Here is a 115,343-nt window from a genome sequence, read left to right on the forward strand (position 1 = left end):
AAATTACTTATAAACACTTTAACAAAATTGGATGATGCAAAAACTTATATTCCTTTGCTTCCATTTTCATTTGTAAGACGAGCTTCAGATTATTCTACAAGTGTTGCCGCTGTTTTTTCACTTTCTCCAAATGAAGGAATTTACGGATGCGGTGAATCATTTACAGAATTTAATAAACGCGGACAAAAAGTTGTTTTGTGGACAGACGATGCAAATGGCGTTCAAAATGAAACTATGTATAAACCAATTCCGTTTTTTATGAGCAGCAGAGGGTATGGAATATTTATGCACACTTCCTCGCCAATTACTTGTGATTTCGGAAAGTATTATAAGGAAGCGACTACCTTAATGATTGGTGATGATGTTGCAGATCTTTTTATTTTTCTCGGAAAGCCAAAGGACATTTTAAATGAATACACAAATTTAACCGGAAAACCGGCAATGCCGCCTTTGTGGTCATTTGGTTTTTGGATGAGCAGAATTACATATTTTTCTGAAGTAGACGGAAGAACTGTTGTAAATAAATTACGTGAAAATAAAATTCCCACAGATGTTCTTCACTTCGATACCGGCTGGTTCGAAACTGATTGGAGATGTGATTATCAATTTTCAAAATCAAGGTTTAAAGATGCAAAAAAAATGATTTTAGATTTTAAAGAAGATGGAATTCAAACTTGCTTATGGCAGCTTCCTTATTTTGTTCCAAAGAATTCTTTATTTCCGGAAATAATTGCAAAGGGTTTATTTGTAAAAGATCAAAAAGGAAATCTTCCTTACGAAGATGCTGTTTTAGATTTTTCGAATCCGGAAACTGTAAAGTGGTATCAAGAAAAAATTGGCGGATTGTTGGATCAAGGAGTTGGAGTAATTAAAGTTGATTTTGGCGAAGCTGCGCCAGCTAACGGTATTTATCATTCTGGCAAATCCGGATTTTATGAACATAATTTATATCCCCTAAGATATAATAAAACGGTTGCAGAGGTTACAAAACAAAAAACCGGTGAAACGATAATTTGGGCAAGAAGTACTTGGGCTGGAAGTCAGCGTTACCCGTTACATTGGGGCGGTGATGCGGAAAATACAAACTCTGCAATGGCTGCAACTTTAAGAGGTGGATTATCTCTTGGTCTTTCCGGATTTAGTTTTTGGTCACATGATATTGGTGGATTTGTAAATAAAAAACCGGAAGATCTTTACAGAAGATGGATACCTTTTGGAATGTTAACATCACACACACGAAGTCATGGAAACCCTCCTACAGAACCTTGGGAATACGGTAATGATTTTATGAATGCCTTCCGTAATGCTGATAATATGAGATACAAATTAATGCCGTATATTTATGCTCAAGCAAAAGAATGCACAGAGAAAGGTTTGCCAATGCTTCGAGCGTTATTTGTAGAATTCCCCGATGATCCCGGAACATGGTTAGTTGACGATCAATATTTGTTTGGTTCAGATTTGCTTGTTGCTCCTTTGTTTGAAAATGTAAAAAGTAGAAATGTTTATCTTCCTCAAGGAAATTGGATTGATTATCAAACTGAGAAAGTTTATACTTCCGGTTGGTACAATATTGAAGCCGGTGAAATTCCAATTGTAGTTCTTGTAAAAGACGGGACAATTATTCCTCATATTGAATTAGTTCAATCAACAGCGCAAATGGATTGGTCAAAAATAGAATTAAAAGTTTTTTCTGAGAAATCTGACAATGCAGAAGGAATAATTTATTTACCAAACGATCCATCAATAAAAAAAATTGCAGCCAAAAAAGTTAATGGAAAATTTGTTTTGGATAGTGATCCTTATATCGGAAAAGTAAAGTTTGAGATAAATTAAAATCGTCTGTTAAAAATCTTTATTTGAACATTTGAAGATGAAAAAATGAAAAAAATAATTCTCATAATACTTTTTAGCTTTATTTCAGTGCAAATATTTTCTTCAGAATATAAGAATTTTAATTTTGATTGGAAATTTTCAAAAGGAAATTTTCCCAAGGCAGAAAATATTTATTTTGATGATTCAGATTGGCAAAGTGTAAATGTGCCTCACGATTGGGCAATTTATGGACCTTTAGATAAAATGGGCGATCCAGAAACTGCAAAGCTTCCATGGAAAGGTGAAGGCTGGTACAGAAAAATATTTAAAATGGAAAAAGCTTTAGAGGGCAAAAAAATATTCTTCATTTTTGATGGAGTGATGGCCTTTCCAAAAATTTATATAAATGGTAAACTTGCTTATCAATGGGATTACGGATACAACTCATTTCATTTTGATGCAACAAATTTTATAAAATTCGGTGAAGAAAATTTAATTGCGGTTTATGTTGATACAAGAAATCATGAAAGTCGCTGGTATCCCGGAGCCGGAATTTATAGAAAAGTTCAAATGATAATTTCCGATCCAATTCACATTAATATTTGGGGTACAAATATCTCAACACCCAAAGCCAGTATGGAAAATACTGATGTGAGAACTTTTACAAAAATTACAAATAGCAATAAATCCGAAGAAAAAATTATTCTAAAATCTTTAGTTATTGATCCAAACGGAAATGAAATTTTTCAGGAAATTGATACTTCACAATTTAAAGGTGAATATGAATTTGAGCAATGGTTTAGATTTCCAAATCCAAAATTGTGGGATGTTGAAAATCCAAATTTATATTCTCTTAAATCAATTGTTATTGTAAATAATAGAATTGTTGATACATTAACTTCAAGATTTGGAATTCGTTCAATCAAATTTACTGCAGATGATGGTTTTCATCTGAATGTAAAAAGAGTAAGGTTGCAAGGAGTCTGTCTTCATCAAGATCATGGACCGTTAGGTTCTGCATTTAATAAAAGAGCGATGGAAAGACAGCTTGAAATATTGAAAGATATGGGATGCAACGCTATTAGAACAAGTCACAATATACCCGCTCCGGAATTATTGGATCTTTGTGATGAAATGGGATTCCTTGTTATTGATGAAGCATTTGATAAGTGGGATAAAAAAGGTGATTTGCTTGATGATAAAGATTTTAATGAATGGGCTGAAAGAAATATTACAAATTTTATTTTAAGAGATAGAAATCATCCGTCCATAATTCTTTGGAGTATTGGAAATGAAATGTGGGAAATTGGTGCAAACACTCACGGAAGTTATAATAAATTAGTTGAGATGATAAGCCATTATAGAAAGCTTGATCCAACTCGACCAATAACAATGGTCGATGCCGATGTGGAAAGTGTAAAGTGGCATTTTAATCAACTTGTAGATGTTCATTCATGGAATTACAGCAGACGTTATGAAAGCGCAAGAAAAGCTGATCCGAGTAAATGTGTAATTATTACTGAATCAGCATCAACAGTTAGTACACGTGGATATTACACTTTTCCGCTTCCAGAGAAAAAAGATGATTTTTATTTGAATGATTTACAAATTAGTTCTTATGATATGAATTCTCCTTGGTGGGCAGAACCGGCAGAGCAAGATTTTGCTTGGCAAGAAGAGGATAAATTTGTTGCTGGTGAATTTGTCTGGACCGGATTTGATTATTTAGGTGAGCCAACTCCTTATAATTATTTTTTAACTGAACAAGGAATAATTAGCAAAAAAAAAACCGCAGTGAGTTCATATTTTGGTATAATTGATTTGTGTGGAATTCCTAAGGATCGATATTACATTTACAGAAGTCATTGGCTGCCTAATGAAAAAACAATTCACATTTTACCGCATTGGAATTGGAAAGGAAAGGAAGGTGAAATTATTCCGGTTCACGTACATACAAATGCTGATTATGGCGAATTATTTTTAAATGGAAAATCATTAGGAAAGAAATTTAAAATTCCTCAATCAGAAAATATTTTTGAAAAATATAGATTAATGTGGAACGATGTGAAATATGAATCCGGTGAATTAAAAGTTGTAGTATATAAAGATGAAAAATATTATGGAGAAAAAATATTAAAAACCGCTGATGAGTCTTATTCTATTCGGTTAACTCCGGATAGAACAAATCTTAATTCTGGCGGAGAAGATTTATCATATATTTTAATTGAAGCATTGGATAAAAATGGAAATTTAACTCCGCTTGCAGAAAATGAAATTAATTTTGAAATATCCGATAACGCAGAAATAGCGGGAGTTGGAAACGGAAATCCTCAAAGTTATAATCAATTCAAATCAAATAAAGTTAAGTTATTTTATGGAAAAGCTATGTTGATTCTTACATCCATAAAAGATAAAAAAGGGAAAATTAAAATTTTAGCAAAGTCAAAAGGATTGAAAGATTTTGGTATAAAATTATTTGTAGAATAAATTTGAAGAATAATTAATAATTACAATTTTTTACTTTCTAAATTATTTAAGTAATATTTTTAGCAACAGAATATTTAAACACTCCTAAAAATTACGGTAAATTATTGAAAACAAAATTAGTTCTCATATACTTCGGGATATTATTCAATTCGCTTTTTCCATTTTCATCAAAAGATTCTACCAATTCAGATTCTGTAAAATTTAATTCAACAAATAACAAAAGAACCTATGTTACTGAAAGATTAAATACAGATAAACCCAATATTGATGGTAAGTTTGATGATGAATGCTGGCAAGGAGGAAATTGGGCTGGTAATTTTGTCCAGTGGATTCCTAATGAAGGTGCAAAACCTTCACAAGAAACCCAAATTAAAATTCTTTACGATGATAAAAGTATTTATGTTGCAATTAGAGCATTTGATAATGAACCAAATAAAATCAGCAGAAGATCAGACCGAAGAGATGAATTTCATGGAGATATTGTAGGAATTAGTTTTGATAGTTATCATGATCATAGAACAGCTTTTGAATTTGATTTAACTGCCGGCGGGCAAAAAATTGATTTGTTGTTATACAATCCATCAAATTGGGATGTTAACTGGAATGCCGTATGGAAAGGTGAAGTTGGTTTTGAAGATTCTGCATGGACTGCAGAATTTGAAATTCCATTTAGTCAATTAAGATTTAGTGATGAGCCTGAGCAAATTTGGGGAATGCATTGCTGGAGATGGATTGACCGATTTCAGGAAGAAAGTGATTGGGAACCGCAATCATCAAAAGGTGCCGGAATTATTTATCAGTTTGGTGAGCTTCATGGTTTATATAATTTAACAAATAAACCTCCAATTGAATTGATGCCTTATGTATTGGGAGAAATTAATACATTTAAAAAAGATTTAAATAATCCGTTCAAAAAAAATGGAAGAGAATTTTTAGGCAACGCCGGATTTGATGCAAAGATTGGTTTATCAAATAATTACACTTTGGATTTAACAATCAATCCGGATTTTGGACAAGTTGAAGCTGATCCATCAGTAATTAATTTAACTGCTTTCGAAACTTTCTATGATGAAAAAAGACCATTTTTTCTGGAAGGTAAAAATATTTTCGATTTTAATTTTGATGGGAGCACACTTTTTTATAGCAGAAGAATTGGACACAAACCATCTTATTTCCCAAATTTACAAAATGATGAATATATTGAATATCCAAAAAATACTTCAATATTAAGTTCATTGAAATTAAGCGGAAAATCTGCAGATGGCTTAGCAATTGGAGTTCTTCAAAGTTTAACGGCGAAAGAAGAAGCAGAAATATCTCAAAATTTAAATGAAAGAAAAGTTGATGTAGAACCGCTAACCAATTATCTACTACTTCGTTTGCAGAAAGATTATAGCGCTGGAAATACAGTTTTGGGCGGAATTGCGACTTCCACAAATAGATTTATTAAAAGTGATAATTTGAAAATTTTGCATACAAATTCTTACACAGGCGGAATTGATTTTTTGAAGTATTGGAATAACAAGGAATATTTTGTTGATCTAAAATTTATTGGGAGTTATTTGGATGGAAGTGAAGCATCTATTAATAACTTGCAAAAATCTTCGGCTCGGTATTTTCAAAGGCCAGATGCATCACATTTAAATTTTGATGAGAATTCGGAATATTTATCTGGACATGGCGGGTATTTTAAAATTGGAAAAGGAAGCGGTGATCTTTGGCGTTATTCCGCTGATGTGTCTTGGCGTTCGCCTGGGCTTGAACTAAACGACATGGGTTATATAAATCTTGTTGATTTAATTAAAGAGAAAAATTCTATTTCATACTTTTCAGTACAGCCAAATGCTATTTCCAGAAATTATAAAATAAATTTTAATCAATTTAATAATTGGGATTTTGGTTTTAATCATCTTTCATCTGGCGCTGATTTGAGTTTATATTTTGAGTTCTTGAATAAATGGACAACTTTAACTTCCTTAAGTTTTACTTCGCAAAAATTAGATACGCGAATTTTACGCGGCGGTAATGCAATGATTTTACCGAGTGAATGGAGTGGAAGTATTTATTTCAGAACAGATCCATCAATAAAATTTCTTGCTGATTTAAATTTTCAATATTCAAAAGCAAATGAAAATAGATTTGAAAATTATTATTTACAGCCAGGTATTACTTTGCAGCCAATGAATACTTTGAAAATATCTTTCAGTTTGAATTTTTATAAAAATAGAGATGAATTGCAATTTATTGAAAACAAAAAAATTAATGAAGATGTTAAATATATTTTAGGCGAAATAAATCAGAAAAATTTTGGTGCAACTTTTAGATTTGATTATAACATTACTTCAGAATTATCAATTCAGTATTATGGAAGTCCTTTTGTATCTATTGGAAAATATTCTGACTTTAAAGTTGTGACAAATTCAAAAGCATCAAATTATAAAGATAGAATTTCTAATTTAATTACAAATTCTAATGAAAATCATTATGATGTAATAAATAGTTCCTCAAATCAAGTTGAATACAGTTTTGAAAATCCGGATTTCAACTTTATTGAATTCAGATCAAATTTGGTACTTCGATGGGAATATCGGGCTGGTTCACAAATTTATTTTGTTTGGTCGCAAGAAAGAAATAATTATTTACTTTCCGGAAATCAATCGGTGAATAATGCTTTTGAGAATTTGGGTAAGTTATACCCAAATAATATTTATTTACTAAAATTTAATTATTGGTTAGATATTTAAAATTTAACAATAAAATTATTTTGCTATTATTCTATTAATTAAAAACAATATGTAAACGTAAAATTTATTTTTGGATCGCATTGAAACTTTATCTTATTCTTTTAACAGTATTGATTTTTTCTTCATGCACTTATCAAAATGAAAGTAAATTAGTTCAGGAAAAATTAGGCGCAAAACTGATTGATTCCAATGCAACTTTTGGAACTATTGCATTATTTTATAATCTTCAGAAAAATCCGGAATCAAAAATTATTTTTGGGCATCATCATTCAACTGCTTACGGAATTGGATGGCGGGGAGGTTTTGGAAGATCGGATATAAAAGACGTAACCGGAAGCCATCCGGGTATTGTAGGATGGGATTTTGCCGATCTTAACTTTAATCCTGTTGAACAACCGAATTGGCTGGAAAAATATGTAATTGATGCTTATGATAATGGACTAATCAATATTTTCGCATGGCATCTTGATAATTTAGTCACCGGTGGAAGTTTTTATGATACAACAATTGTAGTAAAACATATTCTGCCCGGCGGAAGTCATCATGAAAATTATAAAAGTGAATTGGATAGAATTTCCTACTTCTTAAAACATTTGATTGGAAAAGATGGAAAATTAATTCCAATTATATTTAGACCGTTTCACGAATTTGACGGAAGCTGGTTTTGGTGGGGAGATCATTTTTGTACTCCCGAAGAATTTATTGAGTTATGGCAGTTTACGGTAAAATATTTAAGAGATATTCAAAAAGTAAAAAATATACTTTATGCATTTTCTCCAGATTGCAAATACACAAACGAAATTGATTTTTTAGAAAAATATCCCGGCGATGATTATGTTGATTTAATTGGAATGGATAATTATTGGGATTTTACTCCCTTGGGCGAAGGTTTAAATGCAGTAACGGAAAAATTAAAATTAGTATCTAAAATTGCAAAAGATAAAAATAAAATTGCGGCTTTTACAGAAACCGGTTTAGAAAAAATTCCAGATGATAAATGGTGGACAGAAAAATTATTAAAAGTTATAAAAAGTGATAGTATAAATATTTCGTTTGTTATGGTTTGGAGAAATGCACATATAAATCATTTTTATGCACCGCATAAGAATCATCCAAGTGCAGAAAATTTTATTGAATTTAAAAATGATCCCAAAATAATTTTTGCAGATGAGCTTCCGGATTTATTCAATATTGATATGATTTTATCAAAATGATAAGTTGATTATTTTTCAAAAGTTACAAAATTATTCTTAACTCAAGTTTTATTAAATTAATTAGTGGCATCATTTTTGAATTTTCTCTTCAAAACCTCAAATGGAATTTACGATGCAGCTTAGTTTTATTGACCTTTCGATTATTATTGCGTACCTAATTTCAACAATTTTCTTAGGTATGTATTTATCCAAAAAAGCATCAAAAAATATTAATAATTATTTTCTGGGGGGAAACACAATCAAATGGTGGTTCCTTGGAGTTTCCGATGCTTCCGGAATGTTTGATATTGCCGGAACAATGCTTTTGGTTTATTGGCTTTCCGTGTATGGTTTAAAAAGTATTTGGATTCCTTGGTTGTGGCCGGTTTTTAATCAAATATTTTTGATGGTTTATTTATCGCCTTGGTTAAGAAAATCAAATGTTATGACCGGAGCCGAATGGATAAATACAAGATTTGGAAATGGAAAAGGTGCAACTCTTTCTCACATTATTGTTGTGATTTTTGCATTAATAAGCGTAATAGGATTTTTATCGTACGGATTTAAAGGAGTTGGGAAATTTGCTGCGGCATTTTTACCTCCGCTTGTTAGCGATCCAAGTTTGCTTCAACAATATCCGCAAATAAATACCAATTTATATGCACTTATTTTGATGGCAATAACTACATTATATGTTGTAAAAGGTGGAATGTTCAGCGTAGTTTTTACTGAAGTTATTCAATATGGAATTTTAACAATTTCATCGCTCGCTATTGGAATTATTGCAATGTACAATGTTTCTCCGGAAATGATAAGAAGTGTAGTTCCGGATGGATGGACGAATATATTTTTTGGTGCAGATTTAAATCTTGATTGGTCAACAGTTACATCTTCGGTTGCGACAAAAGTTTCGACTTTCAATCAATGGATAATTACAGATGGATACTCAATGTTTGGATTATTTTTTGGAATGATGTTGTTCAAAGGAATATTTGTAGCTGCCGCCGGTCCCGCACCAAATTATGATATGCAAAGAATTCTTTCTACAAGAAATCCCGTTGAAGCTGCAAAAATGAATTCACTTGTAAGCGTTGTTTTAAATCCGGTTAGATATTTTTTAGTCACCGGTTTAACAGTTCTTGCACTAACAAATTTTGATGCACTTTACAAAAGTTCAATTTCAACTCCGGATTTTGAAGCAATTCTTCCAGAAGTCTTAGCTAAATATGTGCCGGTTGGTTTACTTGGTTTACTTATGACCGGCTTCATTGCTGCTTTTATGAGCAACTTTGCCGCAACCGTTAATGCAGCTCCGGCTTATATTGTTAATGATATTTACAAACGTTATATAAATCCGAATGCAGAACCAAAAAAGTATGTAACAATGAGTTATATATCTTCTGCGGCAGTTGTAATTGTTGGAATTACAATTGGATTTTTTGTAGAATCATTAAACCAAATAGTTTTATGGATTGTTGCTTCGCTTTGGGGAAGTTATACAGCAGCAAATATTTTAAAATGGTATTGGTGGCGATTTAATGGATTTGGGTATTTCTGGGGAATGTTTTCAGGAATTATTACTTCGCTAATTTTAACTTTGCTTGAAAATTTAAATTTAATTCCTTGGCTGGATAATTTTCCTCTACAAAATAATCCAAGTATGAATTCATTTCCGATAATTTTCATAGTTTCAATTTTTGCATGTATAATTGCAACGCTTAAAACTAAACCGGAAAGCGACGAAGTACTTATTAAGTTTTACAAACAAGTAAAACCTTGGGGATTTTGGAATCCCGTATTGAAAAAAGTTAATGCAATTGAACCAAATTTTAAACCAAATAAAAATTTTAAAAGAGATATGTCGAATGTAATTGTTGGAATAATTTGGCAAATAACATTAATGGCAGTTCCAATATTTCTTGTAATAAGAGAATATTCTTCACTAATTATTGCAGTTGTATTTTTAATTATAACTTCAACAATTTTGAAATTTAATTGGTGGAATAAATTAGAAAGTTCTTACGGTGAAAACACATAATATTTATCAAAAAATATTTTACGAAAATTGGTAAAGGTAATAATGAACAAATTGAAGTTTGATAAAAAAGTTGACTTACTTTTCAAAGATTATAAAAGTTTAATAAATCAAAAAAATACAAAAATTAAAAAAGGTAACGGAATTTTTGATCGTTACAAAAATCCTATTTTAACAGCTCAACACATTCCTCCATTTTGGAAATATGATTTAGATTTTAAAACAAATCCATTTCTAATGGAACGAATTGGAGTTAATGCAACATTTAATTCCGGAGCAATATTATTCAATAAAAAAATTCTTTTATCCGTGAGAGTTGAAGGAAATGATAGAAAATCTTTTTTTGCAATTGCCGAATCAAAAAATGGAATTGATAATTTTAAATTTTGGGATTACCCAATAGAATTACCGGAAACAAAAGATCCCGATATAAATGTTTATGATATGCGTTTGGTTAAACATGAAGACGGATGGATTTATGGTTTATTCTGTACCGAAAGAAAAGATAAAAATGTATCATCTTCAGATACTTCAAGCGCTTATGCACTTTGTGGAATTGCACGAACCAAGGATTTTAAAAAATGGGAAAGACTTCCGGATCTTAAAACAAAATCACCGCAGCAAAGAAATGTTGTTTTGCATCCGGAATTTGTAGAGAATAAATATGCATTTTACACACGACCACAAGATGGATTTATTGAAGCAGGAAGCGGCGGCGGAATTGGCTGGGGATTATGTGAAAATATTGAAAACCCAATTCTTAAAAATGAAATTATTGTTGATGACAGACAATATCACACAATTAAAGAAGTGAAAAATGGATTGGGTCCGGCACCGATTAAAACAAAAAAAGGCTGGCTTCAATTAGCGCATGGAGTTAGAAATACGGCTGCTGGATTGCGGTATGTCTTATATTTGTTTTTAAGCGATCTTAAAAATCCCGAAAAAATTATTGCATCACCTGGAGGATATTTTTTAGCTCCGGAAAATGAAGAAAGAATTGGCGATGTTTCAAATGTAGTTTTTAGTAATGGCTGGGTTGCAAAAGAAAACGGAGAAGTGTTTATTTATTATGCTTCTTCCGATACAAGAATGCACGTTGCAACTTCAACAATTGATAAATTATTAGATTACGTTTTGAATACTCCGAAAGATGAATTAAGAAGTTTTGCTTCAGTTCAGCAAAGAAAAAAACTTATCAATAAAAATTTGAAATTATTAATGAGTAGAAAGAAGAAAGATTAATTTTTATTCGTGGAAATCATAAATAATCTGTTAAATCTACGTTCTCAATAACTGTAGTTACGCAAAATGTCATTCTGAACGAAGTGAAGAATCTCAATATTGCGAATTTACTCTATTTTGAGATATTTCGCTTCGCTCAATATGACAAAAACCTCAAATTGCGTAACTTCAGTCAATAAAAAAAAATTCATAAATTCTCCGCAACTTTTTTCCAATGATTTAAAAATTTATCGGATACAATTTTCTTCTTTCTAAAACCTTCACTGTGTTTAAATAATTTAAAATTTTCATCTGCCAAAATTGAAACACAATTCATTAAAGCTCTTCCATTGTGATATGTTCCTTTCCAAATTCTTCCTTTGGGTTCAAATTTTTGAAAAGGTTCAATATCAATTCCACCCCAATACCAGTCACCATTTTCGTGATCGATTATAAAATTTTTTACATAATCCCATTCTTTAAAAAATGTTTCTAAGTACTTTTGTTCATTTGGAAAAATTTGCGACATAATTAAAAAAATATTTAGAGCTTCAGCTTGCGCCCACCAAGTTTTTGTATTCTTAATAATTTCACATTTATCTGAATTTTCAAAATAATATCCTCCATCAAAAAATCCGCCATTAATATTATCCCATCCATTTTCTAATGAATGATCAACCATTTTTTTTGCAATATGCAAAGTTTTAATATCATTTTTTATCCCTAATGAATGAGAAGCTTCCAGCATTAAAAAAGCTGTTTCATAATCGTGACCAAATGAAATGTGATCCAATCCATAATTACTTTCACGAATTTCTTTTGGTTCATTCTTAAAAGAAACCGAATTCCATTCTTCATCAAAAAATAATTGTAAATATCCTTTCTCTGTTGTAATTACATCTCGAGTTAAAAAAAGCATTTCGGTCAATCTTTCTTTAAGCAAATCAGATTTGTAAACATTGTAGAATTCAGTAAATGCTTCCAAAAGATGTATTGAAGAATTTTGATCTTTATATCCAACTTCATTTTTATCTGTGGCTATTGATTTATATTTACTTCCCCTATTAAAAATTTCACATTCCTCATTCAAAAATTGAAAGTAACCTTTGTGTATTTTATCATGTGCAAAAGTATCAATCCAGTAAAAAACTTGTTTTGCAAAATCCAGAACTTTTTCATTTTGTGAAGTTTGGTAAAGTGAAGCTAAAGCAAATAATCCATAAGCATTTCCGTAAGTTCTTTTTTCATTTTGCCATCCTTCAATATCAGAATAATTACCTTCGCGATTTTTAATTTGAAAAAAACCGCCGTTAGTTTTATCCCACATTTTATTGTGTAAAAATTGAAATCCGTGTAATGCAAAATCCAAATATTTTTTATCGCTAAAAAAATCAGCAGCTTTGGAAAGTGTCCAAATATTTCTTGCTTGAGTTACAATCATTTTTTCTTGAGAATTTGTTAATTCAAAATTGTATGAAAGATTTGTAAAAAATCCACCAGCTTCAAAATCAATAACTCGAGGATACCATTTATCCAACAAATTATTTTTGAGCTGAAAACTCATTTCATCAAGAATTTTATTCATGTAATTCATATTACAAAGAAATTTAATTGAAATCTTTTTTGCAAAAATTATGCTAATAATTAATGAAAAATTTAAGTTAAAAATACTTTTTTACAGAAATTAAAATTATCAAACTGATAGATTTTTATTAAAATGATAACCAAATCAGTTTGCAAACTTATTGTAAATATTTCGATTACCTAAATCTTCATTAAAAAATAACTACTTTGGTTTAAGTTGATTCTGATTATTTGGCACTTTTGTTGAACTTTAAATTTTAAGATGAATTTATTTTTCATAATTATTTTAAGTTTTTTAACTATTCGGAAATCCTAAAAAGATAATGTTAATGCAAGCAAAAGAAAAATATCATTTAAGAGTAAATAACAAATTCTTTTTAATTGTTTCTATGATTTTGTTAATATTAGTAATAATTTTTAGATTGTTGACATAGTTTGCAATTCAGAAAATATTTTATCTAAAAGTTAAAACTTATAATTTATTCTAACATTTTAAAATTTTATTCGGGTAAACAATGAAAACAAAATTATTTCTTTTGGTAATTGCATTATCAACTTGCAGTTTATTTGCACAAATCGATTTGCCTTCAATTTTCGGAAGTAATATGGTATTGCAACAAAATAGCGAAGCTGCAATTTGGGGAAAGGGAATTCCAAATTCTGAAATTTTAATTAATGCAAGTTGGGGTGAAAATGTAAATTGTAAAGTTGGAGATGACTCACTTTGGTTGACAAATATTAAAACTCCAAAAGCTGGTGGTCCTTACGAGTTAAAAATTAGTGAAGGAAAAAGTAACGTTGAATTAACCAATGTCTTAATTGGTGAAGTTTGGTTGTGTTCGGGTCAATCAAATATGGAGATGCCTTTGGAAGGTTGGCCGCCGAGAGATATAATTCAAAACTCCGAAAGTGAAATTGCAAATTCAAAAAATAGTAATATCAGATTTTTTACTGTTACAAAAGATATTTCTGTAAAACCTAAAAAAGAATGCGTTGGAGAATGGGTTGAAAGTAATCCGAACACTTCAAAAACATTTAGCGCAACAGCATATTTTTTTGGAAAAAAACTTAATAAAGAATTGGGAATTCCAATTGGGTTAATCCATTCAAGTTGGGGAGGAACTCCAGCTGAATCATGGACGAATAATGAATATTTGTCGGATATACCGGAGTTCAAAGAAACTTTAAAAATGATTGATATAAGTGTTCCGGCTGCAATTGAGTTAAACAATTGGCTTGATAAATTTGAAATATTAGATATGAGCAAAAAAGAGGGGGATAATATTTGGTCGAATTTAAATTTTAATGATTCGGAATGCAGCAAAATAAATTTTGATGATTCTAAGTGGAAATTGATGAAACTTCCAACACTTTGGGAACAAACGGATTTAGGTGATTTTGATGGAGCGGTTTGGTTTAGAAAAAATGTTGAAATTCCAGATGATTGGAAAAATAATGAATTGCAAATTGAGCTAGGTCCAATTGACGATTTTGATGTTACATATGTTAACGGTGAATTTGTTGGCGCAATTGAGAAAGATGGGAATTATCAGACAAAAAGAATTTATAAAATTTCGAAGAGTATAAATAATTTTGATAAAATATCTGTAGCAGTAAGAGTAAATGATACAAGAGGCGGCGGCGGAATTTATGGAAATTCGGAAGAATTAAAAATTGTTAATTTGGAAAATAATTCTGCAATTTCACTAAGCGGTGATTGGAAATTTCTTCCGGTTGCTGAATTTAAAGGAATGAAATATTCTGTGTTTGGATCAAATTTCGAAACTTTAAATAGTCGACCAAAATTACCATTACAATTAAATTCAAATACGCCAACTCTGCTTTATAACGCAATGATTGCACCGCTTGTTCCATATAAAATTAAAGGAGCAATTTGGTATCAAGGAGAATCAAACGCTGGAAATCCCGAATTATATGAAAGACTTTTTCCAGCAATGATTAAAAATTGGAGAGATTCATTTAATAATAATTTTTCTTTTTACTTTACACAAATTGCTCCATATAATTATGGCGAAAATACAAAATCAGAATTCCTAAGAGATGCTCAAAGAAAAACTCTATCGTTAGAAAATACGGGAATGGCTGTTACTTTAGATATTGGTGATACAACAAATATTCATCCTGCAAATAAAAAGGATGTAGGTGAAAGATTGGCACTTTGGGCTTTGGCAAAAGACTATGAGAAAAATATAGTTTATTCCGGTCCGTTATATAAATCTTTCACAATTAGTGAAAATAAAATTGAAATTGAATTTGATAATATTGGAACCGGTTTGGTGATTAAAGATGAGAAAAATCAATTCTTAATTTCGGGTGAAGATAAAAAATTTGTAAATGCAAAATCTAAAATTGAAAATAATAAATTAATTGTTTGGTGTGATAAAGTAAAAAATCCTGTTGCCGTAAGATATGCTTGGCATAACAATGCAGAAGCAACATTATTTAATATTGAGGAATTGCCAGCTTCTTCATTTAGAACTGATAGTTGGGAATAAATCTAAATATTACGGGGGCTGAAAAGCCCCTTTATCTTTATAATAAATTTTATCAATTTAATAAATGCAGTGGCTATTCTTTATGCGTAATTCACTAATAGTTATATGATTATTTTTTGGCATTATTTATGAAGATTACTATTATTCATATACATTGACTATTTACAGTATATTAGACCGCGAGGGTAAAATGATTTTAAATCATATCATCAAAAAAACTGTATTTATTTACTTCTTTTTAATTTTAACATTCACCTATTCAAACTTACTTTCGCAAACCGGCTCAATAAAAGGTAAAGTTATTGATAGCAGCACAAAGGAAGCACTATTTGGTGCAAATGTAATTATTAAAGGTACATCTTTAGGTTCTGCTGCTGATATGGATGGAAATTATATTATTAGAAATATTCCTGTTGGAACCCAAATAATAGAAATTTCTTATATTGGATACAACCCTAAATCAACCGAAGTAAATATTATTGAGAACAGAACAATTAGTTATGATCTCAACTTGGATTATAAAGTAATTGAAGGTGAAGTTGTTGTTGTAACTGGTCAAGTTGAAGGTCAAATACAAGCAATTAATCAACAATTATCATCAAACACAATTTCTAATGTTGTTTCAAAAAGTCGAATTGAAGAACTACCTGATGTTAATGCAGCAGAATCAATAGGAAGGCTTCCGGGTGTTTCAATTAGCAGATCCGGAGGAGAAGCAAACAAAGTATCTATTCGCGGACTTTCACCAAAGTACAATACTGTTACTGTTAATGGCGTTCGTTTACCTTCAAACAGCGGTGAAGATAGAAGTGTCGATTTATCACTTATTTCATCAAATATGCTTGCAGGCATTGAAGTAAAAAAAGCTAATACTGCTGATATGGATGCTGATGCTTTGGGCGGTACAATTGATTTGAGATTAAAAGAAGCTCCATCTAACTTTAAGGCTAATATAAACGCACAAGGCGGATACAATAAAATGCTTAAGGATTGGGGAAATTATAATATTAATGGAAATGTGAGTAATAGATTTTTGGACGATATGTTTGGTGTAATATTAGGATTTAATGCAGATCAATATAATAGAAGTGCAGACCAATATTCCGGAAGTTACACTAGAAGGGATACACCCGATGGTATTACGGAAAACATTATTAGTAATGTTATAACAAGAGACGTAAATACAATTCGTGATAGATTAGGTGCAAGTTTAGTTTTGGACTATAGAATTCCTAACGGCAGACTGTCCTTAAACGGTTTTTTTAATCAGCTAAGTTGGGATCAAAAAAGAAGGGAACAAACTTATAATTTGACTGATAACCGTCATTATATTTTATTTAGAGAAAATGGTGGAAAAACAAATATTTTTACTGCGGCATTTGGATCAGAACAAGATTTTGAGTGGTTTAAATATGATTTTGGATTATCATTAAGCGGATCTGAAACCAGTGCCCCAAATGAACGAGAATTTAATTTTGTTAGAGAAGGTGGTTCTTTTGTTGGCGCAATTACTGTGGATACTCACCCAACAGAAATTTCGCAGCTTGCAACAAACGATTCAACAAGAATTGGTATTCAAGATGTTTATAGATATGATACTGATAGAAACGAAAATCAATCAACAGTTCAATTTAATATACAAATACCAATAAATTTGTCAAATGATATTACTGGACATGTTAAAACCGGCGCAAAATTTAGATGGTTGGATAGAAAAAATGATCAAGAACAGTACGGTAGAAATGGTCTGTATTACGGAAATGGTAGTGGTCCGAATAATTTCTTAACCGTACTTGGTGAAAGAATTCCCGAATGGGATGTTGAAGGATTAGTTGATCAATATGGAGTTCTTCCTATCTCTCATTTCTTATCAGATTATTCAAGAGATAATTTTCTTGATAAAAAATTTCCGTTAGGATTTCAGGCAGATTTTAATATGCTTAACAGAATGTACAATGCTTTGAATATGGTTACAGATAGCAGTGAATCTCAACTTGATGAAATTACAATAGGCAGCTTAGCTGATGATTACGAAGGAATTGAACACTATCAAGCTGCATATGCAATGGCAGAATTTAATTTTGGTAATTTGTTTACATTTATTCCTGGAATCAGATATGAAAATGATTATTCAAAATATACTGCTTTTGTATTTAGGGAAGTTACAATAAATAATACACCAGCTCCGCCTGCAGATTTAGATACTGTTACATCAATACGACAAAATGATTTTTTACTTCCAATGATTCATTTAATTGCAACACCAAATGATTGGTTGAAAATTAGGTTGGCATATACACAAACTTTAACAAGACCAGATTTTAATATGTATGCTCCGGTGACAAGAATTAATTCTCAGAATAATTATATGCGAGCAGCCAATACGAAAATAAAACCTTCTGTCTCAACAAATTATGATATAGCTGTTTCAATTTATGAAAACCATATTGGACTATTTACAATTTCCGGGTTTTATAAATCTATTAAAGATTTGATTTTCCAATACAATTATCCTATTAATTCTGATATTCCACTTAATGAAGGATTTTTAATTCCGGAAAATTGGACTAAAAATGTGCAGTATGGTGCAGATACTTATATAAATAATGAAAATCCGGCTTATTATAGAGGATTTGAAATAGATTGGCAAACGAATTTTTGGTTTATTCCTTATATGGAAGGTGTAGTACTTAATATTAATTACACAAGAATTTTTTCTGAAATGGATAAACAGAGATTTACTTTAGTTCAGTCTGATAGAAGAAAACCTGGAGGCGGACCGCCAAGATATTATATGGATTTAGCTGATACTGTAAGAAGCAGCAGATTACCCGATCAACCATCACATATTGCAAATATAACTATAGGTTATGATTATAAAGGATTTTCGGCAAGATTGTCATTCTTATATCAAACTGATAAAGTTGCATATATTGACCTGAATGAAGAATTGGATCAATTTAGTGGTGAATATTCAAGATGGGATTTCACATTACAGCAAACTATAATGGAAAATTTACAATTATTCTGCAATTTCACAAATTTGAATGAAAGACCTGATGAAAGTTTTAGAGGAACATCATTAAGTAACCCTACTTATATTGAGTACTATGGTTTAACAGTGGATTTTGGAGTAAGATTTAAGTTATAAAAAACGATATTAACAAAATATCACATATCAAATAACAGGAGGAATAAATGAGAATTAAGTACAAGATAATTTTAATGGCTTTGTTTCTTGGAGTCATTTTTTCTAACATCAAAGCTCAATCAGAGTTAGTTGTTGAATGGGCAGATGCAAATGGTGATGTAGTAGTAAATGCATTATACGATGCAGTTACAAATGATACACTAAGACCAGCGGATCGTGTTTACGTATTGCGCGCTGGCGGATATTACTGGAATTCAGAAAGAATAGATAATAACGGTTTCCATTTAAGAATAATTGGGGAAGAACCAGATCCGACCGATGAACTAAAAAATCCTGCTGTAATTCAAATGATAGCAAGAACTGACGGTTCAACAACAGATGGAATTATTAGAGGTTATAGTGATATTACTTTAAAAAATATTTGGATGACTGGAGCATTTGCTGGAACCGGAACACAAACAACTTATCAACCATTCCAAATGGATGCGACAAATAGTACTTTTGTGTTTGATAATTGTATTTTTGATAGAAGCAATTTTGCTATGATTGCTTTCACAAACAGTGGAAATGATATAACTATAACAAATTGTAAATTCAGAAATTTGATTGGAAGACCAAGCACACAACAATGGGAAGGTAGAGGAATTTCAATTTGGGCAGATCAAAAAAGTGTTGTTGTAGAAAACTGTACTTTTTTTAATCTTGGAATGACTGCAATTCAAATTGAAAGCGGTGCAGCAAAATATGTTAGAATAGTTCACAATACATTTGTAAATATAGGTAGAATTATAACTCAATCAGGCTGGTGGAGAGACGCTTATATTGCAAATAACGTTATTGTTAACGGATTCTGGCATGCTGAAGGCTATATTGATTACTCAAGTGCAGGTCGTGATCCGAGAGGAACTTTCCCAGGATATTTTGGTATCTCAGCACTCCCATCAATGTATGGTCCAGAAGAAGGTCGTAGATTTTTACTTGCAAATACAACAGCTTATACTGTACCGGAATTTATATCATATTATGCAGATTCATTATTAGTTGCGAAGTATATTGGAAATCCAGCTAAAGAAGATTTTATAGATCTTTACGAAAATATGAAAGTAATGGATACACTTTGGGTTGATCCGGGAATGCCGACAAATACAACTGAAAACTATGCGAATATGATTCAAAACATTCAAGATTTACGTGCGGGAGTTTCACCCGCTCATGAATGGTTTTGGAATCTTCCAGTTTTTGAAGGCGTTGAGTGTTATGAATGTGTTAGTTGGCCTTTACCGGAAAATTTTAAATACACAAATACTAATCTGCTAACTGCAAGTACAAATGGTTTACCATTAGGAGATTTAAACTGGTTCCCAGAATCAAAAGCGGTCTGGGAAGCAAATCATGCTGAATATGTTGCATATATTGAAAGTTTAGCTGGTGATGTAGTAAACTATGAATTAGTTGATGAAGCACAAGCTGAAGATGGAACCCTTGCAAATGGATCTGAAGTTGTAACAGCGCAAGGATTATCCTACTATGAAATGAACTCAGGTTTTATTGAATGGACTTTTGATGTAGCAGAAGCTGGACAATATGATATAAATTTATATTTACATCTTAAAGGACGTGGAACTAGCGGAGTAAATTTCTTCGTTAATGGATTTGAAGTTCATGACCCAAGAGGTTGGGGACAATACGTATTTGGAAATGACGATGCAAATACAACAGTTAATGCTGGTTTTGATATTAATAATTGGGGATGGTGGTTAGTAAAACAAGAAGAATTAAAAGAAGTAATTGATAATCCTGCATTAACACCACTTTATTTAAATGCAGGTACAAATGTAATTCAAATTAAAGCCTCTTGGTGTGATAATAAATTTGGTGGATTTGAATTAAGAAAAGCAGGAACAACAGATGTAGTTTTAACTCTTAAAGGAGCTGATGTAACAGCATATTCTGTTGCAACACCAGTATTAGAAGGAGCTCCTTGGGCACCACAATGGTTTAAATCTGTATCTTTAAATGGTGGCAGCACTACATTGAATTTAGATGCTCCATCTGATGGTGATTATGTTGTTCAAGTTTTTTATCAGAATTATAGTGCTGCATCTACAGGAAATGTTTTAGTAGACGGTGCTACTGTGGTAACATTTGATTTTAATTCCGATCCAGATTCAGTTGGATTATCAGGATTATCTTCAGCTTTCCCTTTAACTGCTGGTACTCATGCAATTGGATTATCAGGAAGCGGCGTTAGTTTAGATTTGGTTCAATTAATTAAAAAATCTGTAGCTGTAGGTGTTGATGATGATTTATTGCCTGAAGGATATGAATTATCTCAAAATTATCCTAATCCCTTTAACCCAAGTACTCAAATTAATTTTTCAATTGGTAAATCCGCAGATGTTAAATTAATTGTATATAATGTTTTGGGACAAAAAGTTGCAACATTGATAAATAAACCATTAAAAGCTGGTTCTCATCTTGTTAACTTTAATGCCAGCAATCTAAGTTCAGGTGTTTATTTTTATGGGTTAGAAGCAGGTGAATTCAAACTTTATAAAAAAATGATGTTATTAAAATAGTGCCTCCCACTAGGTTATAAAATAAGGTGATTAGCAATTTATAATTGTTGATCACCTTGTTTATTTTTAAAGGATTATTTTTGTTAAATTATAATCATCTAAAACATTGCATAAATATTCTTAATTCAAAAATTAAATCAAAATTAAATGATTAGAATAAAACAAAAATGGGGTTTCGCTTTTCTGTTTTTTATCGCATTAATTTACGTAATAATTTTTTTATTAGGGATATCTTCTTCGTCTAAAGGTGTAACTGAAATTTACTTTGCAGATAGAATTACAAAAGCTCACAAAATTTTAATAGATAGATACAATGAAATTAATAAAGGCAAAGTTAAAGTTATTCCAATTGATTTTTCCAATTTTGATTTTAGCACAAATGACAGAAAAGAATTATTAGCAAGATCATTACGCGGTAGAGGAGATGGAATTGACCTTTTGGCAGTTGATATAATTTGGGTTCAAAGGTTTGCAAGATGGTGTGAACCTTTAGATAAATATTTTTCTAAAAATGAAAAAGATAAACTTCTTGATCTCACAATGCAATCATGCTATTACGAAAATGATTTGGTTGCTGTTCCGTTGGATATTTCACTTGCACTTATTTATTACCGTGAAGATATTTTAAAAAGTCTCCCAAACGGAGATGAAATTTTGTCTTCCCTTGGAAATTTAACTTGGGAAAAATTTATTGAATTGGGGCAACAAATAAATTTACAAAATCCATTTTTCATTTTTCCCGCTGCGGATTACGAAGGATTAATTTGTGTTTTTATGGAATTGCTCACAAGTATTGAACCTGAATATTTTGGAAAATATTCTTTTAATTTAAATACCGAAGCAGCAAAAAAGGCACTTACACTTCTTGTTGATTTTGTTAATAAATTTAATTTATCGCCAAAGGAAGTTACCGAATTTACGGAAGTTCCTAGCTTTTCGTATTACTTAAAAAACGATGGATTATTTATAAGAGGCTGGCAGACATATAGAAAGGATTTTGAAGAATCGCCCATTGATCTGGATAAAGAAAAAAAATTAAAAACCATGCCGGTGCCAAGTTTTAGTGGCGGAAAAAAGACTTCAACATTTGGCGGATGGAATTTAATGATTCCAAAATTTTCGGAAAATAAATTAGAGACCGTAAATTTCATTAAATTTTTATTAAGTGAAAGTTCGCAGGAAGTTATTTATGATCAAGCTGGATTTGCTCCGGTAATTAAAAAGTTTTACACGGATGAAAATTATTTGAAGAAATACCCCGAAATTATTGAGCTGAAAAAAATATATGATACCGGAATATTTAGACCAGCACTCCCGGAATACACAAAGTTTTCTAAAATAATGGCTCACTATTTTACTCTTGCGATTAAAAATAAAATATCGGTTGATCAAGCTTTAACAATGGCATCTCAAGAAATTCTATATGATAAAATGCTTGTTAAATAAGTGTTGCTTAAATGTTAAAAAATAAACTTAAAAATAAATTTTCAAAGTATGGGTTTGAAATAAAGCATATCACGGTATTCTTTATTGTGCTTATTTTGTTTCAAATCATTTTAGCATTTGTTCAAAAATCATCTCTTAACCAATACCTAAACGAAACACAAAATTGGTATCAAAAACATTCTGCCGAAAGATTAGCTATTATAACTTCTACAAGTATGGAACTTCTTTTTGAAAATCTTATTCAACAAAAATTTATTAACGATCTTGAAGAAAGAAAAATTATTTCATCTTTTAATGTAATTGTTAAACAGCAGTTATTACAAAAAGTGTAAATGATATTTTCTTAATACTCATAAAAGAAAATAAACTTTATATCATAGATTCCGGAATTGAACTTCATAATTTTCTTAAAAATAAATTAGAACCGTTTGAAGTCGGTCAGCAAAAATATGCCCAAGAAGTTGGATTATTTTTGCGACACAAGACATCAATGGAGAAAAATGAAATTATTTATAGCGAACTTCACAATAACGAAACTTTTAATATCCTTGTGCCATTTGTTCCCGATGGCGAATATTTAGGCGTAATGTTTATGAAGATTACACCGAATTTTAATTTTATTTCCAACGAAGTTGCTAAAAATTTTGATAATATTTCAATCATTTATTCTATATTAATTTTTATCGGACTTCTCGCAATATTTTTGGTTTCATCTCAAGCAGTAAAGGAAAGAAATGAAGCTCGGCAAAAATTATTTGAAGAACACGAAGAGAATATTAAAAACCAAGTGAGAACTGAAAAAGAATCATTATTTACGAGAAGAATTTATCATACTCATCATAAGGCAGAAAAAATAATTGGATTTATTAAAGAAGATGTAAGAAGTGCAAATTCCGAAAATATCCATGAATTAAAGAAAAAAATTATTACGTATTCTAATTTTATATCACGAATAATATACGATATGAAATGGTACGATCAAGCAATAAATACAATTATCAATCCAATGTTCCGAACCGATATAAATCATGCAATTCAATTTATTATTGATAATATTTTTCTAAGACTAAGCAGTAAAAATTATATGTTTGAATTTAAAGTAAATTTAGATGAAAAAATTCCTAAAGTACATGTAAATGAATTTATTGTTTGGGAAATTATTGAGCCGCTTATTCAAAATAGTATTGATCACGGAAACAAAAAATTTATTAACATTATTGTATCAACAAATTATAATGTTGAGAAAAATATTACAACAATAATTATTGAAGATGATGGTGTTGGCGTTGAAAATGAATTACTTCAAATTGGCGAACAAGGTATAAAAAATATTTTTCTTGAAAATAAAACTACAAAGAAAATGGAGAATATAAATTCGGGTTATGGCTGCTACATTGCTTATCAAATGGCTGTGCAAAGATGCGGCTGGGATTTAGATGTTGATAATAAAAAGGATGGCGGTTGTATTTTCACAATTAAAATTAAAAACTGAGGAATGAATGTCGGAAAAACCAAAGATAAATATTTTGTTAGTCGAGGATGAAGAATTTGATGTTAAACGGGTTAAAAATACTTTGCGTTATTATGAAAATAGATTGTTTGTTGATAAAGTGGTTTCTAACGGAAGAGCGGCAATTGAATTTATTAAAGAATTTCCGGATAGATTTGATGTTGTAATTCTTGATTATCAAATTTCCGGCGGATGGAAAGGTGAAGAATTAATTCAAAAAATTAAAGAATGCGATAGATTCATTCAAATAATTGTAATTACGAAAATGACGATTAACATTACCGATTATAATTTTGCAAACAGCCTAATAAAATCGGGAGCATTTTGGTATTGCACAAAATTCCCTGGAAATATTGAAGATTATATTTATCAGCCAACGGATTTTATTCTAAGCATTTTTAATGCATTCGAAAAGAAAAAATTAGAAAAACAAAAAAGTAAATCTGATACAAGATTAAATAAAAATATTGAATCTATGCTTGAGACAAAAAAAATTATTGGCGAATCAACGGCAATGATTGAGCTTAGAAGTCTGATAAAAAAATATGCAATGAGTGATGCAAATATTATGATCAGCGGAGACTCGGGAACCGGAAAGGAGTTAGTTGCGTGGAATATTCATCTTAACAGTAAAAGAAAACATGAAAATTTTGTTCCAATAAATTGCGGAAGTATTCCCGGAGAATTATTAGAAAGCGAATTGTTCGGATATCAAAAAGGTTCATTCACCGGTGCTTCAGCCAATAAACAAGGGTTGTTTGAAATTGCCGATCACGGTACACTTTTTTTAGATGAAGTTGCCGAACTTCCACTTTCGGCACAAGTAAAATTGCTTCGCGTAATTCAAGAGGGTGAAATTGAAAAAATTGGAAGGACAAATAAAATTTCGGTAAATGTTAGAATTATTGCGGCAACGAATAAAGATATTATAAATTGTGTTAGTGAAGGAAAATTTAGAGAAGATTTGTATTATCGTCTTAATGTAATTCCAATTGATGTTGTGCCTTTGAAATATAGGGGAAAAGATATCCTGGAATTATTTTATCACTTCCTCGAATATTTTACTGATGATCTGGAAATCCCAATGCCCAAGCTTGATCCGGAAGCAGAAGAAATTTTACTAAATTATAAATGGCCCGGAAATGTTAGGGAATTAAGAAATGTTGTTCAAAGATTGGTGTTAAATACGCAAGGTATAATTACGGCAAAAGATATAAGCAATCCCATGATTTTAAGAAACCATAGAATTATTAAAGAGAATAAAAATTTAGACAGCATTAATTTTGATAGAATTGTTCCTTTAAAAGAAATTGAAAAAGAATTTAGAGTAAAATATATTTCTTACGTAAAAAGTATTTCCAATTCTGATTCGAGTGCGGCAGATAAATTAGGATTGGCTCCATCCAACTTTTATAGAATGTGTAAAGAACTAGGACTGAAATAAAATTCAAATCATTTCATTAAATTTCTCTGAGTATTTATAAATTAGTATTTATGGTTCATTTTAAATTGTATTGATGACTATTTAAAATATTCATTAGTCGAAAAATCAAATTGTGAGTGAGATAAAATTTTATGTTTAGTTCTCGAGTTTAATTTTTTGTATAGATTAAAACATACTTTTTATAATTTTCGTGCCGACCAATATTTTTTAATAGAATTTTAAAGGATAAAAATATGAATAAAGATTATTTTCAAAACAAATCTAAAAATTATGAAAATAATGCCGGTACAGTTGATAATGTTGGCAATATTGCAAATTCAATTATAGAAAATATTGTATTTGATAAATCAATGCGTATAATGGATTTTGGTTCCGGTACCGGATTATTGTTGGAAAAAATTGCTCCTTTTGTGGAAAAAATTACAGCCGTGGATATCTCCAAATCGATGAATAAGGAATTGGAATCGAAGAGAAATAAGCTACTGTGTAAACTTGAAATTGTTGAAATGGATTTATCCCAAACTAAATTAAACATTAAGTTTGACGGAATTATTTCGTCAATGACAATGCATCATATAAAAGACATAAAATTAATGTTTAAAAATTTTTACGAAATGCTGAATGAAAATGGATTTTTAGCAATTGCTGATTTGGATGTTGAAGACGGTACTTTTCACACAGAGGATACTGGGGTTTGTCATTTAGGTTTCGAAAGGAATGAATTTTTAAATTCAGCAAAGGAAGCCGGTTTTAAAAATCTTAATATTATTTCTGCAAGTATAGCCTACAAACCTCAAGGTCAATATCCAATATTTTTATTAACCGGAAATAAATTTTGAAGATAAAATGCAATTTTATAAAAATTAACAAAGAGTGAGAATTGAATATTTGCGGAAAAGTTAAGGAAATTATTAAAACAAATAATGTAAATGATTTTAAGAATTTAATTGAATTTTTGAAATTTACAAATTGTAAAAAGGAAGCGGAAATAAGAGCATTATTTTTTTCTTGCGGAATGCATCCTGAAAAATATGATTTATTAAAAAACCAACTTTTTGTTGAAAATAGGTAATTGGATAATTTCATCTTTTTTCTTTTCTAAAATCAAAAATTGCATAAAAATTAACTATTGCAAAAATTAAAACTAAAATGTATTTTTTAAAACCGTTTCAATAGTTCAAAAAACGATTAAGAAGACTTATTAGTTAAATTTTATAAAACACTTATTGAGATAAATTTTCATTATATAAAAAATACCTAATGAAATTTGAAGGTGAAAGATGAAACTAAAAACCAATTTTTCCCAACTTATAAGTTTCTTATTGTTGTTATTAAGTTTCGCAATACTTTACGCGCAGCCTTCCGGCGGACCATACGGGCCAGCGCAATTAAATTATGAACTTCCTAAAATTTCTGGGAAAATAATTTTTGTTTCTCCAAACGGAGATGAGAATAATTCCGGTGAAAATTTAGAAAATCCAACAACTCTAAAATCTGCAATTGATAAAATAAATTCCGGTGATGCAATTATTTTACGCGGCGGAATTTACAGAACCGGCAATTTAATTTTCAATCAAAAAATAATTATGCAGCCGTATAAAGATGAACATCCAATTTTAAAAGGAACATTTGTTGCAGAAAATTGGGAAAATTTGGGAAACGGTTTGTGGGTAACTAAATGGGAATATTTATTTCCATCAAAACCGGATTCTTGGTGGCGAAGAAATCGCGAAGGAAAAATTACAGCTCAGCATAAGTTTAATAATGATATGGTTTTCGTAGATGGATTATTTCTTCAATCTGCCGGCTGGGAAGGTGAGGTTGATGAAAATTCTTTTTTCATAGATTATGAAGATAAAAATGTATATATCGGAATTGATCCGACAAATAAACTAATTGAAATTACAGCGTTTAATGTAGCTTTAATTCGTACAACAAAAAATGTAAATGGAAAAATTTCTGATAAAAAAGGTCCGGAAATTCACGGAATAACTTTTACGCAATATGCTTACAGAGCAATAGAGATAGAAGGAACAGAGCCGGAAGGTTTAGCAAATCCCGCAGATTTTGGTAAAGATGTTGTTGGAACCACTTTTAAAAATTGTACTATTTCTTATTGCTCAAGAGTTGCTGCATATATTCGCGGAGATAATTTAATAATAAAAAATTGCATGATTTCAGATACAAGTACGGAAGGTTTATATGTCCTAAGTTCTTCTAATGTTCTGCTTGAGAAAAATATTTTCAGAAGAAATAATATTGAGCAAATTACCGGTTATTATCCGGCAGCTGTAAAAATATTTAATCAAACTTACCGCGTTACTTGCAATGATAATTTGGTGATTGAGCATCCATTCTCAAATGGAATTTGGTATGATGTTGGAAATGTGGATGGAGTTTTTACAAATAATTGGATTCAAGATGTTGGTTTTGTAAATACCAAAGTTAATGAAAACCAAGTCTGGCCGAGTCAAAACGGATTCTTTTTTGAAATATCGCAAAGAGCAATTTGCACCGGAAATGTTTTTGTAAATTGTGATCATGCGATTTTGGTCCTTAATAGTTCTGATGTAAAAATTTATCAAAACACATTTGTAAATAGTATGGCGGTTATGGGTAGAGATGCAAGGAGTGCACAAGGAGATCATTTCGGCTGGCATCCAAGTACGGGACCGGATGTTGATGAAAGAATAAATCATGTTTTTGTAAATAATCTTTTAACTGCCGATGAAAATTTTCATCGCCCGCTTTTCTTAGCTTGGCAATCTGAAAAACTTTGCGGAAAATTAAGTGATTCACAACTTAAAGAATTTGATAATAATGTTTATGTTCGCAAAAATTCAGATGAAAAAAATCCAATTATTTGGTGGGGACCATCACAAAACGAAAAATGTTTTTCATCATATTCTAATTTGGAAAGTTTCAAAAAACAAAATCCTAATTTTGAAAAGAGTGGAATTGATTTAACAAATTATAATGGACCACTTTTTAAGAATTCTATTTTGGGAAATTATCAATTGATAGAAAAATTTCCATATGCAAAAAACGCTTCAGAGTTGCCAAAAGAAATAAGTAAGTATTTTAATCATAAAAATAATTTTGTCGGTGCGTTTGAACCGATTGAGTAGAAAATAAAAATTTTAGAATAATTTGAGAAAAATCAATGAAATATAGAAAACTTGGAAGAACCGGCTGGGAAGTATCGGAAATAAGTTTTGGTGCTTGGGCAATCGGCGGTGATTGGGGAAATGTTGATGATAAAGAATCGCTGCAAACTTTACATTTTGCAGTTGAAAATGGAATTAATTTTTTTGATACTGCCGATGTGTACGGTTCCGGGAAAAGTGAGAAATTAATTTCTCAAATTAAAAAACAGTACAAAGATAAAATTATTGTTGCAACGAAAGCTGGAAGAAAATTAAATCCACATAATTCAGAAGGCTATAACAACAAAAAAAATCTTCAAGATTTTATTGAGCAAAGTTTAAAAAATTTGGAAGTGGATTCTCTCGATTTGCTCCAACTTCATTGCCCGCCAACTGATGTTTATTACATGCCGGAAGTTTTTGAATATTTAGATGATTTTGTTAAACAAGGTAAATTAAAATTTTACGGAGTAAGTGTAGAAAAAGTTGAGGAAGCACTAAAAGCAATCGAATATCCTAATGTTCAAACTGTGCAAATAATTTTTAATATGTTTAGACAAAGACCTTCAGAATTATTTTTCGATCAGGCAAAAAAGAAAAATGTTGGAATCCTTGCACGCGTTCCTTTGGCTTCCGGATTATTAACCGGTAAAATAAATATGCAAACTGAATTTCTAAAAAATGATCATAGAAATTATAATAGAAATGGCGAAGCTTTTGATAAAGGCGAAACCTTTTCCGGAGTAAATTTTGATTTAGCATTGCGAGCAGTTGAAGAAATAAAAGAAATTTGTCCGAATAATTTTTCACTTTCTCAATTTGCATTAAAATGGATTCTTGAATTTGATGCTGTTACTTGTGCAATTCCCGGCGGTAAAAATGTTGGTCAAGTTAGAGAAAATTTATTAACATCAGAGAAAGAAAATTTAGATGAAAGAACTTTAGATAAAATTAAATTTGTTTATGAAAAATTTATAAAACCGGAAGTTCATCAAAAATGGTAAAATATTTACTTTGAAATAAAGATTCATAATCATAAGGTTTTAGTTTATAAACTTTTGAGGAATAGACTTAAAATTGTTATTTTTAGATTATTAAATCGGTTCAATTTGAAAAATTTTATATAGATAGACTAAATGTTATCAGGAGAATTTGATGAAAAAAATTACAATTGTTGATGTTGCTCAACGTGCGGGAGTTTCCAAAGGCACAGTTTCGGCAGTAATTAATGGTAAAAATTCCGTAAAACCATCAACAAGAGACGAAATTTTGGCAGTAATGAAAGAACTAAATTTCAGACCCAAAGGAATTGCACGTAAGTTAAAAAATGGAGAAGTTGATAACACAATTGGACTAATTATAAAAGATTTAGGTTATCCGTTTTATACATCTATTGCTGCCGGAGTAAAAGAATACGCAAATAGTAAAGGATATTCCGTAATAATTACAAGTTCGGAAAATAATCACGAAAGTGAAATTAGATTTTCTCACATTTTTCTACCAAAGATATAAAAGGGACAATAATTGCACCGGTTGTGGAAGGAACATCCGAAATTGAACATCTTTTTAAGCTGAAAATGGTGAATTATCCATTTGTACTTTTAGAAGATGTTAGAGGAATTCAAGCCAATGTAGTTGCAATAGATAATTTGAAAGCAATTAAAAAAGCAGTAAAGTATTTAATAGATGGCGGACACTCAAAAATTGTACATTTTGCCGGACCACACAAATCTTCACATACACAAGAAAGAATTCAAGGATTTCGCCATGCGTTTAGTGAAAGCACACTTGTTTTTCATAAAGATATGATTGTTGATATTGGTTCCGGTTATGATGAAAGTTTTACAAAAACGATAGCATATTTTAAAGATAAAAAAAAGGAAGATTACCCAACTGCAATTGTATGCTTCAATGATCAGCAAGCGCTTGGAGTTATGATTGCATTGAAAGAATTAAAAATAAAAATTCCGGAAGATATTTCAGTTATTGGGAATGATGATATTTTTTATTCACAAATTTATCCGGTTCCGTTAACAACAATCAGAGCTCCATTACAAGAAATAGGAAGAAAGGCTGCAGAAATTCTAATTACTAATATTGAATCATCACAAATAATGCCTATTGAAAGAGTGGTAATGAATACAGAATTTATTATTAGAAATTCTACAAAACTGCTAAAATAGCTTTTTTGTATTCCTTCAAAAATATAATTACATAGATGCCTATTTCTGAATAGTCTAATAATTTGAAAAAATATGTTATAAATATTTTTTCATTTCAGACCAACCTAATTATAATTTCAATACAAACCGAATATTTTATTTTTCAATCAACTTCTATTTATTGAAATGTTATGAAAATTCTATCTCTAATTTAATTTTGTGAAAGATAGTTTGCGATTTATTATCTCAATTAGAATAAATTTATTGAGTAATATGTAAATTAGTTGACAAAAAAATATTTATATGATAAATAATTTTCAAAACATATTTTTCTTCATAACATTATTTTTTTCTTGGAAAGAAAATTTAAATATTTTCTAATTAATGTTTGGGTTCAGTTTAAACTAGATTAAAAATTGGAAACTCTATGAAAAAGATCACTATTACAGATGTAGCTAAACGTGCAGGTGTATCAAAAAGTACTGTCTCTGCAGTAATAAATGCAAAAAAGAATGTGAAACAGGTTACAAGAGATCATATTTTAAATATAATGAAAGAACTGAATTTTAGACCAACAGGTATTGCAAGGAATTTGAAAAATCATGTTCTTGATAAATCAATTGGTATTCTAATTAAAGATCTTCGTTATCCCTTTTTCACTTCTATTGCGTATGGAGCAATGGAATATGCAAATACTAAAGGATATTCAACCTTTATTGTAAGTTCTGAAAATGATCATGAAACAGAAAAAAAACTATTACAGTTGTTTTCATTTAAAGGAATAAAAGGGGCAATAATTGCTCCAATTGTTGAAGGTGAATCGGAGATTGAGCATCTATTTAAACTTAAAATGAATAATTATCCTTTTGTTCTACTTGGAGAGGTAAGAGGGATTCAATCAAATGTTGTTGCGATAGATAATAATAGAGCGATTAGAAGAGCAGTGAAATATTTAATTGATAATGGTCACACAAAGATTTTACATTTTGCAGGTGGATCGTTTTCATCCCATACACAGGAACGTATTGATGGATTCAAGGAAGCATTTAGTGAAAGAGCTCTTATTTTTAAAAAAGAAATGGTGATTCCGATTGGCTCATTTTATAACGAAAGTTTTACAAAATCTATGGAATATTTTAAAAGTATTAAACAAAAGGACTTGCCAACGGCAATTGTATGTTTTAATGATCAACAAGCTCTTGCAGTAATGGCAGTCTTAAAACAACTTAATATAAAAGTTCCGGCTGATATTTCAATTGTTGGAAATGATGATATTTCTTATGCAGATATTTATCCAATTCCATTAACAACAATTCGTGCACCTCAACATGAGATTGGAATAAAATCAGCTGAAATTTTAATTAGAAATATTGAATCATCATCTATTTTACCAATGGAGAAAGTATTGCTAGATTCAGAATTTATTGTAAGAGAATCTACAAGAAAACTTTAAATTTCATTAAATCTATTAACCGTTTTCTTAATTTGATATTTTAAAAATGACAAAAATATTTTGATTCGTTTTTTGTAAATAACTCCAAAGTTTATGTAAATTACATCTTTTTCTTCAGTTAAAATTACAATTTCTCTCAAATAAACCGTATGAATTTTAATAAAAATACAAACAACTGAAAAATTTATTTAACAGCATTTTCATTAGTTAATTTTTTTTGAAAAAGATCTTTTCGGCTTAAACAAAAAATAAAATAATTGATTTTTAAAAAAAATATTACTAAACTTCAATATGAAAATCGAACTATCAAACCGGTTCAATAGTTTAGTAAATTTAATATGATATTGAGATTCCATTGTTCATAAATAAAATAAATAAACAATTTAAGAGTTGAATATCCGATTGAAAAAAAATTTACCATAAAAAGAGTTTTACATAATTAATAGATTCTATCATGTATTAGTTATAAATACTAAGGGGCAACATGATAAAAAAAATATACTGTTTATTTAAATCAAAATATTTTCATACTAAAAAAATCTACTTAATTCAAGAGCAATTAAGTATCAGTTTGTTATTGATTTTATTAAGTAAAATCATTCCGACAAGTTTCATATATATCTTTCAAACAATTAGCAGATCAAAAAAATTAGTTGATAATTTAATTATCGATTTCATCATCAATTCACAAAATTTATTTTCTTCCGGACTTAAAATGAGTTATGTAAAAATTGATAGTCAAACAAAAGGTTTTTTAATGAAAAGAAATATTTTAAAATAAAAATCAATTTGAAAAGTCAAGCAAATCAAATAAATAATACAGTTTCATACGATTAAAAAATGGATGAAAAATTGATAACAAAAGAGAAAGAAAAATTAGAAGATATCCATGATTATAAAAACAGTAATCTTCCAATAGAGATAAGAGTCCATGATCTTTTAAGTAAAATGACACTTAAGGAAAAAGTTGCACAGATGTTATGCGTATGGGGACAAAAGAAAGATTATTTTCTTGATGAAGAAAATAATGTAGATTATGAAAAAATGAAATCCAAATTAAATAATGGATTAGGACAAATAGGAAGATTAAGTGATACCAATGGTGGATTATCACCAGTTGAAATGGCAGAAATGTCAAATAATTTGCAAAAATATTTTGTCGAAGAAACAAGATTAGGGATACCGCTTATTTTTCATGAAGAATGTTTGCATGGTTTAGCTGCAAAAGAAGCAACAAGTTATCCGCAGCCGATAGGTTTAGCATCAACATTTAATCCGGAACTAATTGAAAAAATTTATACCGCAATTGCAGAAGATACAAGAATGCGCGGTGCTCATCAAGCTTTAACTCCTGTTGTGGATGTAGCAAGAGAACCACGTTGGGGAAGAGTTGAGGAAACTTTTGGAGAGGATCCGTATTTAGTTACAGAAATGGGCAAAGCTGTAATTCGTGGTTTTCAAGGAGACGGTTCCTTTTCAGATAGTAAAAAAGTAATTGCAACATTAAAACATTTTGCCGCACACGGTCAACCGGAATCTGGCTCAAATTGCGGTCCAGCAAATATTTCAGAACGAGTACTAAGAGATACATTTCTTTCTCCTTTCAAAGAAGTTATTGATAGCACAAAACCATTATCGGTAATGGCTTCATATAATGAGATAGACGGAATTCCATCTCACGCAAATAAATGGCTGCTTAGAAAAATTCTACGAGATGAATGGAAGTTTGAAGGATATGTTGTTTCTGATTATTACGCAATAACCGAACTTAATAAAAAAGATGAAACGGTTAGTCATTCAGTTGCAAAAGATAAAATTGATGCCGCATATCTTGCTGCAATAGCTGGTGTAAATATTGAATTACCTGAAATTGATTGTTATCCGAATTTAGTTGATTTAGTTCAAAGTGGAAAGCTTAAAGAATCAATTATTGATGATCTTGTATCACCGATGTTAAAAGCCAAATTTAAATTGGGATTATTTGAAAATCCATATACTGATATAGCTTCTACCAATAACAACACAAAACTTTTTAATGATAAAAAAATTGCTCTTGAAGCAGCACAAGAAACAATTACATTGCTGAAAAATGATAATAACTTGTTGCCGTTAAATTTAAGAGAGAAAAGTACAATTGCTGTTATTGGTCCAAATGCCGATAGAGTTATGCTTGGCGGATATAGCGGAAAACCCAAAGAATTCACAACAGTTTACAAGGGAATAAAAAATAAAGTTGGTGATAAATATAATGTTATATACAGCGAAGGATGCAAGATTACAATAAATGGCTCTTGGAATGAAGATTTGGTTACTCCTTCAAATTATGATGAAGATTTGAATCAAATTAAAGAAGCTGTTGAAGTTGTTAAAAAATCTGATGTAGTATTATTAGTATTAGGCGGAAACGAACAGACATCTAGAGAAGCTTGGAATAAAGATCATCTTGGCGATAGAACAAGTCTGGATTTAGTTGGAATGCAAAATGATTTAGTGAAAGAAATTTTACAAACCGGAAAACCAGTAATTGTGATTCTTTTTAATGGCAGACCAAATTCTATAAACTTTATTAAAGAAAATGTTCCATCTATTTTGGAATGCTGGTATTTGGGACAAGAAGCCGGCAATGCTTTAGCGGATGTTTTATTTGGAGATATTAATCCAAGCGGAAAATTACCAATTTCAATTCCAAGATCGGTAGGACATATTCCTTGTCATTATAATCACAAACCTTCTTCAAGAAGAGGATATTTATTTGATGATATTACTCCGCTTTATCCATTTGGCTTTGGATTGAGTTATTCAAAATTTGAATTTAATAATCTTAAATTAAAAGATTCTAAAATTTCCTTAGAAGATTTTACTTCAATTTCAATTGATGTAAAAAATATTGGAAATTATACCGGTAAAGAGGTTTTGCAAATGTATGTGCGAGATTTAGTTAGTTCCGTAACGAGACCAGTGAAAGAGTTAAAGGGATTTAAGAAAGTTGAAATTAATCCCGGCGAAACAAAAACCGTAACATTTAATCTTTCATTTAAAGAACTTGCATTTACAGATGTAAATATGAAATATACCGTTGAACCTGGTGAATTTGAAATTATGGTCGGAAATTCATCAGATGATAAAGATTTATTAAAAGTAACACTTGAAGTTGTGTAGTAAATAGATAAATAAATTTACAACTTTTCCGGACGAAATTTTATGACTGAAAATAAAGTTGGGCTTGTTCTTCAGAAATCATATTTATCATTACTAGAAAAAATTGGCTATAGTGTTGGAGATACAGCTTCAAACATCTATTTTCAAACCTTTATAATCTTCATGCTTAATTTTTATACGGATGTTTTTGGGATACCAGCCGCCGCTGTTGGCACAATGTTTTTATTTACAAGAATATTTGATGCAATTAATGATCCGATAATGGGTGCAATTGCAGATCGTGTAAATACCAGATGGGGCAAGTTCCGTCCTTTTGTTTTTTTCTTTTCAATTCCAATGGTAATAATGGGAGTTCTCACTTTTACAACTCCTGATTATGATATGTCCGGCAAGCTAATTTATGCGTACATAACTTATAATCTTTTAATGGTAATGTACACAATCGTAAATGTACCTTATTCTTCACTAATGGCTGTAATAACTCCCAATTCTTTAGAAAGAACGGAATTAAGTTCATTTAGATTTGTTGCTGCTTTTGTTGGCGGACTTATAGTTCAAGGCTCAACAATATATTTAGTGAAATATTTTGGAAATGGAAATGATGCTGTTGGATGGCAATGGGCAATGGGTATTCTCGGTGGATTAGCAATGATTTTATTATTCATAACTTTTGTTACAACAAAAGAAAGAGTGCATCCGCCAATTGGACAAAAATTAGAAGTTAAAAAAGATTTAAAAGATTTATTTTCAAATAAAGCTTGGTTATTAATTGCAGGTGCAACGGTATTCCAGCTAATATTTATCGTTATGAGAAGTTCATCAATAGTTTATTATTTCAAATACTATGTGCTTGATCAACAATTAAATCTTTTTGGAAATGTTATTGATTTATCATACGAAACTTTTACATCCACATTTTTATTATCCGGAACAGTATTTAACATTTTAGGTGCTATTCTAACAAAATGGCTATCCAAAAAGTTTGATAAAAGAAATACATATATCGGCTGTTTATTTATAAGTGCAATTGGCGGATTAAGTTTTTATTTCGTAGCTCCAAGCAGCGTTATTCTTATATATGCTATAAATATAATTATTTCATTTGCGTGGGGTCCGGTTTCAGTATTGCAGTGGGCAATGTACACAGACGCTGCAGATTATTCAGAATGGAAAAATGGTAGAAGAGCTACCGGACTTTTAATGGCTGCCTCATTGTTTGCTCTTAAATTGGGACTTACTTTAGGTGGAGCTTTAGTTGGATATATTTTAGCTTATTATGGTTTTATTGCAAATGAAGTTCAAACTTCCGAATCAATTCAGGGAATAATTTTATTAATGAGTATTTACCCGGCTATTTTTGGGTTTATCGGCTCAGCTTTGATGATTTTATATCCGCTTACAAATAAAATGATGGTTAAAATTGAAGAAGAATTAATGGCAAGAAGAATTGAAGTTAATAATTAAAATAAAATATAAAAATTTAACATGTCTTGGATTTAAAGAAACTTAATATGAGGTAAATATATGGCTACAGAAATTTACAAGTCATTAGGAAAAATTTTAAAACTTTGTAGTTTATTGTTCATTGTTTTTAATTCAATTGCATTAGCACAATCTGGTTCACTTAGAGGAAAAGTTTTTGAGAGAGATACAAATGATCCACTTGTTGGTGCTAACATTATTGTTAAAGGTACAACACTTGGCGCTTCAACTGATTTTGATGGAAAATTCCTAATAAGAAATATTCCCACCGGAAATCACACTTTGACTGTAACATATATTGGTTACAACCAAGTAAGTAAAGAAATAACAATTTCGGCAAATAGAACTTTAGAAATGGATTTCACACTTGAACCACAAGTTTTGGAAGGCGAAACAGTTACAATAACGGCTCAAGCTAAAGGTCAAGTTTCCGCAATTCAACAACAATTAACAGCAGATCAAATAACAAATGTTGTCTCAGAAGAAAGAATTCAAGAATTACCGGATTTTAATGCTGCTTCAGTATTAAGTAGATTACCAGGAATATCAACAACGCAAAGTTCTGGTGAAGACAACAAAGTTGTTATTCGCGGACTTTCACCAAAATATAATTCAATAGAAGTTGAAGGAGTTAAACTATCTTCTACAGGAAGTTCACAAATTGGGCTTTCTTCAAATCCCGGTGCAGGAGGAAGTATTTCTAATGATAGAAGTGTTGATCTTACAATGATTTCTCCATACATGATTAGAATGATTTCTGTTTATAAATCTTTAACTCCGGATATGAATGCGAATTCACTTGGCGGTACAGTTAACATGGAATTAAGAGAAGCGCCTTCTGAATTCCATTGGAATTTGATGTATCAACAAGGTTATACTGCAAAGAGTGCAACTCTTGGAAATTTTAGAGCTGTTGCTTCGGGAAGTAATAGATTTTTAGATGACAAATTTGGAATTTATGCTTTAGTAAATCTTGAATCATATGATAGGAATTCTGATAATTTGGATGCCTCATATGACATTCCGGGCGGTGATATTTATATTGATCCAACAACAGGATTTAAACCTGTTGAAGTTAATACTGTTACATTTAACAGACATCTTGAAACAAGAAAAAGATATGGCGGAAACTTAATTCTGGATTATAAAATTCCCGATGGCTCATTAAAATTTGTGAATATGATTGCTCGTATAAATTCAGATTATACCGATCATCGCCAAATAATTAATTATGATGCCGGAAGAATGAACTGGACACTTAGACAAGGTGAAAATATAACCGATCAACAAATGCATTCACTAAAGTTTGATTATGATTTAGGTTATGCAACAGTGGATTTGTCTGTTAGCTATACAGCTTCAAGAAATTTTTTGGATAAATCACCGGAATATAATTTTAATCAAGTTGATGCAGTGCAAAGTGGCGTTTTCAGAGATAATGTTATACCTGAAGATTTAACATATTTACTCACAAATTTTAAGGGAGATAGCGCCGTAATTCTAAATAATGCAAATTTATATAGCAATGATTATCAGGAAGATAAATTAACATACAAAGCAGATTTGGAATTTCCGTTTTTTCTAGGTTCTTCATTAAGCGGCTTTATCAAATTTGGCGGTCAAATGTACAACCAAACAAATGAAACTGATCAAGAAGCTCCGTACTTAGCATTTAATGGAAATGCAACAAGTGATGATGATGATATTCAAGCAAATTTAATGAGAACAATTATGAATGAATTTGGAATATCTGTAAGTGAAGATGGAAAACTTACTGGTACAACATTTTTAACTAGTGATAATGAATTATTTGATCCTTTTTTAGAAAACAAGTATGGAAGTATTTTTTATGTATCATCAATAGGAACTTTAAATAATATCTTGGATTACATTGTCGGAAATCCTGCATTTGATGCATCAAATAGTCAATACAGCTCTGGAGCTCAAGGTGGTTGGTATGATGGACCTTATCAACAATTAATAAACGATTATGAGTATAAAGAGAATTACTATGCCGCTTATGGAATGACAAAACTTAATTTTTGGGATTTTATGTTTATCGGTGGTGTTAGATATGAAAAAGTTGAAACTGAATATTTTGCATATAACGCAAGAGATCAGCGGAATCCTCAATCCCAAGTTATGTATGATACAACATCTGTAAAATCCAATGATTATTTGCTACCGATGTTACAGTTAAAATATTCTCCGTTAAAATGGATGGATTTAAGATTTGCATATACTCATACTTTATCAAGACCAGATTATCATGCACTTAGTCCAAAATTCTCAATAACACAAGGCAACCAAATTTATACAGGAAATCCTGAATTAAAACCCGCTACATCTATGAATCAAGATTTAAATATAACATTTCACTCAAATGAAATAGGACTTTTTTCGATAGGTGGATTTTATAAAAAAATTGAAAATTTTGTATATAATGCTTCATATCGCTTGGACCTTGCCGAAGAAGCTGGTATTGATGCTCTTTCACGATATCAAATTTATAGAGACGGAGATCCGGTTGTTACTCCAATACTAACAGCAGGAAAGTCAGATGCAACTGTTTTTAGACCATTGAATAATCCTTATGATGCAACAGTAAAAGGTCTTGAATTAGATTTTCAACATAACTTCTGGTACTTACCATCACCGTTTAATAATTTTGTAATTGGTTTGAACTACGCAAATATTTCCTCAGAAACAACGTATCCATGGTATGATGTCGAAGTAAAAATAATTGGTCGCGAACGAATTACTGTTTTTATTGACAGCGCTTCAACTGGAAGATTAATTGATCAGCCAAAGCATATTTTTAATGCTTATTTGGGTTATGATTATTTGGGATTTTCCTCAAGACTTTCATTTTTATTCCAAGATAATTCCGCGAGAGGTAATGGCGGTAGAAACCCAGAGTTAGATTCATACACAACAGAATATTTCCGAATTGATTTTGCGGCTCGTCAAAAACTTCCCATATGGAATAGCGAATTATTTTTAGATGTAAGCAATCTTAATGGTTCAAATACAAGCTGGATTCAACGTTCTATTGAAGGATATCTTGGTATTCAAAATTATGGTTTAACTGCTAACTTAGGAATTAGAGTTGTGTTTTAAATAATAAAGTTCTATAACTCATAAAAGGAGTAATATATGAAGAAAGTATCACAAATTATTTTAGTTTTTCTTTTACTAAACATTGTATCATTAGCTCAAAAGGATACGGTTCATGTTCTTGGATTGTATGAGTCAGGTGGTACATATGGTACTCTAAATACTGCTATCGAAGATGCTATAACAAACGGCACAATAAATAATACAGTATTTAAGCTTACACCATATGAAGTTTATGTTTTAAGTAGAAGTATATATTTAGATCATAATCAGAATTTAGAAATTGTTGCTCCAAAAGCTGGAACAACTCAAGAAACCGCTCCACCACAAATTGTGTGGACTGAAGAAGCGATAGATAGAGTTTATATTATACAAAGCTATGGAGATGTAATTCTTAAAAACATTTGGATTAGATATGCAGATATTCTAGGAAGTAAAGTAAGTTGTTCAATTGTATTTGAAAATCAAGAGACCGCAGATGATCCGGAACAAGGTGATTTTGAAGGTTGTATTTTTGATTATTGCGGAATTGGAGCTGAAGCAGGCGGAGCAGTAACTGTAAAAGCAGACCACTTTGTCGGAAACTTCCAAAATAGTTATTTTAGAAATCTTTCTGATAATCACTTCAGATATTATGGACGTGCAGTATCTTTCCCATATGAAAGTACCGGTTGGCATTATGATAAACTACTTTTTGAAAATTGTACTTTTTCAAATCTTGGAAGAATTGTTATGCAGGAAGGTAATGAGTATAGTGATAATGTTCATATAAATCATTGTACATTGATCAATTCTTTAGAATGGGTTTTCCAATCTGCTGGTTGGATTAGAAATGCATCAATAACAAATTCTATTTTTATAAATCCAAATATGTTAGGTTATAGAGCACTTGATGTGTGTGATGATAATCAAACGTTTGATGATTTCCAGGCTGGTTTGTGTGATCCTCCAGGTGGTGGTTTAATCAATGGTATTACTGAAGTTGATTCATTCGGATTTACAGTTCCGTTTACTGATCTTGACAGAAAAATTTACATCGGTAATAATGTTTATGCATTTACTGACTACATGAAAGATTGGTATACCGGTTGCGGCTGGTGTCAAGAACAGCATAGAAATAGATTAGATGTAGAGCTTTATAATCCTCCGCCAATGTTGGGCGAAAATGAAATTGCTTTTATTGATTCTGTTGATGATCAGGGAAATAAAGTCTTTAAAACAATGAATGTTGATTGGACAACAATTTTTGAAGAAGATCCGGGCTTTGTTGTTGAACCAGTTAATCAGGATACATTCTTATTATTTGTGGAATATAAGTGGAGTACAGCAGCTGATGTTGACTGGTCATATCGTCCAGACGTTGGTTTAAATCAAATATGGCCTTTGCCAGAAAATTTGGCATACAATAATTCAGCTTACCAAACTGCAGCAATGGGTAATTTTCCATTGGGAGATTTAAATTGGTATCCGAATCAACTATCTGCATGGGAAGCTCAAAAAGAAACAGAATGGACAACTATAAATAATTGGCTACAAAATGGAACTGCTACTGATATTGAAGAAACATCTGGTTTAATTCCAGTCAATTATGAGCTTAAACAAAATTATCCTAACCCATTCAACCCAACTACAAATATTGAATATTCAATTCCGGTTGAAGGACATGTTTCGCTTAAGGTATTTAATAGTTTAGGACAAGAAGTTGCAACATTAGTTTTCTCAAATCAAAAAGCTGGAAATTACAATGCTACATTTGATGCAACTGGTTTAGCCAGTGGAATTTACATGTATCAGTTACAGTCAGAAAATATAACTTTAAGTAAAAAATTTGTACTTATTAAATAATGAAAAACAATTTTTCAAATTCATAAAGTAAGAAAAGTGGTTATATGTTTTTACAATTATTAAAATTTTTGTAAGACATTTAGATAATATTTTACACAATAGAAGGAGGAAAAAGTGTTCAAAAAACTAATTATTTTATTTATGTTTATCATATCAACTAATTTATCAGCCCAAACTGTAGTTCTGTCTGATGAATTTGATAGTGGAGACAGCAAATGGAATACCGGATGGATTGATGCATCAACAACAACAGTTGCTGTATCGATTGATAATACTGGTAAACTTTCAGGTACTAACTCCTACAAAATTGCAGTAACCAATGGCGGAGTAGAAATGTGGAGAGTCCAAAGAATCTCTGCGCTTCCACTAAAAGCAGGTTATCAATACACAATTTCTTTTATGGCTGTTGCAGATCAAGACAATGCCGGCATCAATTTTTTGTTTGAAATTGGTGGAGATCCTTACACAAAACGTATTGATGATACAGTTACAGTAACTACAACACCTCAAACTTATTCTTTTACTGTATCAGCCACAGAAAATGTTCCAGATAATTTTGCAAAATTTATGTTTGGATCAGCAAGAAACAATAACACAACTATCTGGTTAGATGCAGTTGTTGTTACAGAGATGGAAGATCCAACTCTTATTTCACAATGGGGATTATCGAAAGAATATAATACCTTATGGCCAATCCTAAATAATAGTGCAACTGCACCAGGAGATGCATCGATGGGTGGAGCAGCAGTAAGCGGATGGAAAGGATTACAAGGCGGATTTGGACAAGATCTTACAATAACTACTGATAAAGCTTTAGTTGTAAAGGGTCAGATGGAATTTGTAGGAGCCGATGCAGGAGATTCGTACACACCGATAAGATATGCATTAACATATCAAGATAGTAATACAACATTACAATATGCATTAACAGATTCAGCAACATGGTCACATAAAGGCAACCATTTCGGATATGAGTTCACACCAAGAACTGGAGCAGGCACAATGGCAAACGGAGCCGGCGGTGGCGGCACAGTGTGGACAGTAAATAATGGAAACTGGGCAAGTACATGGAGTAATGGCGGAAAACCGATAACAGCAGTAAATCAAGCACCAAGAAATGCACAAATAGTAGCTGGTGTTTATGATTTTGCAGTTTCTGTAAAATCAATTGATGACATAACTAATGAGATTAAATGGTATATGGTTGAAAAAAGCAATAAGTACTGGTTTGGTGGAACAATAATAGACACTTCAACAACAAAAAAATTCAACAGTATCATATTTGGAGTAAATGAAGTACCATGGACTGAATTCAAAGTAAGTGGAATGAGAGTTGAATTAACAGATCCAATCACAGTACCGGAAGCTCCATGGCAGGCATATTATGTAGATCAATGGGGATTATCGAAGGAATATAATACATTGTGGCCAATATTGAATGATAGCACAACATTAGTAGGAGATGCATCAATAGGTGGAGCAGCAGTAAGTGGATGGAAAGGATTACAAGGCGGATTTGGACAAGACGTAGAAATTAGCACAACAAAAGCAATAATAGTGAAAGGAGAAATAGAATTTGTAGGAGCCGATGCAGGAGATTCGTACACACCGATAAGATATGCATTAACATATCAAGATAGTAATACAACATTACAATATGCATTAACAGATTCAGCAACATGGTCACATAAAGGCAACCATTTCGGATATGAGTTCACACCAAGAACTGGAGCAGGCACAATGGCAAACGGAGCCGGCGGTGGCGGCACAGTGTGGACAGTAAATAATGGAAACTGGGCAAGCACATGGAGTAATGGCGGAAAACCGATAATAGCAGTAAATCAAGCACCAAGAAATGCACAAATAGTAGCTGGTACATATAATTTTGCAGTATCGGTACAATCAATAGATGCAACAACTAATGAGATCAGATGGTACATGATAGAAAAGAATAACAAATATTGGTATGGTGGAACGATAATAGATACTTCAACAACTAAAAAGTTCAACAGTATTATATTTGGAGTAAATGAAGTACCATGGACTGAATTCAAAGTAATTGGAATGAAAGTAGATAAAGGTGATCCAATCACAGTACCGGAAGCTCCATGGCAGGCATATTATGTAGATCAATGGGGATTATCGAAGGAATATAATACATTGTGGCCAATATTGAATGATAGCACAACATTAGTAGGAGATGCATCAATAGGTGGAGCAGCAGTAAGTGGATGGAAAGGATTACAAGGCGGATTTGGACAAGACGTAGAAATTAGCACAACAAAAGCAATAATAGTGAAAGGAGAAATAGAATTTGTAGGAGCCGATGCAGGAGATTCGTACACACCGATAAGATATGCATTAACATATCAAGATAGTAATACAACATTACAATATGCATTAACAGATTCAGCAACATGGTCACATAAAGGCAACCATTTCGGATATGAGTTCACACCAAGAACTGGAGCAGGCACAATGGCAAACGGAGCCGGCGGTGGCGGCACAGTGTGGACAGTAAATAATGGAAACTGGGCAAGCACATGGAGTAATGGCGGAAAACCGATAATAGCAGTAAATCAAGCACCAAGAAATGCACAAATAGTAGCTGGTACATATAATTTTGCAGTATCGGTACAATCAATAGATGCAACAACTAATGAGATCAGATGGTACATGATAGAAAAGAATAACAAATATTGGTATGGTGGAACAATAATAGATACTTCAACAACTAAAAAGTTCAACGGTATTATATTTGGAGTAAATGAAGTACCATGGACTGAATTCAAAGTAATAGGAATGAAAGTAGATAAAGGTGATCCAATCATAGTACCTAAAGCTCCTTGGCAGGATTTTTATGTTGATACTTGGGGAATTTATGGTGGAAATAGCGGTGGTTGGTCACTAAGACCAGGTGATTTAACAGGAAATGTTGATTTCAATGGTGCAGCAGTTCCTACAGGTTTAGCAGCAGTTAGAGGTGATTTGGGATTGATTAACCCAGAACCAGGTGTAGATGTATTTGTACTAAAAGGAAATATCAATCTTGCTGGTGGCGGATTTACGGGATCAGCAAGCTTACGTTTTGGTTTGTTTAATGGCGTTGGTGGAAATATTGCAGTTGATTCAACATTAGATTCAAGTAATGTTTGGACTGGATCAGATGCATCGAATAATGGTTATTTAATGTTACCACAAGAAGGAACAAACAGTAGTGTTGCTTGGGGAACAGGCAGTGGAACATTTGGTAAAATAGCAAATGGTGTTTGGTACTCTTATGAAAACGGTGTTGCATTAGGTGATTTAGGTCCAATTCAAACAGCAGGAGGAGCTGGAACATATAAATTTGAAATATGTGTAGCTCCTAAAACAGACGGTACTTCCCAAATTCTTTGGACATTGAAGAAAAATGATGGTTCATATTATATGGAAGGAAATGCTATTGATAATGCTCCAGTAACATCATTTAATAGTTTTATTCTTGGAATTGGTCAAGGTGCAACTGCAACTTCATTACACTTAACTGATATTCAAGCTACAATGACTGATGAAGTAATCGTTACAGATATAGAAGCTACAAGTTCGGGTATTCCAACTTCATATTCATTAGGTCAAAACTATCCAAATCCATTTAACCCAACAACTACAATTGAATTTGCATTACCAAAAGATAGTGAAGTTAAAATAGTAGTGTATGATATTTTGGGAAGAGAAGTAGCCAATTTAATTAAAGGGGATTTAAAAGCCGGATATCATCAAGTTAATTTTAATGCTGTAAATTTTGCTTCCGGTATTTATTTCTATTCAATTAAAGCTGGTGATTTTACAAGTACTAAAAAATTAGTATTAATGAAGTAATTTTTGTTTTGTGTTCTTAATTATTTAGGGACACAAAAATTTATTTTACTGGATGGTTAATGTTATGATGACCGCATACCTATATTGAGCCTCCGATATAGGTGCGGTCATCTCTTTTAATATAAAGATATTATTATAAAATACTTTTGAATTTATAAAAGTTTAAACATCACTTTGTAAATTAAGTTTACGGAATTTTAACTAAATATCATTTCAACTGGAAAACAAATGAAGCGAATTTATATTTTGTTAGTAATTTTATTTATCGCTTTTCATCAAAATTTAATTTCACAAAACTTACAAAGTCAATCTAAAAATATTCCTTATCTAAAAACGCAAAGTAAAACAACTCAGTTAATCGTTGATGAAAAGCCATTTCTAATTCTTGGCGGCGAACTTGGGAATTCATCATTCACAAGTTTGGAATACATGAAACCCATTTGGTCAAAATTAAAATTGATGAATTTAAATACTATACTCGTTCCGGTTTATTGGGAACTGATCGAACCAACAGAAGATAAATTTGATTTTATTTTATTTGACGAATTAATTAGTGAATCAAGAAAATATAATTTTAAACTTGTTCTCTTGTGGTTCGGTTCATGGAAGAATAGTATGTCAAGTCACGCCCCAGCTTGGGTTAAAACAAATCAAGAAAGATTTCCACGCGTGAAAGATGATAAAGGAAAAAGCCACGAAATTTTAACTCCTTTTTCTGATGAGAATTTAAATGCAGATATTAAAGCATTTAAAGCATTGATGAAACATATTAAGGAAATAGATGAAAAAGAAAATACAATTATAATGGTTCAGCCGGAAAATGAAATTGGTATGTTACCAACAGCAAGGGATTACCATCCGCAAGCAAATAAAAAATTTAATGAAAAAGTGCCAAATGAATTAATTCAATATCTGAAAAAAAATAAAAATAAACTCGTTCCGGAATTTGAAGAAGTTTGGAAAAAAAATGGTTATAAAGAAAATGGAAATTGGGAGGAAATATTTGGAAAGAATGTTTATACAGATGAAATTTTTATGGCTTGGTATTTTGCAAAATTTACAAATGCAATAACTGAAGCTGGAAAATCAATTTATCCTTTGCCAATGTATGTTAATGCTGCGTTGAATAGACCAGGTAGGCTTCCGGGAGAATATCCAAGTGCTGGACCTTTACCGCACATAATGGATATTTGGAAAGCTGGTTCGCCGGCAGTTGATTTTTTATCACCCGATTTTTACAATCCGGATTTTAAACATTGGTGCGATCTATATACGCGCCAGCAAAATCCGTTGTTTATACCAGAACATAAATTTGATACGACTGCTGCAGCTAAAGTTTTATTTACATTCGGACATTACGAAGCAATTGGCTTTTCTCCATTTTCAATTGAATCCACAGATAAACCGGAAGACGAACCAATTGGGAAAGTATATAATTTAATAAATCAGTTAACCCCCATAATAACTGAGAATCAAGGGAAGGGCAAAATTAATGGTGTTCTACTCAGTAAGGAAAATCAAGAAAGTATCTTACAATTTGGTGATTATGAACTTACAATAAAACACAGCCATTCATTGGGATACGAAAAGAATTCTAAAAATGATGAATGGGGATTTGGTGCTGCTGTAATTATTCATACAAAAGAAAATGAATTTTACGTAGCCGGTTCTGGATTTGTAATTACATTTAGAAATATTAAAGACCCAAATTTAATTGTGGGATTGTTAAAAGTTGATGAAGGAAAATTTGTTGATAATACTTGGAAGGTTATAAGACATATGAATGGTGATCAGATTCACCAAGGCAGACATGTACGCGCTTTCTTGGAAGATTATTCTATTCAAAGATTTGAACTTTATAATTACAAATAATATCAATGAGAAATTCTGAACTATATGAAGAAAGCATATTTAATAATTTTATTTTGCTGTTTACAATCCGTGTTAATTTTAGCAAATGATTTAAAATTACCTTTTCAAAAATGGGTTGGAACTTGGAGCACTGCTCTGCAATTGGTCGAAACCGGAAACAATCCACCAGCACCCGGTTTAACAAATAATACAATCCGACAAATTGTTCGCGTTTCAATCGGCGGTGATAGTTTACGATTGAAACTATCAAATGAATTTAGCACAAATCCGGTAACGTTAAAAGAGGTTCATATTGCTCTTTCGTTAGGAAACGGAATTATCGATTCTTTATCAAGTAAGCAATTATTTTTCAACGGCAATCAAGAATTTACAATGAATGCCGGAGAAAACGTAACTTCCGATCCAATTCAATTTTCATTACCGCAATTAACTGATGTTGCAATAACAATTTATTTCGGTAATACTTCGGCTGATATTACCGGACATCCTGGCTCAAGAACAACAACATATATTCTTACGGGAAATCAAACAGATAAAAATGATTTTTCGGAAGCCGTTAAAACTGATCACTGGTATGTAATAAATACAATTGATGTTTTAGCTTCGGATACAACTTATGCAGTTGCAATTCTCGGAAATTCAATTACTGATGGACGCGGATCCGGAACAAATAAACAAAATCGCTGGCCGGACGAACTTGCAAAAAGATTGCAAAATAATTCAAGTACAAATCAAGTTGCTGTTCTTAATTCCGGAATCGGCGGAAATTGTGTACTCGGTAATTGTTTGGGACCATCGGCAATAAACAGATTTGAACGAGATATTTTAAATCAAAGCGGAATAAAATGGGCAATAATTTTTGAGGGAATAAATGATATCGGAAATGCGTGGAATACAGATGTAGGTGATAATTTAATTGAAGCATACAAGGGTATGATAAATGCTGCTCATGCAAAAGGAATTTATGTTTACGGTGCAACGATACTTCCTATGAAAGGACATTCTTATTATTCAGAATCTCATGAATCAATTAGGCAGAAGGTAAATAGTTGGATACGTTATGGCGGTTTATTTGATGATGTAATTGATCTTGATTTAGCATTACGAAATCCTTTGGACACATTAAGTTTATTGCCCGAATCGAATACCGGTGATCATCTTCATCCAAATGAAAATGGGCATAGAATGATTGCTGAAGCCGTTGACCTAAATTTATTTTTAAAGAAAGATTTCTTGAATTATTCAAATAAAAATGAAATACATTATTATGAAATAGAATGTGGTAAAGTTGGTTTGAACTGGAATGTTGTTAATGATTTCCAATCTTCAAATGAAAAATATGTTACAGTAAAAACCGGATTGCAAAGTTTAAATTCTGCACCGAGCGATATTATAAGTATTATCGAAATTCCATTTCATATTGATTCGACCGGAACATTTTTAATTTATATCAGAATGAATTGCGCAACTTATGATGATGATTCTTTCTGGTTGAGTTTTGATAATTCGGATTTTCAAATACAAAATGGATTAGTTACTAGTGGATGGGAATGGAAAAAAATATATGATTTTAACTTTGTTACAGATGAACATATTTTAACAATTGCTTATCGAGAAGATGGAGCAAAGCTTGATAAAATTTGTATCACAAACTCGACTTATCCGCCAAGTGGATTGGGTGAACAAGCTGAGAATCTTTGCGAACCTACAGATGTAGTTAATTCAAAACAAAAAGCTTTTGGTTTTAAGTTATATCAAAATTATCCAAATCCTTTTAATCCAATTACAAAAATTAATTATTCTGTCCCGACAAATACTTTTGTTACATTAAAAGTTTATGATGTTTTGGGAAATGAAGTTGCAAATTTAGTAAATGAAACAAAAACTGCCGGAAGTTATAATGTTGCTTTTGATGGAAATTATTTATCAAGCGGAGTTTATTTGTATCATTTGAAATCTGAAAATTTTTGCAGAAACAAAAAAGTTGATTTTAATTAAATAGTCGTTAAATAAAAATAATATTCCAATTAAATATTTATCGAAAATGAAAAAACTTATAATACTATTCATTCTGCTTTTTACAATTTATACAAATGCTCAATCAATTTTAATTAATGAAGTAATGGCATCAAATAAAATTACGATATTGGATGAAGACGGTGAACCATCGGACTGGATTGAACTTTATAACAATAGTGAAAATGAAATTAATCTTCAAAATTATTTCTTAAGTGATGATTCATTAAATCTAAAAAAATGGCAGTTTGAGAATATGATTTTAGCTCCACGAGAATATCTTTTAATTTTTGCTTCCGATAAAGATACAGTTATGAATTATCATCATACCAACTTTAAAATTAGTGCAAGCGGAGAAAAAATATTTCTAAGTGATTCCAGTCAAATTATTGATCAAGTTATTGTTCCGGCATTAACGGTTGATTTTTCTTATGGAAGAATATTTAATGAATTTAATAATTGGAAAATTCAAAATCCAACACCGGGCTTTGAAAATAACAATAACGAAATTATACAATCTGCTGATAGTGTAGTAGCATCACTGCCAAGTGGAGTTTATTCTTCTGCAATTTCTGTTGAGTTGTCCGCCGGAGATAGTGAAATTTATTTTACTCTTGATGGAAGTGATCCCGATTCAAATTCAACAAAATATACAGATCCAATTGATATTTCAAATATTACAATTTTGAAAGCGATAAGTTATAAGCAAAATCTTAAACCTTCGCTAATTAGCCATCATAGCTATTTTATTGGTGTTGACACGGACTTGCCCATTATTTCTTTAATAACCGATCCGGTTAATTTATTTAGTGATAGTATTGGAATTTATGCAAATGGTCCGGGTTGGACTCCAAACCCGCCGCATCATGGCGCAAATTTTTGGATGGATTGGGAACGTCCCGCACATGTTCAATTTTTTGATGATGATAAAAATTTAGGATTTTCAGAAAATTGCGGAATTGAAATTTACGGTGCTTACACAAGATCATTCGCACAAAAATCTTTTTCGGTAAAATTTAAAGAGCCATATAATTCATCTGCACTTGAGTATGAATTATTTCCGGGATTTGACATTACAACTTTTAATTCCTTTATTTTGAGGAATTCCGGTAATGATTTTCAGTTCACTCATTTCAGAGATGCGATGATGCAATCTCTGGTAAAAGATCTTGATATTGATTATTTGGAATATCGACCCGCGGCTGCTTACATTAACGGTGAGTATTGGGGAATATATAATATTCGTGAAAAAATAAGTGAACATTATATTGCAAATCGTCACGGAGTAAATCCGGATAGCATTGATATGCTTGAAGGAAATATGGAAGTAATTCATGGCGATTCTTTGCATTATGCTGAGCTTATAAATTACATTAGCAATAATGATATGACCACCGATGAAGCATATAAATATATTGATAAAAAGATTGATATAGATAATTGCTTACTTTATTTTGCTGCCGAAGTTTATTATAACAGTCAAGATTGGCCAGCAAATAATGTTAAATTTTGGCGTGAACGAAAAGAAAATGGAAAATGGAAATGGAAATGGATATTATTTGATTTGGATTTTGGTTTTAATCTTTATGAAACATCGGGACAATCTGAAAATCATTTAACATATTTGTTATCGGGAATTGAAACGCGTCCGGGTTCAAATCCGCCTTGGTCAACTTTACTTCCTAGAAAAATTTTAGAAAATCCTAAAATCAAAAATAAATTTATTAATCTTATTTCTGATTTGTTGAACTCAAACTTTAAAAGTGATCGTGTAGTAAGTATTATAAATCAATTGAAAAATCACTTAACTATTGAAGGACCAAAACATAGAACGAGATGGGGAATCAGCGATTTTACATTTAATGATCACGTGCAGAGAATGACTAAATTTGCACAAGAACGCCCAAATTATCTTCGTGGATTTGTTAGAAATTTCTTTGGTGCGGGGGAAGATGGGCTAATTACAATCAATTCAACGCAAGGTGGAAAAATTAAAATTAATTCTATAATTCTTGATCCGAATAATTATCCATGGAGTGGAAAATATTTTTTTAATGTTCCGATTGAAGCAGTCGCTATTCCAGATAAAGGTTACAAATTTGTTGGATGGAGTGAGGAAAATTCTTCAACAGAAACTACAATAACTTTTAATGTTGCGCGTTCTACTTTTTTAACCGCAACTTTTTCTGTTGATAGTTCAACAGCGAAAGAAATTGTAATTAATGAGATAAATTATAATTCTTCGGATGAATTTGATTCAGGTGACTGGATTGAATTGTACAATAGAAAAGATTTTGAAATTGATTTAAGTAATTGGTATTTCTCCGATAGCGATTCATCGCACAAATTTATTTTTCCATCAGAGACTAAAATTGCTCCAAAGAGTTTTTTGGTGTTAGTAGAAAGCGACAGTTTGTTTACGAGTAAATTTCCCGAAGTTGAAAATTATTTAGGTGAATTAGGATTTGGTTTTAACGGTTCCGGTGAGTTTATGAAATTGGTAAATAAAAATGGAGAAATTATTGATTCGCTTACTTATGATGATAATTTACCTTGGCCGATTGAAGCTGACGGAAATGGAAATACATTAGAATTAGTTGATGCAGAAACTGATAACTCAGTTGGTGAAAGTTGGAAAGAATCAAGAAAAAATGGAACACCCGGAAAAGTAAATTCAGTTTTAGTTTCTATTAATGATGAAAATTCAGCCAATTTACCAAATCAATTTTTGTTGATGCAAAATTATCCTAATCCTTTTAATCCATTAACAATTATAGAATATTCAATTCCACTAAGCGATATTAGAGAAATATCAAATGTAAGTTTAATTATATATGATATTTTGGGAAAAGTAGTAGAAGTTTTAGTGAACGAAAAACAAAATACTGGAAATTACAAAGTTGAATTTAATGGTGAAAATCTTTCATCCGGAATATATTTCTACACATTAAAATGTGGGAATTATATTCAATCAAAAAAAATGATTTTATTAAAGTAAAAATTTAAAAATATGAAAACAAAAAAACTTAAAAATATTATTTTAATATTCGTTATTGGTCTAACGAATTTAATATTTCCTCAAGTAAAATTACCAAAGTTAATTAGCGATGGAATGATTTTACAACGCGAAACAGAAGTTAAAATATGGGGCTGGGCTTCAGCAAATGAAAAAATTGAAATCAAATTTCTAGACCATAATTTTAAAATAGTTGCAGATGGAAATGGAAATTGGGAAATAGTAATTGCTAAGCAGCGAGCTGGCGGACCTTACGAATTAAAAATATCTGCAAAAAATTTTATTGTGATTAAAGATATTTTATTTGGAGATGTTTGGGTTTGTTCGGGTCAATCAAATATGGAATTTCCAATGAAACGTGTGAGTTGGAATTATCCGGGTGAAATTGAAAAATCTGAAAATAATTTTATTCGACAATTTGCAGTTCCTCAAAAATATAATTTTAAATTTGCCGAAAATGATTTTACAGAAGGAAGTTGGAAAAGTGCAAACCCGGAAAACACACCAAATTTTTCGGCAGTTGCATATTTTTTTGCAAAGAAAATTTACGAGAAATATAAAATTCCAGTTGGGATAATAAATGCAGGCCTTGGCGGTTCACGCATTGAATCTTGGATGAGTGAAGATGCTTTGCAAAAATTTCCACATCATCTAAATGAAGCTTTGATGTTTAGAGATGATAATCTAATTAAGAAAATTGAAGATTCTGATATTGCCCGTTCCAATGCCTGGTATAATTTGTTACGACAAAAAGATGAAGGTTATAAAGATCAAAAAAATATTTGGTACAACTCGGACTTGGAAATTAGTGACTGGAAAAAAATAAATGTTCCGGGTTATTGGGCTGATACTGAATTAGATAAAGTGAACGGAGTTGTTTGGTTTAGAAAAAATATTAATGTGCCATCAGAATTAGTTGGAAAATCTGCAAAATTAATTTTGGGGAGAATAGTTGACGCTGATTCGGTTTTTGTAAACGGAAAATTTGTTGGAACTGTTGGTTATCAATATCCGCCAAGAAGATATGAAATCCCGAAAGATATTTTAAATGTTGGTGAAAATAATATTACAATACGCGTTATAAGCAATGCTGGTATGGGTGGCTTTGTGCTTGATAAAGATTATGAAATTGATTTTGATAATACTTCAATTAGTTTGGAAGGGGAGTGGAATTATAAACTTGGTGCAATAATGCCGGAATTGGGAAGTCAAACTTTCATTAGATGGAAACCGATGGGTTTATATAACAGTATGATTTCACCCTTGCATAATTATAAAATTAAAGGATTTGCTTGGTATCAAGGTGAATCAAATACTTGGAATCCTTCTGAATATTCTAATCTTTTATCATCAATGATTTCTGATTGGCGGACAAAATGGAGCAATAATAATTTGCCATTCATCGTTATCCAACTTCCAAATTTTATGGAAGAAAAAAATGAACCATCTGAAAGCAGTTGGGCAACTTTTAGAGAAGTTCAACTTGATGCATTAAAAATACCAAATATTGGTTTAGTTGTTACAATTGATTTAGGTGAGTGGAATGATATTCATCCATTAAATAAAAAAGATGTTGGTGAAAGATTGTTTCTTTCTGCGGAAAAAATTGCATATAAAAATAATTCTCTAATTCATTCCGGACCAATTTATAAATCGATGAAAATTGAAGGGGGCAAAATCATTCTATCATTTGATAATATTGGCGAAGGGTTAATTTCAAAAAATGATGAAGAACTTAAGGAATTTGCAATTTGCGGAAATGATAAAAATTTTATTTGGGCAAATGCAAAAATTGAAAATGATAAAGTTATTGTATGGAATGAAAAAATTAAAAATCCAGTCGCTGTTAGATATGCTTGGGCTGATAACCCGAGTAAAGTAAATTTATATAATAGTGCTGGTTTGCCGGCATCACCTTTCAGAACAGATAAGTATTAAAATTATTCGAGATAAATTTATGTTATTCAAAAATTATATGGTAAAAAAATACTTCACTATATTTTTATTTTTGTCATTTACAATTGCGTTTGCGCAATCTGTTTCTGTTAATGGAAGAATAACTGCCTCTAGAACTCCGGTAACAGAAGTTATGGTAACTTTTATTGATAATTCAGATACGACGAAACAATATACTGCGTTTACAAATTCGCAAGGTTATTATTCAACAAGTATAATAACCTCAATAGAATCAGACGAAAAAAATATACCGACAAGTTTTAAGCTTGGACAAAGTTATCCAAATCCGTTTTCTTCAACAACCGCTATCCCTTATGCCCTGGATAAAGAATCAAATGTAAATGTTAACATTTATGATATTCTTGGAAGAGTTGTAAGAAAATTTGAAATTGGAATGGAATCTGTTGGAAGTCATAATTTATTCTGGAATGGAAAAAATAATTCCGGAAATTTAGTTTCAAACGGAATTTATTTTTATCAGTTTTTAGTAAATGGTGAATCACAAATAAAAAAAATGATTTTCAATAAAAATGGCAGCAACTCATTTGTAATTCCAAGAGGAAATATATTTTCTGAAAATCAATCTTTAACAAAATTAAACAATATAAAAATTACGGATACAACATCATTTACAATTCTCTTGAAAAATACAAATAATACAACGCCATTAATTGTTGAAAGCAAATTAGAAAATGTTTTTATAAGAAAAGATACATTAATAAATTTTGCCGTTACGTCAAGACCGGTTGCAATAGTTAATTTGGATAGCTTACATCAAATTATTAGAGGATTTGGTGCATCAAATATTTTACTTTGGCGTCCGGATATGACAAATGCAGAAATTGAAACGGCGTTCGGAACCGGTGATGGACGGCTTGGGTTTAATATTCTTAGACTAATGGTTGAAGCGGATAGCAATCGTTGGGGATTGTATTTATCAACTGCTAAAAAGGCACAAGATATGGGAGCTTTAATTATTGCTTCACCTTGGCATACACCAAGTAATATGACTGAAACAGTAAATAGTGTAAGTAGAGTTAAACATGATATGTATGCTGATTATGCAGAACATCTTAATAATTATATAAAATTTATGACATCAAACGGGATTGATCTTTATGGAATATCAATTCAAAATGAGCCCGATATTACTGATCAATGGACAAGTTGGACATCTGCCGAGATTTTTGATTTCATGAAAAATTATGCCGATAAAATTGTTGGAACAAGAGTTATGGCACCGGAATCTTTTCAGTTTAAGGAGACATATTTAAATCCAATTTTAAATGATTCTGCAGCATGCGCAAATACTGATATAGTTTGCGGACATATTTACGGCGGCGGAATTGCTAAATATCCTTTAGCATTTGAAAAAGGCAAAGAAGTATGGATGACAGAATATTTAATAAATAGTCCCGGCAGCGGAGCAAATATGGATACATCTTTAACCGGAGCCATGGCAACTGCGAAAAGTATAAATGATTGTATGCTAGTAAATATGAACACATACATTTGGTGGTATTTGGTTAGGTATTATGGACCAATTTGCGATGGAACTTATTTGAGAAAAGGTGAAGTAACTAAAAAAGGTTATGTGATGTCGCAGTATGCAAAATATATTCGTCCGGGATTTGTTAGAGTTGAAAGTAGTACTAGTCCGATGAATAGTACAATTATGGTGAGTGCATATAAAGATTCGGAAAGTGATAAGATTGTAATAGTTGCAATCAATAATTCAACGGCTGCAACTGAGCAAAATTTTAGAATTCGTGGAGTAGGAGAAATTTCATTGCTTATTCCAATTACAACATCCGGATCAAAAAATTGTGAAAGCGGTACTGAGCTTACGGTTACTGATGGAAATTTTAAATATAATATGGAACCACAGAGTATCACAACATTTATTACAAATTAGAATTATTATTTTGTAGCAAAATATTATCATGCGTAAAATAATATTGCAAAAATAGTTTCAACTAATAAAAACAATAAATTATTGTAAGAAAATTTTAGGAGTTATGAATGGAAAAATTAAATAAAATAATTTTCCTTCTCTTAATTATAATAAATATAAATTTTGCAGCAAGTGAAGATATTGTTTCAGAAACAAAATTATCAAATTCGTTTCCAATAGTTGAAAATAAAATTGCCTCACAAATAATTATTAGTTCTTCTGATTTTCAAGGAGTTCATAAAGTTGCATCATGGCTTCAGAGTGATATTGAAAAAGTATCAAATGTTAAACCGGATATTTTGATTGATGAATTTAAAAATGTCAGAAATGCAATTATTATCGGAACAATCAATCAAAGTAAAATTATTGATCAGTTAATTTCAGCAAGAAAAATAGACGAAAATGAATTATTAAATAAGTGGGAAAAATTTGTAATTCAAATTGTTGAAAATCCTTTGCCAAATATTGAAAAAGCTTTGGTAATAGTCGGTAGTGATAAGCGCGGAACAATTTATGGAATGCTTGAACTATCTAAAATTATTGGTGTTTCACCTTGGTATTGGTGGGCAGATGTTCAAATAAAAAAGAAAGAAAATATTTATTTCAATAAATTATTTTACACAAATGGAGAACCAAAAGTAAAATACAGAGGAATATTTATCAACGATGAAGCGCCGGCACTTTCCGGTTGGGCAAATGAAAAATTCGGTACGGATAAATTTAATCACAAATTTTATGAAAATGTTTTTGAATTAATTTTACGATTAAAAGGAAATTTTCTTTGGCCGGCAATGTGGGGAAGAGCTTTTTACGATGATGATAGTTTGAACGGAAAAATTGCAGACGAATTGGGAGTTGTAATCGGAACTTCGCATCATGAACCAATGATGCGTGCTCACGATGAATGGCGAAGATATGGAAATGGTAAATGGAATTATGCAACGAATGAAAATGAGTTGAAAAAGTTTTGGCGTGATGGAATAAATAAGACTAAAAATTATGATAAAATTATAACTCTCGCTATGCGCGGTGATGGCGATGAAGCAATGAGTGAAGATGCAAATGTAAGTTTACTTGAAAAAATTGTACATGATCAAAGAGAAATTATTTATGATGAAATGCAAAAACCGTTGGAAGAAATTCCGCAAGTATGGGCATTGTATAAAGAAGTTCAAGAATATTATGATAAAGGAATGAAAGTTCCAGATGACGTTACAATTTTACTTTGCGATGACAATTGGGGGAACTTAAGAATACTTCCCAAACTTAACGAACCTAAAAGAAAAGGCGGATTCGGAATTTATTATCATTACGATTACGTTGGTGGTCCGCGAAACTATAAATGGTTAAACACAAATCAAATTGAGCGCGTTTATGAGCAGATGAATTTAGCTTATTATTATGGTGCCGATAAAATATGGGTTGTAAATGTGGGTGATATAAAACCAATGGAATTTCCAATTTCATTCTTTTTAGATTTTGCATGGAATCCCACAAAAATAAATTCTAAAAATTTAGATGAATTTTATATTACTTGGGTAAACGAGCAATTTGGTGAAAAGTTCCAAAATGAAATTGCAGAGGTTTTAAAATTATATACCAAATATAGTTCGAGAAGAAAACCGGAATTATTATCACCGGAAACTTATAGTCTCACGAACTATCGTGAGTTTGAAAATATTGTGAAAGATTACAATACTTTACTTATCAAGGCACAAACTATATACAATCAAATTCAAGATGAAAATAAAGATGCATTTTACCAATTAGTTTTGCATCCAGTGGAAGCTTGTGCAAACTTAAATGAACTTTATTATATCGCCGCAAAAAATAAACTCTATGCAAAGCAAGGAAGAATTTTAACAAATGAATTAGCAAAAAAAGTAAAGGAATTATTTGAGAAGGATAAATCGATAACAAATTATTACAACAATATTTTAGCTGATGGAAAATGGAATCATATGATGGATCAAACCCATATTGGGTATACAAATTGGCAGCAACCGGATTCCAACAAAATGCCGAATATAGTTGAAATTAATAATTCTGAAAATGCAGAAGGCGGAATATACATTGAAGGAAATGAGAATAGTTCAGAAACTTTAATTTTCCCCAGATATGATAATCTAAATCAACAAAATTATTATTTCGAGATTTATAATAAAGGGAAGAAATCTTTTGATTTCAATATTCTAAAAAGTGTTGAATGGATTAAACTTTCAAAAGTATTCGGAAGCATAAAAGATGAAGAAAGAATTTATGTTGAAATTAATTGGGAAAATATTCCAGATGGATTTCATAAAGAATTTATAACTGTAAAATCTTTAGATAAGGAATATAAAATAAATTTAGAAATTAATAATAATAGTTTGGTTGAAAATATATCGAATAGATTTATTGAGAATAATGGAGTTATTTCAATAGATGCAGAGAATTTTAACAAGAAAATAAAAAATAATAAAATTGAATTTGAGATTATCCCAAATCTTGGGAGAACTGCTTTAAGTGTAATATCGGTACCGGTTTTTGAAACATTAGAAAAAATTACTAATGATTCACCACATTTAGAATATGATATATTTTCATTTTCAAAGGATAGTGCAAAAATTAAATTATATTTTTCCCCGACGCTAAATTTTACTAATAATACAAATGGAATTAGATATGCAATTTCTATGAATGATGAAATTCCACAAATTGTAAATATAACATCAAATCCAAATCCACCGGATTTAAATTACGATAGAGTTTGGAATAAATGGGTTGCGGAAAATATTAATATTCAACAAACAAAACATTTCTTAAAAGAAAATGGCAATCATACTTTGAAGATTTGGTTAATTGATCCCGGAATTGTTCTGCAAAAAATTGTTATAGATTTTGGTGGATTAAAAGAAAGTTATTTGGGACCAGCAGAAAGTAAAATTTATAATTCAAATTAATATTCATTGAAATAATTATGAGTGAACTTTTAGAAAGAATTAGCATTTGTGTAGAAAGAGGAAAAATAAATTCGAAATCTCCATACCCTAAAGATTTAGTTGGACAAGATGGAGCCGATGAAATAACGGTTCAAGCGTTATCAAAAAATATTTTACCCTCAGAAATTCTTACAGCTTGCAACAATGCAATGCAGAGAATTGGAAATCGTTATAGCCGAAATGAAGTTTTTGTTCCGGAATTACTTATGGCAGCAAAAGCTATGCATGCAGTAATGGCACATTTAAAACCATATTTTAAAACCGGAGAAGTAAAATCCAAAGGTAAATTTATTATTGGTACAGTTGCCGGAGATTTACATGATATTGGCAAGAATTTAGTTTCAATGGTTGTGGAAGGCAATGGCTGGGAAGTAATTGATTTAGGCATAGATGTAAAAACTCATAAATTTATTTCCGCAATTGAAGCTAACCCAACCTGCATAATCGGATTGAGTGCTTTATTAACAACAACAATGGCAGATATGGCAGCCACAGTAAAAGAAATAAAATCAAAATTTCCAAATAATATTGTAATTGTTGGAGGAGCTCCTTTATCAAAAGAAAGTGCTGAAAAAATGGGAGCAGATGGTTATGCTTCAAATCCTCAAAGCGCTATAACGTTTTTAAATGAAATTATTTCAAGGAATTAAAAATGGTAACGATAAAAGAATTATTAAATCAGAAGAAAGTACTTGTGTCTGATGGAGCTTGGGGAACTTTTCTTCATAAGCAAGGATTACAGCCGGGAGAATGCCCGGAATTATGGAATGCTACAAATCGTGAAAAGGTGTTTAATGTAGCAAAAAGTTATGTCGATTCCGGAGCTGATATAATTTTAACAAATAGTTTTGGTGGAAGTCCATTCAAACTTTCACATTATGAATTACAAGAAAGAACTTACGAACTAAATAAACTTGCCGCCGAAATATCAAGAGAAGCTGCCGAAAATGATAAATTAGTTTTAGGTTCTATTGGTCCTACTGGAATTATTTTAATGATGGGGGAAGTTACTGAAGATGAACTTTATGAAGGATTTAAAATTCAAGTAAAAGGATTAATTGATGGTGGAGCAAATGCAATTTGCATCGAAACCATGTCAGCACTTGATGAAGCAATTCAAGCAATAAAAGCTGTTAAATCAATTAGTAATACTGAAATTGTCTGTACTTTCACTTTTGAAAAAATGGTTGACGGAAGTTTTAAAACTATGATGGGAACTTCACCAACAGAAATGGTAAAAGAATTGATGGAAATCGGAGTTGATGTAATTGGTGCAAATTGTGGTAATGGCTTTGAAAATATGATTGAAATTGTAAAAGAAATTAGAAGTGTTGAAAAATATATTCCAATATTAATTCATGCAAATGCGGGAATGCCAATACTGGTAGATGATAAAACTATTTTCCCGGAATCTCCGGAATTTATGGCTTCATTAGTTGTTGAACTTAAAAACTGCGGTGCAAATATTATTGGCGGTTGCTGTGGAACAACGCCCAAACATATTAGAGCTATTGCTCAGAAACTTAAAAGTATTTAATGAAAATTATTAATCAAGAATTAGTAGAAAATAATTTATTTGTTTTAAAATTTGATCAATCTGAAATTGAAATTGATAAAGTAAAAATTGCAGATGAAATTGGTTATGTAAATGGTAATCTACCCGAAAATATTGATGATTTGTTGAATCAAATTATTTTAGAATCAAAAGGTAAAATTTATATTGAAGCTGGTTATAAAACTGGTGAATTAAAATTATTTAATAAAAATATTTTCTTTAATGATACTGAATTTAATGTTAATAAAATTATATATAATCAATTTATTGAAGCTGATAATGCAGCAATATTTGTTTGTACAATTGGAAATGAGATGGAATTATGGTCGAAGAAAAATACTGCAGAAGGAGATTTGTTGCGTGGTTATTTAATAGATGTTACAGCTTCAACAATTGTAGAAAATGTAGCTGATTTGTTGCATGATTTTATTGGGAAAACATTTATTGAAAAAGATTGGAAAATTACAAATAGATATAGTCCGGGTTATTGTAATTGGCAAGTAAATGAACAGCAAAACTTATTTTCATTACTTCCGAAAAATTTCTGCAATATTAAATTGAGTGATTCATCCTTAATGAATCCAATAAAATCAATAAGCGGAATAATCGGCATAGGTAAAAATGTTAAGTACAGAGAATATTTTTGCGAAAGATGCGGAATTAAAGATTGTACACAAAGAGTATATCTGCAAAGGAAAAAGAAATCAAAAATTTAAATTATGCGAAAAAAAAATGACTGATAAGAATTGGGAAATTTTATTACGAGTAATTAATGGTGAAAAAATAAATCCGTTGCCAATTGGATTTATAATTGATAGTCCATGGTTACCAAATTGGTTTGGAGTTAATATAATTGATTATTTATCAAATGATGAAATATGGCTTAACGCAAATTTGAAAGCTATTGAAAAATTTCCGGATGCAATGTTTCTTCCGGGATTTTGGAGTGAATATGGAATGTGTACGGAGCCTTCTGCATTTGGTTCAAAAGGAACTTTTCCAATAAATGAATTTCCGCATGCACATCGAGTAATTAATTCTGTCGAAGAAATTGATGATTTGGTAATTCCAAATCCGGAAACAGATGGATTGCTTCCTTTTGTTTTAAATAGATTAAAATTGGCTCAGCCAAAAATTGAAGCGAAAGGTCACAAAATTAGATTTGCTGTTGCCCGTGGTCCATTAAATATTGCAAGTTATTTAATGGGTACAACCGAATTACTTATAACAATGATGATGGATCCGGAAAAAATTCATTTGCTAATGCAGAAAATTACTGAGTTTCTAAAATCATGGATAAAGCTTCAGATGGATACTTTCCCAAGTATCGACGGCATTTTTATGCTTGATGATATTATTGGATTTATGAGTGCAGATGATTTCTCTATTTTTGGATTACAATATTTTAAAGATATTTATAATCAAAATGTTTCCGTAAAATTTTTGCATAATGATGCACCTTGTCGTGAATCGGCACCATTATTGAATGAAATGGGCATCAATCTATTTAATATGGGATTTGATGTTTCGCTTAATGAATTGAAAGAATTGACAAATAATAAAATTACTTTGTTAGGAAATCTTCCACCAAGAGATGTTTTAGCGGCTGGAACTAAAGATGAAGTTTATACAAAAACGAAAGAGCTAATAAATTCAATAAATGATAGTTCAAGAATAATTTTATCATGCGGTGGTGGAATGCCGCCGAATGTTAGCTCAGAAAATATAAATTCATTTATTAGTGCAGTAAAAAAATAATAGAATTTATGCATGTGCAAAATCTTAAAAATATTGTTTATAATTCTTTCAAAAATGGAAAAAGATTAGTAGCGCCGCTTGTTGGTTTTCCGGGAATTAAATTAGCCGAATCATCAATAAAAATAGCACAACAAAATAGCTATGAACATTTTAAAGTTGTAAAAGCTAATTATGAGAAATTCAATCCAGATGCAATTTTCCCATTAATGGATTTATCGGTCGAAGTAAATGCATTAGGTAAAGAATTTTTATTCCCCGAAAATGATTCAGCAACAATTGTGAAAAGTGAGTTTAATTTCGATCAATTAAAAAATCTACAAAAAATTAATATTGAATATGATTCAAGATTACAAAGCAATGTTGAAACACTTAAACTAATGACTAAAGAATTTCCGAGTGAAATAATTAATTGTGCTTATGTTACCGGACCTTATACAATTGCAGGATTATTATTGGGAGCAGATGAAGCAGCAATTTCAACTATAACTAACTCGGAAAAACTGTTTAAAATTTGTGATTTAGCTGAAATTGTTATTACAAAATATATTAATCTTTTAATTGATGCCGGTGCAAAACTAATATGTATCTTAGAACCAAGCGCAGTAATGCTTTCACTGGAGCAGTTTGAGAGATATTCATCAAATTATGTCAAAAGAATTATTTCAAAATTCCATAAATCTAATATTGATTTTGTATATCATGTTTGCGGAAATTCAAATCATCTGATTAATAAAATGTGTGATTCGGGTGTTAATGCATTAAGTTTAGATTCATGCGATGTTGGAATTAATCTGACTGAAATTGCAAAAAGAATTCCCGAAGAAATAATTCTAATTGGGAATATTAATCCGACCGGAAAAATTCTAAATGGAAAAGTTAAAGAAATTGAAAATGAAGTATTATTTTTGTTGAATGAAATGAAAAGTGTTCCAAATTTTATCTTAAGTACGGGATGCGATTTACCTTTAGATACACCAATTGAAAACATTGAGGCATTTATGAATGTTGGGAAAAATTATATTTCAAAATATTAAATAGTTGGGAGATAAAATGAATAAGAAAATATTTTTATTATTTAATGCCTTTTTAACTTTTGTAACATTTATAAGTTTTAAGGCGCAAGTAATTGAAGATAAGGTTACTTTAAAAGAGGTTTTTAAGGATCATTATTTAATTGGCAATGCATTAAATACTTGGCAAATTTTAGGAAAAGATCCCAAAGCAATTGAATTAGTAAAGCAGCATTTCAATAGTATCACTCCGGAAAATATGATGAAATGGGAAAATATTCATCCTAAACCAAATCAGTATAATTTTGAGCCGGTTGATAGTTTTGTTGCTTTCGGTGAAAAAAATAAGATGTTTATTATTGGTCATACTTTGTTATGGCATGCGCAAACACCAAAGTGGGTTTTTGAATATGAGGAAGGAAAATTAGTTTCCCGCGATAATTTGTTAAGTAGATTAAAAAATCATATTCATACAGTCGTAGGAAGATACAAAGGAAGAATTCATGGTTGGGATGTTGTAAATGAAGCTATTGAAGATAATGGTGATTTGAGAAAATCTAAATGGTATCAAATTATTGGTGAAGATTATATGGAAAAAGCGTTTGAATATGCTCGTGAAGCTGATCCCAATGTTGAATTATACTATAATGATTATAATATGTGGCACAAAGGTAAAGTTAAAAAAGTAATTGAAATAGTAAATTCATTGCAAGCAAAAAATATTAAAATTGATGGAATTGGATTGCAAGGACATTGGGGATTGGATTATCCAAGTAATGAAGAAATTGATTTTGCATTTTCTGAATATTCAAAACTAAATGTAAAATTAATGATAACAGAATTAGATGTTCAAGTTCTACCACTTCCCGAAGGAAACATTGGAGCAGATATTTCAAAGAATTTTGAACTTCAGCAAAAATATAATCCATTTCCAAAAGAATTCCCGGATTCAATGCAAGTTAAATTGGGTAAACGTTATGAAGACTTTTTCAACCTATTTAATAAGTATAAAGAAAAAATTACTCGTGTAACTTTTTGGGGAGTTACGGATGCTCATTCATGGCACAACGGCTGGCCGATTAGAGGTAGAACAGCTTATCCATTGCTATTTGATAGAAATTATTTACCTAAACCAGCTTTTGATTTTGTAATAAAAACTGTTAAATAAATTAGCTTGAAATTCTGGTGAATTATGAGATTAAAATTTCTTCAAATAATATTATTATTTCTTTTTCTTAGTAGTATAAATGCTGAAAATGGTTATAGATTATGGCTAAGATATGATTTGATACAAGATCAAAAAGTTTTAGAAAATTATAAAAAAGATATTAATGGAATTATAGCTCTTGGAAATTCTGAAACAATAAAAATCTCTTCCATGGAATTAGTCGATGGAATAAAGGGATTGACGGGTATTGAAGTTCTTCCGTTTAATCAAGAAAGTCTAAATAGAACAATTGTTATTGGAAATTATAATGAAGAAATAATAAAAAAAAATATTTCCAAAAGTGAAATTGCACAAATAAATGATGAAGGATTTTTAATAAAGTCAATTTATGAGGAGAATAAAAAATTCATAATAATTAGTGCAAAAACTGATATTGGAGTTTTGTATGGTTCGTTCCATTTTTTAAGTTTACTTCAAACTCAGCAAAGTATAGAAAATCTTGATATTAAAAATTCACCCAAAATTAAATTACGTGTACTAAATCATTGGGATAATTTAGATAGAACTGTTGAAAGAGGTTATGCCGGATTTTCAATTTGGGATTGGCATAAACTTCCTAAATTTATTGATAAACGCTATATTGAATACGCCAGAGCCAATGCCAGCATAGGAATTAACGGAACAGTTCTAACAAATGTTAACGCCAATGCCATTGTTTTAACAAAAGAATATTTGCAAAAAGTTAAAGCATTAGCTGATATATTCCGTCCATATGGAATTAAAGTATATTTAACTGCAAGATTTAGTGCGCCAATAGAAATTGGCGGATTAAAAACTGCTGATCCATTTGATGAAAATGTAATCAATTGGTGGAAAGAAAAAGTTCAAGAAATTTATTCATACATTCCGGATTTTGGCGGATTTTTAGTAAAAGCAAATTCCGAAGGTCAACCCGGACCACAAAATTATAATAGAACCCACGCTGATGGTGCAAATTTATTAGCTGATGCTTTGAAGCCATTTAATGGTGTTGCAATATGGCGTGCGTTTGTTTACAGTAATGAAAATCCGGAAGATCGTGCAAAGCAAGCTGTAATTGAGTTTAAACCGTTTGATGGAAAATTTAGAGAAAATGTTCTTATTCAAACTAAAAATGGTGCAATTGATTTTCAGCCTCGAGAACCATTTCATCCACTTTTTGGAACTATGTCAAATACTAATTTGATGATGGAATTTCAAATCGCGCAAGAATATTTGGGACAAGCAACACATTTAGTTTATCTCGCACCGTTATTCAAAGAATGTTTGGATTCCGATACGTATGCTAAAGGGAAAAATTCATTTGTGAAAAATATTGTTGATGGAAGTCTGAACAATAATAAAATAAGTGGGATTGCCGGTGTTGCAAATATTGGAAATGATATAAATTGGACCGGACATTTATTTGGTCAAGCAAATTGGTTTGCATTTGGAAAATTAGCATGGAATTATAATTTGACTTCAAAGGAAATATCAGAAGATTGGATTAAAATGACTTTTTCAAATGATGAAATGTTTGTTAATTCAATTTCTGAAATGATGATAAATTCTAGAGAAAATCTTGTTGATTATATGACACCTTTAGGACTGCATCATATTATGGGATGGGATCATCATTATGGACCTTCACCATGGATTAAGGATAAACCTCGCGCTGATTGGACTTCGGTATATTATCATAAAGCAGATAGTTTAGGAATTGGTTTTGATCGAACTAAAAAGGGAAGTGATGCAGTTTCTCAATACAATAAAGAAGTATCGAAAATATTTAATGATATTGAGGAATGTCCCGAAGAATATTTGCTTTGGTTTCATCATGTTTCGTGGAATTACAAATTAAAAAATGGTAACAAACTTTGGGATGAAATTTGTTACAGATATTATGATGGTGTAAATTCTGTTAATAAAATGAATGAAAAATGGAATTCGTTTGAGAATGTTGTGGATAGTGAAAGATTTAATCATGTTAAAATGTTATTGGATATTCAAAAAGATGAAGCAATTTGGTGGAGAAATGCGTGTGTACTTTACTTTCAAACATTTTCTAAAATGGAAATTCCGAACAATTTAGAAAAACCAAATCAAACTTTAGAATATTATCAAAATTTAAAATTCCCTTATGCACCGGGAATAAAACCAACTTGGTAAAATTTTACAATTAAAATATTGATCGAATTATTCCTAGTTCTAAACCTCGCAATTCTGCTAAACCTCTTAATCTGCCGACTAAAGAATAACCGGGATAAATTCCCGTTCTATCTTTATCGGGAAAAAGTAAATGACCATGATCCGGTCGCATTGGCATTCTAAAATCTTTTCTGCCATTTTCAATTCTTCTTTTTTGTTCGAGTAAAAATTCTTTAACAATATTATATAAATCAATTTCACCTTCAAGGTGATATGTTTCTTGAAAATCTCCTTGCGAATTTCTTTTAACATTTCTTAGGTGAATGAAATTAACTCGATTTGAAAATTGTTTAGCCATCTCAACTAAATCATTATTCACACTTACGCCAAGTGAACCAGAACAAAAAGTTATTCCATTTGAATTAGAATTGTAAGCATTTAAGATTTGATTGATATCTTTTTCATTTCCAGCTACTCTTGGTAAACCCAATAATGACCAAGGCGGATCATCGGGATGAATTGCAAGGTTAACTTTATATTCTTCTGCTATTGGAGCAATTTCAGAAATAAAATAATATAAATTTTCTCTAAGCTCTTTATCTCCAATTTCTTCATATTCACTTAAAGCAATTTTAAAATCATCAAGTGAATATGCGTCCAATGAGCCGGGCAAACCATAAAGAATTGTTGAAATTAATTTATCTATTGCTGAGTTATCAAGTTGAAGAAAATATTTTTTTGCTTCATCAATTTGAGTTTGCGAATATTCATTTTCAGCAATTTTTCGTTTTAGAATAAATAAGTCAAAAGCTCTAAATGCTACTGAATTAAATTTAGATGTTATTGAACCATCTTCATTTACAACTTTTAAATCCGTTCTTGACCAATCAAGTATTGGCATAAAGTTGTAACAGATGGTATCGATTCCACATTTTGCTATGTTTTGAATTGATATTTTATAATTCTCAATTAACGATTTATAATTATTTTTCCTTTTTTTTATATTTTCATGAACCGGAAGACTTTCAACAACCGACCATGTAAATCCTTCTAATTCAATTAGACCTTTTCTCCTTAAAATATCATCTTCTTGCCAAATATCACCTACGGGAATTTGATGCAATGCAGAAACAATTCCGGTTGCACTGGTCTGTTTAATTTCTTTAAGTGAGTACGGATCATTTGGACCAAACCATCGCCAAGTTTGTTGAAATGCCATAAAAATACTTTCTAAATATTTTGATTATACACCACTAAATATACTAAAGCCGCCATCAATAGGAATAATTGTGCCGGTAACAAATTTTGAAGCATCGCTGGCGAGATAGAGAATAGAACCTATTAATTCATCTGGTTCTCCAAATCTTTTAAATGGAGTCATATGAATAATATCATTCCCTCTTTGAGTAAGAGTTCCATCTTGTTCAGTCAATAAAGTTCTGTTTTGATCTGTTAATAGAAATCCCGGGGCAATTGCATTAACGCGAATTCCATTCCCAAATTTTTGTGCCAACTCAACAGCCATCCCTTTTGTAAAATTATCTACAGAAGCTTTTGCCGCTGAATATCCTACAACCCTTGTAATAGTACGGAAGGTTGCCATTGAAGAAATATTGATTATTGATCCACTTTTTTGATTTGACATTGTTTTACCAAAAATAAGTGTTGGCAAAACTGTTCCATAGAAATTTAAATTTGTAACTTTTTGAAGTTCTTCAATCTTTAAATCAAATATAGTTTGATCAAGTCCAATAGTTGCACCGGGAATATTTCCGCCAGCAGCATTAACTAAAATATCAATAGTTCCGTATTTTTCTAAAACTTGCTGTTTTACATCGTCAAGACTTTTTTCTTCTAAAACGTTACATTGAATTCCGCTAACTTCACTTCCAAATATTTTAAGGTGTTCAACCTTTTTTTTAAGATTAGATTCATTAATATCAAGTAAAACAACTTTTACACCAGCTTGTAAAAATCCTTTTGCCATTTCACCGGCAAGAACACCGCCACCACCGGTTAACAATGCAACTTTATCTTGTAAATTGAATAATTTATTTAAGAATTCCATTTATTCCTTTCAAACTGCGATGAAATTCTGAAGAGAAAATCATCGCATTAAATTTTACGAAAATCAAATATTATCGTTAATAATCATTTCATACAATTCTTGTTTACCACTTGTTCTATTTGGTTCTCCGGTGGCGATAGCAATTTCTCGTAAGTCTTCTAATCCTAATTTACCTTCTTCAAATTCTTTACCTTTGCCACTATTATAACTCGCATATCTTTCATTTAATAATTTTAGATAATCTGAATTGGTTAATACTTTATCTGCAATTAATAATGATCGAGCAAATACATCCATTCCGGAAATATGAGAAATAAATAAATCTTCAAGATCAGTTGAATTTCTACGAGTTTTTGCATCAAAATTTATTCCGCCAGTTTTAAATCCGCCAGCTTGAAGAATTACCAACATTGCTTCTGTAATTTCAAATAAGTTAATAGGGAATTGATCAGTATCCCAACCGTTTTGGTAATCTCCACGATTTGCATCAATACTACCAAGTAATCCGGCATTGGCCGCAACTTGTAATTCATGCTGGAAAGTATGACTTGCAAGAGTTGCATGATTTACTTCAATATTTAATTTGAAATCATTCATCAAATCATATTCGCGCAAGAAAGCAATTACGGTTGCAACATCAAAATCATACTGATGTTTCATTGGTTCCATCGGTTTTGGTTCAATTAAGAAAGTTCCGGTAAAACCATTTTTGCGTCCGTATTCTTTAGCTTTATTTAAGAACATTCCCAAATGTTCAATTTCTTTTTTCATATTTGTGTTTAACAAAGACATGTAACCTTCACGTCCGCCCCAAAAAACATAATTCTCACCACCAAGAGTAACAGTTGCATCAATTGCATTTTTTACTTGTGTTGCAGCATAAGTTAAAACATTAAAATCGGGATTTGTAGAAGCTCCGTTCATGTAACGTGGATTTGAAAATAAATTTGCTGTTCCCCAAAGTAATTTAACACCGGATTCTTTTTGTTTTTGTTGAGCATAATCGACAATGGTTTTTAATCTTGCTTCACTCTCAATAATTGTACTTCCTTCTTCAACTATATCAAAATCGTGAAAACAATAAAAAGGGGCACCAATTTTTGTAATGAATTCAAATGCAGCATCCATTTTTTCTTTTGCTTTTTGAATTGGATCTGAATTTGTTAACCAAGGATATTTTTTTGTATCGCTGCCAAAAGGATCTGCTCCGTTTGCTCCAAATGAGTGCCAATATGCAATTGCAAATCGGAAATATTCTTTCATAGTTTTTCCGGCAACTACTTTATTTTCATCGTAATATTTGAATGCCATTGGATTCTTTGAATCTTTTCCTTCATAATGAATTTTGCCAATTCCTTGGAAAAATTCTTTTTCACCAACTGATAAATTATTTCCCATTTTATGCTCTCTTTTTTATTGTGAAATTCAGATAAAATAAATATAATTAAATAGTGTAAAAAATACAATATGTATTGTGTTAAAAATACACTAAGGGAGAAATAAAAATTGACTGCAAGTTCTTCGGAAATTATTAAAAATTTATCTATTGATTGTGTTGTTTTTGGATTTGAAAAAAGTAAGCTTGAAGTGTTGCTTGTAAAAAGAAAAATAAATCCGGAAAAGGGAAGTTGGGCTTTGCCCGGAGGATTTGTGTTAAAGACAGAAACTTTGGATCAGGCTGCTGTTAGAATTCTTGAAGAAACAAGCAACGTAAAAAATATTTATTTAGAACAAGTTCATACATTTAGTAAAATTGATAGATTCCCATTAAGAAGAGTTATAAGCGTTGCATATTTTGCTTTAATAAATCCGGAAAAACATTTCCTAAAACCTGGCACAGATACTTCAGATGTGCAATGGTTTAACATAAATGAAAATATAAATTTGCCTTTTGATCACTTTGAAATTCTAACAAAATCTTTAAATCTTCTTCGACAAAAAGTAAGAAACAAACCAATCGGGTTTGAACTTCTTCCAGAAAAATTTTCACTAACTCAATTGCAAAATTTATATGAATGTATTTTAGGAGAAAGTCTAGATAAACGTAATTTTAGAAAAAGAATAATGTCACTTAAAATGCTTTCACAATTGAATGATTTTCAAAAAGGTGTTTCACATCGTGCAGCACGTTTATATAAATTCAATTCAAAAGCATACAACGAATTAAAAAACAAAGGTTTTAATTTTCAAATTTAATTGAGATAAACATGACAAAAAATTATTTACTCGGATATGATATTGGTAGTTCATCGGTTAAGGTTTCTATTATTGATAGCGAAACCGGCGAACTTGTTGGTTCAGCATTTTCTCCGGAAACTGAAATGAAAATAAATGCGTCAGAAATTGGTTGGGCAGAGCAGCATCCAAATGATTGGTGGAAAAATTTAGTAATTGCGAATAAAAAAGCTTTACAAAAATTAAGTACAAATAATTATGAAATAAGCGGAATTGGTATTTCGTATCAAATGCATGGCTTGGTTATGGTTGATAAAAGTCATACTGTAATTCATCCATCAATTATTTGGTGCGATAGTCGTGCCGTAGAAATTGGTGATAATGCATTTAATAATCTTGGTGCGGATTATTGTCTTGGTAACTGTTTAAATTCTCCGGGAAATTTTACTGCATCAAAATTAAAATGGGTGAAAGTAAACAAACCGGAAATTTATTCTAAAATTTATAAAGTTATGCTTCCCGGTGATTTTATTGCTCATAAATTATCCGGCGAAATTAATACAACAATTTCCGGATTAAGCGAAGGAATTTTTTGGGATTTTAAAAACAATAACTTAGCCGATCAACTTTTTGAATATTACGGAATTGAAAAAAATATGATTCCGGATATTGTTCCAACATTTTCCGTACAAGGAAAATTAAATAAAGAATCAGCAGAAGAATTAGGAATAAAATCCGGAATTCCAATTTCATATAGAGCCGGTGATCAACCAAATAATGCATTTTCACTTAATGTTTTAAATCCCGGCGAAATTGCAGCAACAGCCGGAACTTCCGGAGTGGTTTATGGAATTGTAGAAGATAATTCTTACGATAAATTTTCAAGAGTTAATAGTTTTGCTCATGTAAATTACTCAAATGAAAAACCTATAAAAGGTGTTTTGCTTTGCATTAACGGAACCGGAATAATGTATAGCTGGCTTAGAAATGAAGCAATGCACTCAAATGAATCATACGAAAGTTTAAATCAATTAGCTTCAGAAATTAATGTTGGTTCAGATGGAGTTTTAGTTCTTCCTTTTGGAAATGGAGCCGAACGTGTTTTGAAAAATCAAAATATTGGCGCAAATATTTTCGGAATTAATTTTAATAATCATTCACGAAATCATATAATTAGAGCGGCACAAGAAGGAATTGCATTTACTTTCAGATATGGAATTGACATTATGAAGGAAATGGGAATTGCAGTAAATACAATGCGTGCGGGAAAAGCTAATATGTTTTTGAGTGATATTTTTACTGAAGCAGTCGCAAATTCAACAAATTCTGTTGTGGAATTATATAATACAGATGGCGCACAAGGTGCTGCACGCGGTGCGGGAGTTGGTTCCGGAATTTTTAAATCATTTGATGAAGCCTTTGTTGGATTTAAAAAATTGAAAATTGTTGAACCAAATCAAGTATTGGTAAAAAAATATGATGAAGTTTACAACAAGTGGAAAAATAAATTAAATCAATTTTTAGTTTTGTAAATTTATTGTTGAGAAAATTAAGTTTAGGAGAAATAAATGAGCAACAAAGTTGTAACATTTGGTGAAATTATGTTAAGATTATCAACCGAAGGATTTTCACGATTTGTGCAATCACAAAAATTTGATGTTACATTTGGCGGCGGCGAAGCTAATGTAGCTGTTGCTCTTTCCAATTACGGATTAGAAAGTTATTTTGTAACAAAATTACCTAAACACGAAATTGGTCAATCCGCTGTTAATCATTTAAGAAGATTTGGAGTAAATATAAATTACATTTCAAGAGGCGGAGATAGAATCGGAATTTATTTTTTAGAAACCGGTGCGAGTCAAAGAGCTTCAAAAGTAATTTATGATCGAGCAAATTCTGCGATTGCTAATGTTGAAATAGAAGAATTTAATTGGGATGAAATTTTTGAAAATTGCAATTGGTTTCATTGGACGGGGATTACACCGGCAATTGGGAAGCAGACACAAATAGTTTTAGTAGAGGCACTTAAAATTGCAAAGTCAAAAAATATTAAAGTTAGCTGTGATTTAAATTTTAGAAAAAAAATGTGGACTTCCGAAGAAGCCCAAAAAGTTATGATTCCATTAATGGAATATGTTGATGTTTGTATTGCCAATGAAGAAGATGCTGAAAAAAGTTTAGGTGAAAAACTTGGCAAAACTGAAATTGAAAAAGCCGCAATTGATGAAGAAGGATATTTCAAAACTGCTGAATTACTTAAGAAAAAGTATAATTTTGAAGCTGTTGCAATTACGTTAAGAGAAAGCTATTCGGCATCAAAAAATGGATGGAGTGCAATTTTATTAGATGATAAAGATTGTGTGAATCCGTATCGATCAAAAAAATATGATATTGAAATTGTTGATAGAGTTGGCGGTGGAGATTCTTTTGCAAGCGGACTAATTTACGGTTTATTAAACTATAAAAATTCTAAAGAAGCATTAGAATTTGCAGTTGGAGCTTCATGTTTGAAACATTCTATTCCCGGAGATTTTAATTTAGTAAGCGTTGATGAAGTTGAAAAATTAATAAAAGGCGATGGTTCAGGAAGAGTTGAGAGATAATTTATTTTTATAAGTATTTAAAATTATTTGTTTATTATTCTTAGGTAACAATCAAAAGTATTTAGAACTAAAGGTAAATAAAATGAAACAATATTTTCCGAATGAAAATCGTTATGAAAAAATGAAATACAACAGATGCGGAAAAAGCGGATTAAAACTTCCGGCAATTTCATTAGGGCTTTGGCATAATTGGGGCGGATATGATAACTTTGAAAACGGCAGAGAAATGTTGAGAACCGCTTTTGATTTAGGAATTACGCATTTTGATTTAGCAAATAATTATGGTCCGCCTTATGGTTCTGCTGAAGAAAATTTTGGACAAATGTTTAATAAAGATTTTTCAAACTTAAGAGATGAATTAATTATTTCATCAAAAGCCGGCTGGGATATGTGGCCCGGTCCTTATGGTAATTTTGGTTCGAGAAAATATTTAATTGCAAGTTTAGACCAAAGTTTGAAAAGAATGGGATTAGATTATGTTGATATATTTTATCATCATCGACCAGATCCGGAAACACCGCTTGAAGAAACGATGAGCGCGTTGGATTATATCGTAAAAAGTGGTCGAGCACTTTATGTTGGTGTTTCACAATATAATGCAGAGCTTACGCAAAGAGCTTACCAAATTTTGAAAGATATGGGAACAACTCTTTTAATTCATCAGCCAAATTATAATATTTTAGATAGATGGATTGAAAATGGTTTAACAAATGTTTTTGAAGAAAAGGGAATTGGATGTATTGCGTTTTCTCCTTTGGCGCAAGGAATTTTAACGGATAAATATTTGAATTCGGTACCAAGTGATTCAAGAGCCGGAAAAAAATATGGATATTTACGAAAAGAACATTTAACTGATACCAAAATGAATAAAGTAAAAATGTTAAATGAAATTGCCAAAAATAGAAATCAATCACTTGCACAAATGTCAATTAGCTGGGTTTTGAATAATAAATCAGTTACTTCTGCTTTAATAGGAGCAAGCAAACCGGAACAGATTACGGAAATTGTAAATGTAATTCATCAAAATAATTTTTCGGAAGATGAATTAAATCAAATAAATTCTATCGTAAATAATTAAAATAAATTCGTCTAAATTATTTTAGTAGAATCATTTTTTTTGTTTGGTGAAAATTCCCGGAGTTTATTGTATAGAAGTAAATTCCGCTTGGCAAATTTTCACCGTTAAATTGAATTTTATAGTTTCCCGGATTTTGTTTTTCATTTACCAAAGTTGAAATTTCTCTGCCTAGAATGTCATAAATTTTTAATGAAACATTATTGTCATTTCGAGGAACTTGCGACGAGAAATCTCTGAGATTTCTCACTTCGTTCGAAATGACCGCAACAGAGGGAACGGAATATTCTATTGTAGTTGTTGGATTAAACGGGTTCGGAAAATTTTGTAATAGTTCAAATTCATTTTTTACAATATTATTATTATCAATTTTTGTAACTCTCGGTAAATTTTCTTCTATCCAAGTTATTCTTCTTCCAATCCAACCTTTTAGAATAACAATTTCTTCTTCGTATGGATATGGATTTAACACGCTGCTCCATCTTTCAAAATTTCTAATTCTTGCTTCGCTTATGTATGTAATTGTGCTGTCTATCATGTTAAAAAGACTATCATATGATAAAATATTTTCTCGTAACTCATACCATCTTTTAGAAAGTTTTTCACGAAATAATTCATCGGCAAATAATTTATTCCACCAAAACGGAACACGAAATCCATCATATGGATTTACTAAACTGTAGTTAACTTGCCATCCATCAGCTCTAAACATATCTTCTTCATTCCAAGCATCGCCAAAAGTTAAATTAAAATCCCAAATTGGACCGGCAACTAACTTAGCATTTTTACTATCTTTGTCTTTATACAAATAAGAACTAAGCCTATATGCATCAACATTTTTACAAAATTCATTAATTATAAAATGATCAATAAATGAATCTACCTCAATAAAATCATCGTAATTATCATTATTATTAAACATTAATTCTTCAAAATCATTCAAATAATTCTGGATATAATCTTTTTGAGATTGAGTAATTTCATCGGGTTTTGGATAATGATATTGAAACGGTGTTCCGTATTTAGAATACCAAAAATCAATATTTTCGCCATCCATTTTATCTATCTTTACAATATATCCGCCGGTGAGTTCATCGCCTTCGTTTTCAATATTTGTAAGTTGGGAAATATTAATTCTATTTTTATCGCGTTTAACGGTTTCCAATAAAATATAAAGTCCTTGATATTCATTATTTAAAATCAGTTCACAAAAAACTGTTCTGCTTGCATATCTTCCCAATTTATTTGATAATCCGTAGGCAAGAAAATTATGGATTAATGTTTTATCGTTATATGGGCCATTTAAAATCCAATCATTTTCTTTTGGCAATCCGCAAAGTGAAACATTTAGATTTTCGTTAATAGAATCAACAGTTTCAAATCTATATTGCTTTTTGGGATATTCCATTGATGAGCTTCCACGGAGTTCTATTGTTATTTCGCTGTTGTAATTATTGAATTCCTCCGTTAAATAATTTCGGTTATTTAATTCGTTGAAAATAATTCCCAATTCGGCTGTAATTCTATTTTCATCAACAATTGCTTTCCCATTTGTGTTGATAACAAAAATTGGAAGATTTGATGATGTGAAATTTTCTTGAGCAAAAAAATCTGAATTTAAAAGTGAAATTATTATTAGAAATATTACAATTGGTAACCGATGAAAAGTTATAGAGAAAATTATCATAATTATAAATTGGTTAAGTATTTATTAATATTTGTAATTGTAAAACTACCTTAATTTTGAAAACAAAAAAAATGTAATTCAATTAGTTATATTAAAAGAGATTCTATAATTGAAAATTACAATTATCTATACTAAGTATTATCGAAACAACTTACATTTCATCAAACTTTTAATTAAAAAAAAAGATGCTTAACTTTATGATATAAAGTAATTTTCATAATAAATAAAATCATAAATTTTTATAGGATTAGATATGGCGAATGATAAAATAATATGGACAAAAATTGACGAAGCGCCGGCATTAGCATCATATTTTTTACTTCCGATAGTTCAAGCTTTTACTAAAGGAACCGGAATTGATGTTGAGACAAAAGATATTTCATTAGCCGGCAGAATAATTGCAAACTTTCCGGATAATTTAACGGAAGAACAAAAAATTCCGGATTATCTAACTCAACTTGGTGAATTGGCAAAAACTCCGGAAGCAAATATTATTAAACTGCCAAATATAAGTGCTTCAATTCCACAGCTGCAGGCAGCAATAAAAGAATTGCAAAAAAAAAGTTATAACATTCCAAATTATCCGGAAGAACCAAAATCTGATGGAGAAAAAGAATTGCAAAAAAGATTTGCTAAAGTTTTGGGTTCTGCTGTAAATCCGGTTTTGCGAGAAGGAAATTCTGATAGAAGAGCTTCAGCATCAGTGAAAAAATTTGCTCAAAAATTTCCGCATAAAATGATGAAACCTTGGCCGCAATCCGGATCAAAAACACGAGTTGCGCATATGGCTGAAAATGATTTTTTTGGAACTGAAAAATCTGCTACAATGGAAAAATCTACAAATGTTAAAATTGAATTCATTGATGAAAATGGAAATACAAAAATTCTAAAAGAAAAATTATCTTTATTAAATGGCGAAGTTATTGATTCTGCAGTTATGAATGTAGCATCTTTAAGAAAATTTTATGCGCAACAAATTGAAGAAGCAAAGAAAGACAATGTTTTACTTTCACTTCACTTAAAAGCTACAATGATGAAAGTTTCAGATCCGATTATGTTTGGTCATGCGGTTTCTGTTTATTATAAGGATGCTTTGGAAAAACATTCCGAAACATTAAATGAAATTGGCGCAAATGTTAATAACGGTTTGGCTGATGTTTTAGAAAAACTTCATAAACTTCCACTTGAAAAGAAAACGGAAATTGAAAATGATATTAATGAAGTTTATAAAACACAACCGCAGTTGGCAATTGTAGATTCAAGAATTGGTAAAACAAATTTGCATATTCCAAATGATGTAATTGTTGATGCTTCAATGCCGAACGTTGTTAGAGACGGCGGTAAAATGTGGAATAAAAATGATGAACTTCAAGATTGTATTGCGATGATTCCGGACAGATCTTATGCAACAATGTACAATGTAATTATTGAAGATGCAAAAATAAATGGACAGTTTAATCCAGCAACAATGGGAGCAGTTTCTAATGTTGGTTTAATGGCTCAAAAAGCTGAAGAATATGGATCACATGATAAAACTTTTAAATCTTCTGATAATGGATTTATAAATGTTACAGATTTTGATGGAAAAATTATTTTACAGCAAAAAGTTGAAAAAGGCGACATTTTTAGAATGTGCCAAACAAAAGATGCAGCAATTAAAGATTGGGTAAAATTAGCTGTGAACAGAGCAAAAGCTTCAAATTCTCCGGCAATTTTTTGGTTGGATGAAAAAAGAAGTCATGATAGTGAAATTATAAAAAAAGTAAAAAAATATTTAAATGAATATAATACTGATGGATTGACGATACAAATTTTACCTCCGGATGATGCAATGAAATTTACTTTGGAGAGAACGCGTAAAGGTTTAGACACAATTTCTGTAACGGGAAACGTTCTTAGAGATTATCTTACTGATCTTTTTCCAATTTTAGAATTAGGAACAAGTGCAAGAATGCTTTCAATAGTGCCATTACTAAATGGAGGCGGATTATTTGAAACCGGCGCTGGCGGTTCTGCTCCAAAACATGTTCAACAATTGATAAAAGAAAATCATTTAAGATGGGATTCACTCGGCGAATATTCGGCGTTGGTTCCGTCTTTGGAATTTATCGCAGAAAAATCCGGGAATAAAAAAGTGGCATTGCTTGCAGAAACACTTGATATTGCAATTGGAAAATATTTAGAAAATGGAAAAATGCCTTCGAGAAAAGTAAACGAAATTGATAATAGAGGAAGTTCATTTTATTTAACATTGTATTGGGCTGAAGCACTTGCTCAACAAAATTCAGATTTGGAAATGAAGCAAAAGTTTGAAAAAGTTTCGAAAAATTTGTTTGATAATGAATCTAAAATTGTTGAAGAATTAATTTCTGTTCAAGGAAAACAAGTTGATCTTGGAGGTTATTATTTTCCAGATGAAGAATTAGCAAATAATATAATGCGACCAAGTAAAATTTTAAATTCCATAATTGATTCAATATAAATTTATCTATAGAATAAAACGGAGAAAATTTTTCTCCGTTTGTATTAAAATAATTGCACAATATATTATAAAAATATCTGGGAATATTGATAAAACTTGGACATCAATTTCAGAAGAACTTGAATGGATTTCGAACACAGCTAAATATAAAACAACATTTGAAAATCCGCCTTTAAAACTAATTATTGCAAACTTTGTAAAAAAGACTATGTTTTAGAATTGACTGTCGTTTTATTAAAAAAGAAAAATTAACAATTGAAGCAACAAGAGCAAAAATTGATCAAAGAAAAGCAATTAAGAACTCATTTGATTTTAAAAGTAATTGAGAGAAATAAAATGTTTGTGTGCTTAAAAAGTGACATTTAGTGACAATGCCTTATAAAAACTATACAATTCCTGAGAAAATATGTAAACTGAGGAATGATGAATAATGTGATTTTGAATTAAAAACGCACTTTTGAAGTAAATTCAAAGTACTGCAAATATAGAGCGGTGTTTTTTGGACGAAGTTCGAACATTTTTTGAGCAAAACCCCGAAAACTAATTTGGACTCGGCGGGGCAAACTATTTTTCTGGGGGAATGGAATTGCCCCGCCTCGGCTTTCTTCCCGCCCGCAGGAGGGGTCTGGGGAGGAATGCGGGCGGGTTTTTGAACCTTTCCTTTTTCGCTTCCGAATTTCGTGCCAGTTGAAAACTGGCGCGCCACTTAAAATTTAATTTATCCCAACTTTTTTAATATTTCGGCAAACTCTTCATCTGTCGCCATTTCGCCTTTCAAAATAGCGCAATCTTTACCCTGCCAATACGATTGCATATTCATATTCTTGCGGGTTACTTTTTCCGCCATTTGACGATTGCTACCGATCTGTCCCATGAAAAACTGAACGCCGCCCTCAAAAATTTCCTCGCAGGTTTTGACACTGCCGTCAGCATTGACACAGTAAAGACAAAACTGGGAATTTTCGTCCCCTCCCGCAAAATCTTCTTTTTTACTCATAGGCATTCCACATGCCTCGCAATATTTTTGCATAGTTTTATATTTTGTTACTTATTAATTTTGTATTTAAATATCATTATTTGTCATCTTTCCATTTCCATGCAAACCGAATAATCCAAAGAAGGGTGGCAATTTCTATAATGCTGAAAAATATGTAATAGATTGTCGGAGAACCAAAAATAGAAGACAGTTGAACCAGAAGCATTATTACGCCTGCAACGATGTTTGACCAGCGATTTACTTCATACTTTAGTATACGAGACAACAGAAACATAGCAACTGGAATCTCCATTAATATTGAAAATCCTAATAAAAAACTCTGGGTAAATTCCATGCCTCCTGATGCACCTGTCGTCACAAGCGATTTTAGCATTATAGGATCATATATTCCAAAAAGGTCGCAATAAATGTAGTTAAACAGCAAAAACATCCATAATGTTGAGAGCTTTTCTTTTGTACTCATAATTTTTTGTATTAATTAAATTAGTTTTTTTCTGCGACCTAAGAAGCAGAAAAACACCTTGAAACCCCTCTATATAAATTAAAAATCAAATTTTCGTCATTCTTCAACTAAGATGTTTAAATCTGACTTGTTATAAATATTGTTACCTCTCATTGATTTTTTAACTTTCCAACAAGTAATCGCATCTTTTTTTGTTCTATCAGGATTGTCCTTTAAAAAATCTCTAATATAAGTATTATATTCAAATTGTGGAGCAATTTCACTTTTATAATTTGGATCTTTTTTCTTTCTTTGCTCCTTATTCCATTCATCAATAAAATCTTTATAAGTTTTTTTACCAGTGTTTTTTTTAAACCAATCCAACAAATGAACAGTAAAATGAAACTGCTTACCAATATTAGACTGTAAAAATTCTTTTTTTTCTTTGTATGTTCTGTATTCTATTCCTATAATAGTATCTCTACTTATTGGATTTTTTGGCTTTGTTGGTTTATGAAGTCTCACTTTTTCTGAGCCACTATCTTTTACAATCCTACCCGTTCTTAGATATTCTGCAATTCTATGGGTAATTTCTATTTTTCCGCCAAAGTTGGTAATGCCAATTTCTTTGCAAAAAGCTGTCAATTCACTTTTTAGCCAATAAAAATCTTGAAAATCTTTAAGGTTTATTTTTTTGTTTAATTCTGGTCTTTTTTCCATAATTTAATTATACAAGAGATTAAATAAAAACTCATTATCTTTTTATTTCATGATCGTGTTATTATCATCTCTTCTTTCTATTAAAAATGCAATAAATGTAAAAACAAGATAAGCTAAAAAGATCATTAATGATTTCAATTTCGGACTTGTTTGCATAATCAATGGTTCTGGCATAAATGTAATAAAGGTGAAGAAAGAAGACATTATTAAAATTAAGAATAGCAAGGCAGGACGATTGATTTTTGTATTTTTGTTTTTATAGAGATAAAAACCAGTAATCGCCACAAGAACTATTTCAGTAAAATATGAAAACAATGGAAAATCCCATAAGCCCAATCCGACTTTATACTCATTAAAATAAAGAGGAAGATTTGATTTTTGAAATAGAAAATCAATAAACCAGTGTGATAACAACCCAATTGAAAGAACTGCACCCCATATATTATTTTTGAATTTCCAGAAGATTAAAAAAGTAGCCAGTGAAAATATCGTGGCGAATAATAAAGAGTGCGAATAAGGAAGGTATTCGATAACTGTTCTGTAAAATGGATTTTGATTTCCTGTATAGTGTATTTTTTCTATTCCAAGTATAATTAAAACAAAAGCTAACAAGTCTAAAAACTGAACCGAAATGAACAGCAACCACAAAGGAATTTGCCTATGTTTATTCTTGAGTGCAATAGAAATCGCATAATGACCAATATACATATTGTTATAGTTCCTTATAATTTCAATAATAACTCCATCGCAATTTTTTCCTTTTTAGATAAATCCACCAAAATTTCAGAGGCTTTATTTATGTATTCAATATTTTTCGTTTCGGCTGTTTTTTCAAATAGGCCTGAAACATTTGTCCACAAGATTGCTATTTCAACAAACATCTTGTGAGCTTCATTTAGTTTTTCTATTTTCAACAAATCATAGCTTTCTTTCAAAAAGTCCCTATAAATATTTCTAAAAATTGCTCCGCCCGTTCCAGCCTTTTCCATTAGCATGGCAGTAGTTTTGAAATCACCCTGAATGTCTTTGCTGTTTTTGAACCATTTTTTAATTTCTTCACTTGCCTTTAGAACACCTTTGTATCCAATATTTTTTATTGGCGGATTGAGATAATCTTTTGCATTGTTTTTTATGGCAATGACAATAGCTTTTTTAAGATCATAATTTTTTCCCATATCTTGAATTGTGTAGCTTAAATTTTTTGAAGACATCGGACCCTTTTCGTTTCTCGCCAATTCCAAGTTTTTTAATATTGTTTTCGCTTTGCTGCCTTGCTGTTTTGTATCAACCAAATACGCATAGCTATCATCATATCCATACATCGCCACATAATGACCGGCAAAATGTATTTTACTGGTAAAATAATCCAGATGATAACTATCAAGTTTTAGTCCAACGGCAATATTTTTATCAATATTGTCTTTGACATTTTCCCAAGCCTTTTTCACTGATGATGTCTCTTGAACATCTAATTTTAAATTTAAATTTCGTGCAATATTTTGAGTTAGGACATCGGGTTTTATTCTCCCGCCGATAAATGGAAAATCCATTATTTTCATATTCCAAAATATGAAGCCCAACCCTTCACCCAAACCAAAAAGCATCGGCTCAGAAAGCTCAATTCCGATTTCATTCAATAGCGAACCAGTTGCGGTAGTCTCGCAACGCTGACCGATAAATGGTTTGAAATTTTCAATTATGTGTGTCATATATTTTATTTCATCACTTATCAATAGTTAGTATATGAAATTTTTAACATTTAGTCAAACAAAAATTTTAGGGAGCTCCTTAGCGTTGCTCGCGAATGGGTTGGGTGGGTCAAGGGCAACATCTCTTTCGGTGGCACATTTTTACTTTGCAAAATACGAAATTTGGAAGCGAAAAAGGAAAGGTTCAAAAACCCGCCCGCATTCCTCCCCAGACCCCTCATGCGGGCGGGAAGAAAGCCGAGGCGGGGCAAATTCCATTCCCCCAGAAAAATAGTTTGCCCCGCCGAGTCCAAATTAGTTTTCAGGGTTTTGCTCAAAAAATGTTCGAACTTCGTCCAAAAAACACCGCCAAGTTTTACATTCAGCGAAATTGAAAGATATTGCCTCGGCGTAAAGCGCCTCGGCATGGTATTTTTCCGCTATTTTGAAGGCATTTTTGAAATCCAAAACCAAAGTGCGGTCGGCAATGCGGAAGTTCACAGAGCGAAGCTCTGGCAAAATGAAATTTTGCAAACCAATCTTTTTTCTCTCGCTTTCAGCGAAAGGTTGAGCGTATTTTTCTTTGATTGCCCAAAAGCTAATCTAAAAACAATATGGACAACCTAAATTTACAAACCAAAAAGATTTTTCTCTATGCCCGCAAATCCACGGACGAGCCAGAGCGACAAGTGCTTTCCATTGAGGCGCAAATGTTTGAATTGCGAGAATATGCCAAGAAAGAGGGTTTAAATATCGTCCGTGAATTTGTGGAAAGCAAAACCGCCAAAGAGCCGGGGCGAGAGATTTTTAATGAAATGGTGGCAAGCATAGAGAAAAATGAAGCCGAGGGAATTTTAGCGTGGCACCCTGATAGGTTGGCTCGCAATTCCATAGACGGCGGACAGATTATCTATCTTGTAGATACTGGAAAAATAACCACGCTAAAATTTCCAACTTTTTGGTTTGATCCGACACCGCAAGGAAAATTTATGTTGTCCATTGCTTTTGGGCAATCAAAATACTATGTGGATAATCTTTCGGAAAATATAAAGAGGGGTATTCGCCAGAAATTGCGAAATGGAATATGGCCCGCTTGGGCGCCACTTGGCTATATAAACGACAAAAACGCCCGCTGTATCGCCGTGGACAAAGAAAAGGCAAAGTATATCAAGCGGGCTTTTGAAATGTACTCAACTGGCGAATACCCGCTCGCTCAAATCCGAAAGATTATCAATTCCTTGGGCTTGGTTGGCAAGAAAGGCAAGATGCTTTCCGTCTCAAATTATCAGTATATGCTGAAAAACAAAATCTATTACGGCATGATTGAATATAACGGCGAAATGTATGACGGAAAGCATGAACCGATTATCACAAAGAAACTTTTTGATTCCGTTCAAGAAGTGATGATGAATAAAAGCAAACCGAAATCGCCAAAATTAAAACATTATGTGTATAGAGGATTTTTCCGTTGCGGAGAGTGCGGTTGCTTCATAACTACCGAAACGCAAAAAGGGCATAACTATTTACGCTGTACCAAACGGAAAAATCCTTGCATGCAAAAATATACTCGCGAGGAAATCATCACTTCTCAAATAAAAGAAGAAATCAAAAAAGTTTCTTTGTCTTCCGCTTGGGCAAACGCTTCAATAAATTTTTTCGAAAACGAAAAAATGAAAATTGCCCAAGCGGAAAGCTCTTTCGCCCAAAAAGCGAGAGATGAGCTTGTAGAGATAGAATCAAAACTTGATCGCTTGCTTGATTTACAACTGGACGGCAATTTATCGCAAACGGAATATGCCACTAAAAAGCACAAGCTCATTCTCGCTAAAAAGGATTTGGAAGAAAAAATCTCTGCTTTTGGGCGAAAGAGCAATAATCGGTTCGAACTTCCGCATTGCCGACCGCACTTTGGTTTTGGATTTCAAAAATGCCTTCAAAATTGCGGAAAAATACCATGCCGAGGCGCTTTACGCCGAGGCAACATCTTTCAATTTCGCTGAATGTAAAACTTGGCGGAGAGGGTGGGATTCGAACCCACGGTACCCTTACGAGTACACTACCTTTCCAGGGTAGCCAGATCAGCCACTCCTGCACCTCTCCAAGATTTAGTGTGTAAATATATCATACTTCATTATAAATAGAAAATTATTACAAAAATATTTTATTATTCTTTTGTAAATTTATTTACCAAAATTTGGAAAGATGGCAGAGCGGTTGAATGCGGCGGTCTCGAAAACCGTTGTCCGCAGTATTGTGGACCGAGGGTTCGAATCCCTCTCTTTCCGCATAGTTTTTCATTTCTTGTTTTCACTTTCTTTTCAATTATTTTAATTCAATCTTTAAGAAAGGATATCAATGTCACTTTTAGATAAAAAATGTCTTTCGTATGAAGGCTTTGTTAAACCATTTGATGAAGTTAGTGAAAAACAATTTTTACAAAAGGTTAAAAATTGGAATTTAATTTCATCAGACGAACATAAGATTATCAAAACTTTCAGATTATTAGATTTTGTTAATTCAATTAAATTTGTTAATAAAATTGCTGAAATATCAGAAGTTGAAGGTCATCATCCAAATATTTCAATTAAATATAATATTGTTGATATTGAACTCTTCACGCATTCAATCGGTGGATTAAGCGAAAATGATTTTATTCTTGCAGCTAAAATTGATGAGGTTTTTGAATTAAATAAATAAAAAACCGCTGTAATTTACAACGGTCTTTATTTAACTAAAAATCAAATTAAGATGGAACTTCTGTTTTTAACAAAACATTATTAATTGCTTCAATTAAAGAAGCCTTTGGTAATGCACCTTGCGCCATTTGAGGTCTTTCATCTTTTGGGCAAAACAATAATGAAGGAATACTTCTAATTCCAAAAACTGCTGCAAGCTCTTGTTCAACTTCGGTATCAATTTTATAAACATTTATTTTACCAGCATATTCTTTGCTTAATTCTTCTAAAATTGGGGCAACCATTTTACACGGTCCGCACCAATCAGCATAAAAATCTATAATACATGGAAGTTCACCAGCAAAATTCCATTCTTTATTTTGTTCGTAATTAAAAACTTTTTCTAAAAAAGTTTGTTTGGTTAAGTGCTCTGCCATACTTCTCCTTTTTTTTATGAAATATGATGTCTGCTTTTTTAAAAGGATTCAAAATATTTAACTGTTTTAAAATCCTTAATAAATATTTTGTTGAAATAATTAATATTATTTTTGCTTAATTATAACGTACAAATTTTAACTTTCCATAAATATGATAAAAATATTCCAAACAATAATTTTACATTTTATAATTGGATTTTTAGTTTCCGGAAATAAGGTTTCAGGCCAAAATGAAATGCTTAACCAGGGCGATTTTCGCTTTGTAAAAATTGGTGTTGAAGAAGGTTTATCGCAATCGTCAATATTATCAATTTTGCAGGATAAAAGAGGTTATTTATGGATTGGAACAGCAAACGGATTAAATAGATTTGACGGTTACGAATTTGTTGTTTACAATAATATTACAGAAGATTCTTCATCTATTTCTGATAATGAAATTACATCAATGTATGAGGATAAAGAAGGATTCATTTGGATTGGAACTGCAAAAGGTATTTTAAATAAATTTAATCCTAAAACGGAGACTTTTAAACATTATGATATTGCAAGCTCAAGCGATTGGTATTTAATTGATGAAGAAAAATTTTATAATTATCCGCTAACACTTTCAAGAAATCAGAACAGCACTATAACTACAATTGATGAAGATAATGATGGAAATTTATGGATTGGAACTTGGGGAAAAGGGTTAATTAAATTTAATCCCAAAACAAATCAGAAAAAATATTTATATCATTTTCCAAATCGAATTAATGCTTTAAGTTCAAACAATATTGTAAAAGTTTTTGTGGATTCAAAAGGAATAATTTGGGTCGGCACTTTTGGCGGAGGTTTGAATAAAATTATTAATACCGCAAATTCTCAATTAAAAATTTTCAATAAAAATATTTATCCAATAAATTTTATTAAAATAGGTGAAAAAATAACTTCAGTTTCTGAAGACTCAGAAAAGAATATAATTGTTGCAGAATATAATAATGGAATATTTAAAATTAATTCAACAACAAAAGAATTATCTCCAAATCGCTGGCAAATTTCTCAATTAGATTTGAAATTAAATCAAAATTATAATTCGCCTAATATTATGACTGTCTGCAAAGAAAATGAAAATTTATGGATTGGAACTTACGGTAACGGACTTTTGCTTTACAATGAAAAGTTAAAAACCACAAAACAATTTTTGGCTTCTAAAGATGAAAACTCGTTAAGTGAAAATGAAATTCAATCAATTTATGTTGATAATTCCGGAACGGTTTGGGTTGGTACACAGCTTGGGAAAGGCATAAATAAAATTGAATCAAATAAAAATAATTTTAAAACTATTCCGGTTTTGTCTGTTGAAAATAAATCAATAAACGATAATATAATTTGGTCAATTTTTGAAGACAGCGATAAAAATTTGTGGATTGGAACTTACCGCGGCGGCTTGAACAAAATTGATTTTAAAACAAATAATTTTAAATATTTTGGAGAAAATGAAATCGGCGATTTTCATATTCGTTCAATTATTGAAGATTTCAATGGAAATTTATGGATTGGAACTTTTTCAAATGGGTTAACTTTTTTTGATCGAAGTAAAAATATATTTAAATATTTTAAAATTGGGGAAGACAACAAAAGTTTAAAATCCAATCAAATTCAATCGCTGCTTATTGATCAAGATTCAATACTTTATATTGGTACATTCGGCGGTGGCTTGAGTCAGCTTTCTCTAAAAGATTTTTATCAAAAACAAATTCACGAGTTTACGTCTTATCAGCATAATCCATCGAATATTTTCAGCATTAGCGATGATAGAGTTTATTGTATTTATGTTGATAAAAAAAACGAATTGTGGCTAGGCACACACGGCGGAGGAATAAATCAATTTAATAAAAAAACAAAAGTTTTCACAAATTATAAAAGTGATAATAATTTGTTGAATGATAACCGAATTATGAAAATTTCTGAAACTAAAGAAGAGAAATTTTTAATTGGAACTTTTGGAGGCGGATTAAATTTATTTGATCCCGAGACAAAATCATTTACAAATATTAATAAAATTTCCGGAATTGACTGCAACGATGTTTACGGAATAATTGACGATAACGTAAGCGGATATTGGTTAAGCACAAATAACGGAATTTATAAACTCGATTATGATTTAAGTTCATTCGTTCGTTATGGATTATTAGATGGATTACAAAGTCTTGAATTTAATGGTGGTTCTTATTTCAAATCAAAATCCGGTATAATATATTTTGGCGGAATAAATGGATTGAATTATTTTGATCCAAAGGAAATTCAGATTGATAAATTTGCAGCTCCGATTGTAATTACAAAAATAAAATTGTTTGATAAAGAAATTAAAGGTGAAAAAAAAGAATTAATATTTGAAAAAGAACAAAATTATTTTTCCTTTGAATTTGCATCATTGGACTTTAAAAAGTCCGGTAAAAATAAATACAAATATATTTTAGAAGGTTTAGATAAAAATTGGACTTACACAAATGCTGAAAATAGAAAAGTATTTTATACAAATCTTGCACCAGGTGAATATAAATTTATTGTTACCGGTACAAACAATGATGGAATTTGGAGTTCAAAATTTTCATCAGTTAAAATAACAATTCTTTCTCCTTTCTGGATGCAGTGGTGGTTTATTTCATTGCTGATATTGTTTGTTGGTGGAATTATTACTTTTTTAATAAATCAAAGAATTAGATATTTAATTGCAATGGATAAATTGAAATCAAATCTTTCTGCTGATTTGCATGATAATGTTGGAGCTGGTTTAACAGAAATTTCCATATTAAGTGAACTTACTGCAACGGAAGTTCCGGATTCATCAAATGTTTCAAAGAATTTGATTAAAATAAGCGAGCTATCACGACAATTAGTTGAATCAATGAGTGATATTGTTTGGGTTGTAAATCCAAATAGAGATTCTTTATATGATTTAATTGTAAGATTGAAAGATTCTTATGCAGAACTTTTAGGCGAATTAGGAATAACTTTACAAACTTCAGATTTGGATAAATTAGAAAATATTAAAATGCCGATGGATATTAGACAAAATCTTTATTTAATTTTAAAGGAATCAATAAATAATTGCATAAAACACAGCTGTTGTAAAAACATTATTTTGGAAATTATTAATGTTGGGAAAAATATGACTATAAAAGTTATTGATGACGGAAACGGGTTTAATATTAATTCCCAAACTCATGGTAATGGATTAACAAATATTAAGAATCGCTCAAATAAAATTGATTGGCAAATTTCAATTAAATCAGAAATTGGCATTGGCACAAAAGTAATTTTAGAAGGAAAAATTTAAAGGATGATAAACGTCGCAATAATAGAAGATAATTTAATTATTAGAGATGGATTGGCTGCACTTATTAACGGAACAAGCGGTTATAAATGTGTTGGCTCTTTTGGAAATTGCGAAAATTTTCTTTGCGAACTGCCGAAATTAGAAATTGATGTTACACTTATGGATATTGGACTTCCGGGAATAAATGGAATTGAAGGAGTTAAAAAAGCAAGAAAAATTAAACCTGATTTAAATATTCTTATGCTTACAATTTACAAAGAAAGTAAAGTTGTGTTTGAAGCTTTGTGTGCCGGAGCTTGCGGTTATTTAGTAAAAAATACTCCGCCAAGCAGATTATTGGATGCAATAAAGGAAGTTTCTGAAGGCGGTTCTCCAATGAGCAGTATGATTGCCAGGCAAGTTATTTCTGTATTTCAACAAGAAAATACCGTTACAAAATCTCAAGAAGATTATGGACTTTCGGATCGTGAAAAGGAAGTTTTACTTAAGCTTTCTGAAGGAGATAATTATCAGCAAATTGCAGATTCACTTTTTATAAGCGTTGATACGGTGAGACATCATATAAGAAATATTTACAAAAAACTTCATGTTCATTCACAATCGGAGGCAGTTGCAAAAGCAATCAGAAAAGGAGTAATATAAACTGCATAAATAGTGCATAAATTTTTACATTTTTTATTCCTACCATAAAAAACCGCATAAATGTGCGGTTGATTGACCACGTCCAAATTATTATTTATCAAACAGAGTTTCTAAATCTATTGCAATTAGGAGGAAATATGTTTGATTATAATTCTAAAGAAAATCCAATACCCGAACTTGTAAATGATGATATATACGGTTTGTTACAAAGCAGGGGATTGATAGATGAGAAATCCGTTAGAGATTATTTAATTAAAAAAAGATTTAAGGATATGAGAGATCTAAAAGTGAGAGCAAGCGAAGCTATAGATTCTTTGCGTGAAGAATATCCATATTTACAGTTTGATACTATTAGAAAAATTGTTTACCAAACATAAAGTTTGCGTTTGTACATAGGGAATGTGGTCACATCTTTTTTAATGTGACCACAAATTTTAAGACTTGTCTAAATCATCATTAACTTCATCATCCAAACTATCATAAATACCTGGAATTGTCTTTTCGGTATTTTCTTTAATCGGCTCAGCAGTTATTATTTTATTCAGCTCTTTTACTTTTTTATTCTTTTTATAAATGATGAAAATACTTACTAGAATAATAACTGCAAGAATTGCAATTATTCCATAAATAAATTGAGATTTTGTTCCGCCGATAATTTTTTTCCATTCATCAATTTTCTTATCAATATTTACTACTTGTTCATTTTTGATGAGATTATTATTTAATAAAACCGGAATCCATTTTTCTTTTACAATTGAGCTCCAAACATTTTCTGAAAAGAAAATAAATTCACTATCATCTTGAACGCCAAGTTTATCAGAACCAGCAATTTTCCCATCAATGAATGAAATTATGTTTGATTCAAATTCTTTAGCATTAAGAAATAACGGAACATTAATATTATTAGATTTAAATTCTTCGTGAATTGATCTGAATATAGATTTATCTATTGCTCTATCCCAATTAACCATTAAAGAATCTATTTGTACCAATTTATCTTTATTTTCTGTATCCGTTGAATAAATATCAAATAATTTTGGACCAAAATGTTTCCATCTATCATCAAATTGATTATACTCATTTCTCAGAACATTTAAGTCATCAGCGGTTAATAAACTCGCGTTTAAAAAGTCAATGTTATCAGAAGCAAGATTGCTGATATTGTCAATCAAACTTGTATTTTTTAATTTTGTTCTAATTTCTTTCAGTTCAGCATCATTTAAAGTTTCTAATTTGTGTTCTGCCGACATGAAAATATTATCCATAATTTCTTTAATTAATGTATCTCTTTGCGAAATTCCTTGTCGAAGTTCGGTAATTACTTTATTTAAAGAATCAATTGTGTGCTTTGTTGCACCAAACCCGGATCTAATAGCTCTTAATTCTGCCATTAATTTAATATTCGTATTTCTTAAAGTATTTAATTCGGAAGTTAATTTTGCAAGTTCATCAGAGATTTGTTCGTAATTTACGCGCAGAGTTGAAACTTGAGTATTTAAATTAGAAATCTCATCAATTTTTTTTCTTGAATACTCAGTTTTTTTATCAAGAGATGTAAATGTCGATTCAAAATTGCTTGGATACAAAGCTCTATTAAGCAATTCTTTGTTTCCCCTAAACTCATTTTTAAATTCTTCAATTTCCTTATGAATTTTATCTAATTCATCCGGAGTTTTTGCGTATTCAATTGCAATTTCAAATGATCGCTGACGACTTTTGAATTCTTGAGTAATTCTAAAATCAGATTGACTAAAAATATTTGTAGTCAAAAATGATATAATTAAGTAAAAAGCTAAAAATTTAGCCAATTTTATTCTCCTTTTATTCCTTCAGAAGTTAAATATGCAACATGGTCTTCGCCTTCAAGTAATTCTATATAAGGCAAACGTTGATTGAAAGCAGGAAGATCTAAGCCAAATTCCGAAACATTTATTTTATTTTCTAATGAAAAAGTTCCATTATCAGCTTTAAATACGTAAACATTTTTAAATCCGGTAGCAACCATAAAATAATAACCTTTTGTATCTCTAATTATTCTAACAGATTCTTTTTTATAAGAAGTCGAATCTTCATATTCCGCTAAAAATAATCCTTTAACATTTGCCGAAAATGAAAATCTTGATTCACTCACTGTTCCGTCATCCGAAACGTCTAAAACACTTTCTATTGGCCAGGCAAAATCGACTGGTTCTAAAACAATTTGTGAACAGCCGAATAAAAAAGCAAATAATATTGAAATTCCAATTTTTTTCATATTATCCCAAAAATGTTTAAAAATATTCTGTTTTAATAAATTTAAAAGTTTATTAGCGTTTAAATTTAATTGTATTATATTAATAAACAAAGTTAAAAATAGTGTTAATAGTTTTTCTGAATTTCCGATAATAAAAAATATAATTTCGATTTTTACAATTTATGGTTAATATTTTGGATTCAAATAATAATAAAATAGATGACGGCTCTTTAGATAAATTACTTGTTTTGGAAGAAGCAAAACGACTAAAAACAATTTTTTTGGATAATATGAGTCACGAATTGCGAACTCCGATTACTGTAATTTTGGGTTATGCCGGAATACTTTATGAAGAATTGAGAGATCCGGATTTGAAAGAAATGGCCGAAATTATCTTAAAAAGCAGTAATCGCTTAACTGAAGCTTTAAATTTACTTTTAGATCAATCAGATGTTGAAACTGAAAGATTGAAAGTTGAACTTAAGGAAGAAAATCTTTTTGATTTTCTGAAAGAAACGGTAAATGTTTACAAACCTGTTGTTGAAGATAAAGGTTTACAAATCAATTTTAATTGTGAAGTTGAAAACGCAAAATGTAAACTTGATAAAAAAATGTTTACAAAAGTGATGACAAATTTGCTTAATAATGCAATAAAATTTACCGAAAAGGGAAGTATTTCAATTTCGCTAAAATTGGATGACGAAAAACAAAATTATATTGTTGAAGTTGAAGATACGGGAATTGGAATTGCTAAAGAAAAATTATCATTAATTTTTGAAGCATTTCGTCAAGTAAGTGAAGGAATGAACAGACTTTATCAAGGAATTGGTTTGGGATTATCGGTTTCCAAAAAATTTGTAGAAATTATGAACGGCGATTTATCGGTAAAAAGTACTTTAAATAAAGGAACAATTTTTACAATTAAAATTCCAGCTTTCAGTTAAATTTACCTTTTAATTTATCCCAAATTCCTTTGCCAATTAAGTTATCAACGTTAATTAAAATCTTTTTCAACACAATTAAAATATCCGTATCGCCGGCCCAATATTTTTTTATAATTTGCGGATCAATTGAATTTATCATTTCGTTTAAAATGTAAGCGGCAATAGCAATATCATCCATATAACCAATTGGACCAAGAAAAACTTCCGGCAATAAATCAATCGGCGAAATAAAATATGCAATTGCAGAAACTAATTTTACTTTTTTACTTTGCGGAACTTCGGAATCTTGCACAAGTTTTATCAACAAATAAAAAATATCCGGTGCAAGCATTATAAACTCTCTCCATTTGTGATTTAGAGAGGCTTTCTCATCCAACCATTTTGTAATATTGGATCTAAGTTTTAAATAATATTTTTCTTCTTTTTCCATCAAATTAAATTTAAAATTATTTTGAAATTCTGTTTAAACCATTTAATGCCGCAACTCTATAAGCTTCTGCCATTGTGGGATAGTTAAAAGTCGTATTGATAAAATACATTAATGTGTTTGCTTTTCCTTCTTGAGCCAAAATTGCTTGCCCGATATGAATAATTTCCGCAGCACCGTAACCAAAACAATGAACACCAAGAATTTCCAAAGTTTCTCTATGGAATAATAATTTTAACATGCCCGTTGTTCTTCCGGTAATTTGCGCTCTTGCCAAATGTTTGAAAAGGGAATGACCAACTTCATAAGGAATTTTTTTCTCTGTTAAATCTTTTTCGGTTAAACCGACTGAGCTAATTTCCGGAATTGTATAAATTCCGGTTGGAATAAATTCAACAAGTTTGTGCTCGCAAAATCCATTTACTAAATGAGTTGCGCAAAATCTTCCTTGATCATAAGCGGCGCTTGCCAAGCTTGGATAACCTATTACATCTCCAACTGCATAAATGTGAGGATGAGCTGTTTGAAAATTTCCGTTTACTTCAATTGAACCTCGAACATTTCCTTTAATTCCAATATTTTCTAATCCCATTGAATCCGAATTTCCGGTTCTTCCTTGCGCCCAAAGTAAATAGTCGGTTCTAATTTGCTTATTAGATTTTAAAAATAATGTAACTCCGTTTTCATCGGCTTCAACTTTTTCATATTCTTCATTGTGGCGAACCAAAACACCGTTTTCTCTTAAATGATATGCAAGCGCATCAATAATTTCATCATCCAAAAAAGTTAATAATTGATTGCGTGTATTTATCAAATTTACTTTTATCATCAATCCTCTAAAAATTGATGCATACTCACAGCCAACAACTCCGGCGCCGTAAATTGTAATACTTCGCGGATTATCTTTAATATCCAAAATAGAATCGCTGTCTAAAATTCGTGGGTGAGAAAAATCAATATCCGGCGGATGATATGGTCTTGATCCAGTTGCAATTACAAAATAATCTGACGAATATTTCTTCTTACTTCCGGATTCATTAGTAACTTGAATATTATGTTCATCAATAAATTCAGCGGTTCCGTCAAGTATTTCAACTTTGTTTCTTTCGTAAAAACTTTTTCTTAATTGATATTGCTGACTTACAACTTTTTCCGTTGATTTTAAAATCGTTTGATATGAAATTCCATTTAAGGAATCCGTATCGGAAATAATTTGACTTGCGTGACGCAAAGCCTTACTGGGTATTGTTCCTTTGTGAGTGCAGCTTCCGCCAATGTTTGAGAACTTATCGCAAATTGCAACTTTTTTCCCTTCCTTTGTTGCTTTCATTGCCGCACCTTCGCCGCCGGGACCACTTCCAATTACAATTAAATCAAATTGATTTGACATTTTATTCCAAATTTTAAATTCAAATTCTTTGCAAAATTATTTTAAGATCATCATTTTTTTTGACAAACTTCCAAAATCAGTTTTTAATGTGTAAAGATAAACTCCGCTTGATAATTTAGATGCATTAAAATTGTATGAATGAAAACCATTTCCTAAATTTATTTTGTTCAAAATTACACCGCTTTCTTCGCCTAAAGAATTATAAATTCTTAAATCAACATTACTTTCCTTTGGTAAATTAAATGAAATTTTCGTCGTAGGGTTAAACGGATTTGGATAATTCTGTGCAAGATAAAATTCGTTTGGAATATTTTTTTCATCAACCGAAACACTGCCTTTTTCTAAATCTAAAATTACAATTGGAAATCTTTCACAAGTACTTCCGTTTGTGTAAAGGATTTCTAATTCCGGATCAGAATCCAAATTTGCCAAAGAAACAATATCATATCTTCCGGGATTTGCAGTTGGATAAAGTGAATCAATTACCGAAATTTGATAATTATTTGAATCGGAAATTTCTCCTCCTTGATATTCCATTCGCAAAATAGAAACTGCCGGAGTTGATGCTCTTGTTCCAAAAATAAAATCCAAATTTCCGTCATTATCAAGATCGCCAAACGCATCATGTCCGCCGTTAATTCTTCCATCTTTTGTAATTAAATTTGCATAATTAGCAATTATATTTGTTGTTAATTCTTTTGATTCATTTTCTTGAATTAGCAAAACTTTATTTTGAATATTTGTGCTGTCTAACTGCCATCCGCCGATTACAATTTCTTCTTTTCCATCATTATTTAAATCAACTGTATTTGAAGATTTCCAAGAACCGCCGGGAATAATATTTTTTACATTTTCTAGAATTGTATAATTTCCGTTATCATATTTTACGGGAGTTACACTTCCATCCGAGTGAAATAAATAAATTGTTTTTCCAATTCTTGCAATATCATAAATTGCACTTTCTGCCAAAGTTGTTCCCAAACCGGAAAATTCCATTTCCCAAACTTCACTTCCGTTTCCGTTATCCGGAATTGTAGAAACGGAAATTATTCCAAATCTGTAATTAACTTCTCTATCGGCAAAAATTAATTCGTCTTTTCCGTCATCGTCAATATCAAAAAGGAAAAATCTAAACGGACGAACTTCAAAATTATCTTGATCGGTAATTGTCCACTTTGCACTTGGAGTTTCATATCCAAAATTTAATTTACCCAATTTATCATTTCCGTTTGCTTCCCAAACCATAATTCTAACCGGATTTTCATTATTTTCGCCAAAGTAATTTGATGGCGCCCAAATTATTTCATGCTTTCCATCTTTATCCCAATCGCCGTGAGTTGTTGGAGCCCAGCTATTTTGTTGAAGAATATCACGGCTGTATTCATCCCAAACTAAATTCCATTTTGTTCCATCAAATTCGTATTTATAAATTCTTGGAATTAATTCATTTCCGCCAATATCGTTCATATTATTTACAGCATAAATTTCAATAATCCCATCGTTATCAAAATCAACGCCGGCAATAACTTCGCCAAATCCGCAATTTTCTATTTCCGGAACTAAAATGCTATCGATTCTAATAAATTTATCGGACTGAGGAAATATTAATGTTGATGAAAAAATTAAAGCACAAATTGAATAATATAAGTTTAGATGTCTTTTCATGGAAATCCTTTTAATTATAATTTGTGAAATATGTTTGAGTTGAGTTTGAATATATTAAAAAAATAATTTGCAACAAAAATTTATTTTATAACTTCGGCTTCTTCAAGCCAAAGAATTTCGCAAGCACCGCTTCCGTTATCATCTCTTTTTAGTGAAGTTTTCCATATAAATTTTGAATCTTTGTCTTTAACATTTACAAGATATCCTTTTAGTGAAATTATATTACCATTTTTAATTTCATCTAATTGATTTTCTACTTCTTCATTAGCGGGAATTATATGAATATTTGAGCCGTTTAATTCCACTTCTTTTCTTGGAATAGGGAATTGTTTTGTTCTCCAAACATACCATCTGTGCTGCTGTTTGATTTCAAATTTATCAACAATTGTTTGATCAGACATTTTTCCCCAGCCGACTGCAATATCGAGCGGAGCAAAATTGCTCATTTTATCATTGCTGTAAGTTTTTAGATGTAATGCCTTGCATGTGCTTTCGAATTTTGCAATTGCCGTAATTGTATATTCATTATGCAGCCAAATTTTTTGTTTAGGTAAAATTTCTTGATAGGGAGGATTTGGTGCTAAAATTCCGGGGGGTTGTTTTATTTCGTTAGTTTTGAAAATAAAATAAAGTCCGGCAATAATTAAAACCGGACTTATAATTTTTAGAATTTTTTTCAAATTATTGTACAATTCCCATTAATTCAATTTCAAAAATTAAAGCTGCATTTGGACCAATTGTTGGACCGCTGCCTCTTTCTCCGTAACCTAATTCCGATGGAATATAAACTTCAAATTTATCACCGACTTTCATAAGTTGTAAAATTTCTGTCCATCCTTTTATAACTCCGGATACTCCAATTTCCAAAGGCTGCCCGCGTTTGTATGAATTATCAAATTCGGTTCCGTCTAATAATCTTCCTGCATAATGAGCTTGAACTTTGCTTGTTAATTTTGGTGATTCTCCGGTCCCGCTTTTCATAACTTTATATTGTAAACCGCTTGGCAATGAAATTACACCTTCTTTACTTTTGTTTTCTGCAAAAAACGCATCGGCAGCAACTTTATTTTTTTCGCCGGATTCTTTTTGTTTATTTTGTTGTTTTAACACCATTTCTGCTTGAAATTTTTGCATTACATTTTGCAATTCTTCGGTAGTTAAATTACAAGTATCTGCAAGTCCGTCTTTTATTCCGGAAAGAAAAACTTCTGGTTCTATTTGAATTTCTTGTTGTTTTAAGTTTGCACCAATATCATAACCAATACTGTAACTAACTGAATCTTTCATCGTTTCCATTTTTGGATTTTTATCAGTTTGGCTGCAAGCTGTAATTGAGAAAAAGACAACTAAAGAAAATATCAACATTTTTTTCATTTTTAATCCTTATAATTATTACGTTTATTTTAAAAAATTGAACGATAAGTTACCCTTTATTTATTTAGAATAAAAACATTTATGGAAAATTTTTCCGATAAGAATTATATAAAATCCCACATAATTGAAACTATAAAACTTGCTGTTCCGGTTTCTATTGGGCAACTCGGACATATAATGTTAGGCGTTGTTGATAGTTTTATGGTTGGAAGGATTGGAGCCGAACCGCTTGCTGCTGCAGCTTTAGCAAACGGATTATTTTTCCTAATTATGGTTTTGGGAATTGGAATGAGTCACGCAATTACTGTTTTGGTTGCAATTGCAAAAGGAGAAAATAATCATAAATTTTGCGGAATTATTTTACGTCAATCATTAATTCTTAATGTTTCATTCAGCATAATTTTAACAATTCTTGTTTTAATTGCAGCAAATTTAATTGATTATTTAAATCAAGAAAAAATTGTTGCGGATTTAACAAAATCATATTTATCAATTTTAGCAATTTCTATTTTTCCTTTTATGATTTTCCAAACTTTCCGCCAATTTGTTGAAGGATTATCATACACAAAACCACCAATGTATATAGCAATTGCTGCAAATTTTATAAATTATTTTGGAAACTGGATTTTAATATTTGGGAATTTAGGATTTCCAGCATTAGGATTAAACGGTGCCGGAATATCAACATTATTAACTAGAATTTTTATGGCATCTACTATGATGATTTTTGTTCTGAATTCTACAAAATATAAAGAGTATGATGTAAAACTAAATTTCAGAATAATCGATTTTAAAATAATAAAGAAGATTTTTAATATCGGATTTCCAAGCGGAATAATGTATGCATTTGAAGTTGGAGCTTTTGCGTTTGCGGCAATTATTATCGGCTGGCTGGGAAGTGTTGCTTTAGCTGCTCATCAAATTGCGTTAAATCTTGCTTCAATTTCTTACATGGTTGTTTTGGGAATTTCATCAGCCGCAACAATTAGAGTTGGTAATTATTTGGGAAGAAAGGATTTATTAAATGTAAAACGCGCCGGATTTTCCGCAATATTTTTGGGAATGTGTTTTATGGGTTTAGCGGGAATTACATTTATTCTATTTAATAATTTACTTCCGGCATTTTACATAAATGATGAAAATGTTATAAAAGTTGCTTCGTCACTTATAATTATTGCTGCACTTTTTCAACTTTCTGATGGAATTCAAGCTGTGGGAATGGGAGCATTAAAAGGTTTAGCTGATGTAAAAATTCCGATGATAATTACATTAGTTGCATATTGGTTAATTGCATTACCCGCCGGATATTTTTTTGCATTTATATTGAATTATGATATTATCGGAATTTGGATTGGACTTTCAATTGGATTAACTGCTGCAGCGACTTTATTTGTAATAAGATTTTATAAAAAAATAAATAAACTTAAATCAGATGGAGATTAAACTCCATCTGATTTTTGCATTCACTACTATTTATTAAATCTTCCTCCGTTTTTCATCGGATCTCCGTCATATCCTAATTTTTTCCAATCTAATCTTTTTGTCCCTTTTGTTCCATGGCAGTCCGTGCACGAAAGAGCATTATCGCCGCTAACTACCATATGATTTATCGGCCAGTACATTTCGGTTTCAATAAAATCAAATTTACCGGAGTAAGCTAAATTTACGCTTTTCATTCCCAATTCTGTTGCACCATCCCAATTAAAAGTTTTCCAATATCCGCCTTCGCCAAATAATTTTGGAACTGCTAAATAATTATTTTCCGAATCAAAAATTTGTTTCCCTCTCATTACTTTGAATGGAGCAATTTTTGATTTTGTGTCTTTAATGTTGCCGGTTAACGAATTTAATTTTACAACTTCATTAGGATTTATTTTATCACCAATTTGATAATAATCTATTTGTCCGTTATGCCAGCCATACTCCGGAACAACATTTTTCTGCCAAACAAAATCGCCTTTCATTTTTTCATATTTAGACATTCCGAATTCATCTTTTTCTGCGGGTTTATCTTTTCCTGCAGTTGACCAATCCCACCAAGTTTTTGTTGGCATTTCTCTTGCAAAAGTTGGAATATGACAAGTTTCGCATGCAACCGAAGCTGAATGAGTATTTAATATTTTTTTATCGTGAGGAGTTCCTTTATGGCAATCAATACAATTTAAGTGATTTGTATTTTCCATCATTGAGCCGTGACTTGCGCCAAGTATTTTATGATTTTCTCCCGCATGACATTCAGAACATTCAAATCCATTTCCTCCCATATGTACATCAAGTTCTGCCGAAGGATTTAATAAACTTTCATCAAGATCACCATGTTTTACACCAGTTCCGCCGCCGCCGTTAAAATGGCAAGTTCCGCAATTTTTCTTTGTAGTTTTTCCAACACTTTGTGCAGCAGCAACTAAATCAACTTTTGCATCCGGCATTCCGGCTCCGGTTGGAGTTTTAGTATAAGTTCCAGACTGATCATGACAAACTAAACAATCAATATTTTCACCTTTTGTAAAATCAAAAGTTTCATCTTTCCAACTATAACTGATATGGCAGCTTGTGCATCTTGGCCAATTTGAAGGAACTGCGATACAAAAGTTATTGATAATATTTTGTTTACCAAACTTTACTTTTTCACCATGTTTATTTTCAAATTCATTGCCAAGCCAATTCCAATGTCTCGTTTCCATAATTTCGGTATCAACGCCTTCATGGCATTCAAGGCAGTTCGCTGTAACTTCTTGAGGCGTATTAAACGGTCCTTCAATATGTTCGGAATGATCTTCTTGTGCATTAAGTTTGCTAACCAAATAAAGTACAATTATTAGAAATATTATCTTTTTCATTCGACTCCTCTTAATAAGATATTGGTAACTTAATATATTCTAAAATAATAATCAATTTTTTTAAAAATAGATTTTGAATCAAACTTTAATTGAGCCTTTCATTTAAAATGTTTATTTTTAACAAAATTATTGCAAAGGAAAATTTTGGAAAGATTTGTTAAAAATGGTGATTCAGTAAAAGTTCATTTTACTGGAACTTTAGAAGACGGAAGGATTTTTGATTCATCAATTGATAGAAAACCGCTTGCGTTTAAAGTTGGTTCCGGACAAGTTATACAAGGTTTTGATGAAGCTGTAATTGGAATGCAATTAGGTCAAGAAAAAACAATTAACATAAATAGTGATAAAGCTTACGGTCCAAGAGTTAAAGAATTAATTGTAAATGTTGAAAAAGAAAAATTTCCCCAAAAGTTAGAAATTAAAATAAATCAACATTATAAAATTCCTATTGAAGATGGGGAATCAATGGTTGTTAGAGTTACAAATATTTCCGAAAACACAATAGAATTAGACGGAAATCATCCGCTTGCCGGAAAAAATTTAACTTTTAAAATAACTTTGATAGAAATAGAAAACTAATTATTCTCAGTTTCTTCTTTCTTTTCATTATCCGCAACAAATTTTTTGATATCATCTAAAAATTCAAGAATTGCTTTGGCTTTATTCAATCCAAAAGTAAATGGATATTTTGTACTTCCGGCAACTGGTAAGGAGATAATAGCATTTCCTTTATATTCGCCAACTGTAGCTGTAAGTTTTTGATCTGTCATTTTCGTTCTCCGGCAAATTTGTTTGTAAATAAATTTATATTAAATTATTAGAAAATTTACTAATTTGCAAATAAATAAATTTACTTTTATAAAAAAAAATGGTTACAATTCTTGGTTATAATAATTCGGAAAACGAATTCCTAAATAAAATTCTTTCTCAAAAAAATATTGATTTCAAATATTCCTTGGTTGAAAATCAAATTACTTCAGCCGAAAAAATCATTATTCCTCAACCTCAAAATTTCAATTCCGCATACAAAAAAATGCAAATGATGAATTTATTCAGTTTTTTAAGATTGATAAAAAAACCAATTCTTGGAATAAATGACGGTTTTTGTTTTATGTGTAATGAAATTTTAGACAAATATAAATGTGGTTTAGGTTTTTTTAAACTTGATGTAAACTCAAGTTCGTTTGGTGGAAATTCAGAAAATTTTGTAACCGGTAAAATTCAAGTTAAGGAAGAATCTCAATTATTGAAAACGGAATTTAACAATTACGAAATTAAATTTGATCAAAATTCTAAAATGAAGGATTGTGAATTTAGCAAATCAACTATATTATTTGATGAAAAAATATTTACACTTACTTGCGAAAATCAAAATTATTTTTCTGTTGAAATGAATTTTGATCTTAATCCGGAAATTGGCGAAAATATTATTTCAAATTTTGTAAAAATATAAGTAACTATTAAAATTTTTCTAAAATGTATTTTCAAATCCAAATACTCTTAATCTATTTGCAAATATCAAAAGAGTCAAGATTAGCTGTATCTACTTTATTTTAATTTTTATAAATTAGACTATGAAAAAGTTAGATTTTTATATCGATAAACTTACAAACTCAATAGAAAATGTAAAATCCGGTGATAACTTTAATACGGAAGTTTCTTTAGTTAATAAGATTGAATTAAATTTAATAACAAAAAAAACTAAGTGGTTGTTCGATTGGGAAAAAGAAATAAATTATACGGAAAGAGATGTTTATAAATTAACAATAACTAATAATCCATTCATAATTCAAGGCTTAATAAGTATAGAAGTTAAAGAAGATCATGTATATATTCACCTTTTGAAAGTGCATCATTTAATATTGGAAAAGATAAAATATATTTGGGTGTTCCGGGAAATTTAGTTGCGTTTGCTTGTAAGCTTTCTTTTCAACGCGGATGCGATGGCTATGTTGCATTTACGGCAAAAACAAAGTTGATAAAACATTATATTTCAACTTTAGGCGCTTCAAATATAGTAGGAAATTTAATGATAATTAATAACGAATCAGCATTAAAACTTATTAACAAATATTTTTAGGTAATAAAATGAACTTAATTAAAGAACCGTTGAATGTTGATTTATATATTGAATCAAAACAACTAACGGAAAAAGAAAAACTGATAATAAGTAACCTCATAAAAGCAGACAAAAAAAACAGAGTAAACGAGTTTCATTGCGAAGAAGTAAAAAAATTAAAGAAACTCTTTAAGTTGGTTTCGTATTGTATTAACATAAAAAGTTATTTTATAAATAATCATTCAATCTTTAATTTCATACCTTAAAAATCTTTCTTGATTACCATAAACTTATTTAATTAGTTTAATTATAAAAATTAGTGAATTTTATGAAATTCATTTACCCCAGAAGAAAAACCGAACTTGGCAATTACGCTAAACAGAATATTGAACACAAACTAACACCAATAACATATCAAGAATATTTAGTAGAACTATTAAAATATATTGGTAAACGAGAAGATGCTAGAATATTACGACAAATTTTAAGTTTTCAGAAAGAGAGAAAAATTGAACTTTGGAAAAAGTTTCTCTCAGAAAAGCAAACATTTGCTCCTTGGATGCTGGTATTGGATTCTGTAAATAATTCTGCGGTAATTTCTAATTCTTTTTTCGCAAATTCTTTTATCTCAAATCTCACATCTAACATCTTCCGTTTTACTTTTTCATTTTTCACATTATTCTTTGCCAACAAAGTATTTTCCCAATCCGTTTCAGTTACCGGAAGAGTAGTAGATGAAACTATACAAACTCCATTATCCAATGTTACAGTTAACGTCCACACTTCATATAATAATTCTGATCATAGAGTTGAAACCGGAATTACAGATAACAATGGAAGATTTTTAATAAATGCATCGCTTACAGATATAAAAAATGAAAAAATAATATATGACAAATATTCAATATCAGAAGCATATCCCAATCCTACTTCGGGTATTTCAAGTGTAGAATTTGGTGTTCCCAAACAATCAAATGTTACACTAAAGGTTTTTAATGTTTTGGGTGAGGAATGTTTTACCAATAATTTCTTAACTAGCAGCGGAACTTGGAGAACCGGTTTAGATTTAAGCAATTACGCAAATGGTTTTTACATAGTTGGTCTTTATTCCAACGGAAAACTAATAAAAAGTACAAAACTTATTATTGATAAACACACAAGTAACGGCAATCTTTTGCCTCTTACACAAATTACAAATATTAATACACAAACCTTAAAAAAAGAAAAGAGTCTGTAAAATAATTTGTGTAAATGGGATTTATCATGATTAAAATTCCTGAAATCTATCCTTAAAATAAACAGAAAAATTAGAAAGAATAAGCGCCCAATTATGATCCGTTAGCTAACGGAGGCATCGTCCATTTTTAGATAAATCTCTGTAAGCCAAATATAACATTTTTTTAAGAGCATCATCGTTTGGGAAAAGAGCTCTGTTTTTAGTTACTTTTCTAAATTGACGATGCACAGATTCCACTGCATTCGTGGTATAAATGACCGTTCTAATTTCTTGGGGATATTTGAAAAATGTAGCAAGATTATTCCAATTATTTCTCCAAGATCTGATAGCAAGAGAATATTTATTTGTCCAGTTTTCTTCCAAAGAGTCAAGATTTAATAAAGCAGCTTCTTCAGTTGGAGCTTTATAAACTTCTTTTAGTTGATTCATAAATTTCTTTTGGTCTTTTGAAGCAACATATTTTAGGGTATTTCTAATTTGGTGAATAACACAAAGCTGGATTTCAGCTTTTGGGAAAACAGAATTTATTGCTTCGGGGAATCCTTTCAATCCATCAATTGATGCAATGAAAATATCTTCAACACCTCGATTCTTTAGTTCTGTTAAAACATTAAGCCAGAAGTTTGATCCTTCTGCTTCACCGACCCATAATCCAAGTAGATCTTTGTGTCCTTCTATATCAACCGCTAAACAGGTATATGCAGCCTTTGATACTACTTTCTTTGATTCATCTCTTACTTTGTAATGGATAGCGTCGAAGAAAACTATAGGATATATTTTCTCAAGAATTCTATTTTGCCATTGTTCGGCAAGTACAACTATTTTATCTGTAATATTCGAAACTAAAGTAGGGCTAATATCTATTCCGTAAAGTTCTGTAATATGTGTTTGTATGTCTCGAGTTGTCATTCCTTTTGCATACATGGATATGATTTTATTCTCTATTGGCCCAATTGTTTTTTCATACTTTTTTACAATTATTGGATCAAATTCACCATTGCGGTCTCTGGGGACAGAAATCTCAATTTCACCGTCCGTTAGCTAACGGATCATTCTTGAGTGATTTATGTGTTTTCCCATTTCTATAATTACCATTGTTTTTGCCAACTGGTGAATATTTTCATATCCTAAGTGTTCGGTTAGTTCACTTTCTAACATTTGTTCTAAAGTTCCAGCTAATAGTTTTTTAATAGCTCCGTCTTTACCCATTAAATCATCGTATGTTTTTGCTTTGGTAAGATCGGCTTTTAGTTGCTCGATCATTTTTTCGGTGAGCTCCATTGTGTAATCTCCTTTCGGATTTGGTTAATAAGTTAGTGATTTTTTTGCATAATTAAATGCTGTTCCGCTACGCTTCACAGCATTTAATTAAACCTCTTTATTAACCATTTACACAAAACTTTTTACACTACCTTTAAACAAAAAAGCCTTCTAAGTTATTGTTTTAGAAGGCTTATGTTTGTGGGCCCGGAGGGACTTGAACCCCCGACCCTCTGATTATGAGTCAGATGCTCTAACCAACTGAGCTACAGGCCCTAAAAATTGCGTATGCAAAATAACACAATCATTTTTTGAAATCAATAAAATTCTATATCTATCATTATTTATCAATTCATATTTTTTTTAATGCTGATATATTTTTATTTTAGTAAATCGTATCTATTAAAAGGATGATTTATGGAAAATAATTTATCTTCATTCAAACCTTATATTTCTGCAAAAGATTTTATTCCGGAATTTACACCAAAAGCTATTATTCTCGGCGCAATTTTTGGAATTATTTTTGGTGCCGCAACTGTGTATTTGGGTTTAAAAGTTGGATTAACCGTAAGTGCTTCAATCCCAATTGCAGTATTATCAATTTCGGTTTTTAAGCATATTGGAAAATCAACAATTTTGGAAAATAATATTGTTCAGACTATTGGATCTGCCGGGGAATCGGTTGCGGCTGGTGTGGTTTTTACAATTCCGGCTTTGCTTTTTTTACCCGGCGGTCAAGATTATTTCCAATATTTTCAGATTTTTGTTTTGGCTTTAGCTGGAGGAATTTTAGGCGTACTTTTTATGATACCTTTAAGAAGATCATTAATTGTTAAGGAACATGGAAAATTACCTTTCCCAGAAGGAACAGCATGTGCTGATGTTTTAGTTGCTGGTGAAAAAGGCGGAAAACTTGCACAAAAAGTATTTTATGGATTAGGTATTGCCTTCGCATATAAATTTTTAATGTCGATTTTAGGATTGTGGAAAGATGTTCCGACTTATATTTTTAATAGAAAATCTTCACTCCCAAATGGTACTGTAACGGCAGAAATTACTCCAGAACTTTTAGGTGTTGGATACATTATCGGTCCCAAAATTTCCGGAATCATGGTTGCGGGCGGTGTTTTATCTTGGTTGGTTTTAATTCCATTAATTACTTTGTTGGGAGACAATTTAACTCAAGCATTTCCACCGGCTTCAAAATTAATTTCGGAAATGAGTCCGCGGGATATTTGGAATAATTATATTAGATACATTGGTGCCGGCGCAGTAACGTTTGGCGGAATAATTACATTGATTAGAACTTTCCCAACAATAATTAGTGCGTTTAAAGATTCATTTAAGAATTTAAAAGAATCAAAAAGCAATAATAATGTTGAAATATCTAGAACTGAAAAAGATATTCCATTAGTTTACGTTTTAATCGGAAGCGTTATTTTAGTAATATTTATGGCAATAATTCCAAACATTCCCACAAATCTTTTATCATCATTAATGATCGTAGTTTTTGGATTCTTTTTTGTTACAGTTTCCTCAAGAATTGTTGGATTAATTGGTTCTTCATCTAATCCAATTTCCGGAATGACAATTGCAACTTTGATGGCAACAGCTCTTATTTTTGTTGGAGTTGGTTGGACTGGCGATATGTATCAGCCAATAGTATTAATTGTTGGATCAATAGTTTGTATTGCTTCAGCAAATGCCGGAGCGACTTCTCAAGATTTAAAAACCGGATATATAGTTGGCGCAACACCAATAAAACAACAATTAGGTTTAATAATTGGTGTAGTTGCATCATCATTTGTAATTGGAGCAACTGTTCTTTTACTTAATAATGCATTAGGAATTGGCGCAATTACACCAGACCATCCAACACCGTTACCAGCACCGCAAGCAACACTAATGGCAACAGTTATTAAAGGATTGTTGAGTCAAAATTTACCTTGGGGTTTAGTAATTGTTGGAATGGGAATTTCCGCAGTTATGGAATTAAGCGGGGTTAGATCATTACCGTTTGCTGTTGGCGCTTATTTGCCATTATCTACAACATCACCAATTTTTATGGGTGGTTTAATAAAATTGATTGTCGATAAAATTAAGAAAAGTGATAAAGAAGAATCTGAAATTGGACCGGGAGCACTTTTTAGTTCTGGTTTAATAGCCGGTGGAGCTTTAACCGGAATTTTAATTGCAGTTATGATTGGAACAAATTATAATAATAAACCAATTGCCGAATATTTCAATACCGGAATTGCCGAAAATTTTGGAAGTGCCGGAGATTTAATTTCAATAATAATTTTTGTTGCGCTTGCATTCACACTTTTTAAGTTTGCTTCATCAAAAGAATAAGCATTAGGATTTTTATGAATAATAATTTTGATCAAAATTTAGAATTAAAACAACAGCCATCATCTTTATTTAGGTGGCTGATTTTAGTTATTATTAGCTTGGCAATGTTCGGAAATTACTATGTTTATGATAGCATTGCACCAATTGCAGATATGCTAAAACAAGATTTAGGATTTAGCGATGAGAATATTGGGCAGATGTACTCTATTTATAGTATTGCAGCAATTTTTATTCTAATTCCCGGTGGAATTTTTATTGATAAATTCGGCACAAAAATCTCAGTTTTAGTGTTTGGAATAATTTGCACTATTGCTGCGGTAATTCCAACTTTATCATCGGATTTAACAATTATGCTTGCCGGGAGATTATTATTAGGAATCGGCGCTGAGCCATTAATTGTTGCAATTACCACTGCTCTTGCAAAATGGTTTAAGGGAAAGGAGTTGAGTTTTGCTTTCGGAATTAATTTAACAATCGCCAGACTCGGATCAGTTGCCGCAGATAATTCACCAACTTGGGCAAATCCATATTATATAAATTGGCATGATCCACTTGTACTTTCAGCAATAATTTCAATTTCATGTGCAATTGGCGGAATTGCGTATTGGCTCCTTGAAAACTCCGCTGAAAAAAAATATTCAATTGGGCAAGCCGGGCAGACAGACAAATTCGTTTTATCTGATATGTTTAAATTCAGTAAATCATTCTGGTATATTGTTGCTTTGTGTATAACATTTTATTCGGCAATTTTTCCATTTAGAAGTTTTGCAATTAAATTCTTTATGGAATTTCATGGAGAAAGCAGAGAGTTTGCCGGATTCTTAAATAGCTTGCTCCCAATTTCCGCAATGATTGCAACGCCGTTGTTTGGATTATTTGTAGATAAAGTTGGAAACAGAGCACTTTTTATGATGCTTGGTTCATTTCTTCTGCTTCCGGTTTATTTGATGTTTGTCTATTCAGATATTTCACTTTATGTTCCAATTTCCATGATGGGAATTGCATTTTCGTTAATTCCAGCAGTAATGTGGCCCTCTGTTGCATATATTGTTGAACAAAACCGACTTGGAACTGCATATTCATTAATGACTTTAATTCAACAAATAGGCTTAGCCGGATTTAATTGGATGATTGGCGCAGCAAATGATTATGGAAAAGCAAGTGCAGAAAACCCAGCCGGTTACGAATACGGAATGTGGATTTTTTCTGTATTAGGATTTTTAGGTTTACTTTTTGCATTTCTCTTGCGGAAATCTGAAACCGGAGCACATGGTCATGGATTAGAAAAAGCCGGAACAGTTTAAATGTTAGGAAATGAAAGTATTTATCCAATTAGAGAATGTGAATTTATTGAAGAAAATAACTTGGTAACAGTTTTTTATCTTAACAAACATCCAAGTTTTATTGAGAAAATATTTTTTCGAAATCAATTAAAAAAGCCTCATAAAATTGATTTAGACGACGTCGGTAGTTTTATTTGGCATCTTTGTGATGGCAAAAACACTATTGATCAAATAGTAGAAAAAGCTAAAAATCATTTCTCCGAAAAAATTGAACCGGCAAATCAAAGAGTTGAGCTTTTCATCAACCAAATGAATAATAACAAAATTATTAAATTGTATCAAAGGAAATAATTTTAGGGTGAAATATGGAATTAAGTAAACTTGATAAAGCATCAATAATTGCAATTAAAGATTGTATGGGTACAAAAAAAAATGAAAAAGTTCTTGTAATTACAGATGAAAATAAAAGAGAAATCGGTTATTCCCTATACCAAAATGCAATTAAACTTGGTTACGAAGCTTTCATAATTGAAATGAAATCACTTGAATATAATGGTGAAGAACCGCCAAAATTAATTGCTGAAGCAATGAAAATGGCAGATGTAATTTTGTGTCCAACTACAAAATCTTTAACTCACACAAATGCAAGAAGGGAAGCTTCGACATTAGGAAAACGCATTGCTACTTTTCCGGGAATTACCAAAGAAGTTATGATTCGCGGATTAAGTGCTGATTATATTAAAATTTCCACTTTGACAATTAAATTGGCAAAATTGATTGATAAAACGGAAATTATAAAAGTTACAGCCCCAAATGGAACTGATATTACTTTGAATGTAAATGGAAGAAAAGGTTTTGCGAGTAAAGGACTTTTTCACAAAAAAGGTGAAAGCGGAAATTTGCCAACCGGCGAAGCATTTGCTTCTCCCGTAGAAGGAAAATCAGAAGGAATTTTTGTTGCAGATGGTTCATTTGCGGGAATTGGTGTATTGAAAACTCCAATAAAGATAAAAGTTGAAAAAGGTTTAGCAACGGAAATTTCCGGTGGTATTGAAGCAAAAAATTTAATTGAAATGCTTTCGAGATTTGGTAAAAAGGGAAGAAATATTGCAGAAATTGGAATTGGTACAAACGATAAAGCAAAATTAAGTGGAATGCTTTTGGAAGATGAAAAAGTTTTAGGTACAGTTCATATAGCGTTGGGAGACAATAAATCTATGGGCGGAAATGTTAATGTCCCAATTCATCTGGATGGAGTAATTTTAAAACCAACCGTATATTTTGATGGAAAATTAATAATGCAAAATGGGAAATTATTAATAAAATAATATTTTAATTAAAATTCTATAAATGATTATAATTTAACATGTTAACAAAACGACTTAAACTTGAAAATATTGCAAAAAGTTGGATTGCACTTTGGAATTCTCCGATAAATTTAAAGTCATTTGAAGAATTGCATTCTGAAAATTTTATTGATTTGTCATCATCCGGAAGACCATCAGATAAAAATGGTTTTAGACAAGGTATTATAAAATTGTTGGAAGCATTTCCGGATTTGAAAACTGAAATTGATTCAATTTTAGTTGATGAATTAAAATCTCAAATTGCTGCTAGATGGCATTCCGTTGGTAAAAATAAGTTAAAATATCTTGGAATTGGTCCCACAAATAAAATCACCGAAATAACCGGAATTGAGATAATTGAGATTGAAAATGAAAAAATTATAAAAAGATGGGGCGAATGGGATATTACAAATCATATAAATCAATGAAATATTAGATAAAGCATATTATTTTATTGGCCACAAAAAACAACAATTCGATTGTCCACAAAAATAATCACATTTCAAACACAAATCTTTGAAATTGGTGCTAAAAATTAGTAAATTTGCCGTCTTGAAAAAATGAGGTAATAGTGAAAATTCTTAATGAACTTAATCAACAACAAAGAGAAGCTGTAGAATTTAATAATGCTCCCAATATGATTGTTGCCGGAGCTGGTTCAGGAAAAACAAGGGTATTAACTTATAAAATTGCTTATATATTAGAAAATGGATATGATGCTTCATCAATTCTTGCGTTAACTTTTACAAATAAAGCTGCAAAAGAAATGAAGGAAAGAATTGTTCACCTTATTGGTTCTAAAGCAAATGAAATGTGGATGGGAACTTTTCACTCTATATTTGCAAAAATATTAAGAACGGAAGCTTCAAAAATTGGGTACGAACCAAATTTTTCAATTTATGATAGAGAAGATTCTGTTTCTCTTGTAAGTAATTGTCTTCAATCATTAAATATTTCTTTGGATAGTTTAAACGCATCTTCTGTTCAGCATAGAATTAGTTTTTTAAAAAACCAAATGGTTACTGCTGAAGAATACAGTAAACATGTTGCATCAAATTTAATTGAGAAAAAAATTGGTGAAGTTTATCTTGAATATAATAAAAGGTTAAAGCTAAATAATTCAATGGATTTTGATGATTTGCTTATTAAACCGATAGAATTATTTAATGTAAATCAGAGAATTTTAGCAAAATATAGAAGTCAATTTAAATATATTCTTGTTGATGAATATCAAGATACGAACAAAGCCCAGTATGAGCTTTTAAAACTTTTGGCAACTCCGAAAATTAAAATCTGTGTTGTTGGCGATGATGCACAAAGTATTTACGGATGGCGCGGTGCAGATATAAATAATATGCTAAATTTTGAAAAGGATTTCGTAAAAGCAAAAACTTTTAGATTAGAACAAAATTATAGATCAACGGGAAAAATATTAAAAGCGGCAGATTCAATAATAAAAAACAATTTGAATCAGATTAAAAAAACACTTTGGACTAAAAATAATGAAGGCGAAGATTTAACAATAATCCGCAGCACAGATGAAAAAGATGAGGCTTTTTTAATTGCCAAACAAATTAAAAAGGAAGTAACTTCTCGTAAAATATCTCTAAATGATATTGCAATTCTTTACCGAATAAATTCGCAATCAAGAGCTTTAGAAGAAGCGCTTAAAAGAGAAAAAGTTCCGTATAAAATAATTGGCGGCGTTGAATTTTACAGAAGAAAAGAAGTTAAAGATTTAGTCGGATATTTAAGAATTCTTGCAAATCAAGAAGATGAAGAAAGTTTATTGCGAATTATGAATTTTCCGCAGAGAGGAATTGGAAATACTTCAATAAGCAAAATGATTGACTTTGCGCGAAAATTAAATATTTCACTTTTTACAACAATGTCCCGAGTTTTTGAAGTAATTGAAGTTAAAGAAAGAATACAGAAAAATGTTAAACAATTTAAATTACTTTTAGATAAATACATTAAACTAAAAACTCAACTTTCTCTTCTGGAACTTACTTCAGCTTTGGTTGATGAATTGGGAATTTTAAAAGTTTACAAGGAAGAAAATACTCAAGAATCCTTGCAAAGATATGATAATATTCAAGAATTGCTAAGCGGAATTGCTGAATTTACTAAATCAAAGCCGGATGCAACAATTGATGATTTTCTCGCGGAAGTTTCATTAATTACAGGACTTGATCAATATGCTGATGAACATAATTCAATTACACTTATGACAATACACAGTTCTAAAGGACTTGAATTTCCGGTTGTTTTCATAACCGGCTGCGAAGAAGATATTTTTCCTTTAAATCCCAAATTTGATTCTGACTCAAGAATTGAAGAAGAACGAAGACTTTTTTATGTAGCGTTAACAAGAGCTAAAACAAAAATTTTTATTTCATATGCAAGATCAAGATATAGATTTGGAGAAGTAGCTTATCAGAGTAAATCAAGATTTTTAGATGAACTTGATCCTGAAACTTTAGATGAAGAAAATAAAGCTGCAGCAAGAAAAGGCGGAAGAAGAAGAAAAGCATTCTACGACGAAATGTATCAGGAAGATTTTGATGATTACAATCAGGAAAGAAGATCTTTTAGAGTTGGCAGCAGAATTACACATGAATTATTTGGAAATGGAAAAGTTTTAAAAATTTCCGGTGCCGGTGATATGACGAAGGTAACAATTGCTTTTGAAGAAAAGGGAACCAAAACACTTTTGTTAAAATTTGCAAATATTCATTTAGCTTCATAAATTTTTCATTTACTTGAAAAGAAAAGCCCAACATAAAGTTGGGCTTTTGTGTTTTAAATTGGATTTAATAAAACTTCTAATCACTTGCCATAATAAATAATGGTTTTGATTCGAAACTCTTATAATGAGGTCTTAATCTATCAACATTGTAATATTTATCAACATCAACAACTTTTTTGAAACTTGTTACAATTTCAATGGGAGCATTATCATATCTTCCATTTTTAAGTGTAACTAAACGACCCGATGTTCCTTCAAGAACTAAATCTAAAGCTAAATTTCCGTAAGCCATTGGAACTATTGAATCGATTGCATCAGGATCACCGCTTCTTACCATATATCCTAATCGCTGGTTAATTACATTAACTCTATGACCTTTATTAAATTTTGGTGAAAGATCTTTCATTTTTTTAGAAACCAAGTCACCAATTCCGCCTAATTTTTTATGACCAAACATATCGGTTTCGTTATCTTCAAAAGTCATTTCTGTACTTTCTCCAATCATTGCACCTTCCGAAACTAAACAAACAGAATATTTACTTGGATTTTTCATTCGGTCTTCAACCATTAATTCAGTTAACCGATCAATGCTAAATTTATGTTCAGGAATTACACATCTGTTAGCTGCACCAGCCATAGTTGGTAACAAAGCAGAAAATCCTGCATATCTTCCAAAAACTTCAATAATTAAAAATCTTTCGTGTGATCCGGCACTCGTTCTAAGCGCGTGTGTTATTTCAATTGTACGAGTTACACAGGTACTAAAACCAATACAATAATCTGTTCCTGGAACATCGTTATCCATTGTTTTCGGAATAGCAATAACTTTCATTCCCTGATCATGTAAATGTTTTCCATAACTTAATGTATCATCTCCGCCAATTGGAATTAAATAATCTAATCCCATAAAATCAATATTCTGCAATACTTCAGCGGTTAAATCATTAATTTCATTTGTGTACTTATCTTTAAGATGTTCTGGAACATTTGGGTTTGGAACATGACTTGCTCTTGTACGAGAAGAGTGTAAAAATGTACCTCCAGTTCTACCTGCACGATTTACAATATTTTCTGATAATTCAATGAAGTTTTCACTGTTATCATATTGTTTGTCACGTACAATGTCAATCATTCCGCCCCAACCGCGACGAATTCCGATTACACGATATCCTTCTCTTAAGGCTCGAATTGTTACGGCACGAATTGCGGGATTTAAACCCGGAACATCACCGCCACCGGTTAGAATTCCTATTGTACCTCTTATTTTGTTAATATTACTCATTATTTCTCCACATGGTAATTTTAGTTAATTTATTTCTTCAGCTAATGAAATTTCTAAGAAGATTTATTTGCGTTTGTAAATATAAATTATTTATCCATTTTATGCGAAAAAGAAAATAATCCTTGAACATCTTTTTAATAAATTTTGAATAAATATTCATTTTAGATTTGTGAAATATATAAAAAAAAGAGATTGGTTTTATAAAAATGGTGTTAAATTTGTGAGTTAAATTCTGGTTATTTAATCAAGTTAGAGAATTTAGAATCGAAAAATAAAAAAGTCCGGTTTTGCCGGACTCCAAATATTAAATTTGATAAATATTCTTAGTTTTCAATAATGGCTAAAATATCGCTTCTTTGAATAATTTTATAATCTTTTCCATCAAAAGAAATTTCTTCGCCGCCATATTTTCCAAATAATACTTTATCGCCAACTTTTAGAACTTTTTGTAATTCTTCGTCAGTTCCAACTGCTTCAACATTTCCCA

83 protein-coding genes, 3 tRNA genes and 2 pseudogenes (2 of these 88 running past the window's edge) are annotated in these 115,343 nt (G+C 30.9%); 63 read left to right on the top strand and 25 right to left on the bottom strand.

The annotated features are described in order from the left end of the window. The 6 genes from IPH62_14470 to IPH62_14495 form a co-directional block, all read left to right on the top strand. Window positions 1-1,836, top strand: the 3' portion of a protein-coding gene (locus tag IPH62_14470; protein ID MBK7106480.1) for an alpha-xylosidase. 573 nt of this gene lie to the left of the window's left edge; the window shows 1,836 of its 2,409 coding nt (coding positions 574-2,409); its start codon lies off the left edge, out of view; it ends in the stop codon at window positions 1,834-1,836. A gap of 45 nt (window positions 1,837-1,881) precedes the next feature. Beyond that, a complete protein-coding gene (locus IPH62_14475) occupies window positions 1,882-4,302 on the top strand; it encodes a DUF4982 domain-containing protein (GenBank protein ID MBK7106481.1) in 2,421 nt (806 codons plus the stop codon). A 104-nt stretch (window positions 4,303-4,406) separates the two neighbouring features. Then, window positions 4,407-7,046, top strand: coding sequence for a carbohydrate binding family 9 domain-containing protein (locus IPH62_14480; GenBank protein MBK7106482.1), 2,640 nt, complete (start codon window positions 4,407-4,409; stop codon window positions 7,044-7,046). A gap of 113 nt (window positions 7,047-7,159) precedes the next feature. Beyond that, complete coding sequence (locus tag IPH62_14485) at window positions 7,160-8,260, top strand: beta-mannosidase (GenBank protein MBK7106483.1); 1,101 nt, start codon at window positions 7,160-7,162, stop codon at window positions 8,258-8,260. Between the two features lie 112 nt (window positions 8,261-8,372). Further along, window positions 8,373-10,277 (top strand): Na+:solute symporter, encoded by a 1,905-nt coding sequence (locus tag IPH62_14490; GenBank protein MBK7106484.1) that lies wholly within the window; start codon window positions 8,373-8,375, stop codon window positions 10,275-10,277. Window positions 10,278-10,319: 42 nt separating this feature from the next. Beyond that, window positions 10,320-11,519, top strand: a complete 1,200-nt coding sequence (locus IPH62_14495) for a glycosidase (protein MBK7106485.1) — start codon at window positions 10,320-10,322, stop codon at window positions 11,517-11,519. Window positions 11,520-11,706: 187 nt separating this feature from the next. Here IPH62_14495 and IPH62_14500 read toward each other — a convergent pair whose 3' ends face one another. Further along, window positions 11,707-13,083, bottom strand: coding sequence for an AGE family epimerase/isomerase (locus IPH62_14500; protein ID MBK7106486.1), 1,377 nt, complete (start codon window positions 13,081-13,083; stop codon window positions 11,707-11,709). A 514-nt stretch (window positions 13,084-13,597) separates the two neighbouring features. Between IPH62_14500 and IPH62_14505 the strand changes: the two genes are divergently transcribed. From IPH62_14505 to IPH62_14665, 33 genes are all read left to right on the top strand, one after another. Further along, on the top strand, window positions 13,598-15,598 hold the full coding sequence (locus IPH62_14505; protein MBK7106487.1) for a glycosyl hydrolase family 2: 2,001 nt from the start codon (window positions 13,598-13,600) through the stop codon (window positions 15,596-15,598). 190 nt (window positions 15,599-15,788) lie between these two features. Further along, a complete protein-coding gene (locus IPH62_14510; protein MBK7106488.1) occupies window positions 15,789-18,749 on the top strand; it encodes a TonB-dependent receptor in 2,961 nt (986 codons plus the stop codon). A gap of 47 nt (window positions 18,750-18,796) precedes the next feature. Beyond that, the gene (locus IPH62_14515; protein ID MBK7106489.1) at window positions 18,797-21,328 is read left to right on the top strand and encodes a T9SS type A sorting domain-containing protein; all 2,532 of its coding nucleotides are present in this window, start codon (window positions 18,797-18,799) and stop codon (window positions 21,326-21,328) included. A 147-nt stretch (window positions 21,329-21,475) separates the two neighbouring features. Next, complete coding sequence (locus tag IPH62_14520) at window positions 21,476-22,774, top strand: extracellular solute-binding protein (protein MBK7106490.1); 1,299 nt, start codon at window positions 21,476-21,478, stop codon at window positions 22,772-22,774. Window positions 22,775-22,785: 11 nt separating this feature from the next. Beyond that, the gene (locus IPH62_14525) at window positions 22,786-23,106 is read left to right on the top strand and encodes a hypothetical protein (protein MBK7106491.1); all 321 of its coding nucleotides are present in this window, start codon (window positions 22,786-22,788) and stop codon (window positions 23,104-23,106) included. Window positions 23,107-23,246: 140 nt separating this feature from the next. After that, on the top strand, window positions 23,247-24,266 hold the full coding sequence (locus IPH62_14530; GenBank protein ID MBK7106492.1) for a HAMP domain-containing histidine kinase: 1,020 nt from the start codon (window positions 23,247-23,249) through the stop codon (window positions 24,264-24,266). A 7-nt stretch (window positions 24,267-24,273) separates the two neighbouring features. Continuing rightward, on the top strand, window positions 24,274-25,728 hold the full coding sequence (locus IPH62_14535; GenBank protein ID MBK7106493.1) for a sigma-54-dependent Fis family transcriptional regulator: 1,455 nt from the start codon (window positions 24,274-24,276) through the stop codon (window positions 25,726-25,728). Window positions 25,729-25,961: 233 nt separating this feature from the next. Continuing rightward, window positions 25,962-26,567, top strand: a complete 606-nt coding sequence (locus IPH62_14540) for a class I SAM-dependent methyltransferase (protein MBK7106494.1) — start codon at window positions 25,962-25,964, stop codon at window positions 26,565-26,567. A gap of 41 nt (window positions 26,568-26,608) precedes the next feature. Beyond that, window positions 26,609-26,800, top strand: coding sequence for a hypothetical protein (locus IPH62_14545; GenBank protein ID MBK7106495.1), 192 nt, complete (start codon window positions 26,609-26,611; stop codon window positions 26,798-26,800). A 208-nt stretch (window positions 26,801-27,008) separates the two neighbouring features. Then, entirely contained in the window at window positions 27,009-28,856 is a 1,848-nt protein-coding gene (locus IPH62_14550; protein ID MBK7106496.1) for a right-handed parallel beta-helix repeat-containing protein, read from the top strand. Window positions 28,857-28,891: 35 nt separating this feature from the next. Next, entirely contained in the window at window positions 28,892-29,878 is a 987-nt protein-coding gene (locus tag IPH62_14555) for an aldo/keto reductase (GenBank protein MBK7106497.1), read from the top strand. Between the two features lie 151 nt (window positions 29,879-30,029). After that, complete coding sequence (locus IPH62_14560) at window positions 30,030-30,386, top strand: LacI family DNA-binding transcriptional regulator (GenBank protein ID MBK7106498.1); 357 nt, start codon at window positions 30,030-30,032, stop codon at window positions 30,384-30,386. A 23-nt stretch (window positions 30,387-30,409) separates the two neighbouring features. After that, on the top strand, window positions 30,410-31,057 hold the full coding sequence (locus IPH62_14565) for a substrate-binding domain-containing protein (protein MBK7106499.1): 648 nt from the start codon (window positions 30,410-30,412) through the stop codon (window positions 31,055-31,057). A gap of 406 nt (window positions 31,058-31,463) precedes the next feature. Further along, window positions 31,464-32,489, top strand: a complete 1,026-nt coding sequence (locus IPH62_14570) for a LacI family DNA-binding transcriptional regulator (protein MBK7106500.1) — start codon at window positions 31,464-31,466, stop codon at window positions 32,487-32,489. Between the two features lie 484 nt (window positions 32,490-32,973). Further along, window positions 32,974-33,270 (top strand): hypothetical protein, encoded by a 297-nt coding sequence (locus IPH62_14575; GenBank protein ID MBK7106501.1) that lies wholly within the window; start codon window positions 32,974-32,976, stop codon window positions 33,268-33,270. A 59-nt stretch (window positions 33,271-33,329) separates the two neighbouring features. Continuing rightward, on the top strand, window positions 33,330-35,648 hold the full coding sequence (locus IPH62_14580; protein MBK7106502.1) for a glycoside hydrolase family 3 C-terminal domain-containing protein: 2,319 nt from the start codon (window positions 33,330-33,332) through the stop codon (window positions 35,646-35,648). Window positions 35,649-35,690: 42 nt separating this feature from the next. Continuing rightward, window positions 35,691-37,112 (top strand): MFS transporter, encoded by a 1,422-nt coding sequence (locus IPH62_14585; protein ID MBK7106503.1) that lies wholly within the window; start codon window positions 35,691-35,693, stop codon window positions 37,110-37,112. A gap of 60 nt (window positions 37,113-37,172) precedes the next feature. Further along, window positions 37,173-40,250, top strand: a complete 3,078-nt coding sequence (locus tag IPH62_14590; protein MBK7106504.1) for a TonB-dependent receptor — start codon at window positions 37,173-37,175, stop codon at window positions 40,248-40,250. A 36-nt stretch (window positions 40,251-40,286) separates the two neighbouring features. After that, a complete protein-coding gene (locus IPH62_14595; GenBank protein ID MBK7106505.1) occupies window positions 40,287-42,092 on the top strand; it encodes a T9SS type A sorting domain-containing protein in 1,806 nt (601 codons plus the stop codon). Window positions 42,093-42,206: 114 nt separating this feature from the next. Further along, window positions 42,207-45,953, top strand: coding sequence for a T9SS type A sorting domain-containing protein (locus IPH62_14600; GenBank protein ID MBK7106506.1), 3,747 nt, complete (start codon window positions 42,207-42,209; stop codon window positions 45,951-45,953). 228 nt (window positions 45,954-46,181) lie between these two features. After that, window positions 46,182-47,825: a DUF5597 domain-containing protein gene (locus IPH62_14605; GenBank protein MBK7106507.1), complete on the top strand. Its 1,644-nt coding sequence runs from the start codon at window positions 46,182-46,184 to the stop codon at window positions 47,823-47,825. 24 nt (window positions 47,826-47,849) lie between these two features. Further along, window positions 47,850-49,823: a T9SS type A sorting domain-containing protein gene (locus IPH62_14610; GenBank protein ID MBK7106508.1), complete on the top strand. Its 1,974-nt coding sequence runs from the start codon at window positions 47,850-47,852 to the stop codon at window positions 49,821-49,823. 46 nt (window positions 49,824-49,869) lie between these two features. Next, entirely contained in the window at window positions 49,870-52,839 is a 2,970-nt protein-coding gene (locus IPH62_14615; GenBank protein ID MBK7106509.1) for a CotH kinase family protein, read from the top strand. Between the two features lie 12 nt (window positions 52,840-52,851). After that, a complete protein-coding gene (locus IPH62_14620) occupies window positions 52,852-54,795 on the top strand; it encodes a sialate O-acetylesterase (GenBank protein ID MBK7106510.1) in 1,944 nt (647 codons plus the stop codon). Window positions 54,796-54,814: 19 nt separating this feature from the next. Beyond that, window positions 54,815-56,728 (top strand): T9SS type A sorting domain-containing protein, encoded by a 1,914-nt coding sequence (locus IPH62_14625; protein ID MBK7106511.1) that lies wholly within the window; start codon window positions 54,815-54,817, stop codon window positions 56,726-56,728. A 107-nt stretch (window positions 56,729-56,835) separates the two neighbouring features. Further along, entirely contained in the window at window positions 56,836-59,709 is a 2,874-nt protein-coding gene (locus tag IPH62_14630; protein MBK7106512.1) for a glycosyl hydrolase 115 family protein, read from the top strand. Between the two features lie 17 nt (window positions 59,710-59,726). Beyond that, complete coding sequence (locus tag IPH62_14635) at window positions 59,727-60,398, top strand: cobalamin-dependent protein (protein ID MBK7106513.1); 672 nt, start codon at window positions 59,727-59,729, stop codon at window positions 60,396-60,398. Between the two features lie 2 nt (window positions 60,399-60,400). Then, window positions 60,401-61,285, top strand: a complete 885-nt coding sequence (locus IPH62_14640; GenBank protein ID MBK7106514.1) for a homocysteine S-methyltransferase family protein — start codon at window positions 60,401-60,403, stop codon at window positions 61,283-61,285. Continuing rightward, window positions 61,285-62,019, top strand: coding sequence for a hypothetical protein (locus IPH62_14645; protein ID MBK7106515.1), 735 nt, complete (start codon window positions 61,285-61,287; stop codon window positions 62,017-62,019). Before IPH62_14640 ends, IPH62_14645 begins: the two co-directional genes overlap by 1 nt. A gap of 16 nt (window positions 62,020-62,035) precedes the next feature. Further along, window positions 62,036-63,061, top strand: a complete 1,026-nt coding sequence (locus IPH62_14650; GenBank protein MBK7106516.1) for a uroporphyrinogen decarboxylase — start codon at window positions 62,036-62,038, stop codon at window positions 63,059-63,061. Between the two features lie 8 nt (window positions 63,062-63,069). Next, window positions 63,070-64,095: a uroporphyrinogen decarboxylase family protein gene (locus IPH62_14655; protein ID MBK7106517.1), complete on the top strand. Its 1,026-nt coding sequence runs from the start codon at window positions 63,070-63,072 to the stop codon at window positions 64,093-64,095. 16 nt (window positions 64,096-64,111) lie between these two features. Next, window positions 64,112-65,239, top strand: coding sequence for an endo-1,4-beta-xylanase (locus tag IPH62_14660; GenBank protein ID MBK7106518.1), 1,128 nt, complete (start codon window positions 64,112-64,114; stop codon window positions 65,237-65,239). Between the two features lie 24 nt (window positions 65,240-65,263). Further along, the gene (locus tag IPH62_14665; GenBank protein MBK7106519.1) at window positions 65,264-67,426 is read left to right on the top strand and encodes an alpha-glucuronidase; all 2,163 of its coding nucleotides are present in this window, start codon (window positions 65,264-65,266) and stop codon (window positions 67,424-67,426) included. 10 nt (window positions 67,427-67,436) lie between these two features. On the opposite strand, the gene uxuA is transcribed toward IPH62_14665, so the two are convergent. From uxuA to xylA, 3 genes are all read right to left on the bottom strand, one after another. After that, the gene (uxuA, locus tag IPH62_14670) at window positions 67,437-68,624 is read right to left on the bottom strand and encodes a mannonate dehydratase (GenBank protein MBK7106520.1); all 1,188 of its coding nucleotides are present in this window, start codon (window positions 68,622-68,624) and stop codon (window positions 67,437-67,439) included. Between the two features lie 24 nt (window positions 68,625-68,648). Continuing rightward, the gene (locus IPH62_14675) at window positions 68,649-69,473 is read right to left on the bottom strand and encodes an SDR family oxidoreductase (protein ID MBK7106521.1); all 825 of its coding nucleotides are present in this window, start codon (window positions 69,471-69,473) and stop codon (window positions 68,649-68,651) included. Between the two features lie 63 nt (window positions 69,474-69,536). After that, the gene (gene xylA / locus IPH62_14680; protein ID MBK7106522.1) at window positions 69,537-70,871 is read right to left on the bottom strand and encodes a xylose isomerase; all 1,335 of its coding nucleotides are present in this window, start codon (window positions 70,869-70,871) and stop codon (window positions 69,537-69,539) included. 108 nt (window positions 70,872-70,979) lie between these two features. Here xylA and IPH62_14685 point away from each other — a divergent pair, with 108 nt between their 5' ends. From IPH62_14685 to mgrA, 4 genes are all read left to right on the top strand, one after another. Next, complete coding sequence (locus IPH62_14685) at window positions 70,980-71,669, top strand: NUDIX hydrolase (GenBank protein MBK7106523.1); 690 nt, start codon at window positions 70,980-70,982, stop codon at window positions 71,667-71,669. An 11-nt stretch (window positions 71,670-71,680) separates the two neighbouring features. After that, window positions 71,681-73,180 (top strand): carbohydrate kinase, encoded by a 1,500-nt coding sequence (locus tag IPH62_14690; protein ID MBK7106524.1) that lies wholly within the window; start codon window positions 71,681-71,683, stop codon window positions 73,178-73,180. A 36-nt stretch (window positions 73,181-73,216) separates the two neighbouring features. After that, window positions 73,217-74,251 (top strand): sugar kinase, encoded by a 1,035-nt coding sequence (locus IPH62_14695; GenBank protein MBK7106525.1) that lies wholly within the window; start codon window positions 73,217-73,219, stop codon window positions 74,249-74,251. 82 nt (window positions 74,252-74,333) lie between these two features. After that, window positions 74,334-75,329 carry an L-glyceraldehyde 3-phosphate reductase gene (mgrA, locus tag IPH62_14700; protein MBK7106526.1) on the top strand — a complete coding sequence of 332 codons (996 nt, stop codon included), beginning with the start codon at window positions 74,334-74,336 and terminating at the stop codon, window positions 75,327-75,329. Between the two features lie 16 nt (window positions 75,330-75,345). Here mgrA and IPH62_14705 read toward each other — a convergent pair whose 3' ends face one another. Next, window positions 75,346-77,013, bottom strand: coding sequence for a CotH kinase family protein (locus IPH62_14705; GenBank protein ID MBK7106527.1), 1,668 nt, complete (start codon window positions 77,011-77,013; stop codon window positions 75,346-75,348). Window positions 77,014-77,266: 253 nt separating this feature from the next. On the opposite strand from IPH62_14705, the gene IPH62_14710 reads away from it, so the two are divergent. After that, on the top strand, window positions 77,267-79,495 hold the full coding sequence (locus IPH62_14710; protein ID MBK7106528.1) for an NADP-dependent isocitrate dehydrogenase: 2,229 nt from the start codon (window positions 77,267-77,269) through the stop codon (window positions 79,493-79,495). Window positions 79,496-80,213: 718 nt separating this feature from the next. Here the strand turns inward: IPH62_14710 and IPH62_14715 are convergent. The 5 genes from IPH62_14715 to IPH62_14735 form a co-directional block, all read right to left on the bottom strand. Further along, a complete protein-coding gene (locus IPH62_14715; GenBank protein ID MBK7106529.1) occupies window positions 80,214-80,492 on the bottom strand; it encodes a hypothetical protein in 279 nt (92 codons plus the stop codon). Window positions 80,493-80,568: 76 nt separating this feature from the next. Next, window positions 80,569-80,955, bottom strand: coding sequence for a hypothetical protein (locus tag IPH62_14720; GenBank protein MBK7106530.1), 387 nt, complete (start codon window positions 80,953-80,955; stop codon window positions 80,569-80,571). A gap of 96 nt (window positions 80,956-81,051) precedes the next feature. Continuing rightward, complete coding sequence (locus tag IPH62_14725; GenBank protein MBK7106531.1) at window positions 81,052-81,654, bottom strand: cytoplasmic protein; 603 nt, start codon at window positions 81,652-81,654, stop codon at window positions 81,052-81,054. 42 nt (window positions 81,655-81,696) lie between these two features. Beyond that, window positions 81,697-82,362: a metal-dependent hydrolase gene (locus IPH62_14730; protein ID MBK7106532.1), complete on the bottom strand. Its 666-nt coding sequence runs from the start codon at window positions 82,360-82,362 to the stop codon at window positions 81,697-81,699. A gap of 14 nt (window positions 82,363-82,376) precedes the next feature. After that, complete coding sequence (locus IPH62_14735; protein MBK7106533.1) at window positions 82,377-83,363, bottom strand: BtrH N-terminal domain-containing protein; 987 nt, start codon at window positions 83,361-83,363, stop codon at window positions 82,377-82,379. Window positions 83,364-83,525: 162 nt separating this feature from the next. Between IPH62_14735 and IPH62_14740 the strand changes: the two genes are divergently transcribed. Together IPH62_14740 and IPH62_14745 are read left to right on the top strand one after the other, a co-directional pair. Continuing rightward, window positions 83,526-83,969 (top strand): hypothetical protein, encoded by a 444-nt coding sequence (locus IPH62_14740; GenBank protein ID MBK7106534.1) that lies wholly within the window; start codon window positions 83,526-83,528, stop codon window positions 83,967-83,969. After that, entirely contained in the window at window positions 83,957-85,342 is a 1,386-nt protein-coding gene (locus IPH62_14745) for a recombinase family protein (protein ID MBK7106535.1), read from the top strand. The genes IPH62_14740 and IPH62_14745 overlap by 13 nt, the downstream gene beginning before the upstream one ends. A 10-nt stretch (window positions 85,343-85,352) precedes the next feature. Here the strand turns inward: IPH62_14745 and IPH62_14750 are convergent. Beyond that, window positions 85,353-85,442: transfer RNA gene (locus tag IPH62_14750), tRNA-Ser, on the bottom strand. Window positions 85,443-85,538: 96 nt separating this feature from the next. On the opposite strand from IPH62_14750, the gene IPH62_14755 reads away from it, so the two are divergent. Together IPH62_14755 and IPH62_14760 are read left to right on the top strand one after the other, a co-directional pair. Further along, window positions 85,539-85,627, top strand: a tRNA-Ser gene (locus IPH62_14755). Window positions 85,628-85,697: 70 nt separating this feature from the next. Continuing rightward, a complete protein-coding gene (locus IPH62_14760; GenBank protein MBK7106536.1) occupies window positions 85,698-86,039 on the top strand; it encodes a 4a-hydroxytetrahydrobiopterin dehydratase in 342 nt (113 codons plus the stop codon). Window positions 86,040-86,085: 46 nt separating this feature from the next. Here the strand turns inward: IPH62_14760 and trxA are convergent, their stop codons facing one another. Next, the gene (trxA, locus tag IPH62_14765; protein ID MBK7106537.1) at window positions 86,086-86,454 is read right to left on the bottom strand and encodes a thioredoxin; all 369 of its coding nucleotides are present in this window, start codon (window positions 86,452-86,454) and stop codon (window positions 86,086-86,088) included. A gap of 151 nt (window positions 86,455-86,605) precedes the next feature. Between trxA and IPH62_14770 the strand changes: the two genes are divergently transcribed. The 3 genes from IPH62_14770 (at window position 86,606) to IPH62_14780 (ending at window position 90,792) form a co-directional block, all read left to right on the top strand. Continuing rightward, window positions 86,606-89,773, top strand: a complete 3,168-nt coding sequence (locus IPH62_14770; protein ID MBK7106538.1) for a hypothetical protein — start codon at window positions 86,606-86,608, stop codon at window positions 89,771-89,773. Between the two features lie 3 nt (window positions 89,774-89,776). Then, window positions 89,777-90,415, top strand: coding sequence for a response regulator transcription factor (locus tag IPH62_14775; GenBank protein ID MBK7106539.1), 639 nt, complete (start codon window positions 89,777-89,779; stop codon window positions 90,413-90,415). A gap of 137 nt (window positions 90,416-90,552) precedes the next feature. Beyond that, window positions 90,553-90,792, top strand: coding sequence for a hypothetical protein (locus IPH62_14780; protein MBK7106540.1), 240 nt, complete (start codon window positions 90,553-90,555; stop codon window positions 90,790-90,792). Window positions 90,793-90,849: 57 nt separating this feature from the next. Here IPH62_14780 and IPH62_14785 read toward each other — a convergent pair whose 3' ends face one another. Both IPH62_14785 and IPH62_14790 read right to left on the bottom strand, forming a co-directional pair. After that, window positions 90,850-92,223, bottom strand: a complete 1,374-nt coding sequence (locus IPH62_14785) for a hypothetical protein (protein MBK7106541.1) — start codon at window positions 92,221-92,223, stop codon at window positions 90,850-90,852. A gap of 2 nt (window positions 92,224-92,225) precedes the next feature. After that, complete coding sequence (locus tag IPH62_14790; GenBank protein ID MBK7106542.1) at window positions 92,226-92,669, bottom strand: hypothetical protein; 444 nt, start codon at window positions 92,667-92,669, stop codon at window positions 92,226-92,228. Between the two features lie 161 nt (window positions 92,670-92,830). On the opposite strand from IPH62_14790, the gene IPH62_14795 reads away from it, so the two are divergent. Continuing rightward, window positions 92,831-93,592 carry a HAMP domain-containing histidine kinase gene (locus IPH62_14795; GenBank protein MBK7106543.1) on the top strand — a complete coding sequence of 254 codons (762 nt, stop codon included), beginning with the start codon at window positions 92,831-92,833 and terminating at the stop codon, window positions 93,590-93,592. Here IPH62_14795 and IPH62_14800 read toward each other — a convergent pair. The 5 genes from IPH62_14800 to IPH62_14820 all read right to left on the bottom strand — a co-directional run bounded on the left by IPH62_14800 (window position 93,585) and on the right by IPH62_14820 (window position 98,370). Beyond that, the gene (locus tag IPH62_14800; GenBank protein ID MBK7106544.1) at window positions 93,585-94,022 is read right to left on the bottom strand and encodes a DUF1232 domain-containing protein; all 438 of its coding nucleotides are present in this window, start codon (window positions 94,020-94,022) and stop codon (window positions 93,585-93,587) included. The two genes, IPH62_14795 and IPH62_14800, sit on opposite strands and share 8 nt — an antisense overlap. A gap of 16 nt (window positions 94,023-94,038) precedes the next feature. After that, on the bottom strand, window positions 94,039-95,409 hold the full coding sequence (sthA, locus tag IPH62_14805; GenBank protein MBK7106545.1) for a Si-specific NAD(P)(+) transhydrogenase: 1,371 nt from the start codon (window positions 95,407-95,409) through the stop codon (window positions 94,039-94,041). 36 nt (window positions 95,410-95,445) lie between these two features. Beyond that, a complete protein-coding gene (locus IPH62_14810) occupies window positions 95,446-97,074 on the bottom strand; it encodes a T9SS type A sorting domain-containing protein (GenBank protein ID MBK7106546.1) in 1,629 nt (542 codons plus the stop codon). 80 nt (window positions 97,075-97,154) lie between these two features. Next, complete coding sequence (locus tag IPH62_14815) at window positions 97,155-97,754, bottom strand: hypothetical protein (protein MBK7106547.1); 600 nt, start codon at window positions 97,752-97,754, stop codon at window positions 97,155-97,157. A 1-nt stretch (window position 97,755) separates the two neighbouring features. Next, window positions 97,756-98,370, bottom strand: coding sequence for an FKBP-type peptidyl-prolyl cis-trans isomerase (locus IPH62_14820; protein MBK7106548.1), 615 nt, complete (start codon window positions 98,368-98,370; stop codon window positions 97,756-97,758). Window positions 98,371-98,529: 159 nt separating this feature from the next. Here IPH62_14820 and IPH62_14825 point away from each other — a divergent pair, with 159 nt between their 5' ends. Next, window positions 98,530-99,891: an MATE family efflux transporter gene (locus IPH62_14825; protein MBK7106549.1), complete on the top strand. Its 1,362-nt coding sequence runs from the start codon at window positions 98,530-98,532 to the stop codon at window positions 99,889-99,891. A 26-nt stretch (window positions 99,892-99,917) separates the two neighbouring features. Here IPH62_14825 and IPH62_14830 read toward each other — a convergent pair whose 3' ends face one another. Continuing rightward, window positions 99,918-101,288 (bottom strand): tetrathionate reductase family octaheme c-type cytochrome, encoded by a 1,371-nt coding sequence (locus IPH62_14830; GenBank protein MBK7106550.1) that lies wholly within the window; start codon window positions 101,286-101,288, stop codon window positions 99,918-99,920. 144 nt (window positions 101,289-101,432) lie between these two features. On the opposite strand from IPH62_14830, the gene IPH62_14835 reads away from it, so the two are divergent. Continuing rightward, entirely contained in the window at window positions 101,433-101,867 is a 435-nt protein-coding gene (locus IPH62_14835) for a peptidylprolyl isomerase (GenBank protein MBK7106551.1), read from the top strand. On the opposite strand, the gene IPH62_14840 is transcribed toward IPH62_14835, so the two are convergent. After that, window positions 101,864-102,058, bottom strand: coding sequence for a hypothetical protein (locus IPH62_14840; GenBank protein ID MBK7106552.1), 195 nt, complete (start codon window positions 102,056-102,058; stop codon window positions 101,864-101,866). The two genes, IPH62_14835 and IPH62_14840, sit on opposite strands and share 4 nt — an antisense overlap. Window positions 102,059-102,156: 98 nt before the next feature. Between IPH62_14840 and IPH62_14845 the strand changes: the two genes are divergently transcribed. The 3 genes and pseudogenes from IPH62_14845 (at window position 102,157) to IPH62_14855 (ending at window position 104,584) form a co-directional block, all read left to right on the top strand. After that, window positions 102,157-102,741, top strand: a complete 585-nt coding sequence (locus IPH62_14845; protein ID MBK7106553.1) for a hypothetical protein — start codon at window positions 102,157-102,159, stop codon at window positions 102,739-102,741. A gap of 121 nt (window positions 102,742-102,862) precedes the next feature. Beyond that, window positions 102,863-103,368: pseudogene (locus tag IPH62_14850) on the top strand (hypothetical protein). A gap of 307 nt (window positions 103,369-103,675) precedes the next feature. Beyond that, the gene (locus IPH62_14855; GenBank protein ID MBK7106554.1) at window positions 103,676-104,584 is read left to right on the top strand and encodes a T9SS type A sorting domain-containing protein; all 909 of its coding nucleotides are present in this window, start codon (window positions 103,676-103,678) and stop codon (window positions 104,582-104,584) included. Between the two features lie 30 nt (window positions 104,585-104,614). Here IPH62_14855 and IPH62_14860 read toward each other — a convergent pair. Both IPH62_14860 and IPH62_14865 read right to left on the bottom strand, forming a co-directional pair. Beyond that, a pseudogene (locus tag IPH62_14860) lies at window positions 104,615-105,865 on the bottom strand (IS256 family transposase). A 181-nt stretch (window positions 105,866-106,046) separates the two neighbouring features. Next, window positions 106,047-106,120, bottom strand: a tRNA-Ile gene (locus IPH62_14865). Window positions 106,121-106,261: 141 nt separating this feature from the next. On the opposite strand from IPH62_14865, the gene IPH62_14870 reads away from it, so the two are divergent. The 6 genes from IPH62_14870 (at window position 106,262) to IPH62_14895 (ending at window position 113,574) form a co-directional block, all read left to right on the top strand. Continuing rightward, window positions 106,262-108,196: an oligopeptide transporter, OPT family gene (locus IPH62_14870; protein ID MBK7106555.1), complete on the top strand. Its 1,935-nt coding sequence runs from the start codon at window positions 106,262-106,264 to the stop codon at window positions 108,194-108,196. 14 nt (window positions 108,197-108,210) lie between these two features. Continuing rightward, window positions 108,211-109,500, top strand: coding sequence for an MFS transporter (locus IPH62_14875; GenBank protein ID MBK7106556.1), 1,290 nt, complete (start codon window positions 108,211-108,213; stop codon window positions 109,498-109,500). Continuing rightward, complete coding sequence (locus tag IPH62_14880; GenBank protein ID MBK7106557.1) at window positions 109,501-109,830, top strand: PqqD family protein; 330 nt, start codon at window positions 109,501-109,503, stop codon at window positions 109,828-109,830. Window positions 109,831-109,844: 14 nt separating this feature from the next. Further along, on the top strand, window positions 109,845-110,807 hold the full coding sequence (locus IPH62_14885) for an aminopeptidase (protein MBK7106558.1): 963 nt from the start codon (window positions 109,845-109,847) through the stop codon (window positions 110,805-110,807). Between the two features lie 38 nt (window positions 110,808-110,845). Continuing rightward, window positions 110,846-111,253, top strand: a complete 408-nt coding sequence (locus tag IPH62_14890) for an ester cyclase (GenBank protein MBK7106559.1) — start codon at window positions 110,846-110,848, stop codon at window positions 111,251-111,253. 143 nt (window positions 111,254-111,396) lie between these two features. Beyond that, entirely contained in the window at window positions 111,397-113,574 is a 2,178-nt protein-coding gene (locus IPH62_14895) for a UvrD-helicase domain-containing protein (GenBank protein ID MBK7106560.1), read from the top strand. A 76-nt stretch (window positions 113,575-113,650) separates the two neighbouring features. Here the strand turns inward: IPH62_14895 and IPH62_14900 are convergent, their stop codons facing one another. Both IPH62_14900 and IPH62_14905 read right to left on the bottom strand, forming a co-directional pair. Next, window positions 113,651-114,856, bottom strand: a complete 1,206-nt coding sequence (locus IPH62_14900) for an ATP-dependent 6-phosphofructokinase (GenBank protein ID MBK7106561.1) — start codon at window positions 114,854-114,856, stop codon at window positions 113,651-113,653. Window positions 114,857-115,179: 323 nt separating this feature from the next. Continuing rightward, window positions 115,180-115,343 carry the 3' portion of a co-chaperone GroES gene (locus IPH62_14905; protein ID MBK7106562.1) on the bottom strand. Its footprint extends 109 nt past the window's final position, so 164 of the gene's 273 nt are visible here — the last part of the coding sequence; its start codon lies off the right edge, out of view — the gene reads right to left on this strand; its stop codon occupies window positions 115,180-115,182.

The organism is Ignavibacteriota bacterium (genome assembly GCA_016708125.1).
Lineage (GTDB): Bacteria > Bacteroidota > Ignavibacteria > Ignavibacteriales > Melioribacteraceae.

What these genes read in the sequence shown, in the direction of transcription:
- IPH62_14630 (MBK7106512.1), top strand. Translation starts at nt 56,836, where the DNA reads ATGGAAAAATTAAATAAAATAATTTTCCTTCTCTTAATTATAATAAAT.
- IPH62_14590 (MBK7106504.1), top strand. Translation starts at nt 37,173, where the DNA reads ATGGCTACAGAAATTTACAAGTCATTAGGAAAAATTTTAAAACTTTGT.
- IPH62_14730 (MBK7106532.1), bottom strand. Translation starts at nt 82,362, where the DNA reads ATGTATATTGGTCATTATGCGATTTCTATTGCACTCAAGAATAAACAT.
- IPH62_14570 (MBK7106500.1), top strand. Translation starts at nt 31,464, where the DNA reads ATGAAAAAGATCACTATTACAGATGTAGCTAAACGTGCAGGTGTATCA.
- xylA (MBK7106522.1), bottom strand. Translation starts at nt 70,871, where the DNA reads ATGGGAAATAATTTATCAGTTGGTGAAAAAGAATTTTTCCAAGGAATT.
- IPH62_14655 (MBK7106517.1), top strand. Translation starts at nt 63,070, where the DNA reads ATGCATGTGCAAAATCTTAAAAATATTGTTTATAATTCTTTCAAAAAT.
- IPH62_14510 (MBK7106488.1), top strand. Translation starts at nt 15,789, where the DNA reads ATGATTTTAAATCATATCATCAAAAAAACTGTATTTATTTACTTCTTT.
- IPH62_14840 (MBK7106552.1), bottom strand. Translation starts at nt 102,058, where the DNA reads ATGACAGATCAAAAACTTACAGCTACAGTTGGCGAATATAAAGGAAAT.
- IPH62_14855 (MBK7106554.1), top strand. Translation starts at nt 103,676, where the DNA reads ATGAAATTCATTTACCCCAGAAGAAAAACCGAACTTGGCAATTACGCT.
- IPH62_14745 (MBK7106535.1), top strand. Translation starts at nt 83,957, where the DNA reads ATGGACAACCTAAATTTACAAACCAAAAAGATTTTTCTCTATGCCCGC.
- IPH62_14705 (MBK7106527.1), bottom strand. Translation starts at nt 77,013, where the DNA reads ATGATAATTTTCTCTATAACTTTTCATCGGTTACCAATTGTAATATTT.
- IPH62_14770 (MBK7106538.1), top strand. Translation starts at nt 86,606, where the DNA reads ATGATAAAAATATTCCAAACAATAATTTTACATTTTATAATTGGATTT.
- IPH62_14830 (MBK7106550.1), bottom strand. Translation starts at nt 101,288, where the DNA reads ATGAAAAAGATAATATTTCTAATAATTGTACTTTATTTGGTTAGCAAA.
- IPH62_14800 (MBK7106544.1), bottom strand. Translation starts at nt 94,022, where the DNA reads ATGGAAAAAGAAGAAAAATATTATTTAAAACTTAGATCCAATATTACA.
- IPH62_14735 (MBK7106533.1), bottom strand. Translation starts at nt 83,363, where the DNA reads ATGACACACATAATTGAAAATTTCAAACCATTTATCGGTCAGCGTTGC.
- IPH62_14780 (MBK7106540.1), top strand. Translation starts at nt 90,553, where the DNA reads ATGTTTGATTATAATTCTAAAGAAAATCCAATACCCGAACTTGTAAAT.
- IPH62_14690 (MBK7106524.1), top strand. Translation starts at nt 71,681, where the DNA reads ATGACAAAAAATTATTTACTCGGATATGATATTGGTAGTTCATCGGTT.
- uxuA (MBK7106520.1), bottom strand. Translation starts at nt 68,624, where the DNA reads ATGGCATTTCAACAAACTTGGCGATGGTTTGGTCCAAATGATCCGTAC.
- IPH62_14820 (MBK7106548.1), bottom strand. Translation starts at nt 98,370, where the DNA reads ATGGAAACGATGAAAGATTCAGTTAGTTACAGTATTGGTTATGATATT.
- IPH62_14845 (MBK7106553.1), top strand. Translation starts at nt 102,157, where the DNA reads ATGGTTACAATTCTTGGTTATAATAATTCGGAAAACGAATTCCTAAAT.
- IPH62_14870 (MBK7106555.1), top strand. Translation starts at nt 106,262, where the DNA reads ATGGAAAATAATTTATCTTCATTCAAACCTTATATTTCTGCAAAAGAT.
- IPH62_14890 (MBK7106559.1), top strand. Translation starts at nt 110,846, where the DNA reads ATGTTAACAAAACGACTTAAACTTGAAAATATTGCAAAAAGTTGGATT.
- IPH62_14810 (MBK7106546.1), bottom strand. Translation starts at nt 97,074, where the DNA reads ATGAAAAGACATCTAAACTTATATTATTCAATTTGTGCTTTAATTTTT.
- IPH62_14715 (MBK7106529.1), bottom strand. Translation starts at nt 80,492, where the DNA reads ATGAGTAAAAAAGAAGATTTTGCGGGAGGGGACGAAAATTCCCAGTTT.
- IPH62_14665 (MBK7106519.1), top strand. Translation starts at nt 65,264, where the DNA reads ATGAGATTAAAATTTCTTCAAATAATATTATTATTTCTTTTTCTTAGT.
- IPH62_14500 (MBK7106486.1), bottom strand. Translation starts at nt 13,083, where the DNA reads ATGAATAAAATTCTTGATGAAATGAGTTTTCAGCTCAAAAATAATTTG.
- IPH62_14515 (MBK7106489.1), top strand. Translation starts at nt 18,797, where the DNA reads ATGAGAATTAAGTACAAGATAATTTTAATGGCTTTGTTTCTTGGAGTC.
- IPH62_14710 (MBK7106528.1), top strand. Translation starts at nt 77,267, where the DNA reads ATGGCGAATGATAAAATAATATGGACAAAAATTGACGAAGCGCCGGCA.
- IPH62_14825 (MBK7106549.1), top strand. Translation starts at nt 98,530, where the DNA reads ATGGAAAATTTTTCCGATAAGAATTATATAAAATCCCACATAATTGAA.
- IPH62_14615 (MBK7106509.1), top strand. Translation starts at nt 49,870, where the DNA reads ATGAAAAAACTTATAATACTATTCATTCTGCTTTTTACAATTTATACA.
- IPH62_14760 (MBK7106536.1), top strand. Translation starts at nt 85,698, where the DNA reads ATGTCACTTTTAGATAAAAAATGTCTTTCGTATGAAGGCTTTGTTAAA.
- IPH62_14520 (MBK7106490.1), top strand. Translation starts at nt 21,476, where the DNA reads ATGATTAGAATAAAACAAAAATGGGGTTTCGCTTTTCTGTTTTTTATC.
- IPH62_14575 (MBK7106501.1), top strand. Translation starts at nt 32,974, where the DNA reads ATGATAAAAAAAATATACTGTTTATTTAAATCAAAATATTTTCATACT.
- IPH62_14660 (MBK7106518.1), top strand. Translation starts at nt 64,112, where the DNA reads ATGAATAAGAAAATATTTTTATTATTTAATGCCTTTTTAACTTTTGTA.
- IPH62_14555 (MBK7106497.1), top strand. Translation starts at nt 28,892, where the DNA reads ATGAAATATAGAAAACTTGGAAGAACCGGCTGGGAAGTATCGGAAATA.
- mgrA (MBK7106526.1), top strand. Translation starts at nt 74,334, where the DNA reads ATGAAACAATATTTTCCGAATGAAAATCGTTATGAAAAAATGAAATAC.
- IPH62_14795 (MBK7106543.1), top strand. Translation starts at nt 92,831, where the DNA reads ATGGTTAATATTTTGGATTCAAATAATAATAAAATAGATGACGGCTCT.
- IPH62_14675 (MBK7106521.1), bottom strand. Translation starts at nt 69,473, where the DNA reads ATGGAATTCTTAAATAAATTATTCAATTTACAAGATAAAGTTGCATTG.
- IPH62_14490 (MBK7106484.1), top strand. Translation starts at nt 8,373, where the DNA reads ATGCAGCTTAGTTTTATTGACCTTTCGATTATTATTGCGTACCTAATT.
- IPH62_14695 (MBK7106525.1), top strand. Translation starts at nt 73,217, where the DNA reads ATGAGCAACAAAGTTGTAACATTTGGTGAAATTATGTTAAGATTATCA.
- IPH62_14775 (MBK7106539.1), top strand. Translation starts at nt 89,777, where the DNA reads ATGATAAACGTCGCAATAATAGAAGATAATTTAATTATTAGAGATGGA.
- IPH62_14885 (MBK7106558.1), top strand. Translation starts at nt 109,845, where the DNA reads ATGGAATTAAGTAAACTTGATAAAGCATCAATAATTGCAATTAAAGAT.
- trxA (MBK7106537.1), bottom strand. Translation starts at nt 86,454, where the DNA reads ATGGCAGAGCACTTAACCAAACAAACTTTTTTAGAAAAAGTTTTTAAT.
- IPH62_14560 (MBK7106498.1), top strand. Translation starts at nt 30,030, where the DNA reads ATGAAAAAAATTACAATTGTTGATGTTGCTCAACGTGCGGGAGTTTCC.
- IPH62_14495 (MBK7106485.1), top strand. Translation starts at nt 10,320, where the DNA reads ATGAACAAATTGAAGTTTGATAAAAAAGTTGACTTACTTTTCAAAGAT.
- IPH62_14540 (MBK7106494.1), top strand. Translation starts at nt 25,962, where the DNA reads ATGAATAAAGATTATTTTCAAAACAAATCTAAAAATTATGAAAATAAT.
- IPH62_14505 (MBK7106487.1), top strand. Translation starts at nt 13,598, where the DNA reads ATGAAAACAAAATTATTTCTTTTGGTAATTGCATTATCAACTTGCAGT.
- IPH62_14640 (MBK7106514.1), top strand. Translation starts at nt 60,401, where the DNA reads ATGGTAACGATAAAAGAATTATTAAATCAGAAGAAAGTACTTGTGTCT.
- IPH62_14880 (MBK7106557.1), top strand. Translation starts at nt 109,501, where the DNA reads ATGTTAGGAAATGAAAGTATTTATCCAATTAGAGAATGTGAATTTATT.
- IPH62_14595 (MBK7106505.1), top strand. Translation starts at nt 40,287, where the DNA reads ATGAAGAAAGTATCACAAATTATTTTAGTTTTTCTTTTACTAAACATT.
- IPH62_14610 (MBK7106508.1), top strand. Translation starts at nt 47,850, where the DNA reads ATGAAGAAAGCATATTTAATAATTTTATTTTGCTGTTTACAATCCGTG.
- IPH62_14900 (MBK7106561.1), bottom strand. Translation starts at nt 114,856, where the DNA reads ATGAGTAATATTAACAAAATAAGAGGTACAATAGGAATTCTAACCGGT.
- IPH62_14725 (MBK7106531.1), bottom strand. Translation starts at nt 81,654, where the DNA reads ATGGAAAAAAGACCAGAATTAAACAAAAAAATAAACCTTAAAGATTTT.
- IPH62_14625 (MBK7106511.1), top strand. Translation starts at nt 54,815, where the DNA reads ATGTTATTCAAAAATTATATGGTAAAAAAATACTTCACTATATTTTTA.
- IPH62_14535 (MBK7106493.1), top strand. Translation starts at nt 24,274, where the DNA reads ATGTCGGAAAAACCAAAGATAAATATTTTGTTAGTCGAGGATGAAGAA.
- IPH62_14525 (MBK7106491.1), top strand. Translation starts at nt 22,786, where the DNA reads ATGTTAAAAAATAAACTTAAAAATAAATTTTCAAAGTATGGGTTTGAA.
- IPH62_14580 (MBK7106502.1), top strand. Translation starts at nt 33,330, where the DNA reads ATGGATGAAAAATTGATAACAAAAGAGAAAGAAAAATTAGAAGATATC.
- IPH62_14875 (MBK7106556.1), top strand. Translation starts at nt 108,211, where the DNA reads ATGAATAATAATTTTGATCAAAATTTAGAATTAAAACAACAGCCATCA.
- IPH62_14720 (MBK7106530.1), bottom strand. Translation starts at nt 80,955, where the DNA reads ATGAGTACAAAAGAAAAGCTCTCAACATTATGGATGTTTTTGCTGTTT.
- IPH62_14635 (MBK7106513.1), top strand. Translation starts at nt 59,727, where the DNA reads ATGAGTGAACTTTTAGAAAGAATTAGCATTTGTGTAGAAAGAGGAAAA.
- IPH62_14645 (MBK7106515.1), top strand. Translation starts at nt 61,285, where the DNA reads ATGAAAATTATTAATCAAGAATTAGTAGAAAATAATTTATTTGTTTTA.
- sthA (MBK7106545.1), bottom strand. Translation starts at nt 95,409, where the DNA reads ATGTCAAATCAATTTGATTTAATTGTAATTGGAAGTGGTCCCGGCGGC.
- IPH62_14475 (MBK7106481.1), top strand. Translation starts at nt 1,882, where the DNA reads ATGAAAAAAATAATTCTCATAATACTTTTTAGCTTTATTTCAGTGCAA.
- IPH62_14585 (MBK7106503.1), top strand. Translation starts at nt 35,691, where the DNA reads ATGACTGAAAATAAAGTTGGGCTTGTTCTTCAGAAATCATATTTATCA.
- IPH62_14620 (MBK7106510.1), top strand. Translation starts at nt 52,852, where the DNA reads ATGAAAACAAAAAAACTTAAAAATATTATTTTAATATTCGTTATTGGT.
- IPH62_14650 (MBK7106516.1), top strand. Translation starts at nt 62,036, where the DNA reads ATGACTGATAAGAATTGGGAAATTTTATTACGAGTAATTAATGGTGAA.
- IPH62_14550 (MBK7106496.1), top strand. Translation starts at nt 27,009, where the DNA reads ATGAAACTAAAAACCAATTTTTCCCAACTTATAAGTTTCTTATTGTTG.
- IPH62_14605 (MBK7106507.1), top strand. Translation starts at nt 46,182, where the DNA reads ATGAAGCGAATTTATATTTTGTTAGTAATTTTATTTATCGCTTTTCAT.
- IPH62_14790 (MBK7106542.1), bottom strand. Translation starts at nt 92,669, where the DNA reads ATGAAAAAAATTGGAATTTCAATATTATTTGCTTTTTTATTCGGCTGT.